This is a genomic window from Pseudofrankia sp. DC12 (genome assembly GCF_000966285.1).
GTDB lineage: Bacteria > Actinomycetota > Actinomycetes > Frankiales > Frankiaceae > Pseudofrankia.
This window is the reverse complement of sequence record NZ_KQ031391.1, coordinates 5,084,430-5,199,772: the sequence shown is the minus strand read 5'-3', so window position 1 is coordinate 5,199,772 and position 115,343 is coordinate 5,084,430. Positions and strand designations below refer to the sequence as shown.

The window sequence follows — 115,343 nt, the reverse complement described above, 5'->3', positions numbered from 1 at the left end:
GTCCGAGACCGGGTTCGCGCAGGTGCTCGTCCCGACCGCGACGCCCGGCGTCACCGTCGCGCCGCTGCGGACCGTCGACCTGACCAGGCGGTTCGGCGTCGTCACGTTCGACGGCGTGCGGCTGCCCGCCGCGGCCGTCGTCGGCAGCCTCAGCGACGCGGGCGAGCAGATCGAGCAGCAGTTCCAGGTGGCCGCGACACTCGCCTGCGCCGAGAGCGTCGGCGCGATGCAGACCTCGTTCGACACGACCGTCCGCTGGGCGTTCGAGCGCTACTCCTTCGGCCGCCCGCTGGCCTCCTACCAGGAGCTCAAGCACCGGTTCGCCGACATGAAGATGTGGCTGGAGGCGAGCCACGCGATCTGCGACAGGGCCGCCGCGGCCGTGGACGCCGCCGCCCCGGAGGCCGCCGAGCTGGTCACCGCGGCGAAGGCGTACATCGGCGAGTGCAGCACCGACCTGCTGCAGGACTGCGTCCAGATCCACGGCGGGATCGGCGTGACGTTCGAGCACGACCTGCACTTCTACCTGCGCCGGGTCACCGTCAACCGGACCCTGTTCGGCACCCCGGCGACGCACCGGGCCCGCCTGGCCGGGATCTTCGAGAACCTCAAGGAGCAGGCGTGAGCGCGGGCGGGGCCCCCGGGCAGGCGGAGCATGTCCGGGGAGCGATGAGCGAGTGGAGTGGCCGTCCGAGGGACCAGGACGGCCGCGAGCAGGGGTCCCCGCTCGGCGCCGATGCGCCGAGCGGGGGGGCGATGAGTGAAGCGACGGAGCGAACCCGAGGGACGGCATGAGCGAGAGCACCGAGAGCCTCGAGGAGTTCCGGGCCAGGGCCAGGGCCTGGATCCGTGCGAACCTGAGGCCGCTGGAGGCCAACGAAGCGGTCGGCATCCTGCGCCCGACGCGGACCGACGAGGAGGAGCTGGCCGCGGTCGCCCGCGACCGGGAGATCCAGCGGATGCTCTTCGACGCCGGGCTCGCGGGCCTGTGCTTCCCGCGCGAGTACGGCGGCCAGGGCCTGGGCTACGAGTACCAGCGGGCACTCAGCGCGGAGATCGCCGGCTACGAGTACCCGGCGCGCCTGCAGGTGCCGACGTTCGCGCCGTGTGCGGCGGTCCTGCTGGAGTTCGGGACCGAGGAGCAGAAGCAGGCGCACATCCCGGCGATCCTCAAGGGCGAGGAGATCTGGATGCAGTTCCTGTCCGAGCCGTCCAGCGGCTCGGACGTCGCGGCCGCCCTCACGACCGCGACCCGGGACGGCGACGACTGGAACCTCAACGGCTCCAAGATCTGGACGACCGGCGCCTGGTGGTCCGACTGGGCGCTGTGCCTGGCCCGGAGCAACTGGGACGTGCCCAAGCACCGCGGCCTGACCGTCTTCATCTTCCCGCTGAAGTCGCCGGGCGTCGACGTGCAGCGCATCGAGATGCTCAACGGGGGCATGGAGTTCTGCCAGGAGTTCATGACCGACGTCCGGGTCCCTGACACCGCCCGGATCGGCCAGGTCGACGACGGCTGGACGGTCGGGACCCGCTGGATGTTCCACGAGCGGACCTACGCCAGCTCGCCCTACACGATCAGCACGGGCGGCAACTCGATCCACGGCGTCAGCTCGTCCTGGGTGCTCGACATCGCGCGTTCCACCGGCGGCCTGGCGGACCCGCGGGTGCGCGACCTGGTCGGCGAGGGCCGAACCCTGGACCTCGTGCGCGACGCGCTCCAGAGCCGGCTCGCCACCGGCATGCGCAGCGGCAAGATGTCGGACCAGTCGGCCGCCATCGCCCGGCTGTGCGCGGGCGTGACGTCCACCCGGCTCACCTCGATCGCGTTCGACATCGTCGGCGAGCTGGGGGCGGCCTGGTCGGCCGAGGACGGTGCCGGCGGCGAGGTCGGCGCCGACTTCCTCATGCGCCAGACGGCCACCCTCGGCGGTGGCACCACCGAGATGGCCCGCAACGTCATCTCGGAGCGGGTACTGGGCATGCCACGCGAGCCCTCACTCGACCGCGGCCGCGCGTTCCGCGACGTCCCCCGCGGCGGCCGGGCCAGCCAGAGCTAGGGAAGCGCCCTAGTCGCCGGCGACCGCGAGCGCCTCGGACAGGCGCTCCGCCCCGAGCGCGGCCCGCGCGGCCGGGCTCGGGGCCACCGGCGCCGCGGCCGGCCGGTGGCGCGGGAGGGCGCAGGCGATCAGGCAGGACAGGACCGCCGTGCCGGCGCCGATCACGAAGCTGGCCCGCAGCCCGGCATGCGAGGGCACCCGGGCCGAGCGGGATCGCGCCCAGAACGGTTTGGACGCCGAGGTGTGGACCAGCGCCGGCCGGCAGCTTCGGGATCAGCGGAACCATGAGGGTCTGCATCGGCGGCGAGTTGGTCGAGATGAAGTCCGCCAGCATCTGCAGCTGCGGCCTGCATCGCCCGCGGCGGCATCCGGGTGCCCCCGGTGGAGGTCCCCGTCGACGTCCTGCCGGGCATACCGGGCCCGAACCCGTCGTTGATCTGCCAGTTGTTCGGCTCGGCCGTTCCGCTGCCCGCCGACCGGGTGGCGGCCCTGTACCGGTCGCGCGAGGACTGCCTCGAACGCTTCACGTCGTCGGCGGACCGGCTTGTCTCCCAGGGACTCGCCCTCGCCGAGGATCGGGACGCGCTGCGTGGGTAGGCCCAGCCCGACCGGGTCGGCTGAGCCGCCGTCACGACACGACGAGGGGTGACTGGTTGATGAGCAGTCTGCTCACAGGACCGGCGGCGCCCGGCGGCCCCGCCGGGGCGACGCCGCCACCGCGGCCCGGCCTGGTCCGCCGCACGACGACCCACGACTCGTTGCGGCTCTCCGGGCTGCGGGGGCCGGTCACCCTCGACGCGCGCGGCCGCGACCTTCGGGCCGGCCCCGACGGTTCGGTGTCGGTCCTGGCGGCGCAGCGGGTCATCGTCGAGCTCGGCTTCCCGGGCCGGACCATCGCGCGGATCGAGGCCGAGCCGGCGGAGCCACGCCTCGACGCGCTCCTCGGTGTCCAGGCGGCGTCGGGCTTCCGCCAGAGGGTCGTCGACGCGCTGCCTGGCGACGGGGACAGCCACTCGGTCCGGTTCCAGCTGCTCGACGACCTGCCGACGGCCCTCCTGGTCAGCGGCTATGCGCTCCAGCGGCTGGCACCGGCTCCGTTCGCGACCGGGCGCAAGCGGGCCGGCCTGGCCCTGCAGTACCCGGACCTGTGCGCCGGCTGGATCACCGGCGGCACGATCGTGCGGGGACTGGAGGAGACCGGGCGGGTACCCAGGCCGGTGGGGCCCGCGGTCGGCCCGATCGAGGGCGCCGACCCGGACGGCTGGCACGAGGCCGCCCCGCTGCCGGAGCACGGGATGCGCCGGCGGCGGCGCCTCGACGTCTGGCGCGAGCCGGGCGAGCCCGAGATCCGCGTCGAGTGCTTCTTCCGCGACAGCCACATGGACGAGGGCGGCATCGAGACCGCGCTGCACGAGTACACCGTGCACGCGACCGTCGACCCGGACACGACGACCTTCACGAGCTGCGTGGCGGACTTCGGCGCGCTGCCCTGGCAGGAGTGCCCGATGGCGCTGGCCAGCGCCGGCCGGCTGGTCGGGCTGCGCCCCGACGGCCTGCGCCGGCACGTCCGCGACACCTTCACCGGGATCTCGACGTGCACCCATCTCAACGACACCCTCCGCTCGATGGAGGACGTCGGCGCCCTCATCGACTGGCTGCCCGGCGACCAGCCCGCCTGAGTCCCTGGGCGGCTCCGCCTGGCGCGCCCGACGCGTCCGGATCAACACCCGCCGCCGGCTGATCGACCCGCTCAAGCAGCAGGTGCGCGACCACGGCCTGTGGGCGACGCACCTCGGCGTGGACCTCGGTGGCCAGGGCTTCGGTCAACAGAAGCTGGCGCTGCTGAACGAGATCCTGGGCCGATCCGCGTGGGCGCCGATCATCTTCGACTGCCAGGCCCCGGACACCGGGAACGCCGAGATCATCGCGCACTATGGCACGCCGGAGCAGAAGGAGCGCTACCTGCAGCCGCTGCTCGACGGCGAGATGTTCTCCAGCTACTCGACCCACCGAGTGGATCCCCGCGAAGCTCGAGGCCGCCCAGGCCAAGTACGCCGAGTTCCTTGAGCACGAGGTCGGCAACCAGTAGGGCCGCCAGGTCTAGCCCGGCGGGCTCAGCCCGCTGACCTGGGCGGCCGGGCCGCGCGGGGTTCGTCCGTCACCCGGACAAGGGGACGGACGAACCCCCCGGCGCAGAAATTCCACACCTCGTCGCCGGTGAGCGGGTGGGAGCCCTCGCTGTCCGCCACGACCGCCGTCGACTGGGCGAGGAACATGACCGACTGCATCACCATCGCGGCCGCCCGGCGCGGCCGCAGCTCGGTGCGCAGCTGACCGGTCGCGTCGACGCGGCCCATCAGCTCGGCGAACAGGGTGAGCATCGGCTCGTGCGCGGACCGCACTTCCGCCGGGTAGCTCATCAGAAGCTGCGTGGCGAAGTCCGTGAACAGGGGATGCCGGCTCTCCGGGCCCGGGAGCGAGCTCGCGAACAGCATCCGGACGGCGAGCTCCAGCCCGGCCAGCGGGTCGACCTCGGTCGTGGCGGCGGCGCGGATCTCGTCGGCGGAGCGGCGCAGCGCGTTCTCGAACAGGGCCAGCAGCAGCTCGTGCTTGCCGCCGAAGTGCTGATAGAAGCTGCGCAGTGACTGGTGTGAGCGGTCGACGACCTCCTGTACGGTGAAGTCGGTCGACCCCTTCTCGACGATGATGTCCTGGGCGGCCTCAAGGAACTGCTGGACCTTGCGCTCGGCACGCAGCCGCGCGGCCTTGGTGGAGCGCTCGACCGCACGCTGCTTCCAGGCCGGCTCCTCACTCAGCGTGCTCACGGCAAGCTCCTGATCCTGCGCCATGGGAAGAACGTACTCCCCACTATGCGTGCAACCACGTGCGCTCTTGGCTCCCTCCGTCCGCGCAACGCGCGAGAGGATGCTTCTATTATTGGAGAATAGTATTCTCGCATGAGTTCGCGCGGAATGTCGGTAGGAGGACCGTAGGAGGACCTTCGTGGCTGAAAAGTCACCAACCGTCAGCGGGAACGGGCATGCTCTTTGAGTCGACGAGGACCAGCAGCTGCTGCGTGCCACCGTCCGCGATGTGCTGTCGAAGGAAGGCCCGCCGGCGCTGGTCCGGTCCGTCGCCGACCAGGGCGTCGACCCGATGCCGCTCTGGCGGACCTATGCCGAACTCGGCTGGACCGAGCTGACCGGGACGGCCGAGGCAGTCGAGCTCGCGACCGTGCCGGAGGAGCTCGGCCGGGCGACCGACCCGACGCCCTACCTGGCCACCATGACATGGTTCGCCCCGCTGGTCGCCGATGCCGCCGACGGGTCAGGCGCCCGGCACCACCGTGTTCGAGGGCGTCAGCGCGCATCTCGATGCCATCTGCCATCGCGCCGACAACTACCGAAGCTGACCTAGCCCAGGAGGATGAGGCGTCACGGCGTCTTGAACGACGGCCCACGCGCCCGCCCCGAGGAATGGGTTCGCGTCTGTTACAGCTGGGCCAGCCGAGGCGCCGTGCGGCGGGCGCGGATGAGGGCGCCGGCCTCGCGGGTGAGCTCGCGGCTGTTGCCGAGCAGGCCGTCGAGGGTGAGGGCCCGGCGGATGTGGTGGTGCAGGTCGTGCTCGGCGGTGAAGCCGACGCCGCCGAGCACCTGCTGGCAGTGCCGGGCCGCGTCCAGTGCCGCCTGGCCGGCGGCCGCCTTCGCCAGCAGCGCGCCGAGCTCGTCGTCAGCCGCCGTCAGCGTGGCCTCGGCGCCTTCGAGCGCGACGTACGTCTCGGCGAGCCGGTGCCGGACCGCCTGGAAGGCCGCGACCGGGCGGCCGAACTGGTTGCGGTCCAACGCGTGGGTGCGGGCCAGGTCGAGCATCGCGCGCCCGGTCCCGACGAGCCACCAGGCGAGCGCGCGGCGGCCGGCGGCCAGCGCCACCGGGTCCGCCGCGGCCTTGCCGCCGTCGGCCGCGTCCGCCGCCACGACCCGCAGCGGCACGGGCCCGTCGAGGATCGTCCCCTCGCCCACGACGTCGGCCCGTTCCCAGACGACCGTGCGCCCACCCGCGTAGGGCAGCGCGACGACACCGCCGATCGGTGCGCCGATGGCGGCGAGCAGGACGTCGTTGACCAGCGGAGCGTGCGCCCCGGTCTGCCCCAGCAGGGCGAACACCAGCGGGATCGCGTCGGCGGGCTCCTCGGCGAGCAGGTCCGCCCAGCCGAGCTCTGCCAGCGCCACGTCCAGCGCCGCGCCCGCCGGGGTGTCGGTCATCGTCCCGCGCAGCGCCTCGGCGAGAAGGTCCCGTTCCTGCGCGTCCACGCCTACTCCTTGCCCAGGTTCAGCAGCCGGCGGGCGACGATGTTGCGCTGGATCTCCGCCGTGCCGCCGTAGATGGTCGCCGCCCGCGAGTACAGGTACTCGGTGCGCCAGTGCGCGTCCGTCAGCTCGATCGTGCCGGGCAGCACCTCGCGGGCCGTGTCGAAGAGCTTCTGGTCCGCGGTCGCCAGCAGGATCTTGTCGACGGACGTCTCCGGGCCGAGGTGCACGCCGGCGGCGAGCCGCCGCTGGGTGTTACGCGACCGGCTGCGGATGGTGTGCAGCGCCAGGTAGGCGGCGCCGAGCGCGGCGTCGGTCGTCGCGGCGGGCTCGGTCCCCTGCTGTTCGACGTCGGCCAGCAGCAGGTCGAGCCGGGTGAACAGGTAGGTGATCCGGTGCCAGAAGCAGGTGGACCGCTCATACGGCAGCAGGTCCATCGCGAGGCTCCAGCCATCGCCCACCCGCCCGAGCAGCCGCTCTGCCGGGATCACGACGTCGTCGAAGAACACCTCGGCGAACTCGTCGACGCCGTGCATCGTGCGCAGCGGCCGGACGGCGACGCCGGGGGTGTCCATGTCGAGGAAGAACGCGGTGATGCCAGCGTGGCCCGGGCCGGTCCTGGCGAGCAGGACGCAGCGCTGGGCGTACTGCGCGAGCGACGTCCAGACCTTCTGGCCGTTGACGGCCCAGCTGCCGTCCTCGCGCTGGACGGCGCGGGTCGTCAGCGACGCCAGGTCGGAGCCGGAGCCAGGCTCGGAGAAGCCCTGGCACCACTGCTCGCGGCCGGACAGCAGCCGCGGCAGCATCTCGGCCGCGAGCTCGGGCCGGGCGTACGAGATCATCGTCGGGGCGAGAACCTCGACCAGCGAGAAGTTGGTGGCGTCGGTCAGGTCGCGGTTCGCCACCTCCTCGCCGAGCACAGCCCGCAGCACGTCCGGCCCGCCGAGGCCACCGGCCTCGACCGGCCAGCCGTAACGCATCCAGCCCGCGTCGTAGAGCGCGCGGCGGACCTTGCCGAGCTGGGCGACCTCCGCGTCGAGCGAGTGGTCGTCCGCCGGCTTGGCCAGCTCGGCCGCGTGCTCGTCGAGCCAGGCCCGCACGGCGGCGCGGAACTCCTCGACGGTGACGGTCTCGCCGTCGACCGGCGGCACGAACCCGTCTGGCACTAGGCCGGGAGCGCGCTGCGTCTCTGGTTCGCTCCGTCGCGATCCCGCTCCGCGGCCGTCCTCGTCCCTCGGACGACCACTCCGCGGGTTCGCTCCTGCGCTCACAGGTTGATCCGCTCGATGACGTGCGGGATCCCGTGGTCGTGGTCGCCGCTGCGGCGGATGAACGTCATCGACCGGGTACGCAGCCGCCAGCCGTCCTCGGTGCGCAGGTAGGTGTCCCGGTAGTAGCCGATGCGCATGTCGTGCGCGGAATGCTCGATGAAGCACAGCGGCTGGGTGCCGGTCGCGTTGATGCCGTCGTCGGCGAAGTCGATGGCCGGCGTGCCGGTGAGGAACAGGCCCTTGGGCGCGGCCGCGACCAGCGCCGGGAAGTCCTTGAGCGCGAACGTGTCGCCGAAGGCGCTGTAGGTGCCGTCGGGAGTGAAGACCTTGACCAGGCCCTCGATGTCGCCCTGGGTGATGGTCACCGCATAACGGGCGAGGGTCTGCTGGATCTCGACCAGATCCTCGATGCGGTTCGGTTTGGTCACGGTCTACTCCGAACTTGGGAGCGCGGAAGCTGGGGTCTCGGCACTGTCGAGGTCATCGGGACCGTCGAGATCAGTAGCTGAACTGCTTACCACCCTTCAGGACGAAGGGGACGCGGGTCACCGCCCGGATGTCCTCGATCGGGTTGTCGCGCACGGCGATGACGTCGGCGAGCAGGCCCTCGCCGAGTCGGCCGCGGTCAGTGACGTCGATCAGGTCGGCCCCGACGATCGTCGCGGCCTGGATCGCCTGCAGCGCAGTCATACCGCGCTCGACGAGGGTGACCAGCTCGTTGCCGTTCTTGCCGTGCGGGATCGCGGGCGCGTCCGAACCGACGGCGATCTTCACGCCGGCCTCGATCGCGTTGCGGATGGACGTTTTCGCCCTCGGCCAGTCCCGCGCGGCCTTCGCCTGGATGCGCGGGTCGGAGGACTTGAGCACCTCCATGCCGTCGATCAGCGCCTGGGTGGCGACAAGGTAGGTGCCCCGCTTGACCATGAGGTTGATGGTGTCGTCGTCGATCATGAAGGCGTGCTCGATGCAGTCGACGCCGCACTCGATCATCTGGGTCACGGCCTCGGAGCCGTGCGTGTGCGCGGCGACCCGCAGGCCGCGCCGGTGCGCCTCGTCCGTGATCGCGAGCACCTCCGCGTCGGAGTAGTGCTTCGCGCCGGCAGGGCCGGACAGCGTCATGGTGCCGCCGGAGCCGCACATCTTGATGACCTGCGCGCCGTGCTTGATCTGGTGGCGGACGGCCTTGATGACCTCGTCGACGCCGTTGGCCAGGCCCTCCTCGACCGAGAGCTGCAGGACGTGCGGGGCGAACTGGCCGAACATCGTCGGGTCGAGATGCCCGCCGGTCGGGGTGACCGCATGGCCGGCCGGAACGATCCGCGGGCCGTCGACCCAGCCGTTGTCGATCGCCTTCATCAGCGCCACGTCGAGCAGGTAGCCGCCGGTCTTGCAGAACAGGCCCAGGTTGCGGACGGTCGTGAAGCCGGCCCGCAGGGTGCGCCGGGCGTTCTGGGTGGCGCGCATCATCCGCAGCGGCGGGTCGTCGCGCATCTGCCCGGTGAACTGGTTCTCACCCGGGCCGCCCATCAGGAGGTTGAGCTCCATGTCCATCAGACCGGGCAGGAGCACCAGGTCGCCGAGGTCGATGACCTCACCCTCGGGCTGACCGCCCACGCCGACGATGTACTCGCCTTCCACCTTCAGGATGCCGGGCCGGATGATCTCACCGGTGTCGACATCGAGCAGGCCAGCGGCCTTGAGCGTCAGCATCCCGCGTCCTCCTTGACATCAGGGCCAAAACCGGGCCCCGTCGGCGATGACGTGCCTGGACTGTGGCCTCGACCGCATCGTGGTCTCGCGCCGCGAACCAGCCGGAGAACCCCGTTCTCAGAGTTGATTCTCAGATTCTCACGCGGTCGGGAGGCGAGTCAAACAGCCCGGCCCGGACACCGGCCTCCACCTGCGCGAACGCGGCCCACGGCCGGCCGGGGGCGAGGACTGCATGTTTGATTCTCGCTGGCGAGAAACTTGTCTCCCGCCAGGGGAAGGTGTCGACCGTCACGCCCGGCCGACCCCGCGTGGCGTGCGCAGGTGTCGGTGACCTCGATAGCCGACAACGGCCCACTCGGCGTCGCGATCAGAACAAGATGAGGCGTGAGCGGCGCTGGGCCGACCCGGCGGAGATCGGCGTGGTGTTCGAGAGCGAGGACGCCCAGGAGGGTGCCCGCGTGTTCACCGGACGCCACCCGCCGGTGTGGAAGGGAAGGTAGTTCCGGTGAGCGTCACCGACACACAGGATGCGACCGCACGACCGGCCGCGCCCGCCAAGACTCGGCGGCACGACCATTGGATCAACGGCCGGGCCGCGGCTCCGGCCGAGGGCGCGTATTTCGCCACCCACAACCCGGCGACCCGGGAGCCGGGCGACACGATCGCCGCGGGCACCGCCGCCGATGTGGAGCTGGCGGTCACCGCCGCGGCGGCGGCCTGGCCGGGCTGGGCCGCGCGGCCCGCACGCGAGCGGTCCGACGTGCTGCACGCCGTCGCCGACGCGATGGCCGCCGCCACCGACGAGCTCGCGGAGCTCGAATGGGCCTCCACCGGCAAGGTGCCCGGCCAGGTCGCGTTCGAGATCGGCATGTCGGTCGACTACTTCCGCTACTACGCCGGAGTGGTCCGGGCCCTGAACGGCCGCACCATCGACCTCGGCGCCGGGGCGCACGCGTACACCCGACTGGAACCGTACGGCGTGATCGGCGCGATCACCCCGTGGAACCTGCCGCTCAACCAGGCCTCCCGCGCGCTCGCCCCGGCGCTGGCGGTGGGCAACGCGATCGTCGCCAAGCCCAGCGAGTTCACCGCCACGTCGACCGTGCTGCTGGCGAGGCTCGCGACCCAGGCGGGGCTGCCCGACGGCCTGCTCAACGTCGTCACGGGTACCGGACCCGAGGTCGGCTCCCCCCTCGCGGCGCACCCGCTCGTGCGCAAGGTGGCGTTCACCGGCTCGGTGGCGACCGGCCGGCACCTCGCCCAGGTCGCCGGCGACCGGCTGATCCCGCTTACCCTGGAGCTGGGCGGTAAGTCCCCGGTCGTCGTCTTCGCCGACGCCGACCTCGACCGGGCCGCGGCCGCCGCGGCGGCCGCGATCCAGACGAACTCCGGCCAGGTCTGCTCGGCCACGACCCGTCTGCTCGTCGAGGACTCGGTACACGACGAGGTGGTCGCCAGAGTCGTCGAGCGCCTGGAGAACCTCAGGCCGGGCGTCGACTTCGGCCCGATCATCACCGAGGCGCAGTTCGGCAGGGTGCTGGCCGCGTTCGCCGACGCGGCCCGCGACGGCCTGACCCCGCTGACCGGTGGAGCCGGGTACTCCGACGGCCCCGGCGCCGCCGGCCAGTACGTGCGGCCGACCGTGTACGCGGACGTTCCGCTCACCCACCAACTCGCCCGCGACGAGGTCTTCGGCCCCGTGCTGGTGACCCGGCGCTTCACCGGCGAACAGGACGCCCTCGCCGCGGCGAACGACACCGACTACGGGCTGGTCGCCAGCGTGTGGAGCGGCGACGTCGCGCGCGGGCTGCGGGTCGCCGAGCGGATCGAGGCCGGCCAGGTGGCCGTCAACGGGGGCCCGCTGACCAACGAGACCCCGTTCGGGGGCTACAAGAGCAGCGGCTTCGGCCGGGAGAAGGGCCTCGAGGCCCTGCACGACTATGCCCAGACCAAGACCGTCAGCCTGTCCTTGGGCTGACCGCAACCGCGTACGCGAAGGCCGGCGTCTGGCCGTCGGACGGCCGCCCGGGCCGCCCCGGGCCACCCGGTGGCTCGACGCCGGCCCACATCGCGCCGCCTCCTTCGGCGGCGCCGAGGATCGGAGGAACGACCGTGGACGAGGCACTGAGCGCTGCCTACGAGCTGCGCCGGGCCATGCTGGGCGACGCCTACGTCGACGCCCAGAGGGCGGAGAGCGACCCGGTCGCGCAGGACTTCCAGGACCACATCACCCGCCAGGCCTGGGGTGTGTGGACCCGCGGCGGACCGCTGTCCACCCGGGACCGCAGCCTGCTGGTGCTCGCGATGACCGCGGCGCTCGGCCGGATGGAGGAGTTCAAGCTGCACGCCAGCGCGCGGGAGCGCACCGGGGTCAGCGACGCCGAGCTCGACGAGCTGCTCTTCCAGGTCGCCGCCTACTGCGGCGCCCCCGCGGCCATCTCGGCCAAGCGGGCGCTGCGCGAGGTGCGGGCCACCCGTGCCGCCGAGGGCGCTGACTCCGCGGCCGCGTCGACGCCGAAAGAGGCCTGAGATGACTGTCGGATCGCCCGTCGTCGGCTTCATCGGGCTGGGCAACATGGGCGCGGCGCTCGCCAACAACCTCGTCGTGGCCGGCTTCGACGTCGTCGCCTTCGACGTCGCCGGGCCGGACCGCGCGCCCGAGGGCTCGAAGTTCGCCGCCGACGTCGCGGAGCTCGCCCGCACGGCAGACGTCGTCGTGTTCAGCCTGCCCAACGGCGCCGTGTCCGAGGCGGTCGCCACCGAGATCGCCGGCACGGCCGAGCGCCGGGTCACGCACCTCATCGACACGTCGACCATCGGCGTCACCGCGGCCAAGAAGATTACCGGACTGCTCGCCGACACCGGCATCGGTTACGTCGACGCTCCGGTCTCCGGCGGCGTCGCCGGGGCGAAGGCCCGCCGGCTCGCGGTCATGTACGCCGGCACCGACGACACGGTCGAGGCCGTCCTCCCGGTGTTGCGAGGGCTGTCCGACAAGCTTCGGCGCGTCGGTGGCCAGCCGGGTCTCGGCCAGGCGCTCAAGCTGGCGAACAACTTCCTCTCGGCCACCGCGCTGGCCGCGACCAGCGAGGCGGTGGCGTTCGGCGTCGCCGCCGGCCTGGACATGGCGACGATGATCGAGGTGCTGAACACGTCGTCCGGCCGCAGCGCGGCCACCGACGACAAGTTCCCCAACGACGTCCTCACCGGCCGCTACGGCTCCGGCTTCGCCAACACGCTCATGGCCAAGGACGTCCGCCTCTACCTGGCCGAGGTCTGCGACGCCGCCACCCCGCACACCGTCGGCGACGTCACCGTCGGCATCTGGCAGCGCTTCGCCGACGCCGAGCCGGACGTCGACTTCACCCGCATCTACCCCTTCGTCGAGGGCTCCGCGTAGGCGTCGCCGCACGCTCGCCTGATCGCCGCAGCCGCAGCCATGATCGTCATTTCTGTCCCCTGGTGGTTGTCGGTAGGGCTGGTTTACGACCGCCAGCGGGCGGAGACAGCGGTCAAAGGCCGGGAGCCGCCGTCCGGGCCACGGTCCGCCGCCCGGCGGGTCCGCCGGAGCGGCGTCAGCATGGAATGCGCAGAGCGGGCTTGACCACGCCGAGAGGACTGAGCATGCGTTTCTCGGTCAACGTGCCGAACCTCGGCGACTTCCCCGATCCCCGCGTCGTCACCCGCGTCGCCGCCGCCACGGAGAGCGCAGGCTGGGACGGCGTCGTCCCGCTCTTCCCGGACGCCACCCACGGCGTCCCTCCGGCTCCCGACGACGTGCGCGCGGTGGTAGCCCGCATCGCCGAACATCGGCCTGCGGCCGCCGGCCCCTTCCAGGTCGTCGTCGGCGGCCAGACCACGCCCGCCACCGCCGCCGACGTCATCGGCCCGCTGGTCGACGCCTGCGCCACCTGGTGGGACGAACGCCAGCACATCCGCAGCCCCGACCTCTACGCCCTCGCCCCCGTCCTGCGCCGCGTCGAACAGGGCCCACCCGCAATCTGATCGCTGGGGAGGCGGCGCCGCGCGGCCGAACTCGACCTCGGTTGACTCGTTTGCCTTCCACCAGCATTCGCAGCAAAATGCAGCTACGGCTGCGATTACGATTCGAGATGTACCGGACGAGACACGAGACGAGCTGGCGTCCCGCGCGGCGCTCAGTGGTCGGTCGCTTCAGGAGTTCCTGCGGTTGCAGTTGATCGAGATTGCCCGCAAGCCAGACCCGAACGCCCTGCTGGCACGGATCCGCGACCGCAAACGGCAGGTCGACAGCCGGCTGTCAGCCGAGGCGATCCTTGGCCACATGGACGCCGACCGGCCATGACTCTCGTGCTCGACTCGGGCTTTGTCACAGCTGCACTCGTCGACAGCGGTCCGGTCGGCACCTGGGCCGACAGACTGCTCGGTGGTGACGACCTCGCCGCGCCTCATCTCATGCCCATCGAGGTCACCAACGTGCTGCGTCGAGCGGCGCAGTCTGGCCAGATCTCAGCGGACACCGCGGCGCTGGCCCACGCGGACCTGCTCAGCCTTCGGGTCGAGCGGTTCGCCTATGAGCCGTTCAGCCGGCGGGTATGGGGAACTCCGGGAGAACGTGACCTCGTGTGACGCGTGGTACGTGGCGCTCGCGGAGTCGTTGAACGCACCGCTCGCGACGGTGGACCTGCGGCTGGCGAAAGCTGCCGGTCCGCGTTGCGCCTTCTTGACTCCCTAGCCACCCAGCCGCCGCAGCCGCCCAGCCGCCGCAGACGCCGCAGCCGCCCAGACGCCGCAGCCGCCCAGCCGGGGCGGCCGAGCGGCTGGCTGTGGGCAGTGGCTCGCCTACAGGCCGAGGTCCTTCGCGATGATGGTTTTCATGATCTCGGAGGAGCCGCCGTAGATGCGGCCGACACGGGCGTCGGCCCACGCGCGGGCGACCGGGTACTCGGTCATGTACCCGTAGCCGCCGAAGAGCTGCAGGCAGGCGTCGACCACCCGGCCCTGCATCTCGGTGACGAACAGCTTGACCTTCGCCGCGTCGGTCGGGGTGAGCTCACCGGTGTCGAGCGCGACCAGAGCGCGGTCGAGCATCGCCCAGCCGGCCTCGACCTGGGTGGCGCAGTCGGCGAGCACGAACCTGGTGTTCTGGAAATGGCTCAGCGTCTTGCCGAACGCCTTGCGGCCTTTCACGTACTCGACCGTCTGGGTGACGACCGACGCCGCCGACGACTGGGCGTTGACCGAGATCGACATGCGCTCCTGGGGCAGGTGCGAGGTCAGGTAGGTGAAGCCCTGGCCCACTTCGCCGAGCAGGTTCGCCGCAGGCACGCGGACGTCGTCGAAGACGATCTCGCACGCCTCCTGGATGTGCAGGCCGATCTTCTTCATCGGCGCGCCCCGGGAGACGCCGGCGCTCTGCGCGTCGATGACCAGGAGCGAGAGTCCCGCGTGGCGCTGGGTTGGGTCGGTCTTGACGGCGGTGAGGAAGACGTCGGCGTTCAGCCCGCCCGTGATGAACGTCTTCGAGCCGTTCACGACGTACTCGTCGCCGTCGAGCCGGGCGCTCGCCGCGAGGCCGGCGAGGTCGGAGCCCGCGCCCGGCTCGGTCAACGCGAGCGCGCAGACCAGCGACCCGTCGGCCAGGCCGGGCAGCCAGCGGGCCTTCTGCTCCTCGTTGGCGTGGCCGACGAAGTACGGCACCGAGATGTCGCAGTGGATGCGCAGCGGGCCGAGGCCAAGGCCGAGCCGGCCGGCCTCCTCCGCGACGACCGCGTTGAACAGGTAGGAGGCGCCGCCGCCGCCGTACTCCTCGGGAATGCCGAGGCCCATGATGCCGAGCTCGCCGCACTTGGTGTAGAAGTCGCGCGGCGGCATGCCGCCCTCCTCCCACTCGTCGTAGTGCGCGACGACCTCCTTCTCGAGGAAGGTCCGGACCGTCGCCCGGAACGCGTCGTGCTCCGGACCGTAGACCGTGCGTCGCATCCGGTCGTCACCCCTCAGAACCAATCAGGAAAACGAAATCGTGCGGCCGGCCGCCGCGTCGGTAGCTGCCATGATCGCCGTTTCGACCCTCTCGTGGTCGTAACGGCCACCGGATTGCGACCATCAGCGGGCGGAGGCGGCGATCATTCCGACCAGCCGGCAAGCCGGTCGCGGCACCGGGCGCTCGACCGCCGTCGCCGCGACCGGCCTGTGCCGCCGGGTCAGGACTTGTTGGCGGTGAGCTTCGCCATGATGGCGGCGAAGTCCTCGGTGGTGAACGACACCTGCTCGGCGTAGTTCGCGTAGTCGAGAGAGGCGAGGACGTTCTTCTCGAGCTGCAGGTTGAGCAGCCGCTTGGTCGCCTCCACGGCCTGCTGGGGCATCGCGGCGATGCCCCGTGCGCATTCCAGGGCTTCGGCCACCGGGTCGGCGACGATGTGGTTCGCCAGGCCCATCTCCAGCGCCTTCTCGGCCGGGATTCGCTTGCCGGTGAGCGCGTATTCCTTCACCCAGTGCATGCTGGTGCTCATCGGCCAGACGAGCGGGCCGCCGTCGGCGGCGACCAGGCCGACCTGCACGTGCGGGTCGAGCAGGTATGCCTTCTCGGCCATGTAGACGATGTCCGAGAGCGCGACGAGGCTACAGCCGAGGCCGGCCGCCGGACCGTTGACTGCGGCGACCACGGGGAGCCGGCAGCGCAGCATGCCGAGGATGATGTCCCGGCCGTGCATGATGGTCAGTTTCTGCAGCCTGGAGTCCTGGCGCAGCACGTCCAGGTAGGCGAAGTCGCCGCCCGCCGAGAAGGCTCGGCCCGCGCCCGTGATGACCGCGGCCCGGGCGTCGAGGTCCTCGTTGAGGCGGGTCCACAGCCGGGCGAGCCCGACGTGCAGCTCGTGGTTGACCGCGTTCAGGTTGTCCGGCCGGTTCAGTGTGATGATCCGGATCGGGCCGTCGGCCCGGACCTGGACCTCGTCCGGCAGGTCGTAAAGGTTCTCGGACATCAATGTCCCTCCGGGCCGCTCAGCTGGCCGGCAGGCCGAGGATGCGGCCCGCGACGATGTTCTTCTGGATCTGCGACGTGCCGCCCATGACGCTCTGCGACCGGCTGTAAAGGTAGGTCGCGAGCATCTCGGCGTCACGAGTGCCGGTGACGGCGAGCGCCGCGTGACCGACGGACTGTTCGACCCACGTCATGAGCAGCTTGTCCAGCGAGCCGTCCGAGGTGTGGGTGACCCCGTCGAGCTGCTCGGACAGGCGGCGGCGGACGTGCAGGCGCAGCATCTCGGCCTGCACCGCGCCCCAGCGCAGGTCATCGGGCACGGTGCCGCCGGCCGCGGCGGCGGTCTTCGCGAGTGCGCGCACGGTCTTGCCGTACCGAGCCGCGAAGCCCAGCGTGGAGGGCTCCCGCTCGTGGCCGACCACCGTCATCGCGACCTTCCAGCCGTCGCCGGGCTTGCCGACCATGTTCGCCGCCGGCACCCGGGCACCGTCGAACAGCACCTGGCCGAACTCGGCCGACACCCCGTTGATCATCTTGAGCGGGCGCTGCTCGATCCCGGGCTGGTGCATCGAGATGATGAAGCCGGAGATGCCCTTGTGCCGCGGGGCGTCCGGGTCGGTGCGAGCCAGCAGCAGGCACCAGTCGGCGACGTCCGAGTAGCTCGTCCAGATCTTGTGACCGTGGATGAGGTAATCGTCGCCGTCGAGCTCGGCCCTGGTGGTCAGCGAGGCGAGGTCGGAGCCGGCGCCCGGCTCGGAGAAGCCCTGACACCAGCGCTCGGAGCCGTTGATCATGCCTGGCAGGAAGCGCAGCTGCACCTCGTCACTGGCGTGCGCGCCGAGACCGTGCGCCAGGTAGCCCAGGCTCGGCCGCGGCGGCGCGCCGGCGATGGCCAGCTCCTCGTCGAGGATGACGTCATAGGCCGGAGCCAGGTCCTGCCCGCCGAACCGCTTCGGCCAGCTCAGACCGAAGAAGCCGCCCTCGTACAGGGCGGTGTGCCAGCGGCCCGCCTGGTGCCAGTAGTCGTCGCCGGTCGCCTTGAAGTCCGCGACGTTGCCGGCCAGCCATTCCCGCAGCCGCGCGCGGAACGCGGCTTCCTCCGCGGAGTCACGAAAGTCCAAGGTCGATCTCCTCCAGCTTCGCGGGGAACAGCTCGGCGGACGTCAGCACCCGCCGCAGGAAGACGTGAGCAAGGCACTCCCAGGTGTTACCGATGCCGCCGTGCACCTGGATCGAGGTCTCGCAGATGGTCCGGGCGGCCCGCTCGACGTAGACCTTGGCGATCAGCGCCGCCTGGACCGCCTCGGGGGCGGGCAGCTCGTCGACGGCCCAGGCCGCGTGCCGCAGCACGCTGACCGAGCCCTCGACCAGCGCCAGCGCCTCGGCGAGCAGGTGCGCGACTGCCTGGTAGGAGCCGATCGCGTGGCCGTACTGCGAGCGCACCTTCGCGTAGTCGGCGGCGAGGGCCTGTGCACCGCGGGCTGCCCCCAGCATGTCGGCGGCCGTGACGACCAGGGCGAGCGCGCGGGCCTTGGCCGCCGCCTCGACGTCGACCGAGCCGACCGCCGTCAGCGCGGTGGCGGCACCGCCCACCAGCCTGGTGAGGTCGACGCCCAGCTCGGTCGCGCCGACGGTGCCGGCCAGCACGGACGTGCCGTCGAGGCCGAGCAGGCCGTGCATGCCCCTGGCGTCGGGGGCGATCCCGTCGACGACGATGGTCGCCACGCCACTCGCGGCGGCGTCGAGACCGGCGGCGTCGGCCACGTCGCCGTCCGTGGTCAGCCGGGCGTGCAGGTCGTCGGCGAGCACCGGGCCCGAGAACGGCACGTCGACGAGCCCGCGGGCGAACTCCTCGACGACCAGCGCCACCTCGACGCCGGAGGCGCCGTCGGACCGCAGCGTCCGCCAGCCGGTCGCGGCGATCGCCTTCTCCAGGCGGGCGGCGCGGTCGTCGTCGGCGAGGTCGAGCACGGACCCGGGCCCGAGGCCGTCCGCGAGCCGGGCGGCCGCGTCCCGCAGCTCGCGCTGCTCAGTCGTCAGACGGACGTCCATACCGCTCCTTGAAGGTTCCAGCGTTCTCTGCAGCCAGCCGCGGGCGTCCGGGCAGCACCCGGGGGCCGAACCATCCGACGGTCTCGGGACCGTCCGCCATGGCGGCCCCGTGGCCGCCTGCCTCGCCGCGGGCACCTAAGCGGCGGGCCCGCCAGCCCTGGATGTCTATATTGACGTCAAGTCTGGTGCCGGTCTACCGCACCCGTCGCGGCCGCGCCGCCAGATGTGAGCAGAAAGTGTCGTGAGCCAGCACCGCCCGCCGGTCACCGGGGCGCCGGCGGGCCGGCCAGCGCGGCCAGCGCCTCGTCCCGAAGGAGACGGCGCAGCACCTTCCCGGACGGCAACCGGGGAATCTCGGGGACGAACACGATCTGCCTCGGCCGCTTGTAGGACGCGAGCCGGCCGGCGACCAGGGCGACGAGTTCCTCGGCCAGGCCGGCCACGGCGGCGCCGTCGGCGACGGTGACCGCGGCGACGATCGCCTCCCCGTCCGCCGGGTCGGGGACGCCGAACACGGCACAGTCGGCGACCGCCGGATGGCCGTGCAGCACCGTCTCGACCTCGGCGGGCGCGACCTGGAAGCCCCGCACCTTGATCATCTCCTTGCGTCGGCCGGTCAGTCGCACCCACCCGCCCGCGTCGATGTTCCCGACGTCACCGGTGTGGTACCAGCCGTCCTGGAAGGCGTCCGCGTTGGCCTCCACCGGCAGGTAGCCGACCATCAGCGACGGCGACCGGGCCTGGATCTCACCGGTCTCCCCCGGCGCGACGGGCACGCCGGTCTCCAGGTCCACGACTCGCAGCTCGACGCCGGGCGCGGCCAGCCCGACGCTGTCGAGCCGGGCGCCGTCGAGCGGGTTGCAGGCGATGACCGGCAGCTCGCTGGCCCCATAGGCGGGCAGCCACGCCACCCCGGCGCGGCGGGTCACGGTCTGTGCGACGCTGGCGGTGACGGGCGTCGCTCCCCACATGATGTAGCGCAGCGAGGACAGGTCGAACGACTCCAGCTTCGGGTGGGCCGCGAGCGCGAGCGCGATCGGCGCGACGGCCATCTCGATGGTGATGCGGTCGACCTGGATGCAGGTGAGCACGGCCTCCAGGTCGAACCGGCGGTGCAGCCGCATCCACGCGCCGGTCTCCAGCGCGGTGACGATGTTGAGGATCCCGAGGATGTGGGACGGCGGGGTCGCGACCTGGATGCGGTCGGCCGACGTCATACCGAGCACGGCACGCCAGTGGCCGACGGCGGCGGCGAACGAGGCGTACGTGTGCCGGACCGCCTTGGGCAGGCCTGTGGTGCCGGAGCTGAACACGAACACCGCGTCGGCGGCCGGGTCCGGCCCGGGAGCCGGCGTGACCGGGGAGACACCGTCATCGATGCCCTCGAGGGGCTCGTCCAGGTGCACCATCGGCATCAGGTCGGCGAGAACCGGGTGGTCACCGACGGCATGCGCCGGCCCGCTCACCGCGAGGGCGTGCGCGACGTCGGCGCGCCTCCAGGAGGGGCTGAGCAGGACGACGGCGGCCCCTAGGCGCCAGATGGCCCTGACCGCGATGATGAACTCGGGCCGCGTCGACGACATGAGGGCGACGCGGTCACCGGCGCGGACGCCGCGGTCCGCGAGCCTGGCGGCTAAGGCGCTCGTCAGGGCGTCCAGCCTGGCCAGGCTGTACTCCTGCTCCTCGAAGACGAGGACCGCCATGGCGAGGCTCCCGTCAGCTCGTGGCAGGCGCGCGGAAACTGTATTCTCGCCTGGATAGAACCTTAATACCAGAGGATGCCGTCACATGCCGAGACCTCCGCTCTTCCAGCGTGCGACCGTGAGCCGGGTGATCGAGGAGACCGCGGACGCCCGCACGTTCGCCCTCGCACCGCTCGACGGTCCGTGGGAATACCGCGCTGGTCAGTTCTGCACGTTCAAGGTCACCATCGGCGGTGAGGAGCTGTTGCGCAGCTACTCCATGTCCAGCGCGCCGGAGACCGACGGCGAGCTGGCGGTGACCGTGAAGCGGGTGCCCACCGGCGCGGTGTCGAACTGGCTGATCGACAATCTGGTCAAGGGCGACGAGGTCGAGCTCACCAAGCCCCACGGCGTCTTCTGCCTGCGTGAGACCGACGTCCCGCTGATCGGCTTCTGCGGCGGCAGCGGGATCACCCCGGTCATCTCGCTGGCGAAGAGCGCGCTGGCGACGACGAACCGCCAGGTCCGGCTGCTGTGCGCCGACCGCGACCAGCCGGCGGCTATCTTCTGGCAGGCCCTGAACGAGCTCGCCGAGCAGTACCCGGCCCGGCTCACGGTGACCCGGCACCTGGACGCCGAGGCGGGCTTCGTCGACGCGGCCGCGGTCCACGCGTTTCTCGGCAACGACCTCGATGCCGACGTGTATATCTGCGGGCCGACACCGTTCATGGACCTCGTCGAGGCCGCCGTTCCCGGGCCCGGGAAGATCTTCATTGAGCGGTTCGGCGGCACGGCACCGCTGCCGCCCCAGGAGGAGGAGCCCGCGCCCAGCGCCGGCTCCGAGGCCAGCAAGGTCCTCGAGGGCACCGTCACGATCATCCTCGGCCGCAAGAAGGCCACGGTGCCGCGCCGGGCCAGCGAGACCCTGCTCGAAAGCGCGCGCCGCGCCGGTCTCAGCCCGCCGTTCTCCTGTGAGTCCGGCACCTGCGCGACGTGCATGGCGCACGTTGAGGAGGGCGAGGTCACCATGCGGGTGAACGACGCCCTCACCGAGGACGAGGTCGCCGACGGCTACGTCCTGACCTGCCAGGGCCTCCCCCAGTCCGAGAAGGTCACCGTCAAGTACGAGTAGGCGGCCGGCCCGAGCGGGCGCGCGGGGCCGCTCCGCGGGCGAGACGCTGGGACACCCGAGCCTCCACATACCACCGACATACCACTCCGGCCGCGCGAGTGGTATGTCGGTGGTAAGCTGGCCCTCTGACAGGCGGGAGGCTGCTGTGGACCTTGCGGAGATCGTGGCGAGGCTACGGGCGGCGGGCGGAGAGTTCGAGGACGTCGAAGTCAAGCGGGCGACCGGCGGTCTCCCGCAGAGCGTGGCCGAGACCATGTCCGCGTTCGCGAACTCCAGAGGCGGGCTCCTAATCCTCGGGCTGGATGAGCGAGCGGGGTTCGTCCCCGCCCAACTCGGCGACCATCTCGCGCTACGCGACGAACTCGCCGGAGTCGCCCGTGGCAAACTCACGCCACCACTCGCGCCGGTCATCGAGATCGTGCCGTTCGAGGGGGTGACCCTGGTGGTGGCCGAGGTCGACCCCCTGCCACCGGCACAGCGTCCCTGTTACGTCACTGCCCGAGGGCTCTACAATGGCGCATTCATCCGCGTCGGCGACGGCGACCAGCGACTGACACCCTACGAGATCGACCGGCTGCGGGAGAGTTCTGGGCAGCCCCGCTGGGACGAGGAGCCGGTACCGCAGGCGACCGCACAGGATCTGGATCCGCGGGCCGTCGGGCGCCTCATTGAGGTTGCCACCAATAGCTCGCCGCGGGCGTTCGCCGGACTCACCGAGACCGATGCGCTGGCCCGTCTTGGCGTTCTCGTGTCGCATGAAGGTTCCCTCGTCCCATCCCTGGCGGGTCTGCTCAGCGTCGGCGTCCACCCCCAGCAGTACTTCCCCCAGTTGATGGTCTCGCTGGCCGTATATCCCGGGGAGGTCGGCGGGCAGCCGGGACCTGGCGGCGTCCGCTTCCTGGACAGCGCCGCGGTCAGCGGAACGATCCCCACGATGGTGATCGACGTGATCCAGGCCGCGCAGCGCAGCCTTCGACGGGCCAGTCGCGTTGTAGGCGGCGGGCGCGACGACTACTGGGAGATCGGGCCGGAGGTGATCCGCGAGGCGGTCGTCAACGCGCTCATGCACCGCGACTACAGCCCACAGGCCCGGGGCACTCAGATCCAGGTCGAGCTCTTCCCCGACCGGCTTACCGTCACAAGCCCAGGGGGGCTGTTCGGCAACGTCCGATTGGAGACTCTCGGAGAAAGCGGAACCTCGTCGTCCAGGAATGCTCGGCTTGCGGCTCTGCTCCAGGAAGCCGGTGAGCCGCTCACGGGTCGGCCGGTGGCCGAGAACCGCGGCTCCGGCATCGGCATGATGATCAGCCAGGTGCGCCACGATACGGGCCTGGTACCTATATTCAGCGCCAACCTGAACTACTTCCGGGTGACGATCCCTCGGACATCGCCCGTTACGCCGGCGCTCCGCGCATGGGCCATGACACTGGGCCGCGGTACGGAACTGTCTCCGGAACAGGTCACGGCTCTCGCCCTCGCGAAGTCTGGCTACGACATCGACGCCGCGCTGCTTCGCAGGCTGGGCCTGAATGCGTCCGACGCACGCCGCCAACTCGTTCAGTTGCGGGACCTCGGCCTGCTGCTCCCACGCAAGGCCCGCGAGGACGGCTCGTTCCGACTGTCGCCGGGCCTCGACGGGGCAGTCGATGAATCCGCGCCGATGGCGCCAGCGAGCGCAAACCTCGCCGAACGGATCCTCGCAGCCCTCGGGGACGCCGGCTCCGCGACCCGCGAGGAACTGCAGAAGGCGACCGGTGGCAGTCGCAGCGGTGTGACGAAGGCTTTGGACGCGCTCCTTGCCAGTGGGCAGGTCGATTCCACCGCCCCTCCGCGCAGCCCCAACAGGCGATATCGGCGCCCGCAAGCATGACGGAAGGCTGAAACCGTCGCGGCTAGAAGGTGCCCTGCTCGCCGAGGCGGGGTGGGGGCCCGTAGCTGGGCTGGTGGCCGTCGATGCGGATGGGGTTGGCGACGAGGCGGTAGCCGGCGGTCTCGATGACGCGGTCCGGGGCCTCGGCGAGCGCCTCGGGCAGGGTGCGGACCGCTGCGATCGGGATGCCCAGGGGGCGCAGCCGGGCCTCCCAGCCGCGCGCCGTGTCGGCCGCCAGTGCCCTGGTGACGGCTTCCACGACCTTGTCGCGGTTCGCCGACCGGTCGGCCATGGTCGGGAAGGCGGCGATCTCCGTCTCAGGGACGGCAGCCTCGGTGACGAACGTCCGCCAGTAGCGGTCGTGGGTCAGGAACATCGCGACGAAGCCGTCGGCGGTGGGGAACAGCTGGGCCGGCACGTAGAACGGGTGCGCGCCGAACGGGTGGCGGACGGGTTGGGTGCCCTCGTTCAGGTAGGCGGACGCCTTGTAGTTCAGCTGCGAGAGCATCACGTCGCGCAGCGACACGTCGACCTGGCCACCCCGGCCGGCGATGATCTGGGCGAGCAGGCCGAGCGCGGCTGTGAGGCCCGCTGAGTTGTCCGCCGCCGAGTAGCCCGGCAGGGTCGGCGGCCCGTCCGGCTCGCCGGTCATCGCCGCGACGCCGGTGGCCGCCTGGATCACGTAGTCGAACGCCGGGTCGTCGCTGCCGTAGAGGCCGTAGCCCGTGACGGCGACACAGACGATCTTCTCGTTGTACTGCTTCAGCGCCTCGTAGGTGAGCCCGAGCTTGCGGATCGCCGACGGCTTCTGGTTGACGATCAGCGCGTGAGCGTCCGCGACCAGCTCGTGCAGCTTCTCCTGCCCCGCCGGCCTGGTCAGGTCGAGGCAGACGCTGCGCTTGCCACGGTTGAGGCTGGCGAAGTAGGCGTCGCTGACCTGCCGGGACATGTCACCGGTCGGCGGCTCGACCTTGGTGACCTCCGCGCCGAGGTCCGACAGCATCATCGAGGCATACGGACCGGCCAGGATGTGCCCGGCCTCGAGGATCCTCAGGCCGGCCAGCGGCCCGCGGCTCATTTACGCAGGTCCGCGGCGATCTGGGCGTAGACCTCGCGGGTGCGGCGCTTCGAGGCGACCAGCTCGTCGCGGTTGTCGCCGATCGGCAGCAGCCGGGCGGAGACGTCGGTGACGCCGGCGTCGATGAACCGCCGGAGGCGTGCGGCGATCATCTCCTCGTCACCCACGGCCGCGATGTCGCTGACGTCCTTGGCGTCGCCGGCGTCGAGCAGTCGCTGGTAGTTCGGGGACACCTCTGCCTCGTCGAGGACGCGGCGCGCGCGGGCCTTGGCCTTCTCGACGTCGGCTGGCCGGCACAGGCAGATCGGGATGCCCGCGACGATCCGCGGCGCCGGCCTGCCGGCGCTTCCGGCCGCCTTGGTGATCTTCGGTGCGATGTGGTCCCCGATGGCGCGCTCGTCGGCGAGCCACAGCACGGTGCCGTCGGCCTGCTCGCCCGCGATCCGCAGCATCACCGGGCCGAGCGCGGCCACCAGCACCGGCAGCGGCTTGACCGGGGTGAGGCCGAGCGGGTTGTGCACCGTGAAGGTGGCGTTCTCGACGTCAGCGCTGCCGGTCCCCGCGAAGGCCGCGTTGAGCACCTCAAGGTAGTCGCGGGTGAAGGCCGCCGGCTTCTCGTAGGGCAGGCCGAGCATGTCCTTGACGATCCAGTGATGCGATGGGCCGACACCGAGCGCGAGCCGGCCGTTCGACGCGGCGTGCACCGACATCGCCAAGCGGGCCAGCGCGATCGGGTGCTGTGCCTGCAGCGGCACGACCGCTGTGCCCAGCTCGATCCGCTCGGTCACCGTCCCCATCAGCGCGACCGTGATCAACGCATCGAAGTCGGTCGGGATCTGAGGAATCCACGCGGTTTCCATACCCGCGCTCTCCGCCCAGCGGACCTCGTCGAGCATCCGCGCGGGCTTGCGCGCGGAGTCGCCGTGCTCGGGGCCGATCATCACACCGAACCGCGCCATGTCTGTCTCCACCTAACTTGCAGCGGCCAACCTGGAGTGCCTCTCCCGCTGACGCCGCCCGAGCAATGGCTCGGTGACGACAACAGGCTGGCTCAGTCTCAGCTCACCGGCCGGTGAGCGGTAGTCACGCGCCGGTGACCGCGCGGACGCCGGAGACGACGTCGACGAGCGGGGTGCCTGTCGGGAAGACCGCCACGGCGCCGAGCTCGCGCAGCTTCGGGACGTCCGTCAGCGGGATCGTGCCGCCGACGACGACCGCGATGTCGTCGGCGGAGGCGGTCTTCAGGCCCTCGATGACCCGGGTCGTCAGCGCCATGTGCGCGCCGGACAGGATCGACAGGCCGACCAGCGCGACGTCTTCCTGGACGGCCACGGCGACGATGTCGTCGACCTTCTGCCGGATGCCGGTGAAGATCACCTCGAAGCCGGCGTCCCGCAGCGCGCGAGACACGATCTTGGCGCCTCGGTCGTGGCCGTCGAGGCCGGGCTTGGCGACGAGCACCCGGACGGGCGGAGCCGTGACCGGGAGAGCCTCGGCCGGGGTCTCGGCGGGGGTCGCCGCGAATGTCTCGGCGTCGGTCATCAGAACACCACCGGCTGCTGGAATTCGCCCCAGACCGACTTCAGGGCGGCGACCATCTCGCCGACCGTGCAGTAGGCGCCGGCGCAGTCGATCAGGTGGGGCATCAGGTTGGCGTCTCCCTCCGCGGCCGTCGTGAGGGCCGCGAGCTTCTCCTTCACGGCGGCGCCGTCCCGGTCCGCCTTGACCTGGGCGAGCCGCTTGAGCTGGCGGTCGCGGCCGTCGGCGTCGAGCTCGTAGGTGGCGAGGTCGGGGGCCGGCTCCTCGGAGACGAACCGGTTCACGCCGACGACCGGGCGGGTGCCGTCCTCGATCTCCTGCTGCAGCCGGTAGGACTCGTCGGCGATCATGCGCTGCAGGTAGCCCTCCTCGATGGCGTGGACCATGCCGCCGCGCCGCTCGAGGTCGTCCATGATCGCCTTGATCCGGGCCTCGGTCTCGTCGGTGAGCGCCTCGACGAAGTAGGAGCCACCGAGTGGGTCAGCGGTCCGGGTCACGCCGGTCTCGTAGGCGAGGATCTGCTGGGTGCGCAGCGCCATCGTCGCGGCGTCCTCGCTCGGCAGCGCGAACGGCTCGTCCCAGGCCGCGGTGAACATCGACTGCACGCCGCCGAGCACCGAGGCCAGCGACTCGTAGGCGACCCGGACGATGTTGTTCTGCGCCTGCGGCGCGAACAGCGACGCCCCGCCCGACACACAGCCGAAGCGGAACATGGCCGCCTTGTCGCTGGTCGCGCCCCACCGCTCCCGCACCAGCGTCGCCCACCGGCGCCGGCCGGCCCGGTACTTGGCGATCTCCTCGAAGAAGTCGCCGTGCGTATAGAAGAAGAAGGACACCTGCGGGGCGAACTGCTCGATCGTCATCCGGCCCCGGGCGAGCACCGTGTCGACGTAGGTGACACCGTCGGCGAGGGTGAACGCCATCTCCTGGACGGCGGTCGCGCCCGCGTCGCGGAAGTGCGCCCCGGCGACCGAGATGGCGTTGAACCGGGGCACCTCGGCGGCGCAGAACTCGATCGTGTCGGCGATCAGGCGCAGTGACGGCTCCGCCGGCCAGATCCAGGTCCCGCGGGAGGCGTACTCCTTGAGGATGTCGTTCTGGATCGTGCCGGTGAGCTTGGCGCGCGGCACGCCGGCCTTCTCGGCCGCTGCGACGTAGAACGCGAGCAGGATCGCGGCCGTGCCGTTGATGGTGAAGCTGGTCGAGATCTTGTCGAGCGGGATGTCCGCGAACAGGATCTCCGCGTCGGCCAGCGTGTCGATCGCGACGCCGACCCGGCCGGCCTCCTCGGTGAACTCCGGGTCGTCGGAGTCGTAGCCGCACTGCGTCGGCAGGTCGAGCGCGACCGACAGGCCGGTGCCGCCCTGACCCAGCAGGTAGCGGTAGCGCTCGTTGGACTCCTCCGGCGTGCCGAAGCCGGAGTACTGGCGAAACGTCCACAGCCGGCCGCGGTAGCCCTTGGCGAAGTTGCCCCGGGTGAACGGGTACGTGCCCGGGTCCGGCGGCTCGGCCGTCCGGTCCGCCGGCCCGTAGACCGGCCGGATCGGAATCCCGGAGCTGGTCGTGATCTCGTCGGTCATCGCAGCTGGTCCTTCACGACCTTGCCGGTGGCGTTCAGCGGGAGCGCGTCCAGGAACTCGACGATGCGGGGCGCCTTGAAGCCGGCCATCCGTTCCCTGGACCAGGCGATGATCTCGCCGGCCGTCACCTCGGCGCCGGACCGCTTCACGACGAAGGCCTTGCACACCTCGCCCAGCCGCGCGTCCGGCACGCCGATGACGGCCGCCTGGGCGATGGCCGGGTGCTCCAGCAGGTAGCCCTCGATCTCGGCCGGATAGGCGTTGAACCCGCCGACGATGAACATGTCCTTCTTGCGGCCGATGATCTTCACGTAGCCGCGGTCGTCCATCGAGCCGAGGTCGCCGGTGTGCAGCCAGCCGCCGGCGTCGATCGTCTCGGCAGTGGCCGCCGGGTTCCCGAAGTAGCCCTGCATGACGCTGTAGCCGCGGATCAGCACCTCGCTGTCACCCGCGATCGCCACCTCGATGCCGTCACAGGGCGCGCCGACCGTGGTGGCGATGTCCTCGAACGAGTCGCCGGGCCGCGAGGCCGTCGCCGTGCCCGCTTCGGTGAGGCCGTAGCCGGTCATGATGTGCTGGAACGGCAGCTCCTGCTTCATCCGGCGGATCAGCTCCACCGGGATGTCCGCCGAGCCGGTGACGGCGCAGCGCAACGACGACAGGTCCCGGCCGGCGATCTGGCCCGAGCCGGCCGCCTCCAGCAGCGACTGGTAGACGGTCGGCGCGCCGGGCAACATCGTGATCTTCTCGCGCTCCACGATCTCCGCGACTCCTGCCACGTCGAACACGGCCAGCGGGAACATCGCCGCACCCTTGATCAGGGACGCGATCAGCCCCGCCTTGAGGCCGAAGGTGTGGAAGTACGGGTTGATCATCAGGTACCGGTCGCCCTCGTGGAGCTGGGCCTGGTACGTCCACTCGGTGTAGAGCCGCAGCGTCTGGCGGTGGTTCATCATCACGCCCTTGGGGCGCCCGGTCGTGCCGGAGGTGAAGATGATGTCGGCGATGTCGCCGCCGTCCACCTTGCGCTCGAACGGCGAGCCGGACATGAGGAAGTCCGACTTGAGGTCGACGCCGGTGACTCCGGCCGGGATCTCGTAGTCGATGCCGAGGAAGCCGGGCCGGGTCAGCACCGCCTTCGCGCCGCTGCGCACGATGATGTCCGCGGCCTCGGCCGCCTTGTACCGGGTGTTGACCGGGACCAGCACGCCGCCCGCCGTCAGCAGGCCGAACGCGGCGATCGCCCATTCGGCCGAGTTCGGCGCCCAGAGGGCCACCCGGTCGCCCGCCTCGACCCCCAGCTCGGCGAACGCGCCGGCGGCTGTGCGGACCCGTTCGACGAACTGGACGTAGGTGAGGCGGAGGTCGCCGTCGACAAGCGCCTCCGCGTCGCCGAACCGCGCCGCGGCGCTGAGCACCATCTCCGGGATGGTGTCCCACGGCAGCCCCTGGAAGGCCGGGCTGTCCGTGGTCCCCGCGATCCGCAGGCCGCCTTCGACCCTGACGTTCTGTCTCACCGGCGCGCTCAGCCGTCGATCAGCTTGGCGAGGTTGCCGCCCATGACCTTGACCTTGTCGTCCTCGCTGAGGTCGCCCAGCTCCGAGATGTAGGTGACCGGGTCGCCGAGGCCCTCCGGGTGCGGGTAGTCCGACCCGAACAGGATGCGGTCAATGCCGAGCAGCTCGCCGAGGCCGGAGTAGCTCTCCTCCCAGAAGGGGGAGATGTTGACGTTGCGGCGCATGATGTCGACCGGGTGCTCCAGGAAGCCCTGCGGGTACTTCTTGTAGGCGTCCTTGAGCGACTTCATCAGCGGCGCGACCCAGGAGGCGCCGTTCTCGATGACGGCGATCTTCAGTTCGGGGAACCGGGACAGCGCGCCGTGGCAGACCATCGCCGCGACCGAGTCCTCGATCGGGCGCCACTGGCTGACCATCTTGAACACGTCCGGCTTGAACGGCAGGTACTCGCGCTTGTTCGAGTCCCAGTCGCTCTGGTAGCGGGCGTAGCCGCTGTCCGAGGAGTGCATGCAGACCAGCACGCCGTGCTCGACGGCCTTCGCCCAGAACGGGTCGAACTCCGGCAGGCCGAACGAGCGCGAGCCGGCGAGGCCGGGGACCGGCGCGGGGCGGACCAGGATGACGCGGGCGCCGCGGGCGACGACCCACTCCAGCTCCTCGATCGCCTTCTCGACGATCGGCAGCGTGATCACCGGGGTGGAGTAGATCCGGTCGGCGTAGTTGAACTGCCAGGTCTCGTACATCCACTCGTTGAGCGCGTGGACGACGGCGTGCGTCAGCTGCGGGTCGTCGCGCATCCGCTCCTCGAGCAGGCTCGCGAGCGTCGGGAACATCAGCGTCCGGTCGAGGCCCTGCTCGTCCATCAGCTCCAGCCGCGCGGCGGGCTCGCGGAACGCCGGGACCGCGCGCATCGGCCTGCCGACGATCTCGCGGTAGGACTTGCCCTCCGGGTTGCCGACCCGGAAGTAGTCCTCCTGGGCGCCCGGCCTCGCCACGACGTCGAACGTCGGGTTCGGGATGTACTCGCTGATCTGGCCGCGAATGGCGATCTTGGTACGGCCCTCGACCTCGACGTAGCGGATCGCGCCCTCGAACTCCTTCGGCAGGTACTTCGTGAAGGCGTCCTTGGTCTCGTACAGGTGGTTGTCCGCGTCGAAGACCGGGTACGGCGAACGCGAACTCACGGAGCTCATGGACATGAGATGCCTCCTTGCTGAGTGCGAGAATCCTATTCTCGCGCCGGCCCAGCCGCAACGCCCCGCCGGAACAGGACACAGCCGCGGGCCCGGCGCCGCGGCCATGGCCACCGCCGCGATCGCGGGCCGGTACTCTCGCTGAACGAGAACGTAGTACCGACGGCGGAGCTGGCACAGTGATCGATCTCGAAATCGAGGCGGGCCTCGCGGTCGTCACGATCAACCGTCCCGAGGCACGCAACGCCATCTCGCGGGACACCATGGACGAGCTGGAGAAGGTGCTCGACGCCGTCGACTCCGCCGGCGCGAACGCCCTGGCGATCACCGGAGCCGGCGAGCGGGCCTTCATCTCGGGCGGCGACCTCAAGGAGCTGGCCGCGATCCGCACCTTCGAGGGCGCGGTCGGCATGGCGCTGCGGATGCGCGGCCTGTGCGACCGGATCGCGGACTTCCCCGGCCCGACGATCGCGGCGGTCAACGGCCACGCCCTGGGCGGCGGCGCCGAGGTCGCGGTGGCCGCCGACATCCGGATCGCCGCCGAGGGCGTCCAGATCGGCTTCACCCAGGTGACGCTCGCGATCATGCCGGCCTGGGGCGGCTCGGAACGGCTCGCCGCGATGGTCGGCAAGGGCAGGGCGCTCCTGCTCGCCGGCGGCGGCCTGGTTGTCGACGCCACCGAGGCTGCCCGCCTGGGGCTCGTCGACCAGGTGCTCCCCCGGGCGGAGTTCGACGCCGGGTGGCGCGCGATCGCGCGGTCGCTGGCGCGCCAGCCGGCCGTCGAGATCAAGCGGATCATGTCGGGCGCGACCACCGCCCAGGAGGCCGCCGAGGCGTTCGGGCGCCTCTGGGCCGCGGACGAGCACTGGGCCGAGGCCGACAAGGTCTTCAGCCGCATGAAGAACAAGTAAGCCTTCCCAGCTCCCACAGCAGCCCAGTCCACGGCAGAGGGGCCGCACGCGGGGCGGCCCCTCTGCCGTGTCCGGCCGGGCCAGGTCAGGTGATGGCGCCGGCCTTCTTCAGTTCGATGCTCTTCTCCCCGTCGTGGCCGAGCTCAAGGAGGCGCCCCGCTCCCCGAGGATTGCGCCGCCCGACGGCACGAAGCCGTTCGTCGCGACCTCGAGGACGCGGACACCCTCCAGCGGCCGGGCGCCTACCTGGCCGGCACCGCCAAGGTCTTGCGCTCGAAGAACTCCTCCAGCCCGGCGACGCCCATCTCGCGGCCGATACCGGACTGCTTGTACCCGCCGAACGGCGAGTCGGGAGCGAACCAGATACCGCCGTTGACGCTCACGGTGCCGGTCCGGATTCGCCGGGCGATCGCGATCGCCCGGTCGTCGTCGGCGCCGAAGACCGAGCCGGACAGACCGAAGATCGAGTTGTTGGCGATCGCGACAGCCTCGTCGTCGTCCGCGTACTCGATGACGGTGAGGACGGGACCGAACACCTCGTCCTGAGCGATCTCGCTGTTCGGGTCGACGTCGGCCAGCACCGTCGGGGCGTAGAAGTAGCCGGGGCCATCGATGCTCTGGCCGCCGGCGACGAGCGTGGCGCCTGCCGCGACGGCCCGCTGGACCATGGCGTCGACCTTCTCCCGCTGCTCGGCGCTGATCAGCGGGCCGACGTAGGTCTCGGCCAGCTTCGGGTCGCCGACGACGACGTTCCCGATCGCGGCCTTGACCTTCTCGACGAACTCGTCCTTGCGCGAGCTGGGGACCAGCAGGCGCGAGGTCACGGCGCAGCCCTGCCCCGCGTGCGAGCAGATCGCCATCGTCGCGACGAGGGCCAGGAAGTCGGCGTCCGCATCGTCGACGGCGATGAGCGCGGACTTGCCGCCGAGCTCCAGGAAGACCTTCTTGACGGTCTTCGAGGCCACTTCCATGATCCGCCGGCCGACCGGCGTCGAGCCGGTGAAGGTGATCATGTCGACGCCGGGGTCGCTGGTGAGCACCTCGGCGACCTCGACCGACGGCGAGGTGATCACGTTGACCACGCCGGCCGGGATGTCGGTCTCGTTGGCGATGATCTCGCCGAGCGCGAGGGTGATCAGCGGGGTCTGCGGGGCGCCCTTGAGGATCACGGTGCAGCCTGCCGCGAGCGCGGGAGCGACCTTCGCGAGCGCGATCTGGGTCGGGTAGTTGTAGGGAATGATCGCGGAGACGACGCCCGCGGGCTCCTTCTCCACCCAGCGCCGGTTCTTGATCCCGTAGGACTCGACCTCCGGGAGCTCCTCGGTGAACGCGAAGCCCTCCAGCAGGTCCGTGTAGTACTTGACGATGTCGATCGGGACGTCCAGCGCCGGGCCGTACGTCATCTGGCGCGGGTGGCCGACCTCGGCGATCGTCAGCTCGCGCAGCTCCTCGCGGTGCTTGACCAGGCCGCCGTGGAACTGCCGGAGACACCGGATCCGGAACTCGACGTTCGTGGACCAGTCCGTGGTGTCGAACGCGCGCCGGGCCGCCGCGACGGCGGCCTTCGCCTGCTCGACCGTGGCGTCGGGAGCCTCCCCGAGCACCTCGCCGGTCGTGGGGTTGTACGACACGGTGGTCCGGGGCGCCTCGACCAGCTGCCCGTCGATCAGTAAGCCCTTCAAGGGAACCCCTCGCCCTCGTATGTGTTCACCTGTGCCGGCTGGCGGGGTGCGGGGCCTGCGTCGCCAGCATGCGGTGCGCTCGGCGCCGCCCCGCAGTGGAAGCTACATTCTCGCCAGACGGGAATCAAAATTTCAGAGCGGTCGTACTCTGCTGGACCGTACCCGCCGGGCGGCGGCGGTGTCCGTTTTGAGCGCCGCCGCCGGCCGCGGCCGAGGGTCCCCCGGCCGCGGGCGGCGGATCGTGGCCGGCGCCCGGCGGTGACAGGCCGTCAGACCGTGGCGGGCAGGGCGACCGGGACGTTCATCAGCTTGGCCAGGTTCTCGCCCATGACCTTGCGGACGAACGGCTCGGGCTGGCCCCTGAGGTCGTCAAGGTAGCTGACCGGGTTGGCCAGGCCCTCCGGGTGCGGGTAGTCGGAGCCGAACAGGACGTGCTCCTCACCGAGCAGCCCGGCCAGGCCGGCGATGTTCTCCTCCCAGAAAGGGCTGATGTAAATGTTGCGCCGCAGCCCCTCCAGCGGGTTCTCCAGGAAGTCCTGCGGCAGCTTCTTGTAGAGGTCCTGGAGGGTCTTGATCAGCGGCGCGAGCCACGAGGCGCCGTTCTCGACGGCAGCGATCTTGAGACGCGGGAAGCGCGTCACAGCACCGTGGATGACCAGCGACGCCACCGCGTCCTCGATCGGCCGCCACGAGTGCAGCATCCGGAACGCGTTCGGCTGGAACGGCAGGTGCTCGGTGGCGGAGCCCGCCCACTCACCGGTGAAACGGGAGTAGCCCGAGTCGGACGCGTGCAGGGCGACCAGGATGTCGGCCTCCTGGACCCGGGCCCAGAACGGGTCGAACTCCGGCAGGGCGAACGAGCGCGGGCCCTTGTAGCCGGGCACTGGCGCCGGGCGGATCAGGATCACCTTCGCGCCGCGCTCCAGCACCCAGTCCAGCTCCTTGACCGCCTCGCCGACGACCGGAAGGGTGATCACGGGTGCGGTGAAGATCCGGTCGAGGCCGTTGTAGTTGAACTGCCAGGTCTCGTACAGCCACTCGTTCAGGGCGTGGATGGCGGCGTGGGTCAGCTCCGGATCGTCGCGCATCCGCTCCTCGAGCAGGCTGGCGAGCGTCGGGAACAGCAGCGTGCGGTCGAGGCCCTGCTCCTCGTCCATCAGCTTCAGCCGGGCCGCCGGCTCCCGCCAGGCCGGGATGCTGGGCACCGGCTTGCCGAAGATCTCCCGGCGGGACTTCCCGTCCGGGTTGCCCTTGCGGTAGTACTCCTCCTGCGCGCCCGGGCGGGCCACCATGTTGAAGGTCGGGTTCGGGATGAAGTCGCTGATCGTCCCGCGCACCGCGATCTTCGTGCGGCCGTGCACATCGACGTAGTCGATCGCCTTCTTGTACCGCTCCGGCAGGTACTTCGTGAACGCGTCCGTCGTCTCGTAGAGATGGTTGTCCGCGTCGAACACCGGGATGACGGTGTCACCTGGGCCAGTTGCGGTCATCGTCGTGCCTCCTGCTGCTCTGGCCGCCGGCTTTCTGCTCTGGCTTGCCGCTCTTCAGCCAATTCATAATGCATCTTGGCCGGCTGGCGCTCAGGGGCCCGGCGAGTGGCGGGCGTCACTCGGGGCCGCGGCCCTCTCCCCACCGGCCGGGCTCTGCCGAGCGGTCCAGCCGAGCGGGTCCAGGCAGCCGGCACCGCGCGTCGGCGACCGCGCCGGTGATCGCCGTTTGGACCCCCAGCGGTCACAGACAAGCCCTGATCACGCCCACGCGCACGCGAGGTCCAGAACCGCGATCAACGGCCGGCAGCCGACGGCTCCGAAGGCGACGATCCTGGATGAGAGTGGCGCCGGGTCGACCGTCACCTGGCTGGCCGAAGATCGACGAGACACAGCTCGGGTCACCCTTCCCCGAACCGGACTCGCTGACGTCCAGAACCACTCGCTGGCCGGGGTCAGCGCGGGGAGAGGCCGCATCGCAGCTCCTTGCCGCTTCTGGGTGACGGCGCGCCGGGTCGCCGGCCGACCGCCCAGTGAGTCGTGCCACGGTTTCAACGTCGACGTCGAAACACGCTACTCGGGCATCGACCTGCCAACGAGGGCGATCACATAGGGCCGACGATGACCGCACGTACACTGGGCGTGGGTGACCCTGCTCACTGAGTCGTCCGCCGAAGAGTCACGCAGTGTAAGGGGCGGGCGAGCCCGCACCGCGCGAGACGTCACTCAGCGTCACCTCGATCTCCGGTGAACAGGAGCAGGCATTGGCGACGGTGGTGCCAGTCGACCGGGACAAGCCCAACGGGCCGCGCTCGCGCAAGGGCGCCGCGACCAGGGCCCGGCTGCTTGAGGCGGCGAAGGCGGTCTTCGAGGAGGGCGGCTTCCTGGAGGCGCGGATCTCGGACATCGCCGAGCGCGCGGGCCTCTCCCACGGCTCCTTCTACCACTACTTCGACTCGAAGGAGCAGATCTTCCGGGAGGTCGCCATGGCCCTCTCGGACCTGCTGCACGCGCCGCTGAGCACGGTCATCTTCGACCCGGCCTCGATCGCGTCCCCACAGGACCGGATCCGCGCCGGCAACCGTCGGTTCCTGGAGAGCTACCGGCAGGAAGCCCGGATCATTGGCGTCATCGAGCAGGTCTCCCGCTACGACACGCTCCTGAACACCGTCCGGTTCGAGCACCAACAGCGCGACCGGGAGCGCATCTCGGACTCGATCGCCCAGCTCCAGCGGCGCGGCCGGGTCGACCCGAGCCTCAACCCGACGATCGCGGCCTCCGCGCTTGGCGCGATGGTCACCAGGTTCGCCGAGATGTGGCTCGTCCAGGGCCTGTTCGACACCGACTTCGACGAGGGCGCCGAGCAGCTCACCCGGCTGTTCCTGAACGCCCTGCACCTGCGCGAGAAGCCCACCGGCCCGGATACCGATCAATAGGGCGAACGCTGCGCGCCCGCCTGTCGGGCGCCCCGGCCCACCCTGACCGGCGGGGGCCCGATCTTGACGATCAGCCCGCGCCGTGCTCGGCGAGATCCTGCGGGGCGCATGAAAGATCGAGGTCAGGAGGTCCGCTGGTCGGCGAAGAACTGTGCGTTCTGCACCTTGAACTCGGCGTTGAACTGATGTTCGCCGATCGTGGCGAGTGTCTCGGCGTTGACAGCGGTCTGCTGGCCGGGGGTAAGGCTGGTAGGCAGGCGGACTCCGCTGGTGAGACTGTCGGCGTTGTCCCCCGTGAGGCCCGCGGGCAGGGAGGCGAGTAGCCTGCCAGCGGAGTCGACTATCCCAGCCTGCTGGTAGGCGGCGACGACCGACTCCGCGGTCGCCTCGGTGACGCCTGGGACGCGCAGGTAACGTGCGGGGGTCACAGCTCGTTGGATGACCTCGTGCAGTTCCGTCGGAAGTCCGGCGTCGGCGATCGCGGCCAGGTCGGCCTTCTCCTTGGCGGGGTTGGTGACGGTGTCATTGACCCCGACCACCATGAAGGTCGGGACACGCAGCCCGCCGAGCCGGTCGACCGCCCTGGTGGGGCCGGCCATGTAAAGGGCTACCGCGCTGATCCGGACACCGGCCGAGCTCTCGGCCGCTGCCCATAGTGCGGTGAACGCGCTCCCGTTCGACATGCCAAGGCCGTATGTCGGCGTGTCGGCGTCGACGGCGGTGCTGTCGATGACGTGCCGGCGCAGCCGGTCCATCCGAGCCAGGTCGGGATTCGAGGTCATCGAGGGATCATCGACGTTCCAGCGCCGATCGCCGGAACGCTCGGTGCTCTCCGTGGCCACATAACCGAACCCTCGGCCGATCATCTCATTGAGAACGTCGGTGGTCTCCACCTTGATGGCGAAGTCGGCGCTGCCACCGGAGCCATGGAAGAGGTAGATGATTCCGGTGGGGTGCACCGGAATGTATGAGTAGGTCGTGAAACCCTCGAAGCTTCCCTCGCTCGGTGGCGCGACCGGAAGCACCGGCTGGGTTGACACCCCGACGGCCGGGTCGACGCTCGTCGCCACTGTGCCGGGCGTGCCGGCTGTGGACGCGGCCGTACTCCGCGAGGCGGCGGCTGCGCCCGTCCTACCGGCTGTACCCGCTGTCCGGCAACCCGCCAACAGCACAGCGGCGACTACCATTCCGATCAGCGCCTCGGTTGGCCATCGGGCTGCCCTCGTTCTTGGCGCGCCGGAGCCGCCCACCGGAGATGCGTTCATGATCGCCATGATGGCAGCGTTCACCAGCGGCGAGATCTGGGAATCGTCAGACTTCCGTAAGGCCGGATGGATCATCGCGGCCGCCGGTCCCCGGCCGCTCGTGCCACCCCCCGGCGCCTTCGCGGACGATGGTGGCACGGCCGTCACGCCCAGCAACCGCCCGGTATGCGGGACACAGAGCCGGAGTCAAGCCGTGCTCGTAACGCAACCCGGTGAACTTCCTACCGCCCGGACATCGATTCGAAAGTGGCCCACGATGCGAACGGTTCTGGTCGGTGCCTCCAGCGGGTCAGGGCGCGCCATCGGGAGCGGTCTCGGCCAGCGCGGCGCGCAGGTCGCGTTGCTGGCCCGGCGCAAGGATCGGCTGGTCGACGCGGCGAAGGAGGCCGGAGAGGGCTCGCTCGCTGTGGCCTGCGACGTCACCGACGAGGAGTCCGTCAAGGCGGCCGTCGAGGATGCGGCTGCCCAGCTCGGCGGGATCGACGCCCTCGTCTTCGTCGACGTCGAGGACCTGACGCACGTCGTGCACACCGTCATCACGAACGGCGCCGCGATCAAGCCGGTCGTCGTGGATGCCCGCCGCACCGTCCCACTGCCGCTGAACATCCCCGCGCAGACCTCCTGAGCACCCCTGCGCTCAGGACACGCCACGCGAAAACGGCCGCCAGGTTGAACCTGGCGGCCGTTTCTCGTCCTCTCGGCGGTTACCGCGACCCTGGCGACAGGTCAGGGAGCGGGAACCTCAATGACGGTGGCGCTGGCCATGCCGCCACCGGCGCACATGGCGGACAGCGCGATCCCGCCACCACGACGGCGCAGCTCGTGGGTCAGCGTGATGATCTGCCGGGCCCCGGTCATCGCGATCGGGTGGCCCAGGCTGCAGCCGCTACCCAGGAAGTTGACGATCGAGTCGTCGATGCCGAGCAGCTTGCAGGCGGCGGCCGGCACCGAGGCGAACGCCTCGTTGATCTCCCAGAGTGCGATGTCGCCGACGCTGAGCCCGGCGCGCTCGAGGGCTTTCGGGATCGCCTTGACCGGCGCGAGGCCGGTCTCGGCCGGCGGGACACCGGCCGACGCCCAGGACCTGATCACAGCGAGCGGCTCGAGGCCGTTCGCCTCGGCGAACGCGCGGGAGGTCAGCACGACCGCGCCCGCGCCGTCGTTCACGCCGGAGGCGTTGCCCGCCGTGATGCTGAAGCCCTCGATCTCCGGGTGCAGCACCTTCAGCCCCGCCAGCCGCTCCAGGCTCGTGTCGCGGCGGGGATGCTCGTCGGTGTCGAAGGAGAAGGTGGTGCCGTCCCGCCGGGTGACCTCGACCGGGACGATCTCCTCCTTGAAGGCGCCCGCGTCGATGCCGGCGATCGCGCGCTGGTGCGAGCGCAGCGCCCAGGCGTCCAGGTCCGCGCGGGACAGGCCCGCGGCCTTGGCCGCGTTCCAGCCGACAGTGATCGACATGTCGGTGTTCGGCGCCTCGGGCGTGTTCCGGTGGGTCGGCGAGTACCAGTCGACAAGGTCGTCGGTGCCGGGCTGGCGCCGCTGGGAGCGCGGCGCGGTGGACGAGGAGTTCGTACCGCCGGCGACGACGACCTTGTCCATCCCCGCGATGACCGACGCGGCGGCCGTCTGGATGGCGGCCATGCCGGAGGCACAGTGCCGGTTGTGGGCCACACCGGGAGCGTTGACCAGCCCGGCCTCGATCGCCGCGTACCGGGCGATGTCGCCGCCGCCGTAAAGGACCTCGCCGAGCACTACGTCGTCGACCAGCTCCGGGTCGATCCCGGCCCGCCGGACGGCCTCGCCGACCGCGAGCGTGGCCAGCTCGAAGGCGTCGACGTCCACCAGAGATCCCTTGCGCCCGGTACCCACCGGCGTCCGTGCGGTAGCGACAATCACCGCTTCATTCACGTCAGCTGCGCTCCTTCATGGTCCAGATGTAAAGGTCGAGCTCGCTCCGCTCGTCAGAGCCGGTGACTGCCTGCCGCGGCCGGTGCCATCGCGCGGATCATGCTGTCCTGCACGTACGACGCGACCAGCGCGCCGTCGGCCGCGAAGATGTCGCCCCTGCCGTAGCCGCGGCCGTGCCCGGTGTACGGGACCCGGGTCGACAGCAGCAGCCAGTCGCCGGCCGCCACCGGCTCGTGGAACGTGATCGTGTGCGACAGCACGCTGGTGGAGATGGTGCGGTGCGACAGCGCCTGGCCCACGCCCGGGTGCGGGCGCATCGCCGTTCCGATCGAGAAGCCGTCAGTCACGAAAGCGACGAGCGCCTGGCTGGTGCCGCGGTCGCCGGGGGCGCCCGGCCAGCGCGTCCAGACGTCGAGCTCGGCCGGGCCGACCGCGTCCGGGTCGTTGAGGTCGACGGCGTCGACGATCGACGCCTCCCAGTCGCCGGGCGCGCCAGGCCGCCCGTGGCCACCGTCGAGTGGCTCGCCCGGCTTCGGCGGCTCCAGGCCCGGGCGGCTGTCCACGTGCCGGATGAAGTCCGGCTCGTCCACCGAGAGCAGCACCGTCGACTGGCTGACCACCTTGCCGTTCTGGCTGATGGTGACCGTGCTGCTTGCCATCGTGCGGCCCGAGCTGAGCCGCTGGACGGCGATATCGAGCGGCAGGCCCGGCCGGCCGGCGCGGGCGAAGACGGTGTGCAGGGTCTTGACCGCCTTGCCGTCCTGGCCGGCGAGCCCCGCGGCGATCGACTGGGCGAGCAGCTGCCCGCCGTAGACGACCGGGCCCGGCGAGGGGACGTTGCCCGCGCGATAGCTGTCCTCGCCGACCGGCTCTAACGCGAGCGAGCCGATGACGGCGTCAACGTTGAACACGGCCGGCTACTTCGCCGAGAAGCGCAGCGCGCCGTCGAGCCGGATGTTCTCGCCGTTGAGGTACGGGTTGCGCGCGATCGACTCGACGAGCAGCGCGAACTCCTCCGGCCGCCCGAGCCGCTTCGGGAAGACGATGTCCTTGGTGAGCGCCGCCAGCATCTCCGGCCGCACGCTCTCCATCTTCGGGGTACCCATGGTGCCGGGGGCGATCGCGCAGACACGGACGCCGAGCACCGCGAGGTCGCGGGCCATCGGCAGCGTCATGCCAAGGATCGCGGCCTTGGCCGAGCCGTAGGCGATCTGGCCGGTCTGGCCCTCGAGGCCGGCGAGCGAGCCCACGTTGACGATCACGCCGCGCTGGCCATACTCGTCAGGCTCGTTGCCGGCGAAGGCGCCGGCCGCGACGAGGCGGCTGAAGTTGAAGGTGCCGATCGCGTTCATCGCCAGCGTGGTGACGAACACGTCCTTGTCGTGCGGGACATTGCCCCTGCCGACGGTACGCCCGCCGCCCGTGGCGCCGCCCGCGACGTTGACCAGCAGCGACACCGTGCCCAGCGCCTTGCCGGCGGCGATCGCGGCCGCCACGTCGTCGTCGTCGGTGGTGTCACCGGCGACCGCGGCCGCGACGCCCTCGTCGAACTCCTTGGCGACCGCCTCGGCGGCGTCGCCGAACTTGTCGACGACCACGACCTTCATGCCGACACCGATCAGGTGCCGCACTGTCGCCGCGCCAAGACCGCCGCCGCCGCCGGTCACGATCGCCACGCGTCCGTTCAGGTCCAACGTCCCCAACCCCCTCTGCTCGCTTGCCACCGCGCTAACACACCGACATTACTGACACCGACGTCGATGTTGGTACACTCACACCCTGCGGCGGCTGCCTGATGTGACGGCCGCCACGGAGGGAGCAGCCAGGTGGCGATCTTCTCAATGCGGTTCGACTTCCGCAATCCGCCGTTAGCCCAGACGAGTATGTCCGAACGCTACGGGGCCGCGCTGGACATGGCGGAGTGGGCCGACCGGCTGGGCTTCTACGCCTTCGGCCTCTCCGAGCACCACGGCTCCGACGACGGGTACCTACCCAGTCCGCTCACGATGGCCGCCGCCGTCGCCGCCCGGACCAAGACCGTCCGGATCACGATCGCGGCACTGATCACCCCGTTCCACGACCCGCTGCGCCTCGCCGAGGACACCGCGGTCATCGACCACATCTCCGCGGGCCGCCTCGACCTGGTCCTCGCGGCCGGCTACGTCCCCGCCGAGTTCGAGATGTTCGGCGTACCCGTCAAGGAACGGGCGAGGCGCGTCACCGAGGCCGTCCACACGCTGCGCGCGGCGTGGACCGGCGAGCCGTTCGAGTACCGCGGCCGCACCGTCCGGGTCACGCCGGCCGCCTACTCCCCCAAGGGCCCCGGCATCACCCTCGGTGGCAGCTCCGAGGCCGCCGGCCGGCGCGCCGCCCGCCTGGACATCGGCTTCACCCCGACCGACGGGGCCACCTGGGAGTTCTACCGCGACGAGACGATCAAGCTCGGACGGCCGGACCCCGGACCGCGGTTCGGCCGCACGGCGACCTTCATCCACGTGGCCCATGACGTCGACGCCGGCTGGGAGAAGATCGCGCCCTACGCGCTGCACGAGTCGAACGCCTACGGCGCCTGGCTCACCGCCGGGGGCAGCGGCACCGCGAGCGTCTTCCAGGCCGCCGAGTCGACCGAGGCGCTGCGCGAGACCGGCCAGTACCGGGTGCTGACGCCCGCCGAGCTCGTCAACGAGCTTCGTGAACAGGGACCATTCGCGCTGTGCAACCTCACTCCGATGATGGGCGGCATCCCGCCGGAGATCGCCTGGGAGAGCCTGCGCCTGGTCGAGAGCGAGGTCATTCCCGCGCTCGCGGCGGAACAGACGGCGCAGCCGGCGGGCAGGTAACGTTTGCCTGTCGCGGCCACTTGAGCCGCGTTCAAGAGGAATGTAGTTTTCCGCTTCGTACAGGCGTAGCGCCCGGGGCAGCGGAAGCGGTGTTCATGCCGTCCACCGCGTCCGCTGCTCCGCCCGCCGCGCGGGTGGCCCGAGGCATCGGGCCGTTCGCCGGTCACTCGGGAGTCCATCGCCCTCCCCCTCCGAAGGTCTCGGACCTCGACCGGGGCGGCTAGCGGCTGGTGGAATGCGAGGCGCCCGGCCGGGTGCGCCGTGGCGCCGGCGACCACCTGCCGCGGCCGGGGGCACCCCGCCCACCGGCATCGTTCGTTTCGACCCGAGGAATGAAGGTCACGACCGTGACGGAACTGTACTGGGACCCGTTCGACAAGACGATCGACATGGACCCGTACCCGGTGTGGCGCCAGATGCGCGACGAGGCACCGGTCTACCGCAACGAGAAGTTCGACTTTTACGCGCTGCCCCGGCACAAGGACGTCGACGACGCCCACCTGGACCCGGACACGTACAGCTCCGCACACGGAACGGTGCTGGAGATCATGGGTCCGGATCCCCTGGACACCGGTCTCATCATCTTCATGGACCCGCCGGCCCACACGATGATGCGCGTGCTCGTCTCGCGCGGCTTCACGCCGCGGCGGATCGCCGCGCTCGAAGAGCACATCCGCAAGCTGTCCGCCCAGATGCTCGACCCCCATATCGGTGGGTCCGGTTTCGACTACGTCCAGGACTTCGCCGCCCAGCTGCCGTCGAAGGTCATCTCCGAGCTGATCGGCGTCGACCCGGCGGACCGCGAGGAGGTGCGCGAGGCGATCGACGCGACCTTCCACCTGGACCCGGAGAAGGGGATGATCAACGACATCTCCTTCATGGCCCAGATCAAGCTGCACGAGTACTTCTCGGAGCAGATCGACGCCCGGCGCAAGAACCCGCGCGACGACGTGATGACCGCGCTCACCGAGGCCGAGATCGGCACCGGCGCCGACGCCCGGCGGCTCACCACCAAGGAGGCGGCGGACTTCACCAACCTGCTCGTCTCCGCCGGCACCGAGACCGTGGCCCGGCTGCTTGGCTGGGCCTGCTCGCTGTTCGCCCAGCACCCCGAGGCCCGCGCCGAGCTCGTCGCCGACCCGTCCCTGCTGCGCGGTGCCGTCGAGGAGACACTGCGCTACGAGGCGCCGTCGCCCGTGCAGGGCCGGTGGACCACCCGCGACGTCGAGCTGTACGGCGAGACCATCCCGGCGAACTCGAAGGTGCTGCTGCTGACCGCGTCGGCCGGCCGCGACGAGCGCAAGTACCCCGACGCCGACGTGTACGACATCCACCGCCGGTTCGACAGCCACGTGACGTTCGGGCACGGCCCGCACTTCTGCCTCGGCGCGTCGCTGGCCCGGATGGAGGGCCGGGTCGCCCTGGAGGAGACGCTCAGGCGCTTCCCCACGTGGGAGATCGACACCGAGAACATCGAGCGGCTGCACACCAGCACCGTCCGCGGCTTCGCGAAGCTGCCCGTCCTGCTGTAGCGCACGGCGAAGCGCGCGGTGCCCGGAACCCCGGGTGCCGCGCGCTTCGTGCTGTCTGGCGCGCCGTCGGCGGGCCGTCGCGGCCGCTCCCGGCCGAGCAGGGGAAGATGGTACCGGTCGCGGGCGTATCGACGACGACAGTCTCCCGGCGTTCGAAATCGTCCTTCCCGGCGTTCGAAATCGTCGACGCCGACCGGGCCCCGTCACCGCGGAGACCTACTTCTTCGCTCCAGCCTGCCGCCAGCCTGATTCAGTCCTCTGAAGTCAGGAGGGTGCGCGGGCACTGAGCCCGGCTGCCTCCGCGGCCTCGATCATGCGCTTGTCGTACGTGAGCAGATGGTCAAGATTCTTGCCCGCGAGCATGGCCGTGGCCAGGTGGATGGCATCCAGCGAACGAAGCACAGCGGGCGGCAGTGCCCGAGCGAGGCCGAGGACCGCTCCCGTGAGCGCTACGACGGGGACAACGCCTTCCCCGATCCGGATCCGGTCAGCACTTGGGACGACACGGGCGGCAGTCCCAGCGCCGCCAGCCGCTGTCAGCGCGCCTGCCACCTCGACCGTGCTGAGAGCGGACGTGACCAGGTCGTGGTCCGCATACGCCGCCAGGTGCTCCGCCAGAGCGTCCGCCTGAGGCTCCTAGACGGACAGGATGGCGACGCCGGCGGTGCCGGGGGCGCCGTAGAGCTGGCCGTAGCCGACGCGGGGGCTGCCGGGGACCTGACGGTCGCCGGCGGTGCCACGCAGCTGCTGGGTCAGCTCGTAGACCTGACGCAGGCCGGAGGCGCCGATCGGCTCGCCGTTGGCGATCAGGCCGCCGTCGGTGTTGACCGGGAGGCTGCCACCGATCTCGGTCGCGCCCTCGGCGTACAGACGCTCCTGCTCGCCGTCCTTGCACAGGCCGTTCTCGGCCAGGTGGATCACCTCGGCCCCGGCGTCGGTGTCCTGAAGCTGGGCGATGTCGACGTCCTCCGGTCCGAGGCCCGCCATCTCGTAGGCGGCCCGGGAGGCGTAGACGGTCGGGGCGTCGTCCCGCTCGATCGGCAGCCACGGGCTGTGCACCTCGAACGCGCCCAGCTTGCGGGTCCGTACGACCGAGGCCTTCAGGTAGATCGGCTTGCTCGTGTACGTGTGCGCGGCGCTGGCCTTGCACAGGATGACCGCCGCCGCGCCCTCGTCCGGCGAGCAGAACATGTACTGCGTCAGCGGGTCGTTGACCATCCGGGAATTGAGGATCTTCTCCTCGGTCATCGGGGTGCGCCGGAACGCGTACGGGCTGATCGAACCGTTGCGGTAGTTCTTCGCCGCGACCTTGGCCAGCGTCTCCGGGGTGATCCCGTGATCGTGCATGTACCGCTGGATCTTCATCGCGAAGAACTTCGGCGTCAGGAACAGGCCGGTCTCGCCGTACCAGGCCGGCAGGCCGTACTCCTCCGAGTAGGAGGCGAACGCGCCGGCCGGATGCTTGTCCATCCCGACCGCGATGCCGATCTCGTACTCGCCGAGGCGGATCGTGTTCGCCGCCTGGGTCAGCGCGCTGGCCGCGGTGGCGCAGCCGTTGTAGACGTCGGTGATCGGAATCCCGGTCAGGCCGAGGAAGTTGATGACCGCGTCGGGGTTGTCGACCTCGAAGCTGCCGGCGAAGCCGAACTGGATCTGCTTCCACTCCAGGCCAGCATCGCCCAGCGCGTTACGCACCGCCTGGGCGCCGAGCTGAATGGCGGTCTGGCCCGGGAAGCGGCCGAACGGGGTTCGGCCGACACCGATGATCGCAACGTCGTCCATGGCGGCCGCCTCAGTTCTTTCCGACGGGACGGAAGGCGTAGGTCAGCACCTCGGTGCCGTCGGCGTCGGTGGCGAACGGGACAACCGTCAGCTCCATCTCCTGGCCGATCTCCAACGGCTCGTCGACGCCGACAGTCAGCCGGGCCTCGATCCTGGCTTCCGGAAGCTCGACGTAGCCGACGCCGTAGCCCACGAACTCGTTCGCCGGCTCCGTGCCGAGGTACGGCGGGTTCTTCGGCTGGAAGTGCTGTCTGGTCCAGGTCCAGAGGGTGCCCCGGGTGGACAGCCGCGTCTCGGCGGTGTCCAACGAGCCACACTTCGGGCAGTTCGGGTACGCGGGGAACGCGACCAGGCCGCAGACCTGGCACTTCGATCCGATGAGCCGGGGCTCGTCCGACGGCCAGTCGAACAGGCCCTCCGCGACGACGCGCTGAGCCAAGGCTGCCCCTCCTCCGAATTTGACATCAGCGTCAGCATAGAGGGGCGGGTCGGACGCCACCACCTTTCGCGGGGCATGCTGCCGCCCGCCCGCCGGTCACGATCACCCGTCGAGACGTTGGCCCGGAACCGCTGCCGCGAGGGTCAGAGCAGTTCGAGGATGGTGGCGTTGGCCTGGCCGCCGCCCTCGCACATCGCCTGCAGGCCGTAACGGATGCCGTTGTCACGCATGTGGTTGACGAGCGTCGTCATGATCCGCGCGCCGGAGCCGCCGAGCGGGTGGCCGAGCGCGATCGCGCCGCCGAGCGGGTTGAGCGCCTTCGCGTCCGCGCCGATGTCGGCGAGCCAGGCCAGCGGCACCGGGGCGAACGCCTCGTTGACCTCGAACGCGCCGATGTCGTCGAGCTTGAGCCCGGAGCGGGCGAGCACCTTCTGGGTCGCCGGGATCGGCGCGGTCAGCATCATCACCGGGTCGGAGCCGGCGAGGACCGCGGTGTGAATCCGGGCGAGCGGGGTGAGACCCAGCTCGGCGGCCTTCTCGCTGGTGGTGATCAGCAGGGCGGCCGAGCCGTCCGAGATCTGCGAGGAGTTGGCGGCGGTGATCACGCCACCGTCCTCGGCCTTCCTGAACACCGTCTTCAGGTTGGCCAGGCCCTCGACCGTGCCGCCGCGGCGGATGCCCTCGTCCCTGGTGATGACCGTGCCGTCAGCCAGGGTGACACCGGCGATCTGCGCGTCGAACCGGCCGTCGTCCTGGGCCGCCGCGGCCTTCTCGTGCGAGCCGAGCGCGAACTCGTCGCATTGCGTGCGGGAGAAGCCCCACTTCGCGGCGATCATCTCCGCGCCGATGCCCTGGTCCGGGAACACGTTGTGGTAACGCGCGAGGTACCGGTCGCCAAACGGGATCTTGCCCATCAGCGACGTGCCCATCGGCACCCGGGACATCGACTCGACACCACCGGCGATGACGACGTCGTACTGGCCGGCGACCACGCCTGCGGCGGCGAAGTGAACCGCCTGCTGCGAGGAGCCGCACTGCCGGTCGACGGTCACGCCCGTCACGGACTCCGGGAAACCGGCGCCGAGCGCCGCGTTCCGCGCGATGTCGAAGGTCTGCTCGCCGACCTGGCCGACGCAGCCCCAGATGACGTCCTCCACCAGCGCCGGGTCGACGCCCGCCCGCGCCACCAGGGTCTCCAGGACGTGCGACGACAGGTCCATCGGATGCACCCCCGACAACCCGCCGTTGCGCTTACCGACCGGCGTCCGAACCGCCTCGACGATCACCGCGTCACGCATGTCGACGTCCCCTCAGAAGGCAGCATTACTGAGTATGCATTCACTCGCGCCGCCGGAACAACTGACGGCTAGTGTTACAACGTGTCTGACTCTCTCGCAATGCCAGCCACGCAGCCCGCCGGCGGCGAGCAGAACCCCTCGCCCGCCGGACCGCCCACCGCGACGCCGGGGACGACCCGCGTCGGCTGGATCGGTACGGGCGTCATGGGTGCCGCGATGGCCGGCCACCTGCTGAGCGCCGGCTACCCGTTGACGGTCGCCACCCGGACGAGAGACCGGGCCAAGCAGCTGCTCGACGCGGGTGCGAGCTGGGCGGACACCCCCGCCGAGCTCGCCGCCGACGCCGACATCGTCTTCTCGATGGTCGGGTTCCCCGCGGACGTGCGCGAGGTGCTGCTCGGCCCGGACGGCGCGCTGGCGACGGCCCGCCCCGCCACCGTGCTGGTCGACATGACGACGAGCGAGCCGGCGCTGGCCGTCGAGATCGCCACCGCGGCGGCCGAACGCGGCGTGCTGGCGCTCGACGCCCCGGTCTCCGGCGGCGACGTCGGCGCCCGCGACGGCACCCTATCGATCATGGTGGGCGGCGCCCCCGAGGCGCTCGAGGCCGTGCGCCCCTGCCTGGAGGCGATGGGCCGGGCAATCGTGCGCCAGGGCGGTCCGGGCGCTGGCCAGCACACCAAGATGGTCAACCAGATCCTGATCGCCTCCACCATGGTCTCGATCAGTGAGGCGCTGCTCTACGCCTACCGCAACGGCCTGGACGTGGAGCAGGTGCTCGCCTCGGTGAGCGGCGGGGCCGCCGGCAGCTGGTCGCTGACCAACCTCGCGCCGCGGGTGATCGCGGGCAACTTCGCCCCCGGCTTCTACGTCGACCACATGGTCAAGGACCTGGGCATCGCCCTGGCCGAGGCGCGCCGTGCCCGTCTCGCCCTGCCGGGACTGGCACTCGCGCACCAGCTGTACGTCGCGCTGCAGGCCCAGGATCGTGGCCGGGACGGCACCCAGGCGCTCGTCCACGCGTTGGCCTCGCTGTCGGGCCAGCCGTTCCCGCCCGCGCCGGTCCCGCGGGCGCCGTTCCCGGCCTAGCCGCCGCCTCGGGCTTCGCCTGGCTGGCCTCTTGCGCCGCGCAGGCGGTCCCGCCGCTGACCACGGTCAGGCGCGGCTGGGCCCGCCGGAACGGCTCGCCGAGATCCCAGGGATCAGCCTGGAGTCCGCGCGCACGCTCATTGATCGCCGTTTCGGCTCTCGGATGGTCGCAGCCGGGCTCGTTTCGTAGCCACCATAGGGCCAAGGCAGCGATCAGTGCCCCAGCCGGCTCCCGGCCACCGGCCACCGGCCACCGGCCACCGGCCACCGGCGACGATCACGCTCACCGCTTCTGATCCAGGCTGAGGCCGGATTCTGGTGGCACGGGTGTGAGCTGGGGCGTTAACCTCACCAGGCTTGATTTCCAATCCAGTCCGGCGTTTCGGCTGGCTCTGGCCGTCAGCGCGCGGATACGTCAGGGGTGCGGATGATGATGAACCGCTGGCGGCTTCCGATGTTGGTCTCCGGCGCGATCGTCGCGTTGCTGGCCCTGTGTTCCTGCGGCGGCGGCACGCCGGACCGGCCGGCGGCGCGGGCGGCAGCGGGTGCCGCGCCGGCCACCGCGGGCACCGGCGCCACCGTCGCCGCCCGGTCGACGACGGTCGCGTCGTTCGACGGCACCAAGATCGTGACGCACTTCTTCCCCGCCAAGGGCCTGCGAGCGGGCGGACGAGCGCCCACCGTGCTGGACGGCCCCGGCTGGGGACAGCCCGGCGAGACCGACCCGACGGCCGCCCTCGGCAGCATCGCCCCGCTGGTCGCCGCCGGCTACAACGTCGTCACCTGGGACCCACGCGGCTTCGGCCGGTCCGGCGGCACCGCGCACACCGACTACGCGCCGTTCGAGGGCCGCGACGTGACGGCGCTGATCAGCTGGCTCGCCCGGCAGCCAGAGGCGCAGCTCGACGCGACCGGCGATCCCCGCGTCGGCATGGTCGGCGGAAGCTACGGCGGTGGCATCCAGTTCATCACCGCGGCCTCGGACCAGCGGGTCGACGTCATCGTCCCCGCGATCGCCTGGCATTCCCTGACCGAGAGCCTCTACCCGGGCACCGTCAACAAGGCCGGGTGGGACGGCCTGCTCTGCCAGATCGGCCGGAGCGGCAAGAACCGCCTCGATCCCCATGTGCTCGACTCCTGCCAGGCGAGCCGCACGGACACCCCACTGTCGGCGGGCACGCTGGCCTGGTTCGAGGACCACGGGCCGGACCTGCTGCTGGCGAAGATCCATGTGCCGACGCTGATCCTTCAGGGCACCGTGGACACGCTCTTCCCCCTCGCACAGGGAGTCGAGAACTACCAGGCGCTGCGCGGCAGGGTTCCGGTGAAGATGGCCTGGTTCTGCGGCGGTCACGGGGAGTGCCTGACGAACCCCGGCCCAGCCGACCACACCGAGCAGCTCACGATCAGCTGGCTCGACCGGTACCTGCGGCAACGGACCGGCACGGCGACCGGTCCCGGGTTCGAGTACGTCGACGACACCGGCACCTGGTTCGGCGCCGACACGTTCCCGCCCGCGAGCGCCGGTTCCCTCACGGCGACCGGCCAGGGCACCCTCACCCTTGACCCGGCAGCTACGACCGGCTCAGCGACCGCCGCGGCCCCGGCCGCCGCCGGAGCGGCCGTGGAGACCGCCGTCCCGGCGCCCGCGGCCGCCGGCGAGATCCTCGGCGCACCGAAGCTCACGGTCACCTACCAGGGCACCGCGGACCGGGCCGCGACGGCCGCGTACGCGCAGCTCGTCGATGCCGACCGGCACCTCGTCGTCGGCAACCAGGCCACCCCCGTCAAGCTCAGTCTGGACGGGCGGCAGCACAGCGTCACCGTCAACCTGGCCGATGTCGCCTGGCACGTGACCCCGGGCAGCCACCTCGTCCTGCAGGTGGTGGCTGGATCGGCCCTGTTCGCGCCCCAGGGCGCTCACGGCACCGCGTCGCTCTCGGTGTCGGTGTCCGTCCCGCTGGCCAGGGCTGGCGCGCCGATCCCCGCGTCCTGACCGGCCGGGGGCTCAGCGGACGACGTCGAAGACCTGCTTCTGGACGCCGTTGGCGTAGGCCTCGAACTCGACGAGCTTCAGCATGGACTTGTCCTTGTCGGCGTCGCTGAACAGCCGCTTCCCGGCGCCGAGGAGCACGGGGAAGACCAGCAGGTGGTAGCGGTCGACCAGCCCGGCGTCGGCGAGGCTCTTCCCCAGGGTTGCGCTGCCGTGGACGGCGATCGGGGACGACCTGCTCGCCGGCGATCCCCAGCACGCCGTGGGGCAGATACCAGCCCCGCGGGTCCTCGCCGCTGAGCTTGGCTCGGCAAGGACTGTGACCTGCACGGTCTCGGCTACGGCGACAGGACTGTCGCCGTAGCCGAGACGTTCGTGATCGGCGTCCTCGTCGCCTGCCTCGCCTGGACCGAAACCGATGTCCAGCGCCAGCCAGCAGCCGAGGACGTGGCCCCGCCGGCGGGCATCGCACCGGTGTCCGTGCCGGCTGGTACGGCGAGCCATACCGCAGCCGGGTGGTGGTCGAGGCGGAACCGTCTGGCTGGTGACCGGGCCGCAGCGGATTACTTGGGCCGGTGTTGCCGCCCCTGGTTCATCCGCTCCAATAATGGCAGGCGCCCAGAGGGACTGAACCTTTTCCAGCGTCAGTCTTCTTCGGGCAGGGCCCGACGACATGAGGCGCCCTCCTGAGAGGTAATATGCTCACTGGAGGCCGCTACGGAATTGCGGCCGTGCGGTGTCGGGAACCGCGCGCCGCCGCTCCTGTAGCTGTGCATAGCCGACGAAACCGAACAGGATCGCGAGCAGGAACATCGACGAGCCAAGCGTGCCCAGCTGCAGGCCGCCCCTGTCCGCTGGCTTGGTCAGGAAATCCCCCGCCGTGGCACCAAGCGGACGGGTAAGCACGAACGCCACCCAGAACAACATCACTTCTGACACTACGGGAACATGTCTCAACGCAAGAAGGAGACCGAGGATGCCGACGATGAACAGCGCGCCGCCGGCATAGCCAAGCCCCGAGGTGTCGGACAGAAAATCGCCCGACGAGGTCCCGAGCGTGTTCGATACGAGAATGGCGGACCAGAAGAGCGCCTCGCCCTTCAGAGTGACGATGTCGCGGATCGCGAGGGTGAGACCGGTCACCTTCCAGGTGATGAAGATGGCCGCCAGCAGCGACATGAGGACCACAGCCCCGGTAGGGTATCCCAGACCAAGCCCCTGTGGGCCCCAGCCCAGCGAGCCGGCTCCGCCAGACAGGTACTTCGCGCTGGCGTCACGATTCATGAAATCGGAGATCGTGGTCCCGGCCAGGCTGGTCATAAGAATGACAGTCCAGTAGAAGAACGGGCGGTAATGCCTGGCACGCAGCTGGAGGGCCAGGGTGACGAGGAAGACCGAGAAGAAGACGACCGTTGTCAGAAGATAGCCGATCCTGAAGGTCTGTGCGAAAAGATCGCCTGCGGTCTCACCGAGAGTGGTTGCGGCGATCTTTGTGATCCAGAACGCCAGCGTGATCTCCGGGAGCTTCTTCGCGGTCTCGCTGCCGCCGTCCGCGGCCTCCAGTTCGGTAAGGACGTGGGAGATTGCCACCTTTCACCCCTGCCCGAACGATGCGAAGAACAGGGCCGGCTGCGGCCTCGTCTTCCGTTAGCCGAATGGGAGTGTCGTTACCTGCGCGACGAGCACGCTAACGGCAGCCGGCTGCACGCGCGATTTCACCCGGGGACGATCAGACGTAGGGATCCTTTCGCGACAAACGCGCTTCTGCCCGAATACTCGGAGGCTGTTTTGCCGCCTGTGGTGGAGAGTTCGCGGTCATCTCGCTCGGCGGCGGGCAGGGTCGGCGTCCGGCCGCGTTTCGTCGTCGGCCCGCGTGTCGGTCGCGCCAGAACGTCCAGACGCGCGGGCCGCGATCCGCTCATGGGACCAGCGCGAGACCCAGCTCGACCGGGCGTTCCCGAGCCGGCCAGCGGCATCGAGCGAACTCGGACAGTAGCGGAGGGAGCGGACGCCACGCCTTCTCCTTGCCTCTGGAGCTGAGGTTTACCTAAGCTCCACCCAGGCCGATGGGCGAACAGCGAGGCGCCGGAGCTGGCCGGCCTGCGACTCGCGGCCTCCCGGCTCGGGTCCGCGCCGCTGGTCGCGTGCTGGCTGCTGATCGTCGCGATCCTCGTCCTGCCGATCGTGCTGGCACCCGCCATCTGGTCGGCCCGTGGCGCACTCCTCACCACCATCTGTGGCGCGGGCGTCCGCGACAGCGACGGATCGCCGCCGCGCGGATGGCTGTTCGACACGCTGGCCCGATCCCGCAGCGGAGGTCAGGTCGGATGCAGGGCGAGGCGACCGGTGGAGTCGAGGTCGAAGCAGGCGCCATAGGGACGGCTGATGCGGTCGAGGGTGTCGGCGAGCCAGGTCGCATCCTCGGCGTCGGCATGTTCGAGCCGGAGCCGACGAGCGCGCAGCGGCATCAGCCGGGCGTCGACGAGCGCGCCGGTACCGGCGTCCACGCGGACGACGAACAGCAGGCGCAGGTCGTCGCGGAACCGCTCGTAACCGGTGATCCCCTCGTAGTCGTCGACGAAGTCGCCGCAGCCATAGAGCACGAGCCGGTCCTGGTAGATCTCCACCGGGCGCGGATGGTGCGACGAATGGCCGTGCACGACGTCGACACCACCGTCGACCAGACCGTGCGCGAGACGGACCTGGTCGTCGTCGATGCCATAGCCCCAGTTCGAGCCCCAGTGGATCGAGACGATCACGATATCTCCCGGCCGGTGCGCCGGCGCGATCCGGCCGAGGACCTCGTCGACGGTCCGGTCGACGTCAACGCGCCAGGGTGGCGGAAGCAGCGCGACGCCGGCCCGCGCCGCCGTCGCCGCCCAGCCCGGCGGTACACCGCTCGTCGCGGCGGCGCACGCCAGCACGAGCACCCGCCGGGCCTTGGGACCAGCCCGCTGACTGGCCTCGCGCGGGACGGGCGCGCTGCCCCGCTTCGCGCCGAGGCCGTCACTGACGGCGGCGTCACCGTCCTCGTTCGGGACGACGGGGACCACCGCCGGCCGCCAGGCCTCATCGGCGTCCCGCCCGGCGCCAGGTGCCGCTATCCCCGCGGCGGTGAGCGCGTCCCTGGTATCGATGAGCCCTCGGCGGCCGAAGTCGAGGACGTGGTTGTTGGCGAGCGCGCACACGTCCAGGCGGGCGGCGGTCAGACATCCGATGTTCTGCGGGCTCATCCGGTAGTGGACCGCCTTGTCCGGAGCGAACTCGCCGCCGCTGGTGACGGCCGTCTCCAGATTCACCACGCGCGGGCCGTCCGCCTCGACCAGTGACGCCAGCGCGTCTCCCCACGGCCAGCGGTCGTCGACCGGCTGGGGGATCGGGCCGTGGGCGTGCTCGGTCGACGTCACGTAGTCGCGCGCATCGCGGACCTGATCCTCCTCGAGACGCGGGTCGCCGGGGTGCGCCAGGATCTGGTCCACGCCGCGCCCGAGCATCACGTCCCCGCAGAGGCAGACCGTCACCGTACTTTCCGCAATCGACTGATTACCCATAGATGCAGACTACGCGTGCCTGGCCTCGATCTCGGAGCGACCGGACCTCGTCCGACACCGCCCCTGTAGGCCGGGGTGCCGATCGCGCCCTCGGCCAGGTCCCCGCCGCGGGGCAGCCGCTCCAGCGTGGTCGCCGCCGGTGGGGCGCGAGCCTGCCTCACGTTGCGCCGGATTTCGGGTCAGGAGCGGGGCCGATCACGGGCTCAGGCCGGCTCCTGGCACCCCCACAGCATCAGCGATGCGACCACGCTCGAACGCGAACAGCGACCCGCCTGCGGACTTGCGGGGTCGATCGCAGGCCCGAGGAGATGGCTGGTTGAATGATCCGTTGCAGGTGAGGTGGCGACGCGGCTGGACCGGTCGACGCCGCCAACCCGGAGCGGGCAGGGCGAGGGCCAGGCGCGGGCGGGTGGATGACCTGCAGAACGGGGGGTGTCGTGCGCGCCCGGATCCTTGTTGGTGTGGCGATTCTGAGCTGGAGCAGCTTTCAGCTCATCCGGGTGTTCGCTGCCGAGCCAGCCCTCGCTGACAATCTCGACGCAATCATCCGCCAATGGTGGCCGCTGGCGATCGTAGTCCTCGGCCTCGCCGGGCTCCTGAGGCTGGTCGACGCGAGGCAGTCGCTCCGCGGCCCTTTGGTGCTTGTCGTCGCCGGGGTAGCGCTGCTCCTGATCACCGCCAATCCGTTCCAGGACACCTGGTCGCGGGCGGGACTTCCGCTCGCTCTACTCCCCGTAGGTTGGTTTCTGGTCACCCCACGCGCACATGCGCCGGCCAGTGGTGACCGAGCCAATTGGCCCCGCGAGGTCTGCGTCGCGGACTCTCGGTATGTCGTAAGTGGTGCGACCGGTCTTGTCCAAGCGACAATCTATGTCGCGGCTGGTGGCCTCGTGCTGGATCTGCGACAGGCTGTCCCGGTCCGGAGGCAAAGCGAGCCCTGGACGCGGTCTTTGCCGGGCCACGGGGCGCGGCTTGAACTGACGGCAGTTCTCGGGGGAGTTGACATCATCGTTCCGGCGACCTGGTCGGTCGTGCTCGATCAGCGCGACTGGGCTGGACGGTGTCGCAACCGGGTTCCGGAGGTACAGGAAGAACGGCTGACCGGACGGCTCGAAATTGCGGCCCTCGTAATTCTGGGTGGAGTTGAGATAACTCGACTTTCGCGTTCTTCTTGATCGGGAATGTTGGTTTGTCTTCGCGTGATGAGGTTTCTGTTCGATCGTGGTGAGCTGTTTGTGTGGTGCGGGTGTTTGGGGTGGTTTGTCGCCTCGGGTCGGTGCCTGTTTTGGGCTGTTCCGGGGGCTGTGGGCCGGTCAGGGGCCGGTCTGGGTGGCTGGTGGGGCGGGTTCAGGCCGCGAGGCCGTGCTCGGTGGTGTCCCAGGCCAGGTGGAGGGTGTGGATTTCCGCGGCGGTGGGCGTGACGGGGTCAGCTGGGCGAAAACGCGCGGTGATCAGGACGCGGCGTAGCTTGCCGAGGGCGTCGGCGGTCGAGACGGTCGTCTTGGTCGTGTACCAGGGTGCGCGGGCGGTGGCGTCGGCGACGTCGGAGTCGTGGTGGCCGGCGGTGAGGTACCAGGTCAGGGTGAGGGTCTGGGCGAGCAGGGCGAACGGGACCGCGTGCCGCACGGCCTGCGCGGTGCGGGTGTGGGTCTGTCCGACGCCGAAGAGCTGCTTGGCGTCGGCGATCGCGACCTCGACCGCCCAGCGGGCGGCGTACCGCTCGGCGATCGTGGCGGGGCGGCTGAACAGGTCCGTGCTGATCAGGGCGAGCAGCGGGCGGCCGGGTTCGCGGACGAGCACGAGCTGGACGAGGCGGGGGCCGAACACCGAGTACCACAGGCAGACGGTCACCGCGACGTCGACGGTGTGGACGCGGCCGTAGCGGGTGACGGTGGTCGGGCGGAAGTCGGCGGTGGCGGCGAGCTGGGTGATCGTGGCGAGCCGGTCGCCCTTGACGCGGGGGCGGCCTCGGCGGCCGGTGCGCGGCGGGGCCGGCGCGAACAGGGCGGCGTCGGCACGCGGTCGAGTCGTCCAGGTCACGTTGCGTGGCAGGGACTTCAGCTCGCCGCCGGCGTAGGCGGAGTCCGCCACGACGTGGACCTGGCGGTCCGGGAACAGGCGGGCGAGCCGGGCCGCGGCGCGGGCGGCGAGCCACAGCCGGGAGCCGGACATGGTGCCCTTGACAACCAGGCACGCGTAGACCGGCAGGCAGATCGGCCGCGCGAAGACCGTGCCGCGCAGGACGACACCGACGATGACCCAGTTGTTGCCGAAGCCGACCGGCGTCTCGCCCTTCGCGGCGCCGTCGTGGAACCAGCCCGCGGCGAAGACCTTCCGCCCGGCGCGGTGGAAAAGGGTGTCATCGACGACGACGGTTATCGGCCCGGGGCCGGTGAGCAGACCGACGACGAGACGGGCCAGCGTGTCGCCGACCTCGTCGAGCGTCCAGGCGGCCTTCGCGAAGAAGTAGTGGGCCCGGTGGTGCGGGGTGTCCCGATGGCGGCCGGCGCCGACGAGCATCCCGACGACGGTGCGCCGCCCGGGCGCGGCGACCAGCCCGGTCGCCAGCATCCGGAACGCGGCGAAGCTCGGCGCGGTGAAACACGGCCGGAAGTACTCCAGCAGGACGGCGAACGACGGCGGTATCGTGACGTGCGGGAGCATCGGCGACCCACTCTTCGGAGTGTTGGTGTGGAAACGCCGATGCTCCCGCCACCAGCCCCGTGAGCTGGACCTTCCCCTCATCAACACTCCGCGTGAAGCCACGCGCGGAAACAGCCGGCGAACATGCCCACACTGAACCAGTCAAATCATCAACCTCCTTGACGACCCACAAAACCGATCATGAAAAGTGCGAAACTCGAGAGATAAGGACGGCTCCGTGAACATACAGTTCAGCCGCCGGATGCGCCACCCCCGGTGACTGTCGATGGCTGGACCGTATATTCGACTGATACTCGGCGGCATCAAACGGTCGTAGCGACGCCCCGATAGGATGATCGCGATGGTGTCGAGGGGCTGGATGGTGGATGGGCGTACGGGAGCGGTTGACGGTGGAGGACCGCGAGGTCATCTCGCGGGAGTTGAGTCAGGAGCGTTCGGCTCGGTATATCGCCGCTGTGCTCGGTCGTCATCATTCGGGGATCTCCCGGGAGATCGAGCGTAACGGCGGTGCCGCGGCGTATCGGGCGGTGGATGCGCAGGCACGGTGTGATCTGATGTGCGCCCGCCCGAAGGAACGGAAACTCGTCGCGTCGAAGGAGCTGCACGACGCGGTGAACACCGGCCTGGTCGAGAAGTGGTCGCCGAAGCAGATCAGCGAGAGACTGCGCACGGACTTTCCCGACGACGAGAGCATGCGCGTGAGCCACGAAACAATCTACGAGTGCCTCTACCTCCAGGCGCGCGGCGAGCTGCGGACGGAACTGAAGATCGCGCTGCGTAAGGGCCGGGCCAGGCGGGTCAACCGGTCGCGCAGCACCCTGACCAGGGGCGGGATCGTCGGCATGGTCAACATCAGCGAGCGGCCGAAGGAGGCCGAGGACCGCGCCGTCCCCGGTTTCTGGGAGGGCGACCTGATCATCGGGAAGGGCAACAAGTCGCAGATCGCCACGCTGGTCGAGCGCACGACCCGGCTCGTGATGTTGGTGCGAATACCGTACGACCGTAACGCCGACAAGGTCGCCTACCTGCTGGGCAAGAAGATGGAGACCCTGCCCGAGTTCATGCGGAACTCGGTGACCTGGGACCAGGGAAAGGAGATGGCCCGGCACGCCGATTTCACCGTCCGCACCGGTATTCCCGTGTATTTCTGCGACCCGCACTCACCGTGGCAGCGCGGCTCGAACGAGAACACCAACGGGTTGCTGCGCCAGTACTTCCCGAAGGGCACCGACCTGTCCTTGCACACGCAGGAAGAACTTGATATGGTGGCCACGCAGCTGAATGGGCGGCCACGGCAGACGCTCAAATGGGCGACGCCGCTCGAGGTCTTTACCGAGCTGCTGGAAAGTCATGTGTCGCCATGACCGCTTGATTCCGCCCTCCCAGCCCGGGGGAGCCCAGATCGTTGATTAGCATGTGAAGGTCGCGTGCCTGATTCGTGTTGGCAGGTCGTCTGATCCCCATCTCGTCAAAGAGTCGCAAGTGATATACGTCGAACGCGGCGATGACTGAGATTCCATAGTTGGCCGCCGCTATTAGGCACGCGCGATAGGCGAGGTACGAGAACAGTAGTAGTGCTGCGGGCAGGAGGAGCCACCACGAATGAGGCGCAAGAAGGATGCTGCTTGCCAAGGCTGTGCCTAGTGAGAGTACGCAGAAACGCACCGAAGCGTCGAGTTGGTTCCGCATCTCGAGCAGAACTTCCACGGCGTGGGCCGGCAGTGCGTAGTAAAGCCTGGGAAACGCTTGTATTGCCTCCATTCCGTACGCACTTCCTGCCTGGCTTTCCATCGCCCGCAGAGAATTACCCAACGCCGTTGGCAGGAGCCGGTTCTCGTCGGCCGGAAATTTAGTGAGAGCCGCCTCGGCCGCTTCGATCGCCCGGGCAGCGGCCGGCTGATGTGCTGTGCCGTTGTTTTGGATCTGTTCTGTATGCTGAAGACCACGAAGCCTTCGTCGTTGGAGCCAGGTGGCATCAGCTGCCAGCCAGGGCCGCGGCAAGATAACAGTCCGGAATGATCAAACTACACTTCCAGTCTGGTCGGGCCTGGAGAAGTGCTTAGAGTTGATCAGGAAACCCAGCAACCACAGGCGGTTCACGTCGCTGCCGGTCTATCCGTGCCGGCCGAATCCGACTACCTTGAGTAGTCATGCGCTGCCGAGAGCGATCTCGCCGCAGCCCTGGCTGCCAGCCGATCGAGTACCGGGAGATGTGGCCAGTAGCCCTCAAGTGCTCGTATTAGTGCGAGCTCGAAGGGCTGAAAGGCTACAGAAAGGGCGGCGACTGCAATAGTGATCGCGACGACGCCACCGGCGCCAACGGCGTCGATTGTGCTTTTGAGGCGGCTTACCGAAGGGCTGTGTTGTGGTGCGCCTGCCACGATGAGAGCCGCTATCAGCATGGTGAACGCGGTCGCTGGCAGGATATTTACGAGCTGTAGGCGACGGGATGGGCCATTTTCGGAAACACCGAAGGTCTCCGCTGGAATGGTCAAATGGATCCCCCGGGATGAATTGGGCACTGAATTTCAATGAGGTCGGTGCCGAGGATTTGTGTGGCTGTCAGGACGGCCCTGCGGCTGTGATGCCTGTCGTCTCCCTCCCGGCATCGGATTTGCACGGATTCACCGGGCCGTGGCCTCATCATCGGAGGATGGTCACTATCGACCGGGCAAGGAACTGTTCCGCTGCTCTTCCGCCGCAGGAAGCCGCAGGTGCGGCAGAGGAGCAGGCGGCCCGGGCCGCGCCCGGGGAGTTGATTGGTCGACAGCTGCGGGCTCAGAACGATGAGAAGCCAGAGAGCTGCCTGCAGCCTTTGACACCTGAGATGAGTCGTTACCCCTCGTGGACTACGGCCGCTGCCCAACCCGCGTCGCATCAACCCCCCTGTGGTACTCCGCGTGAGTAGTGCAGCACCTCGGATACGCGAGGTCAACGGTGGGTAGTAGCGCGCGATTGATGGTCCGGCTGCGTCAGCCTGCCGCGCGGTCGCTGCTGGATGACGGTGACCCGGCGGCCTGGTCGTCGAGGTCGGCGGCGGTGAGGGGGCCGGTGTCCCAGGCGATCACGCTGGGTCGCGCCCCATCTGGCTGAGGTCTGCCCCCAGAAGCGCTGTCCGGGCGGGGCGGTGGCACCGCCCGCCCGGACAACGCCGGTTCGGTGGAGACTTTCGGGGTGGGCGTCGCCCGGGAGCCGGTGGTTGCTTCGGTCAGCCGGCTGGCGACTGGTGGGTCGCGAGGGTGGCCATCGCTGATCGTGGGTCAGCGGGCCGGGCGGGGCTCAGGCCGGGGAGTCCGCGGTGCAGCACAGCGAGGGCGCAGCCCACGAAGCCGGCCAGCAGCACGGCGCTCGCGATGATCCCCAGGACGTCGGAGTCGCCGCCGATGATGTTGAGCGGCTGGTAGGCGATCATCGCGGCCGCCACCGGTCGGGGCACCGCCCGGGAGCGCCACAGCGCGATCCCGAGGCACACCATCGCCACGAGGCCACCGAGCAGCGCGAGGGCCACGAAGATCTTGAACTGCGTCGAGTCGGTCATTTTCGCCAGCAGCTTCGCGGACGCGGCGCGGTCGGTGCCGACGGCGGCACGGACCGCGTTGTCGACACCGATGAGAGCGATCCACGCGGCGCCCCAGAGGATCCCGAGCCAGCCGGCCACCGCGGCGAGCTTCGGCGACCGCGGCTGCGCGAGCAGGGCCGCGACCGCGACCGCCGGGCCCAGCAGGACGAGGAGCGTCTCGACGGCGAGTCCGGCGTCGACCCGGCCGAGGTGGGCCGCGTAGGTGTTGACAGCGGCGACGTCGGTGTCGCCGGTCGCGGGCATCAGCGCTGTCGCGGCGACGCTGCCAGCTCCGACGATGAGGAGGCAGGCGGCGGCGAGCCATCGGCTGACGGGTGAGCCGATCGGCGTGGCGGGGCCCGAACGGATGGACGCGGGGATGGTGGAGGCGGACACGATGGGGCTCCTTCATGGTTTCGGGATCTGGACGGCGGCCGGCCTGGGCGGGGGTGCGGCTCGGGCGCAGCGTGGACCAGCGCGGTGGGGAACTCCCCGGGCGGGTGCGGTCGGGCCGCGTTCCGCCGCACGGATCACGGCGGGCCCGCGCCAAGGTGAGCGAGCGCCCGGACCGGGGCGGTAGACGGGGCGGTTCCGGGGCGGAACTGACGTGGAATACCCGAGGCCAGCTGGAGTCGGGCTGCTCCTGAGCGGCTGGCCGGCGAGACCGGGGTTAGCGGGCCTCGAAGCCGGTGGCGAGGATGGCGCTGAAGTTCGGAGGCGCTCCGACCGGCGCCGAGACGATGTAGCGGCCGGCGCTGAGCGTGGCGATGCCGTAGGCGGGGTTGGGGCCGGCCGGTTGAGCCACCGCGACGATGTCGGCGACGGCCTCGATGTTCGTCTTCCCGGACTGCACGTCGGCGGCGGTGGCGGTCTGGCCGTCGCGGATCTTGCCGAGCAGGAGGACGAACCCGGCCTTCGCCGGATCGCCGGTGTTGGTGAACTTCATAGCCACCGGGCCGGCGGGAAGTGACGTCGGGACGCCGGCGAGGCCGCCGCCGTCGCTGTTGGTCACGTCGAGTGTGGTGTAGCCGCAGGAGTCGTGCGCCCAGGCGTCGACGGCCGTGAGCGCCGTGCTCAGCGAGCCGCCCGAGTCCGCGACCGGCTTTCCTGTCTTCGCGGCCTGCACGGTCCGGTCGAGGACGTCGACGCTTTCCGTCACGCTGGCGGGGACACCTGCGCGCAGGGCCGCGAGGTGGGGTTCGATCGAGGCGGCCCAGGCCTGGATCTCGGTGGCGCTCGGGGCGGGGGCATCCGGGTCCAGGCCGGGCATGTTGAGCCAGTCGCTGGCGAGCTGGGCGGCGCACGCGGCCTGCGTGGTCGCGCGAGTAGCCGCGGGGGCAGCCACGGGTCCCGCCGGAGCTGACGAGCCGGAGCAGCCGGTGAGAAGGACGACGGTGCCGACGCCGAGGGCGCCCGCGACGGCGGCCCATCGGCGGCTGGTGGGGCTGGCCGTGCTGTGGTTGTTCATCGGTTCCTCCTGATCGTGCCCTGGCCTGGCCGGGCTGGCTGACCGTCGGGTGGTAGCGCGATCATTCGGGTGGTTACGTCCCGTCGGCACGGGTGCGCGTTCCCGATCTGGTCGGGAGAGATTCCCGATACGGACGGGATCAGCGGTCCCTCACACTGGACTCCGGCGGGCCGCGATCAGGCGATGCCAGCCGGCCGCGGGACCTGGGTGGGAGGAGCTGGCGTGGACGGGTTCGCACAAGCCTTGCCGCAGACGCGGCGGGCGCGTCAGCGGGCCGCTGACGTCCTCGCTGTGCTCGCGCTCGTGTTGGCCCTCGCTGGGGCGGTGCTGGCTGTCGCGAACCGGCACGGGGCTGTCACGCCGTCCGGGGACTCCGCGAGCCTGGCGGGCTGGACCCAGATCCTTCTCGCGGTCCCGTATGCGGCGGCGGGTTGGCTGCTGGCCACGCGTCGGCCGGAGGTGTTGTTCGGTTGGCTGGCGCTGGCCGCCGCGGCCGCTCACGGTCTGGCTGCTGCGTTCGGTGGCTGGGCGGCGTTCACCGTGTTCGGCGGGCATGACCTGGAGGGAACCGGGCCGGCGCTGATCGCCGGTGGCACCGGTGAGGCGCTGGAGCCGCTGGTGCTGGCGGTCACGTGGGCGACGTTCCCGCACGGGCGGTTCCCCCGCGGCTGGACCGGGCGGGCAGCGGGGGCCAGCGTCGGGCTTTGCGCCGCGGGCTGGCTGTGCACGCCGCTGGTGCCGGCCAGACCCACCCAGGAACCAGCGGCCTACATGGGCATCACGAACCCGATCGGCATTGACGCGATCCCTGGCTGGGTGCAGGCCGCACTGTTCTCCTCGGGGATGCTGCTCGCGGCGGTGGTGATGGTGGCCCGGTGGCTGCGGGCGGCCGGCGAGCTGCGCCGGGTACTGCGCTGGCTGGCCGTGGTCAACGTCGTCGCGATCCTGGTGACGCCGTTCGTGGTCGCGTTGCCCGGTGGGCAGCTGATCAGCAGCGTCGGCACGGTCGTCGAGCTCGCCGTCGTTGTGGCAGTGGTACTCGCGAACCGCGTGTACGGCATCGAGGTGGTACTCAACCGCACGCTCGTCTACACCCTGCTCACCTCGTTCGTTGCCCTGGTGTACGCGGCGGGCGTCGCGGTGCTCGCCGCCCTCGGCCAGCAGGTGGGCGGGACATCCACCGTGCTCGCCGCACTCGGCGCCGCGTTCAGCCTCGCCCCCGCACGCGAGCGGCTACAGCGCCTGGTCAACCGGTTCCTCTACGGCGAACGCGACGAGCCGTACACCGTGGCCACCCGCGTAGCAGCCCGACTGGAAACCGCCGGCAGCGTCCAGACCCTGCTGCCAGGCCTGCTCGAGGCCCTCGCCGGAGCCCTGCGGCTGCCGTCCGCGGCGGTCGAGCTACGCGCCGACGACGGTGCCATCCGCTCCATCACCCACGGAGCCCCCCGGACCGGCGCCTCGGCCCGCTTCCCCCTGGTGCACCAGGGACAGGACATCGGCGCCCTCGTCGTCAGCCTACGAGCCGGGCAGAACACACTGGCGCCTCGGGAGAACCGCCTGCTCGCCGACATCGCCCGACAGACCGCGGTGGCGGCCAGCAACGTGCAGCTCACCGAGGCACTGATCCGCTCCCGGGAGCGGATCGTCAGCGCGGCTGAGGAGGAACGCCGCCGGCTGCGCCACGACCTGCACGACGGCCTCGGACCGACGCTGACCGCCGCTGCGACCAAGGTCGACGCCGCCCGCAATCTCGCGGAACGGGACGCGACGCGGGCCGGGAACCTACTCGTCTCGGTCCGCCAGGACCTCACCTCGGCACTCGCCGACCTGCGCCGCCTGGTCTACGCCCTACGGCCACCTGTCCTCGACGAGCTCGGCCTGCTACCCGCATTGCACGAGCAGCTTCGGCACACCGCGGTACCCGTCACCCTGACGGCGCCCGAAGCGCTGCCGCCGCTGCCGGCGGCGGTGGAGATAGCCGCCTACCGGATCGTCACGGAAGCCGTCACGAACGTCACCCGACATGCCCGCGCCTCCGCCTGCGAGGTATCGATCACCTGCACCGACCACCTCCACATCGATATCCGGGACAACGGAACGCCCAACGACGACAACGGGGCAAACGGGGCAAACGGCGGAGCGTGGTCTCCAGGGGTCGGCCTGACCTCGATGCGGGAACGGGCCACCGCGCTCGGTGGCAGCTGGACCGCCGGACCGACCCCCACCGGCGGACGGGTCCAGGCGGACCTCCCCCTCTCCCTCGCCGGAAGCACGGTCCCCCGGCCAGCTGCCGAGACCACCCCGGAGCACGACCGTGGGTCGCCCCCGCCAGCGCACGGCCAGATCCCCGAGACCCTCACCGGAAACCAGTCATGACCCAACCCGCGTCCACCATCGGGGTGCTCATCGTCGACGACCACCGCCTCGTGCTCGACGGCCTGTCGGCGCTGATCGACTCCGTCGAGGGCCTGACCGTGGTCGGCGAGGCGACGTCCGGCGAACAGGCGATCAGCCTCACCCGCTCCGAACACCCCGATGTCGTCCTCATGGACATCGAGATGCCCGGGATCAGCGGCATCGAAGCGACCCGGCGCATCCTCGCCACCCAGCCGACGGTCGCGGTCGTCATGCTCACGATGTACGGCGAGGACGAATTCGTCTTCGCCGCCCTGCGCGCCGGCGCCCGCGGCTACCTACTCAAAGGCGCCCAGCAAGAAGACGTCATACGCACCATCGGAGCAGTAGCCCGCGGCGACGCGGTGTTCGGACCCGACGTCGCCCGCCGCATTCTACGCACCTTCACCGACCCCCTCCCCACAACCGGCCCGTTCCCCGAACTCACCGAACGAGAACGTGAGATCCTCGGCCTGCTTGCCAACGGCTGGCCAAACAGCCGCATCGCCCGCCAGCTCGGACTCACCCCGAAAACCGTCGCCAACAATGTCTCAAACATCCTCACCAAGCTTCACGCCCCCGACCGCGCAGCAGCAATTCTGAAAGCCCGCCGCGCCGGACTCGGCGAACCCTGACGGGGCCATCCCGCGCAACCATCCGGCGCTCCATGAGCCTCGCAGCGCGGGAGCTGTCACGTCGACGCCGGCCTCACGCAGCAGCCTTGTGACAGCCGCCCACACGGAGCCGTCCTCGCACTCACCATGTAGCAGCACCACGGCTGTCGTTCCGTCGCTCACTGTCACCCCCCGCTGATTGACATCGTGACGGCGACGTTAGAAGCCCGTTACCTCGCCCGGCTTCTGCCACATGGCCTAGTCGCACACGTGCGAGCCTGCGCAACGGCCAGGCTGCGACGCTCGATCGTCGTCGGTGACGGGACGGAGGCGGGCGAGCAGGTCGCGGCGGCCGCGGACGGTCAACCCGATCCGGGTGGCCAGGTCGATGTCGATCACGCCCGTGAGCAGCCCCAGGATGGCGCGGGGCGGGCCGTCCAGTACCAGGTCGGGGTCGACGGCGCGGCCAATGCGGCTGTGGACCTGCCCTCCGCCGACCTCGATCACGGCCCGCTCGTCTGCTGCGAGGAGCTGGATGACCCCCGGCGGGGCGTCGGGGTCGGTATCCGTTGTGAACCAGGAGGCGGCATAGGCGAGCCAGCGTGCTTGGAACGCGTCAGCGGGCCGTTCGACGGTCATGTACCGCAGTCCCCAGAGCCCGAGCGCCTTCAACACCGGTTCCAGCGCCAGACCGTCCGCGGCCAGGGTGTACAGGACGGTAGCGACGGGCGGCGGCGCGTCCTCGCGGCCGATGAGCCCGGCGTCCTCGAGCTCCTTCAGGCGGGTCGAGAGCAGGTTGGTCGCGATGCCGGGAAGCCCGTTCTTCAGGTCGGTGAACCGGCATCGGCCCTGCAGCAGCAGCTCGCGGACGATCAGGAGCGTCCACCGATCCCCCAAGATGTCGAGGGCGCGGGCTATCGAGCAGTACTGGCCATAGGTCCGCACGAGGCAAGCCTAGCGCAAGGGTGGTTTAGCTCCTGTGCTAGATAGTTGAAAAACTCAACCACTTCGGCATAGTGTCAGCCGTGCTCACGCCGCTTCGGAGCCGCTCTCCCCGGTCACCTCGCCCATGGCGCGTTCGTGATCATTCGCGGCTGGTCGAACTGGTGGCAACCACAAGTGACGAGAGGGCTCTCGTGCGATGACTTACGGAGAATCGAGGGTCGACCAGACGATCGACCGGCTTCTCAGCGAACATCCAGACCTGGACGTGTCAGCCGAGGGTGCGCTGGACAATCTCGACCAGTTCCACATCGGCGGAGCCGGCGCGGTCGACCTGCTCATCGGTGTCCTCGCGCTCGCCGAGGGCGACCGTGTACTGGACATCGGCTCGGGATTCGGCGGACCCGCGCGCCAGATCGCCCGCCGCACCGGCCACCACGTCACCGGCATCGACATCACCCCGGCCTACGTCGACGCCGCCCGCGACCTGAGCGCCAAGGCCGGCCTGGCTGACCTCGTCCACTTTCAGGTGGGCAATATCGGCACGTTCGAACCCGACTCGCTGTTCCAGGCCGCGATCTCGATGCACGTTCAGATGAACGTCCAGGACAAGACCGCCTGGTTCGCGGACATCGCCCGTTGCCTCGCCCCCGGCGCGCGCCTGGCTATCTGGGAGGCCTGCCAGCCGCGTCACGTTGACCTGCCCTGGCCGATGCCGTGGTCCCTTGATGGCACCGACAGCTTCGTCGTCACTGCCGGCTCACTACACGCCTCGATCGAGCAAGCCGGCTTCACCACCACCGAGTGGAAGAACGAAACGGCCTGGGCCCAGTCCTGGATCACCGAGACGTTCTCGACTGGACTGCCCACCGGACCGGCGCTGCCGATGCTCCTCGACGACGGCTACGCCCGTGTCCTCAACTACACCACCGCACTCGGCAACGGTTCCCTAGAGGTCTGGCAAGGGTCGTTCACACGTGAAGGACCATCGCGGCTCCGGTGAGACGGGGGGCTCGTCATGGCGGGCACCGCTGGGGTGGAGCCGCTCGAGGAGAGCGATCCGCCGGAGGTAGGCCCGTACACGCTGCTCGGTCGCCTCGGTGTGGGCGGGATGGGCAGTGTCTACCTCGGTCACCGGGCCGACGGCCAGCCCGTGGCGATCAAGGTGATACGGCTGGAGCCTGCCAGCGACCCTGATTTTCGCGGCCGGTTCCTGCGGGAGGTGCAGGCCGCCCGGCGGGTCGCCGCGTGTGGCGTCACCGCGTACCCCTTCCACTTCGGGCGGGTCCATGTGGCGTTGTGGCTGGCAGCGTGATGGTGAAGGTGGCACCACATCCGGGGCCGTCGGAGTGGGCGGTGATGCTGCCGTGGTGCGCCTCGATGATGGCCCGGGTGATGGTCAGGCCGATCCCGGATCCGTGCCGGCCCGGTGCACTGCCCGCCGTGGCGGCGGGAGTGGGGGTGCTGGGGCTGCGGGCGGGGTCGGTGCGGTAGAAGCGTTCGAACAGCTGGCCGGCCTGCTCGGAGGGGAAGCCCTCGCCGGTATCGGCGACGCGGATCCGCGCCGCCGCTGGCCGGCCGGCCGCGAGATCGGCCGGCCGGCGCGCTCCACCCGGGGCCTGGTCGACGGTGATCGTGACGGCACCCGCGGCGGGGGTGTGCCGCAGGGCGTTGTCGAGCAGGTTCGTCAGTGCCTCGACGATCCGGTCGTGGTCCACGGTGGCCGTCGGGCCCGCTTCCTCGGCACGGAGTTGCAGGTCCACGCCGCCGGCCTGGTAGAGGGGGCGCACGGCGGTGGCCGCGCGCTGGACGAGGTCGGCCAGCCGGGCCGGCTGGGGGTGCAGGGCGAGTTGGCGTTCCTCGGCGCGGGAGACCGATTCCAGATCGGTGACCAGCCGGCGTAGCCGGGAGGCATGCTCGGCCAGGGTGTCCAGGGTTGTGGCGTCCACCGGCAGCACCCCGTCGGTGATTGCCTCGACGGTGGCCTCCAGGGAGGCGACCGGGCTGCGCAACTCGTGGCCGAGGTCGGCCAGCAGCCGCCGCCGGGTCCGCTCGGAACCGGCGAGCTTGTCGCCGAGCCGGTTCACCGCGGTGGTCAGTGCGGTGAACTCCCGGCCGAGGCGGGGGTCGGCCAGGTCGGTGTCGTAGTTGCCGTCGGCCAGTCGGGTGGTCGCGGCGGCCAGGGTGGTGACCGGGGCGGCGAGCCGGCGGGCGACCAGCCAGGTCACCAGTCCGGCCGCCAGCACCGCCGCGGTGGTCCCGGCGGTCAACGAGATCATCATGGCCTGGGTGAAGGCCCGCTCGACGTGGGTCTCCACGGCCGGGGTGAGGCCCGGGGTGCCGGCCCGGCGCAGGTGGGTCAGGAACACCGCTGGTGCGACCAGCAGCGCCACCACCAGCAGGGTGCCCGCCCCTGCGGCAACGACCAGGGCCATCGCCGTGAACAGCCGCGCCCCCAGCCCGAGCCCTGCCCACCGCACCTCGCGCCGCCCGGCTGGTGCCGATGCGGGCGGCGACCCTCCGGTCTCTGGGCGGTCGCTCGCGCCGTCCCCCGCGGGGATCCCGGCGGAAGCGGGCGGGCGGATCATCCGGGGCCCATCCGGTAGCCGATCCCGCGCACGGTCAGGATGTAGCGGGGGTCGGCCGGGTCGTCGCCGAGCTTGCGGCGGGCGTGCCCGACGTGGATGTCGACCAGGTGCTCATCGCCCACCCAGTCGCCGCCCCAGACCGCGTCGATCAGCTGCCGGCGGGTGAACGCCTGCCGGGGCCGGGCCGCCAGCGCCGCCAGCACATCGAACTCGGTCCGGGTCAGCTCCACGACCTCATCCCCGCGGCGGACCTCCCGGGCCGACGGGTCGATCGCCAGATCCCCGGACCGGCGGACCCCCTCCGGCTCCTCCTGCCCGGCAGTGGCCCGGGGGCGGCGCAGCATGGCCCGGATCCGGGCCACCAGCTCCCGCGGGCTGAACGGCTTGGTCAGGTAGTCATCCGCCCCCACTGACAGCCCGACCAGCTTGTCCACCTCGTCCGCCCGGGCGGTGAGCATGATCACGTAGGCGTCGGTGAAGGTGCGCAGCACCCGGCACACCTCGATCCCGTCGATGCCGGGCAGCATCAGGTCCAGCACCACCACGTCGGGCACGTCCGCCCGGGCCGCCCGCAGCGCGGACTCCCCGTCCGCCGCGGAGACCACGCTGAACCCTTCCCGCTCCAGGTAGCCGGCCACCGCCCGCACCAACGCCGGCTCGTCGTCCACCACCAGCGCCCGCACCCCCGGGCGAGCCGGCCCGGGGATGCCGGCGTCGAGGCTGCCCGACGTCCGCGCGTCGTTCACTTGCCGACCATGGCGATGAAGGTGCCGTGCCAGGTGTGGTACCAGGCCGCGCCGGTGACCGCGTTGACCGACATCATCCCGACGATCTTCCCGCCGGACAGGGTGTGCATCGTGTAGTAGCCGGGGAAGGCCATCGCCTCACCGGCGGTCAGCCCGGTGTGTTGGGCGTCCAGCCACGCCTGGGCGTCCTTGACCGCCTCGGCAGCGCTCACCCGGGCCGTCACGTCCCCGGCCGCCCGCATCCCGTAGCCGGTGTTCCACATCAGCGCCGGCCCGTGCTCGATGCTCACCGCCCCGGACGCCGGGTCGATCAGCACCTCGGTGGCGCCCTGCCCGCTGGAGGCCAGCAGCTCCGAGTAGTAGCCGTTGGAGAACTGCATCACCTCGCCTGCCCGCCGCCCGCCCCCCAGCCGGTCGGCGAACGCCTGCGCCCGGGCCTTGGCCGCGGCCATGCTGGTCACCGCCTGGCCGTCGCCGGCCAGCCCGGACCGGCCCCCGCCCTGCCAGGACCCGGCCGCGCCCAGCATCATGCCCGGCCCCAGCGACCCCGGGCCCGAACCGCCCATCATGCCGGGCCCGTACTCCCCGGCTCCCGCGCCGGGCCCGCCCATCATCCCCGGCCCGTAGCCGCCGGCCCCGGTGCCGGTGACGTACTGGCCCGGCCGGCCCGCGCCCGTCGTTGTCCTGCCCACCCCCGAGACGACCGCGGCCACGCTGGCGACCAGCGCCAGCACCACCAAGGCGAGGGCCACGATCAGCCAGCCCCGCCGCGCCCCGGTCACTTCCTCCCCCTCACCTCGGCCAGCGCCGCGCGCTGCGCCTGGTAGGTCTCGATGTCGATCTCGCCCCGCGCGAACCGCCGGTCCAGGATCTCCTCCGGCGACTCCGCCGCCGGACCACCAGAGACACCCTGGCGGGAGCCCCCCTGCCCTGCTCCGGGCAGCAGCCGCACCACCAGGAACAGGATCACCCCCAGCAGCAGCAGCCAGAGCAGGCCCATCCCGAGCCAGCCGCCCCAGCCCATCCCTCCGCCGTAACCCATCATCGTCCTGCTCCCTTCACCTCGGCTCGGGCCCAGCAACCGGTGCCGTCCAGCCGGGCCATCTGCCCTGCCTCCGTTCTCCAGGCTGCCCGGCCGGTGCGAACATCCCCCGCGACGAATGACGAAGATTCGACGAAGATCGCGTCGTGTTTCGCCCGGCCGAGCCCGGGGTGACGATTCAATGAAGCCGCGGGCCGAGCGCCCAGCGGTGGCCAAGCCGCCCGCCCCCGAGATCTCCACGGTGCTGACGGCTTCGACCCGGTGCGACGGCATTGAGCGAGCCGCAGCGGACACCCGGCGAGTGGGCCGGCATGGGCAAGTACACGCGCGGCCAGCCGCGTCGCCCGACCGGAGGCCATCCGCACTCGGCAGCGCCACGCGGGCCACCTCGGTCCCACCTCCGGGCCTGTCGGTCAGCGTGGTCGTCACCGTCATGAGGCGTCATGAGCCGTCATGAGCCCGCTCGGCTCTGGGTCCGCCGCCTCGAAGTTGACCCGCCCTCCCAGGTGGGCGCCGGGGGCTGTCAAGTTTGCGGTGTAACTGGGTTGGTCGTGCTACGTGCGGACCACTGGCGGCTGGTTACTGAGGGTGAGCTATTTGCGGCCGGCGGAGAGGCGTCCGTCGAAGGCGTTGCGGGGTGCCTTCCAGCGGATCATCCACTTCTGTCGGCCCCTGCCGGTGGGGTCGAGGCTGGTGATCGTGTCGAGGCTGGTGATCGTGAGGTAGAGGTGCTTCAATGCGCTTGTTCGTTGATGAAGTGGCCACGCACGGCGTGGCGGACCTGCCGGCCGACCTGCACCCCGATCACGTTCCGGCAACGTCAGCCCGGGATATCACCTACCCCGGTGAAAGACGGAGGCTGGCTGATCCCGACACCGGGTCGGTGCGGGAGGACCTCAGCCTGGCGTGTTCGAGCTCGCCGACGCCGTGCGGTGCACGGACGGCCCGATTCATGACCTTGTCGGCCGGTCTGGCCGCGAGCCTGCGACCAACGGCGGATCGAGGCCTTCCCGCTCGTGGAGTGCACCCTCCCCGCTGCTGATCTACCGCTCGGCTCACTGGGCCCCCCAGCCCTGTTGCCGATGTCGCGGTGGCTCGTACCGACGCGGCCGGGAGCGGATTCCCTCCCGGCCGCTGTGGAGCCGGCCCACCGCACGTCTTCAGTCGACAGGCATGTCGATGACGACGCGCAGCGCCTTGCCTGCGCGAAGCGTCGCGATTGCCTCGTCGATCTCGTCCAGTGGCAGGCGGTGAGTAACCTGATCGCTCAAGTTGAACCGGCCCTGCTCCGCCAGCCGGACGATGTTCGGGATGTCGACGAATGGGTTGCTCGCGCCGTTCAGCGCGCCCGTGACCGTGATGTGCCTGTACATCGTCATATTGATATCAAGAGTTGCGGTGCCCCCGGCGTGTGGGATACCGACCAGGCCCAGCCGGCCCCCTGGCGCAAGGACCCGCTGTGCCGCCGCGATGATCGACGCCTGTCCCGTACAGTCGATGATCGCGTCGACATCATGACCCACGACGGCACGGAAGGTCGCCACCACCGCGTCCGCGGAGTCATCCGGGTGGATCAGCACGAAGCTGTCGGCTCCGAACTGTCTCGCCAGTGACTCCTTTGATGCATTGATGTCGACAGCAACGATGCGGCTGGCGCCTACCATACGCGCGGTCTGAATACTGTTGATCCCGATTCCCCCGACTCCGAAGACCGCAAGAGACTCGCCGGTCCGCACAGCGGTGACGTTGTGGGTCATGCCGTAACCGGTGCTAACGGCGCAACCTATGAGCGCCGCGGCGGACGGGTCAAGATTCTCGATCGGGTGGACCTGAAACGCGTCGACCGTGATCTTCGACGCGAGTGATGAGACACGGGCCAGAGACTGGACCGGCTCGCCGCGCCAGGTGAACGGTGTCTCCCCGATCCCGAAACTGCGCGAACAGGCAGTGAACAGACCGCGCGCACACTCCTTGCATCGGTTGCAGGGAACCTGGCAGGAGACGGCGACCATCTGTCCAGTTTTGATCCCCGTCACGTCCGATCCGACAGCCTGTACAACGCCAGCGGCCTCATGGCCAAGGACCATGGCCTCCGGCATCGGCTCATCAATCGGAAGGAGGTCGCTTCGGCAGACTCCGGACGCCAGCACCTTGACGCTGACTTCATGCGCCCGCGGGGCGCGTACCTCGAGGTCGTCCGCCAGCGTAACGGTCCCATTCCTCACGACTACTCCGAACATACGTCCTCACTCCGAGCTCGGTCATACTGTATGACTTGCAGAACACATCACGCCTCCGAGGCGAGCGCAGTGCATCCACAGCACCTGCCCCGCCCCGCCGTCTCCCCAATCTCGGGCCGGCCAGCGACCGCAGTGGCTGTAGACGACCGGCCACCAGTGCGTCGGGCGGCAGGGCCACTCCCAACGCTCGTCGACGATCCGCCGGAGAAGGGACAAGCGACTAACCCAGCTCGAGGTCGTCGAGGTGAGGCGCACGCAGCCGAGTCCAGTAGTCCTCCATGCGAAGTGGGTTTGCGAGAACGACGTCACCCGCGTTGTTGCGGTAGTACGTCGTGGCGCGGGTCTCGCGAACCCAGATCGAGTCGGCGAGCTTCTCGTCCATTTCCTTCTGCCACCGTTCCTGGGCCTCAACAGTCGGCTCCATCGTGCGCGCGTCCCTTTCAACCAGGGTCTGGAGGCACTCGATGATGTAGTGGACGACGGCTTCGACGCAGAAGTTGTGGCCCCCTCCGTGCGAGGGGTTCGCGTTGGGGCCAGACGTCACGAACAGGTTGGGGAACCCTGCCACCTGGCAGCCGAGGTAGGCGAGCGGCCGGTCATGCCAGACGTCACTCAGCTTTCGGCCGTCCCGGCCAATGACCGTCCAGTGGGAGAGGAAGTCGAGGGCGAAGCCGGTGGCGTAGACCATGACATCTACCTCGTGGAGGTTGCCATCGCCGTCCACCGGGCCCCGCGGCGTCACCTCGGCGAGTCCCGAAGCGACTACTTCGCTCGTCTCCTTCTTGAGGGTCTCGTAGTAGGCACCGGGATCCCGGATCGGGCGCTTCCCCATGAAGGCGAAGTTCGGCTTCATCTTCTCGATCAGATCAGGCCGGTCCGCAAAGGTGCTCTCGAGGTGCCCGAGCGCGACCTGCATGCCGACGTCGTTGGCGGCGCTGATCGACAGATCATGCCCGGCCGCCCAGGCCGGATCGTATCGAACCATCTCGTAGTTGACGTCACCGATGACCAGAAACGTGTGCAGGCGTGCCCACTGGGCGTAGCTCGGCACGTTTGACAGCAGCCAGCGTTCTGATTCAGGGGTCTCCGACCCCTCGGCGCTCGGGGTGACCCAGTGCGGCTGACGTTGAAACAGCGTCAGGGACCTGGTCCGCGGCGCCAGGCGGTCGACGATCTGGACGCTGGTGCACCCGGTTCCGACGACCGCCACCCGCTTGTCCGTGAAGTCGTAGCCCGAGTCCCATTCGGCGGAGTGGAACCACGCGCCGTCGAATGTCTCGACTCCGGGCACCTGAGGCAGAAGCGGCCGGGAGAGGTAGCCGGCGGCCGTCACCACCGCGTTCGCCGAAGTCTCCCGGCGCTGCCCATCCTTGATGTAGACGATTCTCCAGAGGGCGCTCGCCTCGTCCCAGACGAGCTCGGTCACCTCGGCTCCGAAGGTGAAGTGGTCGATCACGCCGTATTCCTGGGCGACGCGCGCAAGGTATTCCCTGAACTCGTCACCCTCCGGGTAGGAGTTCGTCCACTCGGGGTTGATCGCAAACGAGAACGAGTAGTACTTGCTGTGGGTGTCGACGCCGACGCCGGGATAGCAGTTCTGCCACCACACACCACCGATGCCATCGTTCTTCTCCAGCACGGTGAAGCGGAAGCCCGCCTGCCGGGCGGCGATCGACGTCGCCACTCCCGCCATTCCCGCACCGATGATCATGACGCTGAAGTCCTCGGGCGCCTTCCTGCTCCGTGGAACCGTGGAGGTGAGGGAGCGGAAGCCGCCCTGCTCACGTAGGAATGCGATCGAATCAGGCCCCACCGGGATGCCGACCAGCCTGGACGCCAACTCCCGGAAAGACTCGTCATCGAGCTCGAGCGGGTCCCGGTCGCGAAAGGAGTCCAGATTCGAGATCACCCGCACTGCCCAGTCGTCGAGGGCCGACCGGGGGTTGTCGGGCATCTGACTCACGATGCGGAAGTTCATCACCGAGTTCGTGATATGCGGCGCGAACTCCGCGATGCGAGATGTCTCGCCGGTGACTGAGACGATCGCGGCCAGCAGGAGGGCCGGATCGGCCTCGGCGACAATTGAGCGAAGGCCGGTGGCCGCCGGCGACGCGGCTGTCGTCATCGATGGACTTCCTCTCCGCGTGACACGTCACGCCGATTGTCGAAATACTAGGTGGTTGCGGTGGCGGTGGCGGTGGCGTTAGCCATCGTGTCCGCGAGCCCGCTCTCGGTCTGCTGTGCCCGCTGTGGGATCAACAGGGTGATGACGATGCCTATGGCCGCGATGCCCGCCGCAACGCCGAAGATGAGAGTCCACCCCGTCGAGGTGTACACGGGGTAGCCGTTGGCGACCTGGCCGATGTTCTTGTTGAGGATGAGGCCGGCGGCCTGGGCGGTCACCGTGCCGATGGCACCGGCGATGGCGCTCAGCATGCCCGCTGTGATGCCCCGCGAGGCGACTGGGGCGAGTGTCATCAGCAGTCCGGCGCCGGCCGCGTAGACCATGGCGCCGAGGCCAATGAGGGCGTACCCCAGTATCGGCATCCACGACTCGGTCTGTAGGAAGCCCAGCACGAGCGAGCCTCCGAGGACGAAGACGGCGGCGAGGGTGAGGAACGGGCCGAACCCGTGGCGCTTTGCCAGGACGCCGACAACAAGTCCGCTGAGGACGGTGAGGATGCCCGCGGGGATCAGGTAGCGGGCCACGCCGGTCGCGCTCAGCCCGAAGCCGTAGTCGATCCCAAGCGCCCGTGGAGTCTGCAACATCGTGGGGAGGTAGCTGCTGCCGAGCGTCATGGCGGCGGTCGTGAAGCTGTATGCGAAGACCACCGTGGCGACGGCACGGTTCGTGAGCAGTTTGGTGTCGACGAACGGCTCGGTCGCGTGACGTTCCCAGACCCACCACACGGCGAGCAGGACCAGGCCGCCACCGACGTACAGGAAGGTGCGTCGGTCGACCAGATGCCAGGTCGCCAGATTCGAGATGCCGTACATCAACGCGAGGAGACCGCCCACCAGCCCGACGACTCCGGGCAGGTCCATCCTGGACGTGTTGCGGTTCGGGGTCTCCGGGACCGCGACCGCGACTCCGACCGCACCGACGATCGAGATCGCGGCGACGAACCAGAACACGGACTCGAGCGACACGTGGTCGATCAGGAAGCCGGCCAGGAACGGCCCGGCTATCGTGACCACACCGACGCCGTTCGTGACGATGCCGATGCCGAGGTTGCGGTACCTTTCGGGAAAGATATCCCGGATCAGGGCGAACGCCAGCGGCATGAAAGCTCCGCTGACGCCCATGAGGGCACGGCCCAAGAGCATGATGCTGTATGACGGCGCCAACGCGCAGACCACGGAGCCGGCGAATCCGAGGAGGCCGGCGGCCACCAGGGCGCGCTTCTTGCCGAACCGGTCACCCAGCTTTCCGAGGACTGGCGTGATGGCGGCTGCCACGAGGATGAAGATTGTGATCATCCAGGCGATCTGGGTGGTGTGGTACTTCGCCGCGAACGCACCGAGGGCCGGAGCGATCAGGGTGAAGCCAAGCGCGGTCTGCTCAGTCAGCAGCACCAGGCAGGCGAGGGCGGCGATCCAGCGGCCGATGCTGCGGGAATCGGGCGCCGGTAATGTTGGCGCCGGGCCGGCTAACCGTGGCTGAGACATTCTTTTCTCCTCTGGCGTCGGGACGCGCTGGTCTGGTTCTCAGATTCTTTGCGGCTTCTGGCGAGAGCCGGCCGCCGCGCTGGTGTCTGCAAGCCTGGTGATGGTTCGTAATAGTTCGCTTCTCGGGGCGCTGGGGACGCTGTCGTCGCGGTTGATGCCGCCCTGGAAACTTCTGTATCTGCCAGGACGTCAGCCGGACCCGCCGCCAGACTTGTTGGAGTACCCGCCGGAACTGTGGATGTTGTGCATGTCGCGCGGACAGCAATGCCTTATGTGGCTCTGCCTGTCAGCCGCTTCTGAGGAGTCGGCGCAGCCAGGAGAGCCGCGCGGCTTTGGCATCCTTGGAGAGAGCGGCGTAGGGAACCATCGTGTCGAAGAGGTGGAAGCCTCCCGGCCACACGTGTAGCTCCACGCTTCCACCCGCCTGCCATATCCGGCTTGCGTAGGAGACAGCCTCGTCGCGGAAGGTCTCTGCCTCGCCGGCGTCCACGAAGGCCGGTGGGAGACCGAAGACATCCGTCGCGCGGGCCGGCGCCGCGTACGGCGACACGTCGTCGGTGCCGCGTGCTGACCCGAGCAGCGCCTCCCAGCCGGTTTGATTGCAGACCCGGTCCCAGACTCCCACTCCCTGCATCTGGATTGCGGACGTGGTGTCGTTGCGGTCGTCAAGCATCGGCGACATCAGCATCTGACCCGCGATCGCCGCGCCACCGCGGTCACGCGACATCAGCGAGAGCGCGGCGGCAAGACCCGCTCCAGCGCTGCTGCCGGCGACGACGATCCGGGCGGGATCGATGCCAAGCGAGGCCGCATTCTCCCGCAGCCAGCACAGGCCCGAGTAGCAGTCCTCCACGGGCGCCGGATGCGGATGCTCCGGAGCCAGCCGGTACTCCACCGAGATGACGGCGGCTTGGATCTCGCGAGCGAGTCCGAGCATGTCCATGATGTTGCTACGGTTGTGACCGGCGATCATTCCCCCGCCGTGCATACAATAAAGCGCCGGTGACGGCTGCGCGAATTTACCCGGCAGGCAGATCAGCAGACTGACCGGTGCCCGTCCAGGTAACGATCCAACGACATGCTCCTGAACCGCGTACTGACCATCGAGCTCGAGTTCGGTGTCAGTAGGCTTCTGGGCGAAGGCCGCGCGCAATACACCGATCATGTCAGGAAGCAGGCCGACGAGCGGCACCGCCTCGTTGATCATGGGTAGCACCTGGTCGAGTTCAGGGTCGATGCGCGGTGGAGGGCCGAGTGGCGCGATGTGAGTGCTGTTGACCTGCATGAGTTTCGTTCCTATCCGCCGAAGCCAGTCGTGGCGGCGCCTGGGACGTGATTGCCGGCGGCCGTGGTTGCGCCGTCAGAAGGTGCGAAGGAGGTCAGCTGACCAACCCGGCTGACGACGGACGCGTCAGCTGAGGCTGATGACGGCCTTGCCTCGGACCTCTCCGCGGCCGAGCCGTTCGAGGACATCAGGAAGATCGGCGAACGGATAAACCCCGTCGATCTGCGGTCTGATGGTCCCCGAGCGAACGAGGCCGTGGATTCTTTCAGCCTGCTTCGCGACCAAGCTGGGCTCCTGGTCGATGAATGCCCCGAAGGCGGCGCCCACGACCGAGATGTTGCGGAGCAGGAGCCTATTCACCGCCACGCTTGGAATCTGGCCGGCGGCGAACCCGAGGACGACCATGCGCCCTTCCGGCCGAAGACATCGTATGGCCTCGTCGAACAGCCAGTCACCGAGTGGGTCCACCACGATGTCGGCGCCGCCTCCCGCCAGCCTCTTGACCTCAGTGGCGTAACCCGGCTGGAGAACAAGAACGTCGTCAGCACCTGCCGCGGCGGCGACAGCGGCCTGGCTTTCGCTGGCTACGCCCGCGATCACCCGGGCGCCGAGTCCTCGGCCGACCTGCACCGCCGCGGTGCCGATCCCGCCCGCGGCGCCCAGCACCAGAACCGCCTCTCCCGGCTTGAGCGCTGCTCGGCGGTCCAACGCGAACATCACGGTCTGATAGTTGACGATCATGGCCGCGGCGGAGACCAGGTCGACGTCGTCTGGAATCCGGGCCGCGGTGGCGACAGGCACGATCGTCTGCTCCGCATAGGCTCCTTGCCAGATGAACGCACTGACCCGGTCGCCGGTCGCCCAACCGGAGCCCGGCGGCGCCTCGAGCACGGTGCCGGCCACCTCGCAGCCTGGCACGCAGGGGAGTTCGGGTTTGAGCTGGTACTCGCCGCGCGTCATCAGCAGGTCTGGGAAGTTGACGCCGACAGCGTGCGCCCTGACGAGGAGCTCGTCGTCCGCGGGCGTCGGGGCTTCGACCTCGCCGAGGTTGAGGCCGGCCGGCCCGTCATAGGACACCAGCTGGTAGGCCTTCATGCGGCGCCGCCCGTGGTCGACCGGTCACGAAGCTCCCGTCGAAGGATCTTGCCGCTTGCGTTCTTGGGCAGCTCGCGGACGATCTCGACGATGCGGGGATACTTGTAGGCAGCGATGTTGTCCTTGCAGAATGCGATGATCTGCTCTGGCCGGGCCGACATGCCTTCTTTGAGGCTGACGAACGCCTTGACGGTCTCACCTCGGTACTCATGCGGCACACCGACAACGGCGGCCTCTCGGACGGCGGGATGCATGTAGAGCACGTCCTCAACCTCGCGCGGCCAGATCTTGTAGCCACCCGCGTTGATCAGATCTTTCTTGCGGTCGATCACGAACAGCCATCCGGTCTCGTCCATGACGCCGATATCCCCGGTGTAGAGACGCCCATCCTTGATCGCGTGTGCCGACTCCTCGGGGGCGTTCCAGTAGCCGGGGACGACCATGGGGCCGGCGACGGAGATCTCGCCCACGGAGCCGGTCGGGAGCTCCGCACCGGTCTCGACGTCGACGATCCGGACGTCAGCCGCCGGGACCGGGATCCCGACGGACAGCGCCCCGTTCTCGGGGTGGACCGGCGGCTCGCGATCGGGCGGGCATATGGTCGTCGGCGACGTGGTCTCGGTCAGCCCGTAGACACCTCGCAACCGCCAACCGGTCCGCTCCTGGACTCGATCCACCAGCGCCGGGCTCAGCGGGGCTCCGCCACAGGCTGTCTTCGTCAGCGACGACAGGTCGCGAGTCACGGCATCGGCGTGGCTCGACAGGGCGTTGTAGGCGGTACTCGCCGCAACGGTGAAGGTCGCACGATGACGTTCGATCGCCCTGAGCGTCGTCGCCGCGTCGAAGCGGTGCAGCAGCACGATCGGTGCTCCCGACAGAATGCTCAGCCCCAGGCCCGCGACGCTGCCGGTGATGTGGAACAGCGGCGCCACGCCGAGCACCACGTCGATACTCGGGTCGATGGCGAACCAGGATGCGAAGATCTGTGAGCTGTGAACCATGCCGCGGTGGAGGTTCATCGCCCCCTTCGCGCGCCCCGTGGTTCCCGACGTGTAGGTGAGGAGAGCGACATCGGATGGAGCCACGTCCACCGGCGCGGGCGTCGAACCGGTGAACGCGTTCTGCGTTTGTAGCCAGTCCACCGTCTCGGCGAACTCCTGTCGCGGGCCCCAGGAGTCCCTGAACACCTTCGGCGGAGCAGCTTCCCTCATCATGTCCCACGGAGCGGTGGTGATGACGGTCTCCATCGGGAGCTCGTGCCGGACCTCCGCGACCACGTCGGCGTAGAGCTGGTCGAGACAGACCAGAATCGTCGGCTCGGCGTCACCCAGGTGATGGCGCAGCTCGTGCTGGCGCAGCATCGGGCTGATGCAGGCGGCCGCGGCCCCGCACTTCCACGCGGCCAGCAGCGTGACCAACCATTGAGGGTCGTTCTGCAGGTAGACCGCGATCCTGTCGCCGGGTTGGACACCGTAGCTCTGGAACGCGGCCGCCAGCGCGTCGCTCGCCCCGTCGAGCTGGGCGAAGGTGAGCGCCCGGTCGAAGTAGTGGACAGCGACCCCTGCCGCGCGGGCCGCAACCGTGCGCTTCCAGGCATCGAGCATCGTCGGGGGCGCCGCGCTAGGACCCGACGTCACACTGTTCGGGTAGAGCCTCGACCACGGGCTCGTGGTTGTCGCGGTCATCCGCATCCTCATGCCGCCGCGCCACTGACACGGATGGCATCTCCGACGGCTGCCGGGCGGCCGATGTGACGAGCTTTGTTCTTGGTGTCGATGACGCAGGCGACACCGCTCGCCGAGGGCCGCATCGCGTGTCGGAGCCCCGCGGCCGGCCGGATGGTCGAGTACACCGAGACCGGATCGGGCAGCCCGACCTTCTCTAAGTCGTTCACGCACCTCATCGGAAGCCTCCGTCAGCCCAGGCGGATCTATGTGCAGGGCCTGCCTCGTCGCGGGCCTCTCCGAGACCCACGTCACATGCCGATGACAGTGGCACGTCGACGTACTAGCAGTCAAGACACCAGACTGTCGGTCTGGTGAAATTCATGGAGTCTGTTCGGTCGACTGGATGCCTGGCGCCCAGCATCGGCGTCCTCGGCCGAGGATCGGCGGCGGGCCGTCGGCAACGCGGCCTGCCAGCCTGTGCACCGAGGAGTGGGCTCACGATCGGTCAGGCAATGCCGCGAGCCCGGCCGCGGCGAGCGGAGCGACGGCTTCGCCCACCACGTCAAAGCCTTCTCCCACCGTCTTGCCGGCGATGCGCCGGGCGTTGATACCTTCGGCGATCACCGCGGCCTTGAAGTAGCCCAACCCAACGTGGAACGAGAGTCCGGAGACATCCCGCCCAGACAGCGCGGCGTACCGGGACACCAGCTCGTCCGCCGTCGGCAGCCGCGGGCTGGTGGAGGCAGCCGCGCCACCCAGGACCGGGTCGAACACGGGATCGGCGTAGACCAGGTGTAGGCCGAGATCGGCCAGTGGATCGCCGAGGGTGGCCATCTCCCAGTCGACCAGGGCGCGTACAACCCCGGCGTCATCGGTGTCGAGGATGGCGTTGTCGATGCGGAAGTCCCCGTGCACGATCGATGCCCCGCTCTCAGGCGGGCAGGACTCGGCCAGCCGCGCGTACAGTGCATCGACGTCCGCCAGCGACCGGGTAGCGACCCGGTTCCACTGGTCGCGCCAACGGCGCACCTGCCGTGACAGGTAGCCCTCTGGACGTCCGAATCCGGCGAGCCCGACCGCGGCGGGGTCCACCGCATGCAGCCGCGCGAGCACGTCCACCAGAGCAAAAGCGCACCGGCGGACATCGGCCTGGGACAGCGTGTCCAGCTCCGTCTGGCTGCGCAGCACCCGGCCATCAACGTGCTCGACGACCGCGAAGGGCGCACCGATCACAGCCGGGTCCTCGCACAGCACCACCGCGCCCGCTACCGGGACACCGCTGCCCCGCAGCGCCGCGACCACCGTGTACTCCCGCGCCATGTCGTGCGCCGACGGGGTCAGTCCGCCCAGTGGCGGCCGTCGCAATACCAACCTCGAACGCCCATCGGTCAGCCGGTAGGTGAGGTTCGACCGCCCCCCCGAGATGAGCTCGGCGTGCAGCCTGCCCACGCCCGGCACGTGTGTCGTCAGGTAGTCCTGCAGGGCAGGTAGGTCCAGGCCCACAACCGAGGTCGTCACGCGCCGGTTCGCCGCGTTACGCGCTTCGTGATCGCCCGCCGGTGCTCCTCCGACGGGCCGTCATAGATCCGCGACGGCCACGTCTCCTGAGGGAGCTGCCCCGGCGGCACATCTCGAGAGATCCCGAGCAGCCCGCGTATCCGCGCGCCCCACTCCACCATTGGTTACCGCCTTTCAGACGAATATCCCGCGCCGCCCGCGCTGGCCGAGCCGGCACCCCCCAGCCGCAAAGGGTTCCCTACAAACCGGATCCCGGTGGCGGGCCTTCCCTAGCGAGGGGGGTACTTTGCTGTCAGTGAACCTGGAAACGGCGGAGTTCGCGGCGTGCGAGCGACATGCGGTGTACCTCTTCCGGGCCATCCGCGAAGCGGAGGCCCCGCGCCTGTGCCCACAGCATCGCGAGCGGGCTGTCGGCGGTCATTCCGCCCGCCCCGTGCATGTGAATGGCCTTGTCGATTACCCATTGAGCCGTCTCGGGTGCCGAGATCTTGATAGCCGAGATCTCGGACGCGGCCGCCTTCGCGCCCAGGGTGTCGATCAACCAGGCACAGCGCAGGACCTGCAGGCGCAGCTGCTCGATCTTCACACGCGAGTCTGCGATGACCTCATGGACCACCCCCTGCTCGGCCAGGGGGCGGCCGAACGCGACGCGGCGTGTGACTCTCTCACACATCAGGTCAAAGGCGCGCTCGGCCATGCCGATCAGGCGCATACAGTGGTGGATGCGACCTGGTCCCAGCCGGGCCTGGGCCAGCGCAAAGCCATGACCGGGAACGCCGAGCACGGCCTCCGGTCCTACCTCGACATCGTGGAACTCGATCTCCGCGTGTCCGCCGTGGGTTTCGTCCCAGTAGCCGAAGGCGGACAGACCGCGGCGGATGACAACCCCCGGCGCGTTACGGGGCACAAGCGTGATCGTGTGTCGTTTGTGCGGGGGCGCGTCGGGGTGGCTGCGCCCCATCACCACGAGCAGCGCACAGTCGATGCTCAACGCGCCGGTGGACCACCATTTTCGGCCGGAGAGCCGGAAGCCACCACCTGGCGACGGGGCCATCGCCAATGCGATATTCGAGGCGTCCGAGGAGGCCACGTCCGGCTCGGTCATGCAGAACGCGGACCGGATCCGGGCGTCGAGCAGGGGCTCGAGCCAGTGCTCGCGCTGCTCCGGCGTGGCAAACAGGTGCAGCAACTCCATGTTCCCCGTGTCCGGGGCCGCGCAGTTGAGCGCCTCGGGCGCGACGTGAGGGCTGCGACCGGTGATTTCCGCGAGTGGGGCGTATTGCAGGTTGGTGAGCCCGGCCCCCCGCTCGTGGTCCGGCAGGAAGAGATTCCAGAGCCCGCGCCGGCGTGCCTCCATCTGGAGCTCGGCCATGATCTTGGGCCGCTCCCAGGAGAATGGCTGGGCCGGGTCTCGCCGCTCGAACTGTGCTTCAGCGGGGTAGACGTGCTCGTCCATGAAGGCGAGCAGCTCCACGCGGAGTTCCTCCGTGCGGGGATCAGGTGCGAAATCCATGTGGGCTCCTGGTCACGGACGGTGGTCGGATCGTCGGGTCGAGCCTGCTACTGGCGCAGCGCACGGAGGAGTTCTTTCCTGTCACCACCTTCGGGAGCTCGTTCTCGGTATGGCGGGTGCACCTGTCGGCGGCGAAGTCCCCCCTGATGGGAGCCTCGAGGTCCGCGGCGGTGGTGCCAGAGAAGTCGGTCAGGACGGTGACAGCCTCGGGGACCAGTCGCGGCGTCGGAGGCTTCCGCCTCTCGCGGCGGCCCTCGAGCAGGTCGAACAGATCCGTGGTGCCCCAAGAGGGCCGGCCGGCGACTCAGGCGAGAATGCGCTCGTCAAAACGGGTCCGGTCAAGGGCCTCGACGCAGGTGACGAAGCCGGCTTGCTCCCGCGGAAGCGCCACCGCTCCTGGCGGCCCGCCGACCAAGGAGGCGGCCTGCGAGTCCGGCGAACACGTCGTCGCGAAGCTCGGCAGCTGGAGCGGCGCTGTACGCATACGCGCTTCCGGTCATGCCGGCAGCCCAGCCGGTCAGGGCATCGTGCGCGGATGCGGGTAGGGACGTAGCGATCCCCCGAGCGTTGAAGCGCGGGTCGGATGCGGGGTGGACGTTGTGGCTCGACCGAGCTGGCTGTTGGTTGAGCCGGGACTAAACAGCGGTGTGGTCAGGTCCGCCTCGGGCGGTGTACTGGCTGCGTTGCCTGCCCGCGGCGGCATGGGGTTCTTGGTTGGGTTCTTGGGCACCGTCGAACCTCCTCGTCCGGGCGGCGGGCGCCACGGTCGAAGACTCCAGCACACCATCAGTCTTGTCAATAGACTGTTAGTCTGGCGTTGGCCCTCGATCGGGGCGTGCTGGCTGGTCGTCGGGCACAGCCAGCAGGTCGCGGACCCCGTCGGTCAGCCGGTCGATGAAGGCTTCGAGATCCCGATCGTTGATCGTGTCGAGTCGGTTGAGGGAGTAGCGCGCGAACTCGCCCTGGAGCATGCTGACCAGCATCGACGCCCGGGCGTCCGCCGTCTGGGTGTCAAGGTGCGACCAGAGTTCCCTATTGCTGCGAACGTGCGCGATCTGGCGCGTGTACTGTTCCTGGGCCTCGCCCACGAGTGCATGCACCCAGGCCTCGACCGCGGCCAGATTCCGCCGGATGTCCCTGCGGTGAGCGAGCGCGAAGCCCTGTAGCCATTGCCGGATCTGTTCGCGTGACCAGTCCGGGAGCTGGCCGAAGGCGACATACTGCTCCTCGACGTCGCCCCACATCCGCTGGACGATCTCGCGCAGGATCGCGTCCTTGCTGTCGAAGTGGGCGTACAGGGTCGCTCGGCTGGCGCCGGCCGCCTTCACGATGTCGTCGATGGACGTCGCCGCGAACCCACGTTCGCCGACGATCTCGGTCGCCACCGCCAACAGATGCTCGCGAGTCTGCATCTTGTGCCGTTCGCGGAGGGACATCGCGGGCTGAGGTGAACGCATGGGGTGAGTGTACGGACGCGCCAGGCGTCAGACGTACAGTGCGACCGCTTCCTGAACCGTTAGTCTGGTTGCTTGACTCATGGTTCGACTTCTGTCAGGGTGTCCACGCCCACGTCACATGACGTACCGCGACCGCTGGAGCGGCCTGCATGAGAGGCGGGTTCTGACCGTGGCGACACGCACCCTTGGGCACCTCGCCCTGTACTACGTCCCAGGACTGGAGGAGCCGGCACGGACCCTGTTACGGGACCTCGGGCTCAGCCTCGTCGACAACGGCCCACCCGGGTTCTGCAGCGCATTGCTCGACGAGGACTCGGCCAACCACCACGACAACCTCCTTTACCTCGCGCAGATGACGGACGCGCACTGGGCTCTGGAGCAGAAGCTGCGGGAACAGCTGAGGGGGGGTGAGGCTGCCGACGCCTACCTGGAGCAGATCGGGATGTGGCCCGAGGTGGCACCGCACTTCGGCGTGAAGTTCCAGAGCCTCGAGACGCTGGAGGAGACGCTCAGAACGCTGGAGCGCGACATTGCGCCTGGAGGCCCACTGCACGGGCATGCACAGCTCAGAAAGTTTCGTGCCCGGCCCGGACTCGACACGGAGGTCGACGCGCGCATGGCGGCCTCTCCCGCCTTCACCGGGGACGAACACACCGCCTTCGCGGATCACATCATCCAGTGCTTCGTGCGCACCGACCTGTTCGGTCTCCTCTCCTCGGCCGCGACGATCGAGCTCGACTACGCGTTCGGCCCCTTCTTCCAGCGCGTACCGACCTTCGCCTGAGCCCGGGCGCCGCATCGTCCCGTCTGGCGATTCCGTACAGCCACGCCCGGGCCTCCTCCGAGGCGGCGGGTCGGCGCTGCCAATGCCGCCAGGCCGCGAGGAAGGTCTCCGAGACGACGTCCCAGGCGGCCTCGTCACTACCAAGGCGTCGCTGCGCGAACCGCAGGACCGCCCCGCGGTGCTCCCGGAACAGCGCCTCGAACGAGGGCACGGCCGAACTGGCAGGCAAGGGACAGTCCTTCGGGCCGCGGGGCGCTCCGGGTCGCCTTGCCGGAACGGGCCCACCATTCGTCGGACCGTCGAGGGCCTGGCCGCACTCGTCGGCATCCCGCTGCTCGACGACGCTGACCTGACGGCGCTCCGCCGGCCGGTCGCGCAGATGGACGAGGCGGTCAAGGCCCGCGACTACGAGACCTGGAACAAGCCACACCTGGAGTTCCACCAGCTGATCATCTCCCGATCCGGAGCGCGCACCGTCGCCGTCGCGCACCAACTCATCAGCCAGATGGCGGCACGGGTAGGCGGCCCGCCAGGGACGCTCGTCAGAATGATCAGACTGGGGTGACGCGTCCGGTACGGAGCTGGTGGGCGATATCGGACCGGCCGTGGGCCTCGGCGAGCCGCGCCGCCCATTCGGCGTCATAAGTCGTTGTGCGCAGGTCGACGTGCCAGGTCCCGTCGCTGTCGTCGAGGACCGCATAGCGTGCGTGCGGTGATCCGGTCTCGACGATGTGTGGGAGCGGCTCGTCGTCGTCATAGGCCGGCCAGCCGACGCTGCCCGGGTTGACGACCAGCGAACCGTCGGGGAGCTCGACCACCCGGGGCAGATGTGAATGGCCGCAGAGGAACAGCCGAAACGCGCCATAGGCGTCACCGAGCCGGTCCATGATCTCCGCTTTGGTCGCTGGGCGAAGCCCGTCGGGGGTGACCGTCTCGTTGAGGTAGCGCAGGTCGTCGGCAGGGCTCGCGTGGAACGCGAGCATCCCGGGCGCCGGTTCGAGGGTCTCCGGCAGGTTCGCCAGCCACGCGCGGTCCCCGTCCGTGAGCAGGTCCGCCGCATGGCGGTCGGACGCACCCATCCGCTCGCGGGGGAAGGTCAGGATCTGCCTTTCGTGGTTGCCGCGGATCGTCAGGATGTCTGGCCGGGCCGCAAGCAGGTCGAGCGTTCCGCGGGGGTCGACTGCTCCCGAGAGGATGTCGCCGAGGTTGAGAACAGCGTCGACATCGGTGACCTGCGCGAGCACGGTCTCGAGTGCGCGGGTGTTGCCGTGGATGTCGGACAGCACGGCTAGTCGTGTCATGACCCGACTATGGATGGTGACGACGCGGCGCGCATCGGACCGGGTGGTTGTAGCGGACGGCGCGTAGCGGGTGCGATGGCCGGGCGGGTGGGGGGTGGTCAGCTCGCTGCGGGATGGCAGTAAAGGTGCTCAGCTCGGCGTCGATCTCGTTGCTACCGCTTGTCACCGGGGCGGACTGATCGACGAGACGACACCGGCCCATTCGAGTTGGCGCGCGAACCAGAGGGTCGTGAGGTCGCCCATGTACGGGCCCAGGAGCTGCGCGCCTATCGGCAGTCCGGACTCGTGGCCGAGGCCGAGCGGTATGACTGTGGCGGGCCCCTTGGCGATGTTGGTCAGCTTGCTCCAAGCGCTGTAGAAGTCCATGGCCCGCACCGCTTGGCCGCCATGGTCGACCCACCGCTGGTCGGCAGGCAGCTCGGGCAGCAACGGCGCCGCGCTGAACGTCGCCGGGGCAACGATGATGTCGACGTAGCGGAAGCGACCTGTCCACAGCTCGCTGCGCCGGTGTTGCTCCTCCCAGTCGGCCCAGGCCGCGGCCAGATCTCTTCGCGGGCCAGCGATGTTGTGGGCGAGTTCGATCGCCTTGAGCCGATCGAGCAACTCGACAGCGTCGGGACCCGCGATGCCTGCTGGCAACTGGGAGACTTCACAGCCCGCATCGCGCAGGCGCTCGCCGAACGCGAGTAAAGCGACGCGCGTCTCGGAGTCGATCGGCGCCGCGGGCTCGTCCAGCCACAGCGCGACGCGTGTTCCCGGCAGCACGGAACGGGACGGCGGCGGTAGGGCGATCTCCCAGCCGCGTGCGGTGTGCCCTTCCCGTCCGGTCATGGCGGCGAGCATCGAGGCAAGGTCGCCAGCACATCGGGTGAGCGGGCCGACTGTCGACAGCGGCGGTTCGATGCGAGCGTCAGGGAATTCAGGCATGTGTCCGAGCTTGGAGACGAGCCCATTGGTGGGTCGATGGGCGAAGATGCCGCACCAGCTCGCCGGCATTCGGGTCGACCCGTACAGGTCGCTGCCGAGATCGGCTACCGAAAAGCCGGCGCTGACCGCCGCGGCGGCGCCGCCGGACGAGCCGCCCGGGGTGCGTGCGAGATCCCAAGGGTTGCGGGTGATGCCGAAGTCCGCGTTGCTAGAGGTGTAGTCGTCCAGCAGGGGCGGGACGTTCGTCTTGCCGAGGATCAGTGCCCCCGCCTCGCGGAGAACCAGATTCGGCAGATGATCGTAGCCAGGGAGGTCTCGGCCCGCGAGGTCCTCGACGCTCACCTTGCGACCATCGCCAAACGCGATGCCGCCATCGGCGCGATCACCGAGCTCGACGTGGCGGCGGCGGAGGCAGCCGCGGCGAGGGTGGACAAGCAGGTCACACGGGGCGAGCAGCCGGGGATGCTGGCCGGCTGGCCAGTCACGATCAAGGACTGCTTCGACGTCGCGGGCCGGCGCACCACCGTAGGACGACTCAGCGACGCGCGAACCCCCCGGCGGGATGCGCCCGTCGTACGTCGACCCTCAAGGCGGAATCGCGCCGAAAGCTCGACCGGGGTGATCGCAGGACTCGACAGTAGCTCCACCAGCTGACCGACGCTCGCCCGTCTGCTGGATCGCACGATGTCCCGCTCGAGTAGCTCCGCACCCAGAACGGCCCGCACCGACATAATCATGATCGAGTCGGGCTTGGGCAGCTCCGCCTTGGTGTTCGCGCGCACGGCCAGGTGCGCCGGGTTGCCGCCAGTGCCACCGTCGAGCGACCAAGCACGAATCAGCCGGTCGGCGCGGTCGGCGCGGTCGTGAGTGCGGTCCGGGAATCGCGCGGCCAGGCTCCACATGGCCACCATGTCCTCATCCGCGGGAGGAGCGCCCGTCCAGGTCAACAGCGATCCGTCGCGGCTGACCAGCCACGCGTCCAATCCGAAGGCGCTGAGCTCGCGAAGCACCGCGGCAGCTCGCTCGTCGCCGACTGGCAGCGCCGCGAGTCGCTCAACAACCGACACTTCGCGGAAGACGCGGTCCTGGACCGGCGACTCCAGCGCGGCCAGGATCTGGGCGCGCACGTCGCTGTAGACGACGTCGTCCGCAGTCACAATCACCGGGATGTCCAGGGCGGCACAGCGATCTAGGACCTCGCTCGGAACCGTGCCGATCTCGAGCAGCCCAAAGACGAGGGCCGTCGCGTTCGTCACGGCCAGCGCGTCCAGGAACGAGCTCACCCCCGCGGGCGTCTGGGTCCACAAACCGCTCGTGAACACCACCGAGGAAGGCGGCAAGAACGCCCGCGGGTCGGACAGATCCGTCACAAAGGCTCCCTGCGGCTGACGCGCGAGGGCCGTCTCCGAAGCCGCGATTACGGTCAGCCGAAAGTCAGCGCGTTCGACAATGTCCCGTACCGTCAGCACGCTCGAACCCTACGGTGGCTGACCGCGTCGACAGCAAATTGATCATGCGGACGCGATCGGTCGACGCCACCGACGTCGGCACGGTTGTGATCATCCAAGGCGGGCCCCTCATGGAGAACTGACGTTCGATGCGGTCGCGCACGTGTCAGTCGTGGCGCTCACCGGGCGAACGTCAGGTCCCGCCCGGCGAGGCGCGCGCCGACGAGCGGGGCCCCGGGGTAGTGGGCGATGGTCCAGTCAATGATCGGCCGTTGGATGCGGAACGCGGCGGACCGACGACTACCTGCTGGGCCGCAGGGCAAGAAGCGCGGCACCTAGACCGGCGACGGCCAGCCCCACAGCCCCTGTGACCCAGATCTCGCCGCGAAGGAAAAGGCTTACCTGGTCAACAGCGGCCGTCGCGGCCCGGGCCAGAACGGGGTCGGAAATACCGCTCACCATCAGTGAGCGCCCAGTCAAGAGGATCACCCAGAAGACCGCCATTGTGGCGGTCACACTCACTCCGACGGCGATTAGCATGCGCCGCCGGCTGACGGCGGTCAGCACGGCGCCGGCCAGCGCGGTGACCGTCAGCAAGGGAAGCCAGAATGCCGCGCGAGCCAGCCATTTTGCCGCCGCCCGGGCTCGGCCGATCCCGCTGATCCTCGAAATAGGCATCCTGACGGACAGGGATCGCAGCTTGCTTTCGGCGACTCCGAGACCGGCCAGCTGGTGTGCTACAGCGACGATGACCGGGTTGAGCTCCAGCGTCAACACGCCGTCGTTGTCGACGGCGAGCAGACTTCCAGGCCGGCCTTCAAGCGCGGCCACGAGCTGCTGGTGCGCGGTCCGGTTCACCGCGATCCACGTGGCCTTGAAAGCGCCGCTCCGGACGAAGCTGAGCACGATCTGCCGCGTGGCCTTCTCCGTCGCCCCGCCAATCGGTTCGGCGACGAGCCCGCCGATGGAGGCCGGCAGGTGGCCGCGTGTCTGCTTCACGGCCTCCTCACCGACGGCCTTCGCCACCTCCGTCGCCACCGCGTCCTGTATCACGGGGTTGCTTGCCAGCGGCCCGACGCTTTTCAGATAGCGATTGGTATCCAGCACCTCGCCGCGCAGCCAGACCGCGCTGACCGACGCCACGCAGAGGAGGCAGCCGAGGATGCAGAGCACGATGGTGCCAATTCGCCGGCCGCGCCGGGACGGTGGGCGCGGCTCGCCATCCCGCACCGTGGCCGGCTGAATTTCGGGCCAGCCTGGCTCGACAGCAGAAGCCCACGTCCCGGTGCCCAGCCTGCCGGCGGCGGGTCCTTGCTCGCTCGGGCTGGAGCCTGGATACGCGTGAACACCGGAGTCAACCATCGCTTCCTTCCAGCGCTGGGCGCCAGGGCAATGGCAGCGCGCGGCTGCCAACGTCGGTCCTGAGCTCAGGAAACCGGGCGCCCGTGGGAGATCTCCGGCAGTCGCATGGGAATTGCCTGGGAGTTTCCGGCTCGTGCCGGCATCGACGTGTCGGGCGTCACCCAGCGGCCGGCGGCCGGCGACCGGCGGCCGGGAGACCGGGAGACCGGGAGACCGGGAGACCGGGAAAACTCCCACAGAACTCTCATGAACCTCTCATCGAGAGGTCAGACCGCCGTGGTGTAGTGAGCAGGTGACAGAGGCCTGTACAGATGATCCGGCTCCTGGCCGGGCAGTCCCCGGCGGCGAGCAGCACGCTCGGCTGCTGGTCGTGGACGACGAGCCGTTCATCCTTGACGCCGTCTCGGCGTCACTGCGCTTCTGCGGGTTCGACGTCACCGTGGCGTCCAGCGGCCGGGCCGCGCTGCTACAGGCCCGTGAGTCGGAGCCGGATCTTCTGCTGCTGGACGTGCGGCTGCCCGACCTCGACGGGTTCACCGTCGTGCAGCAGCTCCGCCAGGAGGGCTCCCTCCTCCCGGTCATCTTCCTGACCGCGAAAGACACCCGGGAGGACAAGGTCCGCGGGCTGCGGCTGGGCGGCGACGACTACATCACCAAGCCCTTCGGTCTGGAGGAGCTCGCCGCGCGCGTCACCGCCGTGCTGCGGCGGACCAGGCCAGACCGCCCGGGGCCGGTACTGCACTTCGCCGATCTCGAGCTGAACCAGGACACCTACGAGGTCCGCCGAGCCGGGCAGCGGATCGACCTGTCGCGAACAGAATTCCGGCTGCTTCGTTATCTGATGCTCAACCCCGGCCGGATCCTGACCCGGGACCAGCTGCTCGCGCACGTGTGGAGCTACGACTTCGACGGCTCCGGCGCGGTGGTCGCCACCTACGTCAGCTATCTGCGCCGCAAGGTCACCGCGCTCGGTCCAGACCTGATCCACACCGAGCGCGCGGTCGGGTACGGACTGCGGCTGCCGCCGTCCGCGGCCGGCTCACCGTGAGCGTCCCGTTCTCCCGCCGGCGCGCAAGTCTGCGCACCCGGCTGCTCGCGGTCCTCCTGCTGCTCGCCGCGCTGGTCATCGTCGCCGCCGATATCGCCACGGTGACCGCCATGCGCCATCTCCTGACCCGCCGGACCGACGAGATCATGACCGGCATCGACCAGGCCATCCAGAGCAACCCCGGCCGGGCGGCCACGCTCGCCGACGGCGACAGCCTGCAGCAAGGAGCCCTCGACTTCCTCCCAGCCGACTACTACATCGCCGTCGTCACCGCGGACCGCAGCACGGTCGTGACCATCGCCGACCCGCGGGTCCAACCAGCCCTTCCCACCGATCTGGCCGCCCTGGCCCGGTCCGGCCAGGTCCGCACCGCCACCAGCACCGACGGCACGAGCCGCTTCCTGCTGCACGCGAGCCCGATAGGCGACCGGATCGTCGTCGTCGCCACGAACCTGCGTCAGGTGACCGACACCCTGGAACAGCTACAGCGCATCCTCGCGCTGGTAACGGTCGCGGCCCTCGCCACCCTTGCCGCCGCCGGAGTGGTGGCTGTCCGGCGCAGCCTGCGGCCACTGGAGTCCATGGCCGCCCAGGCCGACCGGATCACCGCCGGTGACCTCACCCACCGAGTGGCTCCGTCCACTCCCGACACGGAGGTCGGCCGCCTCGGCCTGGCGCTCAACCGTATGCTCGGCCGCATCGAGACGGCGATCCGTGAGCAGGAAGCCGCCCAGGAACGGGCCAACCAGTTCTTCGCTGACGCCAGCCACGAGCTGCGCACACCGCTGACCTCGCTGCGCGCCAACGCCGAGCTCTACGGCCAAGGAGCGCTGGCCGAGCCAAGGCAGGTCGACGAGGCCATGCGGCGCATCAGGATCAGCGCCCAGCGGATGAGCGCGCTCGTGAACGACATGCTCCATCTGGCCCGCCTCGGCCAGACGCCCGACCAGCGCACCGAGCACGTCGACCTCACCGAGCTGCTGAGGGCGAGCGCAGCGGAGGCACAGGCCGCGGACCGGGAACGCAGGTGGAGCTCCCGGATCCAGCCCGGCCTCTGCGTGCAGGGGAACGCAGAGCTGCTCCGCCGGGCCGTGGACAACCTGCTCATGAATGTCCGCACGCACACTCCCCCGGCCACGGCCTGCACGCTGACCGCCCGCCGGCGCGGCGACGTCATTCTGATAGAGGTGGCGGACTCTGGACCGGGCGTCCCGGCAGCTGCACTGCCCCGGCTATTCGACCGCTTCTACCGAGCCGAAGGATCCGAAGGATCCGACACCCCTCCAGGATCCGGCCTCGGACTGGCCATCGTCGGCGATGTGGCCGCCGCCCACGGCGGCGCCGTCACCGCCCATCCCAGTCTTCCATCCGGCCTGCGAATCGAGCTCTCCCTGCCCAACGGCGCGCCGGCGCCGGCGAGATCGCTCCCGCCGGACGCCGATGCCGAGCAGGGGGGGATTGTGGCCTAGGCCGAGGACCTGTACGACCGTCAGTGCTCTCATGGCCTCAGTGCTCTCATAGCCGGCTGTGCTCTCATAGCCGGCTGTGCCACGGCTGGAGGCGCCGAGGCGGCCGGACAGCCGGGTCCGCAGCCGTGGGCGATGCGATCATGCCGCATCACTTGAGCAGCCCAGAGCGAACGGGGCTCCGGCCAGGGGATCCCGGCCGCCGTCAGCTCTGCTGAAGGGGCTCGCCGCACCAGTAGCCGTCCTGGTTGAGGGCGGCGGGCGGTGGCACCGGTACGAAGCTGTGGCCCTTCTGGTCGACCTTGACGAAGTTCTCGCAGAGGGTCGGCTGCTTGGGATGGGTGAGGTCGATCGGGGGGATCAGGCCGTTGGCCGTGAAGTCGGTGACCCTGCGGAGGTTCTGGATGAACGCCTCGCGGCTCGGGCAGCCTCCGGCCAGCTGCAGGCCTTCGATCATCTCGTCGGCGGCGACATAGCCCGCGAGCGAAAGCTCGTCGCTTGGGTCAAGAATTTCCGGCGCATAGGCGCTCATCGCGCTCTGGTAGGCCCTCAGCGCCGGCGAGCCCTGGGTCGCGATGCTCGACATGATCGACATTCCGGCCATGTCCTTGCCGCGCTGGGTGAGCAGGCTGGGGCTGAAGCCAGTGGCGCTCAGGGCGACATTAAGTTTGGCGCCGAGGGCTTTGGCCTGGGCGTAGATGTCGATGAAGGGGTTGGACTGGGCTGCGCCAATAAGGGCGTCAGCGCCGGATTTCTCCAGCTCGCCGGCGACGCTGGCGGGGCTGGTGAAGCCGTCGGTGTAGGTGACCTCGCCGACGACCTCGACTCCACGGCTCTGGAGGCTGGGGACGAACTGCGCGGCGAGGCTCTGGGAGGCCGCGACGTTCGGGTCGACCACGACCAGTGCCTTTGTCCCGCCTTCGGCCTTGACGAAGTCGCCGAAGACGGAGACCTTGCCGGTGTTGAACAGGTTCCCGGCGTCGAAGAGGTTGGGGAAATCACTCCACGCGGCGCTCGTCGCGGTTCCGGTGACCGGTACGTTTTCCTTCTCGAGCCACTCAGCTGACTTTTCGAGGACAATGGACGGGGTGATGAGGCCGAACACCCCCTGGTTGCTGACGAGGTCGTGCGCGACCAGCGAGAAGGCTCCCGGGTCGGACTGGTCGTCGCCCCATACCAGATCGACCGTACGGCCGTTGACGCCGCCGTGGGCATTCTGCAGGGCGATGCGGGCCTCGACACCGCTGCGGGACGCCTTGAAGGCTTTGGCGATTTCGGCGGGCCCGGTGTCGGGGTAGATCAGCCCGATCTTGACGGAATTGCCAGTGACTCCCGGTGCCAGCGTCGGGCAGTCCTCAGCTTTGCCGGCTGTCGACGTCGGCAACAGCCCGCATCCACTCATCGACGTACAGAGCCCGACAAGCACGGCCGTGATCGTGGCAGCCGTGGTCCTCGCGCGGAGGCGGCAAAGGATCATGTTGTGCCTTCCATCGTCATGAGATCGAACGGAGAAACTGCTGTTCGAGGAAGAGCCGCGTGGCGGATTCCGCTTGTCCTACGGCCGGAGTACCGGCTGTTCGCCGGCAGGTGGGGCCGTGGCCTGGCAGCACGCCTCGGTGACGATGGCGGCCGCCGCCGGGAATGTGGCCGCCCTGCAGCCCGCGGCTCGTTGAGCCTGCGTCCGGGCCGCGAGAACGGCCCGTGCCGGGCCGACGGCCCGGCGCGAGCCGACGGCCCGCGCTCGGCCGCGTCCGGCGTGGTGCTCGACCAGTGGCCGACAGGGCGGTAGGACGCCTGCCACGACGACCGCCCTGGCCGTGGGGCTCGAGGTCAACGGCCGGCTTCGGAGCGTTGGAGCCCCGTCTCGGGGCCGGCCGGAGCGAGGAACTGCGTAGTTGCCAGCTCCCGGTACAGCTCGTCGCCACGCAGGAGCTCGTCATGGGTGCCGACCGCGCGGACCCGCCCAGACTCCATGACGACGATCTGGCGGGCGTCAATGACGGTGGACAGCCGGTGGGCGATGACGATCACGGTGGTGGACCTCGAAGCGACCACGAGGGTGTCGCGCAGCGCCGCCTCGTTGGCCGCGTCCAGCGCCGAGGTCGCCTCGTCCATCAGGAGCAGCCGGGGCTGGCGCAACAGCGCCCGGCCAATCGCGATCCGCTGCCGCTGGCCGCCGGACAGCGTGCCGCCGCGGTGTCCGATCCAGCCGTCGAGGCCGCCGGGCAGCGCGTCGACGACGTCGCCGAGCCGCGCAAGCCCGACGATCTCCCACAGCTGGTCGTCGCCGACGCCGGCGAGGCCGAGGGTCAGGTTCTCCCGCAGCGTGCCGGCGAGGACCGCCGACTCCTGCTCCACGTAGCCGATCGAGCGGCGCAGCTCGGCCAACGGCCAGTCAGCGACGTCGCGGCCGTCGACGAGCACCCGCCCCGACCACGCCTCGTAGAAGCGCTCGAGCAGCGCGAACAGGCTGGTCTTGCCAGCCCCGGACGGTCCGACGACCGCGGTCACGCCACCCCGCGGGACCGTGAAGGTCACATTCCGGTGGACGGCGGGAAGGCCAGGCCGGTATCCGAACACCACCTGCTGGAAGGCCACGGTGGCGCCGCCCGGCCGGTCCAGCCGGTCCAGCCGGTCCAGCCGGTCCAGCCGGTCCAGCCGGTCCAGTCGGTACGTGCGCGGATCGCCGGCGCCCCGCGCCCCGGCCTTCGGCGCACTGTCGCCTCGGCGGCCGGCACATGGCCGGGGAACGTCGATGGGTTCGACGGCGAGGTCGAGCACCGCCTGGATGCGCTCAGCGGCGGCACTACCGGCTTTGAACTGGCCCCAGGCGCCGGCCAGGGTCGTGACCGGCTGGGTCAGGAAGAACATGTAGAGCAGGTACGCGATCAGATCCGCGAGTGGCAGCTGCCCCGAGGCGACCCGGGCGCCCCCCACCCCGAGCACGGCGAGAAACGACGTCTGCATCATGAGGCTGGCCGACGCACCGCTGGCCGCCTGCCATCCCGCGACCCGCAGGCCACGGCGCCAGGCGGTGTCCGCCGCGCCGGCCAGAAGACCGAGCTCGTGCTCCTCTGCGCCCGCGGCCTTCACCGTCCGGAAGGCCCCGAGGTCGCGATCGAGCAGCATCGCCATGTGGCCCACAGCTTCCTGCGCCCTGCCTGTGGCCCGCCCAATCCTCGCGGCGGACCAGCGCACCGCGACAGTCATCGTCGTGACGGCGGCCACCGTCACGGCGAGCAGCACATAGTCGATCAGACCCATGAGCACCAGCGACCCGACAAGCGCGAGCGACGCGATGATCGACGTGACCATCGCCTGGGTGGTCACCTGCCGCAGCAGGGTCGTGTCCGCGACCAGCCGGGACAGCAGGTCGCCGGGCTCGACCTCGTCGGCAACGGCCGGTCTCAGGGCCAGGATGCGGGCGACGAGGTGTCTGCGCACCGAGCGCACGACCGACTCGCCGACGGACTCGACGATGAAGTAGCCGCCGGCTGCCAGGGCGGTCCCCAGCACGACGGCGCCGGCCAGGACGAGCAGCAGTCTGTTGATCGGCTCGTCCCGGACGAGCCGATCAAGGATTCGCTGCGCGATGAGCGGCTGGGCCAGCGACAGCGCGGTGCCGGCGAGGATCAGCGCGCCGCCGGCCACGAGACGCAGCCGCAGGCCGGAGGTGTACCGCAGGATCAGGCCGGCGGAGCCGCCAGGCCGGCCGGAGGGGGCGGCTCCAGGGCCACCGGCCCCGCTCACTTCCCCTGCTCCTCGGCCAGCGTCACCAAGGCGGCGGCCGCGGCGGTGGCACCCCCGGCGGCCCGGAACGAGGAGCCGACCCGACGCGCGGCCTGGCTGTACCGGGGGTCGGCGATCACGTCGGTGACCGCGGCAGTCACCAGGCCGGGGGTGGCCCGGCCGAAGCTGAGCCGCACGCCCGCTCCGGCATCGACGACCTGCTGGGCGACCACCGGCTGGTCGTCCCGGATCGGTGCGACGACCAGCGGGAGATCGTGCGCGAGTGCCTCGCACACCGTGTTGTGGCCTGCGTGGCAGACAACGGCGGCGGCGTGCGGCAGCAGCCGGAGCATCGGCAGGTACGGCCTGGTGAGAACGTTCCCGGGCACCGGCCCGAGCGCCCCCAGCGGGTCGGCCACGAAGCCCTGGACGGACGCGCCGAGCCGCTGCAGTGCCTCGCAGCAGGTACGCAGGAAATCGGCGCCAGCCTCGTTGTTGACGGTGCCGAGGCTAACGACCACCAGCGGCCGCGACGGGTCGCGCCACGCCGGCGGGAACAGCTCGCCCAGGTCGGCTGCGAACGAGGCGCGCGCGGCGTCGGGCTGACGCAGCGCGGGTCCCGCCCACAAGGTGGGCGGCCCCGCCGGGTCCGCCGGGCCGGCGAGCGCCTCGGTGGTGAAGGCGAGGACCAGGTGCGGGGAACGGTCCAGCGTCGCCGGCGTCAGCGGGGGGACGGCGTCCGGGCACAGGCGCCCGATCAGGTCCGCGAGCAGCGTGTCGAGCCACCGCCGGACCTTGGGTGTCGCGGCGAACGGGTCGCGCAGCGATCCTGACGTCGTGGCGGACGTGACCCATGGCAGGCCGAGGCGTGCCGCCGCGACGGGGCCGGCCAGCGCCTGCATGTCGGCGACGACCAGGTCGGCGCCGGTCTGCTGGGCCGCGTCTCCGACCGCCTCGTGGGTGGCGTCGGCGAGCGGGATGAGGAACTCCTCCCAGAGGAACCGGACGGCGGCGTAGCCGCGCAGCCCCGCGCCGCGCTCGGGGAGGTCGGCCGGGCCGGACGAGCAGGGGTACACCTGCGCGTCCTCGCCGGCCAGCTTCCCGATCAGGGCGGGCTCGCCGGACCAGGCGACCCGGTGGCCGAGCTCCCCCAGCCGTTCGGCGACCGCGGCCAACGGCGCGATATGTCCAGTCAGTGGCGGCACCACGAACAGGAATGTGGTCATCGAAGGTCCCGCGATGCCGCCGTGGCAACGGGCTTTCGGAAGATCCAGTCGAGCAGCAGGTCGCGTACCTGGCGGTGGGCCTCGACGAGGACGGAATGGTCCTGGTCCTGGATCACGACGGTCCGGCAGTCGGGCAGCACGCCCTCGAGCAGATATGGGTCCTCGGCCTGGAAGCCGTCGCTGCCCACGACGCTCAGAACAGGCATCGTGATCCGGCTCAGGTCCACGAGATCCAGCAGCGGCCCGCTCGGGATCTCCTCCGCCATCGAGGTCTCCGCCAGCCGCCGGTAGGCCTGCCGCGACAGCCTGGCGTGGTGGTCGCCGAACAACACCGCGATCTGCTGGAACGTCTCCTCGCGGGACAGCTCCTGTTGGGTGTTCCTCAGCAGCTCCCCCACCCGCTGCGCCCATTGTTCGGTCGGCGGCTCCGACTCGATCACCACAAGGCTGGCCGCCTTCTCCGGATGCTCGGCGGCGAAAGCGAAGGCGACGGTGCCGCCGAAGCTGTTGCCGACCAGATGGACCGGTCGCGCGATGCCGAGCGCGGTCAGCAGGCCGCCGAGGTCCGCGACGAAGTCCGCCACCCGGTACCCGCTGGTAGGCCGTGAGCTGTTGCCGTGCCCGCGCAGGTCGTAGAACAGCATGTCGACGCCGGCCGCGGACAGCGGCGCGGCGAGCGTCAGGTAGAAGCTGGCGAGGCTGTCAGTGCCGAGGCCATGGATGCAGACGAGCATCGGAGCGGGGCCGTCCGACGCCTTGCCGCGCATGTACAGGTAGTGGATGTCGGTGTCGTTGACATGGATAGTCGGCATGATCGTCAGTCGGCACTGGCCGGCAGCGGCAGCCGGGACACGACGTAGTCGACCAGCTCGCCAACGCGCAACGCGATCACTTCGCCAAGCTCCTTCTCGGCCAGGAACTCGGCCATGCTCACCTGGTCGCCGTACCGGCCGGCCAGCATGACGCCGAGCGTCACCAGATCGATGCTCTCCAGCTCGAGGTCAGCGTGAAACAGCGTGTCCATGGTCACCTGGACGGGCGGGGAGCCGTACTTGCGCACGATCTCGTTGATCAGGCTGTTGGTTTCGGCCAGGACGGAGCTGGTCTGGCTGGCGGACGCGGTCATCCATGAACTCCCATCAGGGTCGTCGGTGTCTCGTCGGAAATCTCGGGCTCATTCGTGGTCCAGGCGACGATCCGCCGACCGCCGTCGCCGGCCCCCGCGCCGCCGGGCCGGCAGATAGCGGCCTCTGCGCAGATCACCGTGTGCTGGGCCGCCACGGCGAGCTCGCCGGCCGCGGGCACGGTCACGGACACCGTCAGGACCCGCGGGTCGGAAGCCAGCCGGGACGCGCCAGCGATCCGGGTCCGGGACGCGTCGGCCCCGGACGCCCGGGCCACCGCCTGTCTCGCCGCCGCGAGGCGGCGATGCCACCAGGGGCCGCCCGGATCGGCACTGACCGGTGGTTCCGGCCCCGCTGGGCCGGCATCGAGCCCGGCCGGCTCGACGACGAGGCTGACCTGCGCCGGCGGCCGGGGCAGGCCGGGCCCGGTGACCAGGCGCGCGCACGCCACAGCCACGTCCGGGGTGCTCGCGACCGAGAGGGCAACCGGCGGCAGCACGAATCCCCGAACGCCGGAGACGGCCACCTGGGGCGCGGCACCGGGGCTCACGTGACACTGCCCGAACGGGTCCGCCACCCGGATCTGCACCGGGAAGATCTCCGGGGACCGCGGTCCCCACAGCTGGGTACGCACCGCGTCCTTGATCGCGATCCGTCGCAGCAGCCATTCGCGGCGGGCCGCTGGCGGCGTCGTCTCGTACTCGGCCCGCTCGGCCGCGCCGACGTACCGGCTGAGCACCATCTCGCGGACAGCCAGGTCGGACCAGCGTTCGGTGGCCAGGACCCAGCCGTCGGCGACGACCCGGCTGAAGGGGTGCCGCTGCGGCCAGCGGAACGCCTCGTCGAGCTCCGCCGGCAGGTCGAACCGCCGGTCCACCCAGCCGTGCACGACCGCCCAGACCTGATGGCCGTCGACGAGCTGCAGGTGCGCCTCAGCCCACTCGCTGTCGAACTTCTCGACCCAGGCGTGGCAGGTGACCGCGGCCCCGGGCGGCGGTTCCGGGCCGAAGAACTCCGTCATCCCGATGCGGACCGGGAACATCACGAAGCGGTCGTTCTCCCGCGATCGCAGCCAGTAGCCGAGGAGCTGGCCCGCGGCGTCCAGCAGCGCTCCCGGCGCGCCGGACGTCCGCAGGACGCCCCGGACATGGGACGGCCCGTGCCCGAGAAACGCGGTCACGCCCTGGAAGGCGGGCCCGTGGAACATCCACCGTTCCCGGTAGAACTCCCGGCCGGTCAGGATCGGCGGCTGCTCGGTGTCGAGGTCGACGGGCCACCGCGGCGGCCGGCCGGCCGGATAGCTGTCGGCGACGCGGACGAGGGCGGTGGCGAAGCCGACGAAGGTGATCCGGAACCGGTCGCGCCCCTCGGGCCGCACCAGGACGGCCACGTCGGTCGCGGGCTCGGCCGGCAGCCAGCTCTCGAGGCGGACGTCGTAGACGCCGACCGGGATCCGGCCCGAGGCCTCCCGCGCGAGGTCCGCCATGAGCTGGACCGTGGTCGTCGCGGCCACCACCGGGCGCCGGTCCGCGAGGTCCGGCCAGTCAGGCGGCTGCGGCGTCAGCGCGTGGTCGAGCAGGTACGGCATCGTCGCCGTCGATACGCGCAGAGTCGCCGTCCAGCCTGGTCCCGTGGGATCCTCGCGCAGGCCGCCGACCGGGCCCCTGGCGGTGTCGGCCTCGCCCGCGCGGGTCAGCACGGCCGCGGCAGTGTCGGCAGTCTCCGTCAGCAGCGCCATCAGCTCTCCGGCCACCGGGTTCCGCTCGGCCCACGCCACGAGCGGATGTCCAGCCAGCGGGTGGCCGGGCGCAGCGGCCCGGCCCGCCGGCTGCCCGGCCAAGGGCCGCGGGACCGGGGTGGCGTCGTCACCCTGCGAAAGGCCAGGCCGGGCCCAACCGACGCCAGCGGGCGCGATCCGGGGCAGCCGGGCCGGGTCGATGGCCACCGTGCCCGCGCTCAGGTCCAGCCGGACCAGGCGGTTCGGGCGGCTCCCGGTGCCCGCGCCATCCGGCCCGGCCGGCTCCGCGGCCGAAGAGGCAGGCTGGGCGCGGGGCCCGTCGAGCACCGCGAAGTCGGGGTCGCCGTTCTCGGCCCACAGCGCTACCGCGAGCCGGCGCAGCTGGCCAAGTCCGTCCCGGTGGGCGGAGTTCGCCGCGATCGTCAGGTGCGGGGCGCCCTCGAGGACGCCGTCGACGAGGCCGCCGAGCCGGCCGGGCCCGACCTGGATGAACACCCGGACACCCGCCGCGTACATGGCCTCGACGGTCTGGCGGAACAGCACCGGCTCGACGAGGTGGCGGACGAACAGCTCGCGGATGGCCGCCAGACCGGACGGGTACCGCGAGGCCGTCGTCGCCGACCACAGCTCGACCCGCGCGGGCCGCCGCAGCCGGAGCCGGTCGGTCCGCGCCCGGAGAGCCGGCAGGTGTGGCCGCAGCATCGGGGTGTGGAACCCGGACCGGAACGGCATGATCTGGACGACCACGTTCTCGCGGCGCAGCCGCGCGGCCAGGTCCGCGATCGCGCCGGGCGGTCCGCAGACGACCGTGCTCTGCGGCGCGTTGTCGTGCGACAGGACGATGTCCGGCTGGTCGGCGAGGAACAGCCTGGCCTGGTCGCTCGAACAGGCCAGCGACGCGTAGTCGAGGTCGGGTACGTCGCCGCCGTAGGGGTCGGCGGCGAAGACGCTGGCGTCGACCTCGTCCTCGTCGAACATTCCCGCGGCGAACATCGCGCTCCACTCGCCGATGCTGTGCCCGGCCAGCGCGTCGGGCTCGATCCGCATCCGCCGCAGCGTCCGGTCGAGCACGCGGCTCACCAGCAGGACGCTGGTGCCGTGGCTGCCGAGGTCGGCCGCCGACAGCTTCGCGGGCAGGCAGAAACCGAAGTGCCGGCCGACGTCGTCGAGCTGGGGGGAGAACTCCGCTTCCAGCCCGGGGAACACGAAGGCGATCCGGCCCGGCACCGGCCCGGCGAGCAGCGGCTCGGCGCTGGCCCAGACCTCACCGCGGCCGCGCCACGCCCGCCACGCCCCCAGGCGGATTCCGCCGACAGCATGCCTCGCGGCCGCGAGTCGCCGTCCGGTCGGATTCACCAGGCCAAGCCGCGCGCCGACGGCGGCCGGGGCGGGCGAGCCGGCCGCGGCGGTCCGCAACGCCGCGTCGTCGACCTCGAGCAGCGCGCCCAGCTCGTCCGGGGTCGCCGCCGCGAGCCGCAGCACCAGCTCTGGCTCGGCCACCGTCAGCCGCGGCGCGTGGGCCTGGTCCACTGTCGGCTCAGCGGGCGCCGGCGCGCCGGGCACCGCTGCCGCGGCCGCCGCCACCGGCACGCCGGGAACCGGCGGCGTGGCGTGCGGCGAGCCGGTGGCCGCGGCCTCCTCGAGCAGGATGTGCGCGTTCGTGCCGCCGAACCCGAAGGCGTTGACGCCCGCGCGGCGAGGCCCGCTCGCCTCCCAGGGGACCGGGGCGGGCAGCGGGCGGAACCGGGTCGCGGCGATCGCCGGATGAGGCTCGTCGCAGTTCACCGCCGGTAGCAGGACCTTGTGGTGCAGCGCCAGAGCCGCCTTCACCAGTCCGGCGACGCCGGCGGCGGCCATCGTGTGCCCGATCATCGCCTTGACCGAGCCGAGCGCGGCGGCCCGGGTGTCCCCCGAGGATGGGCCGGCGCCGCTCCCGGCGCCGCTCCCGAAGACCTGGGCCAGCGTCGTCAGCTCGGCCTCGTCACCGGCCGGCGTGCCGGTGCCGTGCGCCTCGATCATGCCGACCGAGCCGGGTTCGCGGGGGTCGAGGCCGGCCGAGCGCCACGCCCGTTCGATGGCCACTGCCTGGCCGGCCGGATCCGGATGGACCAGACTGCCGCCGCGGCCGTCGCTGGACACTCCGGCCCCGCGGATCACCGCGTAGACCCGGTTGCCATCGCGGTAGGCGTCCGCCAGCCGCCGGAGAACGACGACTCCCGTGCCCTCGCCGATCAGGATGCCGTCGGCGCGCCGGTCGAACGGCCTGATGCGCTGTGTCCTCGACAGGGCGCGGAGCTGGGAGAACACGCTCCACAGGGTGATGTCGTGACAGTGGTGGACCCCGCCGGCGAGCACCGTGTCACAGCGGCCCGAGGCCAGCTCGGCCACGGCGCTGTCCACCGCGACCAGTGAGGACGCGCAGGCGGCGTCGACGGTGAACGCGGGCCCGCCGAAGCCGAGCCTGGCCGCGATCCGGGACGCCACCAGGTTCGGCACCACGCCCATCGCCGCGGCGGGCGCCTCCGGTCCGAGCTGCTCGGTGAAGGCGGCGCGGATCTGGTCGAGATCCTCCTGGCCGAGCGTCGGCAGCAGGGTTCCCAGCGTGTCGACGAGCTGGCGCGCCGTGCGCAGGCGCTGGTCGAGGCGGGCCATGCCGGCGCCGATGTACCCGCCGCGGCCGAGGACAACGCCGCCCTTGCCGGGATCGCCCAGGCGGTCGGCGCCGCCGGCGTCCTCGATCGCCGCCGACGCGACCTGCAGCGCGATGAGCTGGTCGGGCTCGATGCTGGCCAGGTCGCGCGGCGGGATGCCGAACCGGAGCGGGTCGGCGTAGGCCAGGTCGTCCACGAAGCCGCCGCGCCGGCAGTAGATCTGGTCGGCCCGGGCCGGCCCGGCCGCGCTGGCGGGGTCGTAGAACGCCGGGTCCCAGCGACCGGGCGGGACCTCGGTGATCGCGTCGACCCCCCCGATCAGGTTCCGCCAGTAGGTGTCCAGATCAGGGGCACCGGGCAGCAGCACGGCCATGCCGACGATGGCGACCGGCGGCTGGCGCCAGCCGGGCGCAGGCGCTGGCGCGGACGACCAGGCCGAACGCGTCGGACCGGTAGGCACCCCTACCACCGGGAGGCTGTGTAGACGACGCCGGAAATGTCGTGTGGTCCCCAGGCGAGCTCGCGCAGCAGGCTCCGGTGCCCGGCCTCGGGGTCGATCAGGCTCACGCCGCGCCGGGCGAGGTCCCGTTCGAGGTCCTCGCTGATCATCCCTGGATGGTCAGCGTCCGGTGCCCATGGGCCCCAGTGGACGGTCAGCACGCGGGACCCGGTACGGCGGCCCCAGGCCGAGCCGATCGTCTCGAGCGCGTCGTTCGCGGCCGCGTAGTCGCTTTGGCCGCGGTTGCCGAGTGCGGCGGCGGTGCTGCCGAAGAACGCGACCGTGCGTGGCGGGGCCGGCAGCTCCTGGAGCGCCGCCAGCAGCGCCCGCGCCCCGGCCACCTTCGTGTCGAAGACCCGCCGGAACGACTCTGGTTCCTTGTCGACGACGAGGCGGTCCTCGATGACACCAGCGGCATAGATGACCGCGTCGATCCGGCCGTGCCGGGCGAACACGTGCTTGACGAACTGGTGGACGGCGTCCGCGTCCAGCACGTCGAGCTGCTGGTAGCGCGCCTGGCCGCCCCGGGCCGCGACGCCGGCGAGGGTCGCCCTGATCTCGCGCTGAGCCAGCACCTGCCCCGCGGCGCGACTCGCTTCCCGCGGGGTCCGGTGCCCGAGCTCCCGGACGGCTTCGAGCACGGCGGGCCGGTCGAGCGCCGCCGCCAGCCGGGGCTCCTCCTCGCCGGCCGGGGCTGGGGTGCGGCCGGCCAGCTCCAGGTGACAGCGGGCAGCGCCCGCGAGCAGGGCCGTGAACCCAGCGGTGATGCCTCGGGCTCCGCCGACGAGGACGACGACGGAGCCGCGGTCCAGGCCGAGCGCGGCGGCCTCCGCCGTGCCGTCATCCGCGGGTCCCGCGCCGACCGTCGCGAGCGGGCCCAGGGCTGCCTCCACCAGCTGCTCGGTTTCCCGGGTCGCGCCGAGGCGGACGACGGCCTCGCCCCGCGCCGGAGGCTCGTTCAGCTCGACGGCGACCATGTCGGCAAGCGCCAGCCGCGCGCCCGCGGCGACCTCCACCAGCTTGACGGTCGTCGTCGGGCGCTCCCGGCGCAGTGTGCGGAACAGGCCGCGCAGGCCGGCGGCGCGCGGCGCGCCGGCCGGGGTGATGGCCAGCAGCCACCGGAGCTGCTCACCGACGACGGCGCGCACGGCCCCGAAGGCTGCGGGCAGCTCCGGCTCCCCAGCGTCGTCTTCCCAGCCGGCCAGGTAGAGCGCGCCGTCGACGGCCACCGGGCCGGCGTCGGCCAGGTCCTCCGTCGTCCTGGTCTGTACGTCGGCGCCGAGCTCGGTGAGCCGGCGCACGACGGCCTCGGCCGCGCGCACGTCGGGTGCCCGGCCGAAGACCACCCAGGCCGTGCCCGTCAGGTCGGCCGGGACGGGGGGCGCTGGGGCGGGCTGCCAGGACGAGACCAGCCGCATCGGGTCGCGGCCGCGCTGGCGGTCCGCGGCAGTGGCAGTGGCAGTGGCAGTGGCGCCCGCCGGCTCGGCGAGCGGGCCGGGCACGCCGCCCGGGCGCGCCGCGTCCGCGATGGCGCTGTGCTCGGTGAGCCAGCGCGCGATCCCGCGGACGGTCCGCAGCCGGCTGAGCTGGTCGGCTTCGCCGCGGGCAATGGCGAAGCGCTCGGCGAGGCGGCCAGCGAGCTCGGTGCGCTTGAGCGAGTTGACCGACAGATCGGTCTCCAGGTCGAGGTCCATTTCGATCATCTCGGTCGGGTAGCCCGTGTCCTCGGCGATGAGCCCGATCACGGCCGCCGTCACGTCCACGCCCGCCCCGGGCACGGTCGCGGCGGGCTCGGCCGCCCTGGAGGGGATCTTGCGCGCATGGCCGGGCGTGACGGGAACCGCCTCGAAGGTGTCGGCCGTCAGGGCGGGGATGCCAGCCGTCTCGGTGGGCGCGGCCGCCAAGGAGACCGCGCTCGCGAGTGCCGGTGCCCCCGGCACCGGCACCGGTGGACCGCCGAGGTAGGCAAGCAGTACGTCGCGCTGCGCGGCCAGGTTGTCCCGTGAGGTCCGCAGGAACTGGCCGACCAGCGCGTCCCGCGTCGCGGCGTCGCCGGAAACGGCCGTCAGCGCGGCTCCGGGAGGCGGCTGTCCCGCGAAGGCAGCGACGGCGGCCGGGGAGGCAGCGTGGTCCACTCTGCGTGCCGGCAGCAGGCCGCCGGGCAGCGGCTGCCCGTCGGCCAAGCAGATGCTGCGCCCGTCGACGCTCCACCTGGGCGGGGCGGGCGGGGCCGAGCCGGTCCGGTCCACGGCCTGCCGGCCGTTGACCAGCCAGTCGGTCTGCAGCCCGACGCCCGCGGCCGCGAGCTCGGCGACGGCGTCGAGGAACCCGGTCAGACCGCCCCGGCGCCCGTCGCAGGCGACCGCCAGGTGCGGCCGGCTGCCGAGGATCGAGCGGACCAGACCGGTGAGCACCCGGCTGGGGCCAGCCTCGACGAACACGCGGGCCCCGTCGCCGTACATCGCCTCGATCTGGTCGGCGAACCGCACGGGCGCCGCTATCTGCGCCGTGAGCTCGGCCCGGACGGCGTCGCCGGCGGCGCCGCCGGCCGTCGCCGGGTAGCGGCTGGCGCCGCGGTTCGCCCAGACCGGCAGCCTGGGATCCGCCAGGCGGGCCTCGGCGAGTGCGCGGGCGAACAGGTCGGCAGCGCCGGCGACCAGGGGGCTGTGGAAGGCACCGGCGACGGGCAGCCGCAGCGCGTTGTGCCCAGCGGCCCGCAGTAGCCCGATGGCCGCCTCGACCGCCGCCGTAGGACCGGAGATCACGACCTGGTCCGGGGCGTTGTGGTTCGCGACGACCACCTGCCCGGCGAGGGAGGCGGAAGCCAGCACCGAGGTCACGGCCGAGACGGGCGCCCGGACGGCCGCCATGGCGCCCTGGTCCGTCTGCTCGGCGCCGCCCTGGCCGGCCAGGGCCGCGGCGATCGCCTCGCCGCGGGCGGCGGACAGCGCAAGCAGGGTCTCGGCGTCGTACGCGCGGGCGGCGCACAGCGCGACCAGCTCCCCGTAGCTGTGGCCGGCGGTCATGTCGGGCGCCAGTCCCAGGCGGGACAGCAGGTGGTGCATCCCGAGGCCGGCGATCCCGAGCGCCGGCTGCGCGACCCGGGTATCCCGCAGGCGCCGTGCCGCCCTCTCGGCGCCGGCGCCCGTACCGCCGGGCGCCGGCGCGGGGAAGATGGCGTCCCGCCAGGCGTCCCCGAGCCGCAGATAGTCGCGCAGCTCGGGGAACGCGACAAACAGCTCGGCCAGCATGCCCGGGTGCTGGCTGCCCTGGCCGGGGAAGAGCAACGCCAGTTTGCCGCCTGCCCCCTGCCCAAGGCCGTCTGACCACGGCCGGTCGCGGGCCAGGAACAGCCCCGCGCCTGGGTCAGGCTCCCCCAGGGCCGCCCGTTCCAGGAGGCGCGCGAGGTCGTCGAGGCCACGCGCGACGACGGCGATCTGGACGTCGCCTCGCCGCGTCTGGGCCTGGCGCGCCGCGGTGGCGGCGAAGTCGCGCAGCGGCCATGGCCGGCCCGCCGCGTCGTTCGCTCTCAGCAGCTCGCGCATCTCGTTGACGGGATCGAGTGCGGCCGCGCGGTCGGCGCCTCGGAAGACCAGCAGCTCGGCGGGCCACTGATCGAGGGCATGCCGGGCGTCCACCGATCTGGGGTGCCCGGTCAGGACGGCGTGGTAGTTCACCCCACCGAAGCCGAAGGCGCTCACGCCGGCCACCCGTTCGGCCGCGGACCGGGACCACGGCCGCGCGGTCCCCGCAAGGACGAAGGGGCTGACGCCCTCCTCCCAGGCCGGATTGGGCTCGTCGACGTGCAGCGTCGGCGGCAGGACTCCGTGATGCAGCGCCAGCGAGGTCTTGACGAGGGCAGCCAGGCCGGACGCCGTCTTCGTGTGGCCGATCTGGGATTTGACGGACCCCAGCGCGCAGCTGCCCGGCGCCGCGCCCGCCGCGCTGAACACCTTGGTGAGGGTCTCGAGCTCGGTGCGGTCGCCGACGACGGTCCCGGTGCCATGCGCCTCGACAAGCCCGACGTCGGCGGCCGAGACACCGGCCGCGCGGTAGGCGCGCTCGAGCGCGCGCTGCTGGCCCTCCGGCCGGGGTGCCGTCAGCCCGAGGGAACGTCCGTCGCTCGCCGAGCCAAGAGCCTTGACCACCGCATAGACACGGTCGCCGTCTCGTTCGGCGTCGGCGAGCCGTTTCAGGACGACGCAGGCGACACCTTCGCCGAGGGTCGTGCCGTCCGCTCCCGCGGCGAAAGGCCGGGCTCGGCCCGTTGGCGAGAGGGCACCAACCGAGGAGAACATCAGGTAGTCGAAGACGCCGTTGTGCAGGTCGGCGCCGCCGCAGATCATGAGGTCGGCGCCGCCGGACCGCAGTTCCTTGCAGGCCGCGTCCAGGGCGGTGAGCGACGACGCGCACGCGGCGTCCACGACGTAGGCGGGACCGCCCAGGTCGAGCCGGTTGGAGACACGGCTGGCGATGATGTTGCTGAGGATTCCGGTGAAGGTCTCCGGCGTGACACGGGGAAGCACGCCGTCCAGCTCCGGCGGCACCTCGCCGTAGTACGACGGCAGCACGGCCCGCAACGTGAGGGCGGCCGACAGGTCGCTGTTCGTCTCGGTGCCGAAGACGACGCCGGTCCGCCCGTGGTCGACGTCGCCGGAGTCGAGCCGGGCATCCTCCAGGGCCCGGCGCGCCGTCTCGAGCGCGAGGGCCTGGACCGGCTCGATGCTCGCCAGCGCCGCCGGCGGAATGCCATAGCGAAGCGGGTCGAAGGAGATCCTGGGCAGGAATCCGCCCCACTTCGAAGGGGTCCGGTCACCGCTCGGACCGGCGCCGCCGTCGGCCTCGAAGTAGATCTCGGGGTCCCACCGGTCCGCGGGCACCAGCGAGATCGCGTCCTTGCCGGAAACCACGTTGGACCAGAAGGCCGCCAGGTCGGGCGCGCCGGGCAGCACACAGGCCATGCCGATGACGGCCACGTCCAGCGGCGCGGCCTCGGCTCTCACCGGCGCGCCCGCGGGGTCACGGGTCTGCCGGGAAGCGCCGGACTGTTCGCGCAGGAACCGGCGCGCACCTTCGGTCACGCTGTCGTGCAGCTCCCGCAGCGTCGTCGTCGCGGACCGCAGCACGGCGACCTGCCCGGCCATGAACAGGCCCTCGTCGCGCTGCCGCTCACGGTCGACGGGGAGCAACGCCTCACCGCGCCGCTCCACTCCTTTGCTGGCGACTCGCAGCCGGCCGATGTTGAGCTGTTCCAGGCGCTCCCAGACCTGCCGGTCGGGCACGCCCTGGGCGCGCAGGTCGTCGCGCGCCGCGTGGAACCGGTCGACGAACGGGCTCGTGACGCAGCGGGTGACATGGCCGGGGCCGGTCCGCAGCAGTGCCGTGCCGGTGGCGCCCAGCGCCTGCCGCTGGAACTCGTCCTGGATCGCGCCGAGTTTCACGGCCTCCTCGGTGAAGAGGTAGGCGGTCCCCATCAGCAGGCCGACGCCGGCGCCCCGTGCGGCCAGCGGGCTCGCCATCGCCGCCACCATCGCCGCCGAACGGGCGTCGTGCACGCCGCCGGCGAACAGCACCTCGACGCCCGCGCTCGGCTCGGTTCCCCGCGCCGAGCCTGACGGCGCGGCCGGCGGCGCGGAACTTACGGCGTCGAGGTGTTCGAGCAGCACCGCGATCTGCGCCTCCCACAACGGGAAGCTCGCGCGGGGGCCGACGTGGCCACCGCACTCGGAGCCCTCGAAAACGAAGCGCCGACAGCCCGCGTCCAGGTACTGCCGGAGCAGGGCCGGCGACGGGACGTGCAGCAGGGTCGGGATGCCGTCGGCGTCCAGCTCGGCCGCCTGCGAGGGCCGGCCGCCGGCGATGATGACCCGGGACGGCCGGACCTCACGCACCACGTCCAGCTGGGCGGCGCGCAGGTCCTCGGGAGCGAACCCGAGCAGGCCGACTCCCCACGGGCGTTCGCCGAGCAGGTCCCGGGTCTCGGCCAGCAGCCGGCGCGACTGCTCCCGGTCCGCCAGCGCGAGCGCGAGGAACGGCAGCGCCCCGTCCTCGGCGACACGGCGGGCGAAGGCGGGCCGGTCGCTCACCCGGGTCATCGGCCCCTGCGCGACAGGCCGGGCCGTCCCCCAGGCGGCGCACAGCGGCGAACGCGCCGAGAGCATGGTGTCCGCGGCCGTGACCGACTCCGGCTGGGCCGACGCGTCGAGAGCGCCGCGGATCGCGCGCAGCGCGCGGGCGACGGTGCCGTACCGGGAGGCGAACTCCCGGGCCAGGAAGGCGTCCTGGCCCACGGGCAGGAGCTGGCGGTCGTGACCGTCGTGGCCGGCTCTCGCGCGGACTGTGTCCGGCGGCCAGTCCTCGGCGTCGCCGTCGGCCCGCCTGCCGGCCGGCGGCTGGTAGACCCGATACCCGGCCGCCACCACCGTCTCGGTGCCGTCGAGCCGGCGCAGCGCGCCGGGGAGCGGCCCGAGAGCAGTCGCCTCACGCAGGAGCCCAAGCTGGGTGTCCAGGACCACCCCGGCCGCTCCGCCGACGACGGCGGCCACCGCCGTACGTACGCCTATCCCGCCCCAGCACCAGACGGGACGGACCTGTCCGTCAGCGCCTCGCCAGCCGGGCGCGCCCAGCACCTGCTGCAGCAGGACGAACGAGCTGAGCTCGCTCACCCGCCCGCCGCCCTCGTTCCCGCGTACGAGCACGCCGTCCGCTCCGGCCACGATGGCCGCCTCCGCCTCGGCCACGCTCGTCACCTCGGCGAGGACGCGGGCACCGTGCAACGTCGTGAGCAGCACCTCGAGCGCGCTCCCGGCCGAGGCGTCGGCGAACAGCGCGGCCGGAAGGACGACCGTGTCGATCCGTTCGCGGCACCGCGCGGTCACCTGGGGATCGACGACACCCGGATCGGTGATCCGCACGCCGAACGCGCAGGCGCTCAGCCGTGCTGTCAGCGGCAGCGCGTCGGCGGCCTCGGCGGGGTCGAGGCCGAGGTCCAGCACGCCCATCGCGCCGGCCGCGCACGCTGCCGCGACGAGCCTCGCGTCCGGCCGGCCGAACGGGCTCACGGCGATGATCCGGTCCCGCGGCGCGCTCTCGCTCGGCACCTGGGCCGCCTGGCCGGTGCCGACGAACGCGGTACTGTCTTCCACCCGTCACTCCCGTACGTGTTGTGGGCCGGTCAGCCCAGGGGTGGGCGACCATCCGTGGCAAGGCGACGGCCCCGGTCGCCGGGACGGTCACTCAATCGGCGCCGCGGGGGGGCAGAACGCGGCCGACGGCTTCGTTGCCGTGGCCGCGCCTGCCGGCCCCGTCGGGCGCCGTGCACGGCGTGGATCACGTCCCGACCGAGCGGGACGATGTCCACGCGATCGAAGCGCTCAGTGCCGGTACTGCGCCGGGCTCGGCGGCCGGCGATCCGCCCCTTCGTCGCCGCGAAGGCGGTCCTGCGTCGGTCTAGAAGACCGGCCCCAGGTCCTGGCGGACGATCGTGGCGATGCTGTGCTCCGCCAGGGCGGCGATCGTCATCGACGGGTTGCAGGCCCCGGTCGACCCCGGAATCCGCGAGCCGTCCAGCACGTACAGGCCGCGGTGGCCGAGAACGCGCCCGTACAGGTCGACCGCCGTGCCCATGGGTACTCCGCCCAACGGGTGCCAGGTCGACGGTGCGGGTGAGTCGGTGTCGGTCACCTGCCCGCCGCCGGCCTGCGCGATGGCCTTCATCTGGTTGGCGATGAGCTGCTGGAGGGCGGCGTCTCCCGACGACCGCCAGGTCAGCGTCGCGTCGTCCTTGTTCGCGTCGTAGGCCCAGGTGCCGGTGGGCTGCTCGATCCCGAAGCCCACCAGGAGCATCTCCCGGACGCCCGGCGTCTGGATCGGCGATCCGGAGTGGATGATGGTGTACGGGATCGCGCTGACGGCGGGACGGCCGCCGACGCAGGCCGGCCCGCCCTGCCGGGCCCCGGGGTCATCGTTCATCTGGGTCCAGGCGTAGATCTGGTCACCGTTGTTGCCCCACTGGGTGCCGACGCCACTGGGCAGGTTGGGCACGAGGCCCTTGGCCTTCGCCTTCACCAGCAGACGCGTCGTGCCGGCCGACCCGGCATTGAGGAATACCGCGTCCGCGACGATCGACTTCTTCTCCTGGACCACTCCAGCCGTATCGATACGGTCGACGGAAAGCACCCAGCGCTGCTTCGGGTCCAGCGCGATGTCACGGACGACGTGCAGCGTCTGGACCTGTACCTTTCCGGTGGCCTCCGCCGCCGCCAGGTAGGTGACGTCGATCGAGTGCTTGCCGCCGTTGTTGACGCCGAACCCGATATCGCTGGTGGTGTAGGTGGGGGCGTACTGGCCGTTCAGTTCGCCACGGACGAACGACCAGTCGATTGGCAGCGGTACGCGGAACGTCTGCAGTCCCGCCTTCGGCGCCGTGTTCAGGAACAACCGGGACGAGCGGTAGGGATCCGAGTTCAGGACGTCGTCCGGGATCGTGGAGATGCCGAGCATCGAGGCGACCCTCGGGTAGGCCCACTGGTTCAGCTCCGGGTAGAAGCCCGCCATCAGGGGCAGCGACAGCGCGAAATTGACGAGGCTGGGCTGCAGGGTCATGCCGTGGTACATGAGCGATCCGCCGCCGACCGCCGCTCCGACGTTGACGGTCATGCCGTTGCCCTGCAGCGTCTCGAGCAGACCCGTGTACGGCGCCCAGGGGACGGCCCCGGCCGGGGGCAGCCATAAGGCCCGGTAGTCGAGGCCCTGGGTGATCCGCGGGAAGGTCGTCGCGTTGGGCCCGGTGGGCCAGCGAAGGCCGCGTTCCAGGAGAAGAGTCGGCACACCGGCCTGGGCCAGCCGCAGCGCGGTGACACCGCCGCCGAACCCGGAGCCGACGACGACCGCCCGTGCCCGCACCTCGGTCACCGCCGCCGACCCGGCCGACGCCGTCGCCGCCTGCGCGGGCGAGGCACCCAGTCCCGAGGCGCCCAGGCCCGCCGCGACGACGCCGGCTGCCGCCGCGCCGAACAGGGCCCGCCTGGTGACCTGCGGGCTGGGTCCTAAACGAGGGCCGCTGGATTCTTCTCCGCCACTGGAAGTCTCACCGGAGGAAGCGCTGTCGGACATGGCTGCTCCAATCGTCGAGGTGTGCGCCGCCGGCTGGAAACGGGTAGGCGGCATATCAGGCAGCGGCGTTCTCCCGCTTTCGCGCTTGATTGGGCAGCCCGCAGCCCGCAGCCCACTGTTCAACCGGGCACCGCGCGGCCCGCGACGACGTCACGGAGCCGGCCTGGAGACATTCCGAGCGTGACGGCCGAACGGCTCGCTGTCAATACACGAATACAAGTCTTGTTCCCTGGGCCAGACCAGGGCAGAACTAAGCGCCGCACGTCGCGGAAGGGACGAGCGGCCACGTCTTTTCCTGGCCCGAGCAGGGCATGCCAATTCACGCCGGCGGCGCCGGAGACGCAGGCAGGCCGGCCGTATTTCTGTCGCGAGGGCCTTCAGGCAGAGGACCGTTCCGTACTTGGTTTCCGGTCTTCCTGGTGTTGCGGGAACGTCGCTACATATTCACGGTAACCGCGCCGTCATGGCGCGGCGCACAGGCGCGATCCGCGGGGGTCGCTGCTCGGGATTGCGCCGGCGCGGCGGCCGGACTGGACCTCGCTATATCGGGTCGTATTGGGTCGGGCCGCGCGCCAGGACAACAGCGACGTGCTGCGGGTCGACGGGCCCTGGGTGCCACGTTCTGGGTTACGCCCTCCTACGGAGGGTTCGCATCGTCCGCGGGCTCCACGTCCGGCGAGAAGAAGAATCCATCGGTGCGGCCTGGTGCCGCGGCGGCACGAAATCGTGGTGCCGTCCAGCGGTGACGGCTCGGTGCGGCGATCGGGCCCGGGCAAGCCCGGCGGCCGGAGAGGGTTCTGATGAACATCGAACAGTGCGGCGGCGCCGGGGGCGCGCGGCCGCGCGTGCGCAAGCGGGCCGGCGGCCGGCGTTCTACAGGAGATCGCGCCGCGGATCTGAGAACAGGCAGGCGCGGAGCCAGCGGATATCGCGGAGACCCCGCGGTGTTGCGCGGCTGGCGGCCCAGGCCAGCGGCGGCCCGGCTGGGCCCGGGCGGCGCCGCCGCGATTCCCGGCGCGGGCCCCCGGGGCCCGTCAGGACGCGACAGACGGCGGCCCCGCTCCGCGGGCGGGAGGCTGCGCGGTGTGCTACGGCGCGCCGCGGCGCGCCGTAGCACGGCCGAAACAAAAAATGGATGGCGGCCGCGCATTCTGCCGCGGGCCCCATCCAGATGATCGGGTGCATGTTGGCCGCGCCGCTTGGGACGCAGCATCTTTATCGGTCCGGAGGAGCGCAGCGAGGACAGGCGGAGAGACAACGGCAACGCCGGCCACCGTGAAGTCTGAATCATCGTGGCTCCAGTCCGCGGAGCACGGTCGCGGCAAAGTTGGCGAGTATCGTGGCGCGGTCGGACGTAGGCCCCTGCACAGCGGCCAGGATGGCGTACAGGCCGAGCAGGAAGAAGAACGCGCTGTGCCTCAGGTCAGCCTCGGGGTGGATCTCACCGCGGTCGCGCGCCCGTTCGAGCGCCTCGACCATGAGCACCACTATCGGATACGACGTCCACTCGCTGTCGCGGGGACGGGTCGGGGAGAAGTGGAAGGCGAGCACATCCCGGAAGAGGACCGCGCCGAGCCGCTGCTCGATACCCGTCACCAGGCGGACGACCTCGCCCAGGAGATCCGGCAGCTGGCGAGGCGAGGCAAGGAACTGGGCAAGCTCCGCAGCCAGTTGCTCCTGCTCGCCGCGCTCCAGCGCCGCGAGGACGTGTTCCTTCGTCGGGAAGTGGAAGTAGAACGTGCTTCGCGCCACGCCCGCGGCGGCGACAATCGCGCCGATATCCGCGTAGCCCATACCCAAACGCCTGAACTCCGCTATCGCGGCATCGAACACGCGCTGTCGCGTCTCGAGCCGCTGCGCCTCACGCCCGGGCGACTTCTCCGGCACCCGCACCATGGGTAGATATGTACCATTTTCGACTGACGACTGTCAATGACATCTGTCGACGAGCCGGCCCGCAGGCGCCGCCTGGCCGGGCCTCCGGAAGGTCCCGGGCCTGCCGGCCGGGCCGGAGCCCGGCCGGCGGGCGCACTCCGGCCGGCCGTGGGTGCGTGGGGTCAGGCGGCGGCACGCTCGAGGATGTGGACGCCGCAGGCGTTCCCGAGGCCGATCACGTGGGCTAGGCCCACCTTGGCGTTCGGCAGCTGGCGGCCGCCGGCCTCGCCGCGCAGGTGGGTCGCGATCTCCCAGACGTTGGCGATCCCGGTGGCCGCGATCGGGTGGCCCTTCGACTCCAGGCCGCCGGAGACGTTGACGGGCGTCCTGCCGTCGCGCCAGGTCGCCCCCGAGTTGAAGAAGTCGACCGCGCCGCCCTGCTCGCACAGCATCAGGTTGTCGTAGTGCACCAGCTCGGCGGTGGCGAAACAGTCGTGCAGCTCGACGAGGTCGAGCTCGCCCGGGCCGATACCGGCCTGCTCGTAGGCCTGGGCCGCCGCCTGCCGGGTCAGCGTGTTGATGTTCGGCAGGACCTGGCAGGCCTCCTCGTACGGGTCCGTCGTCAGGACCGACGCCGAGATCTTCACCGCGCGCCGCTGCTGCTCCAGCGAGAGCGTCCTCAGCTTCGCGCCGGACACGAGGACGGCCGCCGCCGCGCCATCGCAGTTCGCCGAGCACATCGGCCGCGTGTTCGGGTAGGCGATCATGACATCGTTCATGATCTGGTCGAGAGTGAACCGCTTCTGGTAGGACGCCAGCGGGTTCAGCGTCGAGTGCGTGTGGTTCTTCTCGGAGATCCGGCTCCGGGCTCTGGACGAGCGCGGACCCGGGGAGCTCGGCACGGTCAGCGGGACGGGTGGAGGCCGGCCCGACGAAGATGGCCTCGCCGAAAGCCACCCGGCGGTCGGCCCAACCGGGCCTTGGCAGGGAAACCTGGTTCTAAACCCGGCGTGTCACCCCGCCCGGCCTGAAGGCAACCGTTCGAGCACCGCACCCGATCATCACCTATAAGTTCATATCTCGAACCCAGGTGGCGATACAAGCGGCCCACCTGGGAGGTCCGCCGCCGTGGCGGCTCAGCGGTCGGCGCGGCAGGCAGCGACGAGGGCCGTGCGCGCGGCGGCGGCCTCGGGGATGGGCGCCAGCGGGTAGCAGTGCGGGAGGCCGGGCGCCTCGTGGTAGTCGACCGCCACGCCAGCCTCGGCGGCGCCGGCGGCGAGGCGCCGGCTGTCGGTCAGCAGGACGTCGTGGGTGCCGCACAGCACGGTCAGCGGGGCCAGACCGGCGAGCGAGCCGTTCAGCGGGCTGACGAGCGGGTCGGCCACGTCAAGCGCCCCGGCGTAGTGGCGGGCCCCCCCCGCGGGG

General features: G+C 70.6%; 93 protein-coding genes and 6 pseudogenes (1 of these 99 only partly in view). 34 read left to right on the top strand and 65 right to left on the bottom strand.

What is annotated here, in order from left to right:
- Both FRADC12_RS20835 and FRADC12_RS20830 read left to right on the top strand, forming a co-directional pair.
- A protein-coding gene (locus FRADC12_RS20835) for an acyl-CoA dehydrogenase family protein (protein WP_045877905.1) crosses the window boundary here: on the top strand, positions 1–625 show its 3' portion. The gene continues 539 nt to the left of window position 1, outside the view; only the last 625 of its 1,164 coding nucleotides appear in the window; its start codon lies off the left edge, out of view; it ends in the stop codon at positions 623–625.
- 166 nt (positions 626–791) lie between these two features.
- Complete coding sequence (locus FRADC12_RS20830) at positions 792–2,060, top strand: acyl-CoA dehydrogenase family protein (protein ID WP_045877904.1); 1,269 nt, start codon at positions 792–794, stop codon at positions 2,058–2,060.
- A gap of 9 nt (positions 2,061–2,069) precedes the next feature.
- Here FRADC12_RS20830 and FRADC12_RS20825 read toward each other — a convergent pair whose 3' ends face one another.
- Positions 2,070–2,258 (bottom strand): hypothetical protein, encoded by a 189-nt coding sequence (locus FRADC12_RS20825; RefSeq protein WP_045877903.1) that lies wholly within the window; start codon positions 2,256–2,258, stop codon positions 2,070–2,072.
- A 153-nt stretch (positions 2,259–2,411) separates the two neighbouring features.
- Between FRADC12_RS20825 and FRADC12_RS20820 the strand changes: the two genes are divergently transcribed.
- The 3 genes and pseudogenes from FRADC12_RS20820 to FRADC12_RS20810 form a co-directional block, all read left to right on the top strand.
- A complete protein-coding gene (locus FRADC12_RS20820; RefSeq protein WP_255355252.1) occupies positions 2,412–2,657 on the top strand; it encodes an alpha/beta hydrolase domain-containing protein in 246 nt (81 codons plus the stop codon).
- Positions 2,658–2,716: 59 nt separating this feature from the next.
- Positions 2,717–3,739, top strand: coding sequence for a DUF2889 domain-containing protein (locus FRADC12_RS20815; protein ID WP_045877901.1), 1,023 nt, complete (start codon positions 2,717–2,719; stop codon positions 3,737–3,739).
- Positions 3,740–3,791: 52 nt separating this feature from the next.
- Positions 3,792–4,064 (top strand): annotated as a pseudogene (locus FRADC12_RS20810) (acyl-CoA dehydrogenase family protein); the annotation flags it as partial.
- A gap of 110 nt (positions 4,065–4,174) precedes the next feature.
- On the opposite strand, the gene FRADC12_RS20805 reads toward FRADC12_RS20810, so the two are convergent.
- Positions 4,175–4,885 (bottom strand): TetR/AcrR family transcriptional regulator, encoded by a 711-nt coding sequence (locus FRADC12_RS20805; RefSeq protein ID WP_045877899.1) that lies wholly within the window; start codon positions 4,883–4,885, stop codon positions 4,175–4,177.
- Positions 4,886–5,153: 268 nt separating this feature from the next.
- Here FRADC12_RS20805 and FRADC12_RS20800 point away from each other — a divergent pair, with 268 nt between their 5' ends.
- Positions 5,154–5,477, top strand: coding sequence for a hypothetical protein (locus tag FRADC12_RS20800; RefSeq protein ID WP_045877898.1), 324 nt, complete (start codon positions 5,154–5,156; stop codon positions 5,475–5,477).
- A 74-nt stretch (positions 5,478–5,551) separates the two neighbouring features.
- Here FRADC12_RS20800 and FRADC12_RS20795 read toward each other — a convergent pair whose 3' ends face one another.
- From FRADC12_RS20795 to FRADC12_RS20780, 4 genes are all read right to left on the bottom strand, one after another.
- Positions 5,552–6,370, bottom strand: coding sequence for an acyl-CoA dehydrogenase family protein (locus tag FRADC12_RS20795; RefSeq protein ID WP_045877897.1), 819 nt, complete (start codon positions 6,368–6,370; stop codon positions 5,552–5,554).
- Between the two features lie 2 nt (positions 6,371–6,372).
- On the bottom strand, positions 6,373–7,518 hold the full coding sequence (locus FRADC12_RS20790; RefSeq protein WP_045879952.1) for an acyl-CoA dehydrogenase family protein: 1,146 nt from the start codon (positions 7,516–7,518) through the stop codon (positions 6,373–6,375).
- A gap of 116 nt (positions 7,519–7,634) precedes the next feature.
- On the bottom strand, positions 7,635–8,066 hold the full coding sequence (locus FRADC12_RS20785) for a nuclear transport factor 2 family protein (RefSeq protein ID WP_045877896.1): 432 nt from the start codon (positions 8,064–8,066) through the stop codon (positions 7,635–7,637).
- A gap of 70 nt (positions 8,067–8,136) precedes the next feature.
- Positions 8,137–9,348 (bottom strand): metal-dependent hydrolase family protein, encoded by a 1,212-nt coding sequence (locus FRADC12_RS20780; protein WP_045877895.1) that lies wholly within the window; start codon positions 9,346–9,348, stop codon positions 8,137–8,139.
- Positions 9,349–9,725: 377 nt separating this feature from the next.
- Between FRADC12_RS20780 and FRADC12_RS33885 the strand changes: the two genes are divergently transcribed.
- From FRADC12_RS33885 to FRADC12_RS20750, 8 genes and pseudogenes are all read left to right on the top strand, one after another.
- The gene (locus FRADC12_RS33885; protein ID WP_255355215.1) at positions 9,726–9,848 is read left to right on the top strand and encodes a hypothetical protein; all 123 of its coding nucleotides are present in this window, start codon (positions 9,726–9,728) and stop codon (positions 9,846–9,848) included.
- Between the two features lie 5 nt (positions 9,849–9,853).
- Positions 9,854–11,326, top strand: a complete 1,473-nt coding sequence (locus FRADC12_RS20775) for an aldehyde dehydrogenase family protein (RefSeq protein WP_045877894.1) — start codon at positions 9,854–9,856, stop codon at positions 11,324–11,326.
- 134 nt (positions 11,327–11,460) lie between these two features.
- Entirely contained in the window at positions 11,461–11,877 is a 417-nt protein-coding gene (locus FRADC12_RS20770) for a carboxymuconolactone decarboxylase family protein (protein ID WP_084011078.1), read from the top strand.
- A 1-nt stretch (position 11,878) separates the two neighbouring features.
- On the top strand, positions 11,879–12,748 hold the full coding sequence (locus tag FRADC12_RS20765) for an NAD(P)-dependent oxidoreductase (protein WP_045877893.1): 870 nt from the start codon (positions 11,879–11,881) through the stop codon (positions 12,746–12,748).
- 224 nt (positions 12,749–12,972) lie between these two features.
- Positions 12,973–13,353: a hypothetical protein gene (locus FRADC12_RS20760; protein ID WP_198152991.1), complete on the top strand. Its 381-nt coding sequence runs from the start codon at positions 12,973–12,975 to the stop codon at positions 13,351–13,353.
- Positions 13,354–13,447: 94 nt separating this feature from the next.
- A pseudogene (locus FRADC12_RS35070) lies at positions 13,448–13,534 on the top strand (FitA-like ribbon-helix-helix domain-containing protein); the annotation flags it as partial.
- Between the two features lie 3 nt (positions 13,535–13,537).
- Positions 13,538–13,672 carry a hypothetical protein gene (locus FRADC12_RS33880; RefSeq protein ID WP_255355214.1) on the top strand — a complete coding sequence of 45 codons (135 nt, stop codon included), beginning with the start codon at positions 13,538–13,540 and terminating at the stop codon, positions 13,670–13,672.
- Positions 13,669–13,956, top strand: coding sequence for a type II toxin-antitoxin system VapC family toxin (locus tag FRADC12_RS20750; RefSeq protein ID WP_157488973.1), 288 nt, complete (start codon positions 13,669–13,671; stop codon positions 13,954–13,956). The genes FRADC12_RS33880 and FRADC12_RS20750 overlap by 4 nt, the downstream gene beginning before the upstream one ends.
- 213 nt (positions 13,957–14,169) lie before the next feature.
- On the opposite strand, the gene FRADC12_RS20745 is transcribed toward FRADC12_RS20750, so the two are convergent.
- The 5 genes from FRADC12_RS20745 to FRADC12_RS20725 all read right to left on the bottom strand — a co-directional run bounded on the left by FRADC12_RS20745 (position 14,170) and on the right by FRADC12_RS20725 (position 20,064).
- The gene (locus FRADC12_RS20745) at positions 14,170–15,309 is read right to left on the bottom strand and encodes an acyl-CoA dehydrogenase family protein (RefSeq protein ID WP_045877891.1); all 1,140 of its coding nucleotides are present in this window, start codon (positions 15,307–15,309) and stop codon (positions 14,170–14,172) included.
- A gap of 221 nt (positions 15,310–15,530) precedes the next feature.
- Positions 15,531–16,310 (bottom strand): enoyl-CoA hydratase/isomerase family protein, encoded by a 780-nt coding sequence (locus FRADC12_RS20740; protein WP_045877890.1) that lies wholly within the window; start codon positions 16,308–16,310, stop codon positions 15,531–15,533.
- A 19-nt stretch (positions 16,311–16,329) separates the two neighbouring features.
- Positions 16,330–17,430, bottom strand: a complete 1,101-nt coding sequence (locus FRADC12_RS20735; protein ID WP_045877889.1) for an acyl-CoA dehydrogenase family protein — start codon at positions 17,428–17,430, stop codon at positions 16,330–16,332.
- Positions 17,417–18,361 carry an acyl-CoA dehydrogenase family protein gene (locus tag FRADC12_RS20730; protein ID WP_045877888.1) on the bottom strand — a complete coding sequence of 315 codons (945 nt, stop codon included), beginning with the start codon at positions 18,359–18,361 and terminating at the stop codon, positions 17,417–17,419. Before FRADC12_RS20730 ends, FRADC12_RS20735 begins: the two co-directional genes overlap by 14 nt.
- A 263-nt stretch (positions 18,362–18,624) precedes the next feature.
- Positions 18,625–20,064 carry a class I adenylate-forming enzyme family protein gene (locus tag FRADC12_RS20725; protein ID WP_045877887.1) on the bottom strand — a complete coding sequence of 480 codons (1,440 nt, stop codon included), beginning with the start codon at positions 20,062–20,064 and terminating at the stop codon, positions 18,625–18,627.
- A gap of 85 nt (positions 20,065–20,149) precedes the next feature.
- On the opposite strand from FRADC12_RS20725, the gene FRADC12_RS20720 reads away from it, so the two are divergent.
- Both FRADC12_RS20720 and FRADC12_RS20715 read left to right on the top strand, forming a co-directional pair.
- Complete coding sequence (locus tag FRADC12_RS20720) at positions 20,150–21,175, top strand: ferredoxin--NADP reductase (RefSeq protein WP_045877886.1); 1,026 nt, start codon at positions 20,150–20,152, stop codon at positions 21,173–21,175.
- Between the two features lie 145 nt (positions 21,176–21,320).
- On the top strand, positions 21,321–23,045 hold the full coding sequence (locus FRADC12_RS20715; RefSeq protein WP_052711051.1) for an ATP-binding protein: 1,725 nt from the start codon (positions 21,321–21,323) through the stop codon (positions 23,043–23,045).
- A gap of 22 nt (positions 23,046–23,067) precedes the next feature.
- On the opposite strand, the gene FRADC12_RS20710 is transcribed toward FRADC12_RS20715, so the two are convergent.
- The 6 genes from FRADC12_RS20710 to FRADC12_RS20685 all read right to left on the bottom strand — a co-directional run bounded on the left by FRADC12_RS20710 (position 23,068) and on the right by FRADC12_RS20685 (position 29,958).
- Positions 23,068–24,123: a CaiB/BaiF CoA transferase family protein gene (locus FRADC12_RS20710; protein WP_045877884.1), complete on the bottom strand. Its 1,056-nt coding sequence runs from the start codon at positions 24,121–24,123 to the stop codon at positions 23,068–23,070.
- Positions 24,120–25,082, bottom strand: coding sequence for a TIGR03564 family F420-dependent LLM class oxidoreductase (locus FRADC12_RS20705; protein ID WP_045877883.1), 963 nt, complete (start codon positions 25,080–25,082; stop codon positions 24,120–24,122). The genes FRADC12_RS20710 and FRADC12_RS20705 overlap by 4 nt, the downstream gene beginning before the upstream one ends.
- Positions 25,083–25,206: 124 nt before the next feature.
- On the bottom strand, positions 25,207–25,665 hold the full coding sequence (locus FRADC12_RS20700) for a cobalamin B12-binding domain-containing protein (RefSeq protein WP_232303933.1): 459 nt from the start codon (positions 25,663–25,665) through the stop codon (positions 25,207–25,209).
- Complete coding sequence (locus FRADC12_RS20695; RefSeq protein WP_045877882.1) at positions 25,665–27,242, bottom strand: methylmalonyl-CoA mutase family protein; 1,578 nt, start codon at positions 27,240–27,242, stop codon at positions 25,665–25,667. Before FRADC12_RS20695 ends, FRADC12_RS20700 begins: the two co-directional genes overlap by 1 nt.
- Entirely contained in the window at positions 27,239–28,759 is a 1,521-nt protein-coding gene (locus tag FRADC12_RS20690) for a FadD3 family acyl-CoA ligase (protein ID WP_232303932.1), read from the bottom strand. Before FRADC12_RS20690 ends, FRADC12_RS20695 begins: the two co-directional genes overlap by 4 nt.
- An 8-nt stretch (positions 28,760–28,767) precedes the next feature.
- A complete protein-coding gene (locus tag FRADC12_RS20685; RefSeq protein WP_045877881.1) occupies positions 28,768–29,958 on the bottom strand; it encodes an amidohydrolase family protein in 1,191 nt (396 codons plus the stop codon).
- Between the two features lie 173 nt (positions 29,959–30,131).
- Here FRADC12_RS20685 and FRADC12_RS20680 point away from each other — a divergent pair, with 173 nt between their 5' ends.
- On the top strand, positions 30,132–30,863 hold the full coding sequence (locus tag FRADC12_RS20680) for an enoyl-CoA hydratase/isomerase family protein (RefSeq protein WP_045877880.1): 732 nt from the start codon (positions 30,132–30,134) through the stop codon (positions 30,861–30,863).
- Positions 30,864–31,105: 242 nt separating this feature from the next.
- Here the strand turns inward: FRADC12_RS20680 and FRADC12_RS20675 are convergent, their stop codons facing one another.
- Together FRADC12_RS20675 and FRADC12_RS20670 are read right to left on the bottom strand one after the other, a co-directional pair.
- On the bottom strand, positions 31,106–32,545 hold the full coding sequence (locus tag FRADC12_RS20675) for an aldehyde dehydrogenase family protein (protein WP_045877879.1): 1,440 nt from the start codon (positions 32,543–32,545) through the stop codon (positions 31,106–31,108).
- A gap of 269 nt (positions 32,546–32,814) precedes the next feature.
- The gene (locus tag FRADC12_RS20670) at positions 32,815–34,035 is read right to left on the bottom strand and encodes an amidohydrolase family protein (RefSeq protein WP_045877878.1); all 1,221 of its coding nucleotides are present in this window, start codon (positions 34,033–34,035) and stop codon (positions 32,815–32,817) included.
- Positions 34,036–34,796: 761 nt separating this feature from the next.
- Here FRADC12_RS20670 and FRADC12_RS20665 point away from each other — a divergent pair.
- The gene (locus FRADC12_RS20665) at positions 34,797–35,468 is read left to right on the top strand and encodes a TetR/AcrR family transcriptional regulator (protein WP_045877877.1); all 672 of its coding nucleotides are present in this window, start codon (positions 34,797–34,799) and stop codon (positions 35,466–35,468) included.
- A 122-nt stretch (positions 35,469–35,590) separates the two neighbouring features.
- Here the strand turns inward: FRADC12_RS20665 and FRADC12_RS20660 are convergent, their stop codons facing one another.
- Complete coding sequence (locus FRADC12_RS20660; protein WP_045877876.1) at positions 35,591–36,538, bottom strand: alpha/beta hydrolase; 948 nt, start codon at positions 36,536–36,538, stop codon at positions 35,591–35,593.
- A 451-nt stretch (positions 36,539–36,989) separates the two neighbouring features.
- On the opposite strand from FRADC12_RS20660, the pseudogene FRADC12_RS20655 reads away from it, so the two are divergent.
- Positions 36,990–37,229, top strand: a pseudogene (locus tag FRADC12_RS20655) (SDR family oxidoreductase); the annotation flags it as partial.
- A gap of 230 nt (positions 37,230–37,459) precedes the next feature.
- On the opposite strand, the gene FRADC12_RS20650 reads toward FRADC12_RS20655, so the two are convergent.
- Genes FRADC12_RS20650 through FRADC12_RS20640 form a run of 3 tightly spaced genes read right to left on the bottom strand, consistent with a single transcriptional unit; the run spans position 37,460 to position 40,332 of the window.
- The gene (locus FRADC12_RS20650) at positions 37,460–38,638 is read right to left on the bottom strand and encodes a thiolase family protein (protein ID WP_045877874.1); all 1,179 of its coding nucleotides are present in this window, start codon (positions 38,636–38,638) and stop codon (positions 37,460–37,462) included.
- 53 nt (positions 38,639–38,691) lie between these two features.
- On the bottom strand, positions 38,692–39,549 hold the full coding sequence (locus FRADC12_RS20645) for an acyl-CoA thioesterase (protein ID WP_045877873.1): 858 nt from the start codon (positions 39,547–39,549) through the stop codon (positions 38,692–38,694).
- Between the two features lie 6 nt (positions 39,550–39,555).
- Complete coding sequence (locus tag FRADC12_RS20640; RefSeq protein WP_045877872.1) at positions 39,556–40,332, bottom strand: SDR family NAD(P)-dependent oxidoreductase; 777 nt, start codon at positions 40,330–40,332, stop codon at positions 39,556–39,558.
- A 132-nt stretch (positions 40,333–40,464) separates the two neighbouring features.
- Here FRADC12_RS20640 and FRADC12_RS20635 point away from each other — a divergent pair, with 132 nt between their 5' ends.
- Complete coding sequence (locus FRADC12_RS20635) at positions 40,465–41,478, top strand: LLM class flavin-dependent oxidoreductase (RefSeq protein ID WP_232303931.1); 1,014 nt, start codon at positions 40,465–40,467, stop codon at positions 41,476–41,478.
- 347 nt (positions 41,479–41,825) lie between these two features.
- On the top strand, positions 41,826–43,010 hold the full coding sequence (locus tag FRADC12_RS20630) for a cytochrome P450 (protein ID WP_084011390.1): 1,185 nt from the start codon (positions 41,826–41,828) through the stop codon (positions 43,008–43,010).
- A 264-nt stretch (positions 43,011–43,274) separates the two neighbouring features.
- Here the strand turns inward: FRADC12_RS20630 and FRADC12_RS20625 are convergent.
- The 4 genes and pseudogenes from FRADC12_RS20625 to FRADC12_RS20610 form a co-directional block, all read right to left on the bottom strand.
- Positions 43,275–43,634, bottom strand: a pseudogene (locus FRADC12_RS20625) (PIN domain-containing protein); the annotation flags it as partial.
- A gap of 12 nt (positions 43,635–43,646) precedes the next feature.
- Positions 43,647–44,792, bottom strand: a complete 1,146-nt coding sequence (locus FRADC12_RS20620) for a thiolase family protein (protein WP_045877870.1) — start codon at positions 44,790–44,792, stop codon at positions 43,647–43,649.
- A gap of 10 nt (positions 44,793–44,802) precedes the next feature.
- Positions 44,803–45,231, bottom strand: a complete 429-nt coding sequence (locus tag FRADC12_RS20615) for a Zn-ribbon domain-containing OB-fold protein (RefSeq protein ID WP_045877869.1) — start codon at positions 45,229–45,231, stop codon at positions 44,803–44,805.
- A 143-nt stretch (positions 45,232–45,374) separates the two neighbouring features.
- The gene (locus tag FRADC12_RS20610; protein WP_045877868.1) at positions 45,375–46,529 is read right to left on the bottom strand and encodes a thiolase family protein; all 1,155 of its coding nucleotides are present in this window, start codon (positions 46,527–46,529) and stop codon (positions 45,375–45,377) included.
- 81 nt (positions 46,530–46,610) lie between these two features.
- Here FRADC12_RS20610 and FRADC12_RS20605 point away from each other — a divergent pair, with 81 nt between their 5' ends.
- Both FRADC12_RS20605 and FRADC12_RS20600 read left to right on the top strand, forming a co-directional pair.
- Positions 46,611–47,618: an NAD(P)-dependent oxidoreductase gene (locus tag FRADC12_RS20605; protein ID WP_232303930.1), complete on the top strand. Its 1,008-nt coding sequence runs from the start codon at positions 46,611–46,613 to the stop codon at positions 47,616–47,618.
- Positions 47,619–48,045: 427 nt separating this feature from the next.
- Entirely contained in the window at positions 48,046–49,614 is a 1,569-nt protein-coding gene (locus FRADC12_RS20600; protein WP_045879946.1) for an alpha/beta hydrolase family protein, read from the top strand.
- Between the two features lie 12 nt (positions 49,615–49,626).
- On the opposite strand, the gene FRADC12_RS35065 is transcribed toward FRADC12_RS20600, so the two are convergent.
- The 3 genes from FRADC12_RS35065 to FRADC12_RS20585 all read right to left on the bottom strand — a co-directional run bounded on the left by FRADC12_RS35065 (position 49,627) and on the right by FRADC12_RS20585 (position 53,132).
- Positions 49,627–50,115, bottom strand: coding sequence for a dihydrofolate reductase family protein (locus FRADC12_RS35065; RefSeq protein ID WP_232303929.1), 489 nt, complete (start codon positions 50,113–50,115; stop codon positions 49,627–49,629).
- A 198-nt stretch (positions 50,116–50,313) separates the two neighbouring features.
- Positions 50,314–51,201, bottom strand: coding sequence for a COG4705 family protein (locus FRADC12_RS20590; protein ID WP_045877866.1), 888 nt, complete (start codon positions 51,199–51,201; stop codon positions 50,314–50,316).
- 728 nt (positions 51,202–51,929) lie between these two features.
- A complete protein-coding gene (locus FRADC12_RS20585) occupies positions 51,930–53,132 on the bottom strand; it encodes a CapA family protein (protein WP_232303928.1) in 1,203 nt (400 codons plus the stop codon).
- Between the two features lie 467 nt (positions 53,133–53,599).
- Between FRADC12_RS20585 and FRADC12_RS31590 the strand changes: the two genes are divergently transcribed.
- The gene (locus FRADC12_RS31590; protein WP_198152990.1) at positions 53,600–54,337 is read left to right on the top strand and encodes a hypothetical protein; all 738 of its coding nucleotides are present in this window, start codon (positions 53,600–53,602) and stop codon (positions 54,335–54,337) included.
- Positions 54,338–54,509: 172 nt separating this feature from the next.
- Here FRADC12_RS31590 and FRADC12_RS20580 read toward each other — a convergent pair whose 3' ends face one another.
- The gene (locus FRADC12_RS20580; protein ID WP_045877864.1) at positions 54,510–55,826 is read right to left on the bottom strand and encodes an IS701 family transposase; all 1,317 of its coding nucleotides are present in this window, start codon (positions 55,824–55,826) and stop codon (positions 54,510–54,512) included.
- Positions 55,827–56,191: 365 nt separating this feature from the next.
- Between FRADC12_RS20580 and FRADC12_RS20575 the strand changes: the two genes are divergently transcribed.
- Positions 56,192–57,190, top strand: coding sequence for an IS30 family transposase (locus FRADC12_RS20575; RefSeq protein WP_045877863.1), 999 nt, complete (start codon positions 56,192–56,194; stop codon positions 57,188–57,190).
- Between the two features lie 1,844 nt (positions 57,191–59,034).
- On the opposite strand, the gene FRADC12_RS20570 is transcribed toward FRADC12_RS20575, so the two are convergent.
- Both FRADC12_RS20570 and FRADC12_RS20565 read right to left on the bottom strand, forming a co-directional pair.
- The gene (locus FRADC12_RS20570; protein WP_232303927.1) at positions 59,035–59,781 is read right to left on the bottom strand and encodes a hypothetical protein; all 747 of its coding nucleotides are present in this window, start codon (positions 59,779–59,781) and stop codon (positions 59,035–59,037) included.
- Between the two features lie 274 nt (positions 59,782–60,055).
- Positions 60,056–60,853: a hypothetical protein gene (locus tag FRADC12_RS20565; protein ID WP_045877862.1), complete on the bottom strand. Its 798-nt coding sequence runs from the start codon at positions 60,851–60,853 to the stop codon at positions 60,056–60,058.
- Between the two features lie 222 nt (positions 60,854–61,075).
- Here FRADC12_RS20565 and FRADC12_RS20560 point away from each other — a divergent pair, with 222 nt between their 5' ends.
- Positions 61,076–63,232, top strand: coding sequence for a sensor histidine kinase (locus FRADC12_RS20560; protein ID WP_045877861.1), 2,157 nt, complete (start codon positions 61,076–61,078; stop codon positions 63,230–63,232).
- Complete coding sequence (locus FRADC12_RS20555) at positions 63,229–63,885, top strand: response regulator transcription factor (protein WP_045877860.1); 657 nt, start codon at positions 63,229–63,231, stop codon at positions 63,883–63,885. The genes FRADC12_RS20560 and FRADC12_RS20555 overlap by 4 nt, the downstream gene beginning before the upstream one ends.
- Before the next feature lie 237 nt (positions 63,886–64,122).
- Here FRADC12_RS20555 and FRADC12_RS20550 read toward each other — a convergent pair whose 3' ends face one another.
- Complete coding sequence (locus FRADC12_RS20550; RefSeq protein ID WP_045877859.1) at positions 64,123–64,809, bottom strand: winged helix-turn-helix transcriptional regulator; 687 nt, start codon at positions 64,807–64,809, stop codon at positions 64,123–64,125.
- A 196-nt stretch (positions 64,810–65,005) separates the two neighbouring features.
- Here FRADC12_RS20550 and FRADC12_RS20545 point away from each other — a divergent pair, with 196 nt between their 5' ends.
- Both FRADC12_RS20545 and FRADC12_RS31585 read left to right on the top strand, forming a co-directional pair.
- Positions 65,006–65,809 (top strand): SAM-dependent methyltransferase, encoded by an 804-nt coding sequence (locus tag FRADC12_RS20545; RefSeq protein ID WP_045877858.1) that lies wholly within the window; start codon positions 65,006–65,008, stop codon positions 65,807–65,809.
- A gap of 15 nt (positions 65,810–65,824) precedes the next feature.
- Positions 65,825–66,121 carry a protein kinase family protein gene (locus tag FRADC12_RS31585; protein WP_157488969.1) on the top strand — a complete coding sequence of 99 codons (297 nt, stop codon included), beginning with the start codon at positions 65,825–65,827 and terminating at the stop codon, positions 66,119–66,121.
- On the opposite strand, the gene FRADC12_RS20540 is transcribed toward FRADC12_RS31585, so the two are convergent.
- The 15 genes from FRADC12_RS20540 to FRADC12_RS28605 form a co-directional block, all read right to left on the bottom strand.
- Positions 66,063–67,286, bottom strand: coding sequence for a sensor histidine kinase (locus FRADC12_RS20540; RefSeq protein WP_052711048.1), 1,224 nt, complete (start codon positions 67,284–67,286; stop codon positions 66,063–66,065). The two genes, FRADC12_RS31585 and FRADC12_RS20540, sit on opposite strands and share 59 nt — an antisense overlap.
- A 104-nt stretch (positions 67,287–67,390) precedes the next feature.
- Complete coding sequence (locus tag FRADC12_RS20535) at positions 67,391–68,140, bottom strand: response regulator transcription factor (RefSeq protein WP_232303926.1); 750 nt, start codon at positions 68,138–68,140, stop codon at positions 67,391–67,393.
- Positions 68,137–68,922: a hypothetical protein gene (locus FRADC12_RS20530; RefSeq protein ID WP_045877857.1), complete on the bottom strand. Its 786-nt coding sequence runs from the start codon at positions 68,920–68,922 to the stop codon at positions 68,137–68,139. The genes FRADC12_RS20535 and FRADC12_RS20530 overlap by 4 nt, the downstream gene beginning before the upstream one ends.
- Entirely contained in the window at positions 68,919–69,182 is a 264-nt protein-coding gene (locus tag FRADC12_RS20525; RefSeq protein WP_232303925.1) for an SHOCT domain-containing protein, read from the bottom strand. The genes FRADC12_RS20530 and FRADC12_RS20525 overlap by 4 nt, the downstream gene beginning before the upstream one ends.
- Positions 69,183–69,775: 593 nt before the next feature.
- On the bottom strand, positions 69,776–69,919 hold the full coding sequence (locus FRADC12_RS30235) for a hypothetical protein (RefSeq protein ID WP_232304218.1): 144 nt from the start codon (positions 69,917–69,919) through the stop codon (positions 69,776–69,778).
- Positions 69,920–70,342: 423 nt separating this feature from the next.
- Positions 70,343–71,422: a zinc-binding dehydrogenase gene (locus FRADC12_RS20520; RefSeq protein WP_045877855.1), complete on the bottom strand. Its 1,080-nt coding sequence runs from the start codon at positions 71,420–71,422 to the stop codon at positions 70,343–70,345.
- 220 nt (positions 71,423–71,642) lie between these two features.
- Positions 71,643–73,547 (bottom strand): flavin-containing monooxygenase, encoded by a 1,905-nt coding sequence (locus FRADC12_RS20515; protein WP_045877854.1) that lies wholly within the window; start codon positions 73,545–73,547, stop codon positions 71,643–71,645.
- 47 nt (positions 73,548–73,594) lie between these two features.
- Entirely contained in the window at positions 73,595–75,091 is a 1,497-nt protein-coding gene (locus FRADC12_RS20510) for an MFS transporter (protein ID WP_084011075.1), read from the bottom strand.
- A 286-nt stretch (positions 75,092–75,377) separates the two neighbouring features.
- Positions 75,378–76,376: an alpha/beta hydrolase gene (locus FRADC12_RS20505; RefSeq protein ID WP_045877853.1), complete on the bottom strand. Its 999-nt coding sequence runs from the start codon at positions 76,374–76,376 to the stop codon at positions 75,378–75,380.
- Positions 76,377–76,502: 126 nt separating this feature from the next.
- A complete protein-coding gene (locus FRADC12_RS20500) occupies positions 76,503–77,471 on the bottom strand; it encodes an NADPH:quinone oxidoreductase family protein (protein ID WP_045877852.1) in 969 nt (322 codons plus the stop codon).
- Complete coding sequence (locus FRADC12_RS20495) at positions 77,468–79,156, bottom strand: AMP-binding protein (protein WP_084011387.1); 1,689 nt, start codon at positions 79,154–79,156, stop codon at positions 77,468–77,470. Before FRADC12_RS20495 ends, FRADC12_RS20500 begins: the two co-directional genes overlap by 4 nt.
- Before the next feature lie 477 nt (positions 79,157–79,633).
- Complete coding sequence (locus FRADC12_RS20485; RefSeq protein ID WP_045877849.1) at positions 79,634–80,656, bottom strand: phosphotransferase family protein; 1,023 nt, start codon at positions 80,654–80,656, stop codon at positions 79,634–79,636.
- Between the two features lie 292 nt (positions 80,657–80,948).
- Positions 80,949–82,169 carry an acyl-CoA dehydrogenase family protein gene (locus FRADC12_RS20480; RefSeq protein WP_045877848.1) on the bottom strand — a complete coding sequence of 407 codons (1,221 nt, stop codon included), beginning with the start codon at positions 82,167–82,169 and terminating at the stop codon, positions 80,949–80,951.
- Positions 82,170–82,473: 304 nt separating this feature from the next.
- A complete protein-coding gene (locus tag FRADC12_RS20475; protein ID WP_045877847.1) occupies positions 82,474–82,653 on the bottom strand; it encodes a hypothetical protein in 180 nt (59 codons plus the stop codon).
- Between the two features lie 322 nt (positions 82,654–82,975).
- Positions 82,976–83,554: a TetR/AcrR family transcriptional regulator gene (locus tag FRADC12_RS28605; protein WP_232303923.1), complete on the bottom strand. Its 579-nt coding sequence runs from the start codon at positions 83,552–83,554 to the stop codon at positions 82,976–82,978.
- Positions 83,555–83,795: 241 nt separating this feature from the next.
- On the opposite strand from FRADC12_RS28605, the gene FRADC12_RS20465 reads away from it, so the two are divergent.
- Positions 83,796–84,410, top strand: a complete 615-nt coding sequence (locus FRADC12_RS20465) for a hypothetical protein (RefSeq protein ID WP_157488967.1) — start codon at positions 83,796–83,798, stop codon at positions 84,408–84,410.
- Here FRADC12_RS20465 and FRADC12_RS33290 read toward each other — a convergent pair.
- Positions 84,298–84,576: an RNA polymerase sigma factor gene (locus FRADC12_RS33290; RefSeq protein WP_232304182.1), complete on the bottom strand. Its 279-nt coding sequence runs from the start codon at positions 84,574–84,576 to the stop codon at positions 84,298–84,300. The genes FRADC12_RS20465 and FRADC12_RS33290 overlap by 113 nt on opposite strands.
- Between FRADC12_RS33290 and FRADC12_RS20460 the strand changes: the two genes are divergently transcribed.
- A complete protein-coding gene (locus tag FRADC12_RS20460; RefSeq protein ID WP_045877845.1) occupies positions 84,493–84,975 on the top strand; it encodes an FCD domain-containing protein in 483 nt (160 codons plus the stop codon). The genes FRADC12_RS33290 and FRADC12_RS20460 overlap by 84 nt on opposite strands.
- Here the strand turns inward: FRADC12_RS20460 and FRADC12_RS20455 are convergent.
- Both FRADC12_RS20455 and FRADC12_RS20450 read right to left on the bottom strand, forming a co-directional pair.
- On the bottom strand, positions 84,962–85,711 hold the full coding sequence (locus tag FRADC12_RS20455; RefSeq protein ID WP_045877844.1) for a metallophosphoesterase family protein: 750 nt from the start codon (positions 85,709–85,711) through the stop codon (positions 84,962–84,964). The two genes, FRADC12_RS20460 and FRADC12_RS20455, sit on opposite strands and share 14 nt — an antisense overlap.
- Positions 85,712–85,873: 162 nt before the next feature.
- Positions 85,874–86,980, bottom strand: coding sequence for an amidase family protein (locus FRADC12_RS20450; protein ID WP_045877843.1), 1,107 nt, complete (start codon positions 86,978–86,980; stop codon positions 85,874–85,876).
- On the opposite strand from FRADC12_RS20450, the gene FRADC12_RS35060 reads away from it, so the two are divergent.
- On the top strand, positions 86,933–87,292 hold the full coding sequence (locus tag FRADC12_RS35060; RefSeq protein WP_502685317.1) for an amidase family protein: 360 nt from the start codon (positions 86,933–86,935) through the stop codon (positions 87,290–87,292). The genes FRADC12_RS20450 and FRADC12_RS35060 overlap by 48 nt on opposite strands.
- A gap of 458 nt (positions 87,293–87,750) precedes the next feature.
- Here FRADC12_RS35060 and FRADC12_RS35055 read toward each other — a convergent pair.
- Positions 87,751–88,107: pseudogene (locus FRADC12_RS35055) on the bottom strand (PucR family transcriptional regulator ligand-binding domain-containing protein); the annotation flags it as partial.
- A 279-nt stretch (positions 88,108–88,386) separates the two neighbouring features.
- Positions 88,387–89,448: a hypothetical protein gene (locus tag FRADC12_RS20440; RefSeq protein WP_232303922.1), complete on the bottom strand. Its 1,062-nt coding sequence runs from the start codon at positions 89,446–89,448 to the stop codon at positions 88,387–88,389.
- Between the two features lie 370 nt (positions 89,449–89,818).
- Here FRADC12_RS20440 and FRADC12_RS20435 point away from each other — a divergent pair, with 370 nt between their 5' ends.
- Together FRADC12_RS20435 and FRADC12_RS20430 are read left to right on the top strand one after the other, a co-directional pair.
- Positions 89,819–90,496: a response regulator transcription factor gene (locus FRADC12_RS20435; RefSeq protein ID WP_283215130.1), complete on the top strand. Its 678-nt coding sequence runs from the start codon at positions 89,819–89,821 to the stop codon at positions 90,494–90,496.
- Positions 90,493–91,965, top strand: coding sequence for a sensor histidine kinase (locus FRADC12_RS20430; protein ID WP_052711045.1), 1,473 nt, complete (start codon positions 90,493–90,495; stop codon positions 91,963–91,965). Before FRADC12_RS20435 ends, FRADC12_RS20430 begins: the two co-directional genes overlap by 4 nt.
- A 202-nt stretch (positions 91,966–92,167) precedes the next feature.
- Here the strand turns inward: FRADC12_RS20430 and FRADC12_RS20425 are convergent, their stop codons facing one another.
- From FRADC12_RS20425 to FRADC12_RS20375, 11 genes and pseudogenes are all read right to left on the bottom strand, one after another.
- Complete coding sequence (locus FRADC12_RS20425) at positions 92,168–93,439, bottom strand: ABC transporter substrate-binding protein (protein ID WP_045877840.1); 1,272 nt, start codon at positions 93,437–93,439, stop codon at positions 92,168–92,170.
- A gap of 353 nt (positions 93,440–93,792) precedes the next feature.
- Positions 93,793–95,712 carry an ABC transporter ATP-binding protein gene (locus tag FRADC12_RS20420; protein WP_045877839.1) on the bottom strand — a complete coding sequence of 640 codons (1,920 nt, stop codon included), beginning with the start codon at positions 95,710–95,712 and terminating at the stop codon, positions 93,793–93,795.
- On the bottom strand, positions 95,709–96,917 hold the full coding sequence (locus FRADC12_RS20415) for a glycosyltransferase (RefSeq protein WP_045877838.1): 1,209 nt from the start codon (positions 96,915–96,917) through the stop codon (positions 95,709–95,711). Before FRADC12_RS20415 ends, FRADC12_RS20420 begins: the two co-directional genes overlap by 4 nt.
- Entirely contained in the window at positions 96,914–97,729 is an 816-nt protein-coding gene (locus FRADC12_RS20410; RefSeq protein WP_052711044.1) for an alpha/beta fold hydrolase, read from the bottom strand. Before FRADC12_RS20410 ends, FRADC12_RS20415 begins: the two co-directional genes overlap by 4 nt.
- A 5-nt stretch (positions 97,730–97,734) precedes the next feature.
- Entirely contained in the window at positions 97,735–98,043 is a 309-nt protein-coding gene (locus tag FRADC12_RS20405) for an acyl carrier protein (RefSeq protein ID WP_045877837.1), read from the bottom strand.
- Positions 98,040–102,890, bottom strand: a complete 4,851-nt coding sequence (locus FRADC12_RS20400; RefSeq protein ID WP_232303921.1) for a type I polyketide synthase — start codon at positions 102,888–102,890, stop codon at positions 98,040–98,042. Before FRADC12_RS20400 ends, FRADC12_RS20405 begins: the two co-directional genes overlap by 4 nt.
- Positions 102,891–102,892: 2 nt before the next feature.
- On the bottom strand, positions 102,893–110,074 hold the full coding sequence (locus FRADC12_RS20395; RefSeq protein ID WP_232303920.1) for a type I polyketide synthase: 7,182 nt from the start codon (positions 110,072–110,074) through the stop codon (positions 102,893–102,895).
- 304 nt (positions 110,075–110,378) lie between these two features.
- On the bottom strand, positions 110,379–112,043 hold the full coding sequence (locus FRADC12_RS20390) for a GMC oxidoreductase (RefSeq protein WP_045877836.1): 1,665 nt from the start codon (positions 112,041–112,043) through the stop codon (positions 110,379–110,381).
- A 1,287-nt stretch (positions 112,044–113,330) separates the two neighbouring features.
- Positions 113,331–113,939: a TetR family transcriptional regulator gene (locus tag FRADC12_RS20385; RefSeq protein ID WP_045877835.1), complete on the bottom strand. Its 609-nt coding sequence runs from the start codon at positions 113,937–113,939 to the stop codon at positions 113,331–113,333.
- Positions 113,940–114,100: 161 nt separating this feature from the next.
- Positions 114,101–114,781: pseudogene (locus tag FRADC12_RS20380) on the bottom strand (thiolase C-terminal domain-containing protein); the annotation flags it as partial.
- 273 nt (positions 114,782–115,054) lie between these two features.
- The coding region (locus tag FRADC12_RS20375) for an alpha/beta hydrolase fold domain-containing protein (protein ID WP_157489155.1) at positions 115,055–115,343 on the bottom strand (289 nt) is incomplete at its 5' end.

Bases quoted from the DNA above. Each gene is read 5' to 3' on its own strand.
- FRADC12_RS20830 (WP_045877904.1), top strand. From the start codon at position 792: ATGAGCGAGAGCACCGAGAGCCTCGAGGAGTTCCGGGCCAGGGCCAGG.
- FRADC12_RS20815 (WP_045877901.1), top strand. From the start codon at position 2,717: ATGAGCAGTCTGCTCACAGGACCGGCGGCGCCCGGCGGCCCCGCCGGG.
- FRADC12_RS20780 (WP_045877895.1), bottom strand. From the start codon at position 9,348: ATGCTGACGCTCAAGGCCGCTGGCCTGCTCGATGTCGACACCGGTGAG.
- FRADC12_RS33885 (WP_255355215.1), top strand. From the start codon at position 9,726: ATGAGGCGTGAGCGGCGCTGGGCCGACCCGGCGGAGATCGGCGTGGTG.
- FRADC12_RS20765 (WP_045877893.1), top strand. From the start codon at position 11,879: ATGACTGTCGGATCGCCCGTCGTCGGCTTCATCGGGCTGGGCAACATG.
- FRADC12_RS20760 (WP_198152991.1), top strand. From the start codon at position 12,973: ATGCGTTTCTCGGTCAACGTGCCGAACCTCGGCGACTTCCCCGATCCC.
- FRADC12_RS20750 (WP_157488973.1), top strand. From the start codon at position 13,669: ATGACTCTCGTGCTCGACTCGGGCTTTGTCACAGCTGCACTCGTCGAC.
- FRADC12_RS20745 (WP_045877891.1), bottom strand. From the start codon at position 15,309: ATGCGACGCACGGTCTACGGTCCGGAGCACGACGCGTTCCGGGCGACG.
- FRADC12_RS20740 (WP_045877890.1), bottom strand. From the start codon at position 16,310: ATGTCCGAGAACCTTTACGACCTGCCGGACGAGGTCCAGGTCCGGGCC.
- FRADC12_RS20730 (WP_045877888.1), bottom strand. From the start codon at position 18,361: ATGGACGTCCGTCTGACGACTGAGCAGCGCGAGCTGCGGGACGCGGCC.
- FRADC12_RS20725 (WP_045877887.1), bottom strand. From the start codon at position 20,064: ATGGCGGTCCTCGTCTTCGAGGAGCAGGAGTACAGCCTGGCCAGGCTG.
- FRADC12_RS20720 (WP_045877886.1), top strand. From the start codon at position 20,150: ATGCCGAGACCTCCGCTCTTCCAGCGTGCGACCGTGAGCCGGGTGATC.
- FRADC12_RS20710 (WP_045877884.1), bottom strand. From the start codon at position 24,123: ATGAGCCGCGGGCCGCTGGCCGGCCTGAGGATCCTCGAGGCCGGGCAC.
- FRADC12_RS20705 (WP_045877883.1), bottom strand. From the start codon at position 25,082: ATGGCGCGGTTCGGTGTGATGATCGGCCCCGAGCACGGCGACTCCGCG.
- FRADC12_RS20700 (WP_232303933.1), bottom strand. From the start codon at position 25,665: ATGACCGACGCCGAGACATTCGCGGCGACCCCCGCCGAGACCCCGGCC.
- FRADC12_RS20695 (WP_045877882.1), bottom strand. From the start codon at position 27,242: ATGACCGACGAGATCACGACCAGCTCCGGGATTCCGATCCGGCCGGTC.
- FRADC12_RS20685 (WP_045877881.1), bottom strand. From the start codon at position 29,958: ATGTCCATGAGCTCCGTGAGTTCGCGTTCGCCGTACCCGGTCTTCGAC.
- FRADC12_RS20670 (WP_045877878.1), bottom strand. From the start codon at position 34,035: ATGACCGCAACTGGCCCAGGTGACACCGTCATCCCGGTGTTCGACGCG.
- FRADC12_RS20620 (WP_045877870.1), bottom strand. From the start codon at position 44,792: ATGGACGACGTTGCGATCATCGGTGTCGGCCGAACCCCGTTCGGCCGC.
- FRADC12_RS20610 (WP_045877868.1), bottom strand. From the start codon at position 46,529: ATGCGTGACGCGGTGATCGTCGAGGCGGTTCGGACGCCGGTCGGTAAG.
- FRADC12_RS20600 (WP_045879946.1), top strand. From the start codon at position 48,046: ATGATGATGAACCGCTGGCGGCTTCCGATGTTGGTCTCCGGCGCGATC.
- FRADC12_RS35065 (WP_232303929.1), bottom strand. From the start codon at position 50,115: ATGGCTCGCCGTACCAGCCGGCACGGACACCGGTGCGATGCCCGCCGG.
- FRADC12_RS20580 (WP_045877864.1), bottom strand. From the start codon at position 55,826: ATGCTCCCGCACGTCACGATACCGCCGTCGTTCGCCGTCCTGCTGGAG.
- FRADC12_RS20575 (WP_045877863.1), top strand. From the start codon at position 56,192: ATGGGCGTACGGGAGCGGTTGACGGTGGAGGACCGCGAGGTCATCTCG.
- FRADC12_RS20565 (WP_045877862.1), bottom strand. From the start codon at position 60,853: ATGAACAACCACAGCACGGCCAGCCCCACCAGCCGCCGATGGGCCGCC.
- FRADC12_RS20555 (WP_045877860.1), top strand. From the start codon at position 63,229: ATGACCCAACCCGCGTCCACCATCGGGGTGCTCATCGTCGACGACCAC.
- FRADC12_RS20545 (WP_045877858.1), top strand. From the start codon at position 65,006: ATGACTTACGGAGAATCGAGGGTCGACCAGACGATCGACCGGCTTCTC.
- FRADC12_RS31585 (WP_157488969.1), top strand. From the start codon at position 65,825: ATGGCGGGCACCGCTGGGGTGGAGCCGCTCGAGGAGAGCGATCCGCCG.
- FRADC12_RS20525 (WP_232303925.1), bottom strand. From the start codon at position 69,182: ATGGGTTACGGCGGAGGGATGGGCTGGGGCGGCTGGCTCGGGATGGGC.
- FRADC12_RS20520 (WP_045877855.1), bottom strand. From the start codon at position 71,422: ATGTTCGGAGTAGTCGTGAGGAATGGGACCGTTACGCTGGCGGACGAC.
- FRADC12_RS20515 (WP_045877854.1), bottom strand. From the start codon at position 73,547: ATGACGACAGCCGCGTCGCCGGCGGCCACCGGCCTTCGCTCAATTGTC.
- FRADC12_RS20510 (WP_084011075.1), bottom strand. From the start codon at position 75,091: ATGTCTCAGCCACGGTTAGCCGGCCCGGCGCCAACATTACCGGCGCCC.
- FRADC12_RS20505 (WP_045877853.1), bottom strand. From the start codon at position 76,376: ATGCAGGTCAACAGCACTCACATCGCGCCACTCGGCCCTCCACCGCGC.
- FRADC12_RS20500 (WP_045877852.1), bottom strand. From the start codon at position 77,471: ATGAAGGCCTACCAGCTGGTGTCCTATGACGGGCCGGCCGGCCTCAAC.
- FRADC12_RS20495 (WP_084011387.1), bottom strand. From the start codon at position 79,156: ATGACCGCGACAACCACGAGCCCGTGGTCGAGGCTCTACCCGAACAGT.
- FRADC12_RS20480 (WP_045877848.1), bottom strand. From the start codon at position 82,169: ATGGATTTCGCACCTGATCCCCGCACGGAGGAACTCCGCGTGGAGCTG.
- FRADC12_RS20475 (WP_045877847.1), bottom strand. From the start codon at position 82,653: ATGCGTACAGCGCCGCTCCAGCTGCCGAGCTTCGCGACGACGTGTTCG.
- FRADC12_RS20460 (WP_045877845.1), top strand. From the start codon at position 84,493: ATGCCGCCAGGCCGCGAGGAAGGTCTCCGAGACGACGTCCCAGGCGGC.
- FRADC12_RS20455 (WP_045877844.1), bottom strand. From the start codon at position 85,711: ATGACACGACTAGCCGTGCTGTCCGACATCCACGGCAACACCCGCGCA.
- FRADC12_RS35060 (WP_502685317.1), top strand. From the start codon at position 86,933: ATGATCGTAGCCAGGGAGGTCTCGGCCCGCGAGGTCCTCGACGCTCAC.
- FRADC12_RS20440 (WP_232303922.1), bottom strand. From the start codon at position 89,448: ATGGTTGACTCCGGTGTTCACGCGTATCCAGGCTCCAGCCCGAGCGAG.
- FRADC12_RS20425 (WP_045877840.1), bottom strand. From the start codon at position 93,439: ATGATCCTTTGCCGCCTCCGCGCGAGGACCACGGCTGCCACGATCACG.
- FRADC12_RS20415 (WP_045877838.1), bottom strand. From the start codon at position 96,917: ATGACCACATTCCTGTTCGTGGTGCCGCCACTGACTGGACATATCGCG.
- FRADC12_RS20410 (WP_052711044.1), bottom strand. From the start codon at position 97,729: ATGCCGACTATCCATGTCAACGACACCGACATCCACTACCTGTACATG.
- FRADC12_RS20405 (WP_045877837.1), bottom strand. From the start codon at position 98,043: ATGACCGCGTCCGCCAGCCAGACCAGCTCCGTCCTGGCCGAAACCAAC.
- FRADC12_RS20390 (WP_045877836.1), bottom strand. From the start codon at position 112,043: ATGTCCGACAGCGCTTCCTCCGGTGAGACTTCCAGTGGCGGAGAAGAA.
- FRADC12_RS20385 (WP_045877835.1), bottom strand. From the start codon at position 113,939: ATGGTGCGGGTGCCGGAGAAGTCGCCCGGGCGTGAGGCGCAGCGGCTC.